Here is an 81,974-nt window from a genome sequence, read left to right as displayed (position 1 = left end):
TCAACGAAACACCCCGACAAATCCTCGGCGGCGCAACCCCACGTGAAATACTTAACGAACTATTCAAGCGTGGCGCATCCACCGCTTGATTCCGCCGGGAACGCATTTGCCTTCCCGCGCTTTCGCCTTCTTATCCTTGGGTATCTAGGCGCAGTTAGAATAACGTGGCCGACCAGCCGAGCATCCTGCCTAGTGGCTCCCAACCCAATACTGCGTCGATGGACAACCCGATAAAGAGCACCGACAGGTAGTTATTGGAGTAAATGAACAGGCGCATCGGCTTAACCTTGGCACCGTTCTTGACTCCCTTGTGCAGGCGTATAGCCATCCATAGGAATACCGCGTCGGAGGCAAGAGCTGCGACCAAGTAAATCCACGATGCAGCGGGGACGATAAGTAGGGTCACGATAACCGTGCCCACGGTGTACCACACGATCTGTCGAGTGACTTCCTTCTCATCAGCCACTACGGGCAGCATCGGCACGCCGGCCTTGCGGTAGTCTTCCTTGTACTTCATGGCCAGCGCCCACGTGTGTGGCGGAGTCCAGAAGAAGATAATGAGGAAGAGCACGATTGCCTGCCACCAGCGGTCAGGTTCTCCAGCAGGAGCGTTATCCCGGATAACCGCCCAGCCGACCATCGCCGGCATGCAGCCGGCCAAGCCGCCCCAGACGATATTTTGAGCATTGCGCATCTTCAAAAACTTGGTGTAGACGAAGACATAGAAAAAGTTCGTCAAAATCACGAAGAAGGCCGCCAGCCAGGAATGAGCTAGAACGCCCAACCACAGCACGGAAAGGATGAGCATTACCCAAGCGAAAATTGCTGCGTTTCGCTTAGAAATCTTGGCCCTTACCAACGGGCGGGCTCTCGTGCGCTGCATTTTTTGATCCAACTCGTAGTCCACGACGTTATTAAACGTGTGGGCGGCAGCAGCGCCCATCCAACCGCCGAAAATAGTCGACACGATAAGCCAGATATTGTCTGAAACGGCCTCCACGCCGCGTTGCGCTTGGAGCATCGCCGGGATTGCAGCCACGAGGAGGAGTTCAATGATCCTCGGTTTCGTTAGCGCAAAATAGGCCTTGATGGTCTCCAAGGGATTCCTCCACTATCTGAACGTTGGTGAACTGTGTCCCGCGCACTTCCTGCGCGCGGTCACCCCTAGCGGTCGCACATGCCCTTGAAAAAGTTCCAGTTCTCTCACTCACAGTTTTCGGCGCCGAGGCGAAAGACAACAGGCCTATGGTCGCTAGATTCAGTGCGCGCTCTAGCGCCTACGCGCACTACACTTAGCCATGCCAGCATACCGTTTATGCCTAGCTTTCTATAATTGCGCACCGCCGGTTAAAAAATTACTAGACTGAATAAAGTTAAGTACTTTTTGCCTAGACATAAGCGAGGCTTTCCAGTGTCGAAAGATAAGTTGTCCCCAGAACTCCAAACTATGGTCGAACGCCGTTACCCGGAGGATTGGTCGGAGTTTGACACCCGCGCCGTCGACACCGTGCGAGTACTAGCCGCAGATGCTGTACAAAAATGCGGTTCCGGCCACCCAGGCACCGCAATGTCCCTCGCCCCCCTCGCTTACACCTTGTATCAGCGCGTCATTAACCATGATCCCGCCGATGTGCACTGGGCCGGCCGCGACCGTTTCGTTCTATCGGTTGGTCACTCTTCCCTCACCCAGTACATCCAGCTCTACCTGGGCGGCTTTGGCTTGGAGATGGACGATCTCCAGCAGCTGCGCACCTGGGGATCGCGCACGCCTGGCCACCCTGAGGTGCACCACACCGATGGCGTGGAAATCACCACTGGCCCCCTTGGTCAAGGCCTTGCTTCCTCCGTTGGCATGGCCATGGCGGCACGGAAAGAGCGCGGCCTTTTCGATCCAGAGGCACCGGCCGACGAGTCTCCCTTCGACCACTACGTCTACACCATTGCGTCCGATGGTGACCTGCAGGAGGGCGTTACCGCTGAGGCTTCTTCCCTGGCGGGTACGCAAAAGCTGGGCAACTTGATTGTCTTCTGGGACGATAACCGCATCTCTATTGAGGACGATACGAATATTGCTTTCAACGAAGACGTGGTCGCCCGCTACGAGGCCTACGGCTGGCACGTCCAAACGGTCGAATCCGGCGAAGACGTCGTAGCCATTGAGGAGGCCGTCAAGGCAGCCCAGGCAGAGACCGAGCGCCCTTCCTTCATCCGCGTGAAGACCGTCATTGGCTACCCGGCCCCGAATAAGATGAATACCGGCGGCGTTCATGGCGCTGCACTGGGTGATGACGAGGTAGCTGCCACTAAGGAGGTCTTAGGCTTCGATCTGGAACGCAGCTTCCACATCGACGACGAGGTCATCGCGCACACCCGCAAGCTGCGCGAGCGCGGCGCCGAGAAGCACGCCGCGTGGCAGAAGAAGTTCGACGAATGGGCTGCAGCTAATCCGGAGAATAAGGCACTCTTTGACCGCATGCAGGCGCGCGAATTGCCGCAAGATTTTGACGCTGAATTGCCGGTGTGGGAACCGGGTGAATCCTTGGCCACCCGCAAGGCTTCTGAGGCCACCATCCAGGCCTTGGCCGCTTCCCTTCCTGAGATGTGGGGTGGCTCTGCTGACCTTGCCGGCTCCAATAACACCGTGATTAAGGGCGCGGACTCCTTCGGCCCCGCAACCATTACCACCGATATGTGGTCGGCTCAGCCGTATGGCCGCAACCTCCACTTTGGCATTCGCGAGCACGCGATGTCTGCGATCATGAACGGTATTGCTCTGCACGGCAATACCCGCGTTTACGGTGGTACCTTCCTTATTTTCTCCGAGTACCAGTACCCGGCTGTCCGCCTGGGCTCTTTAATGTCTACCGATACCTACTATGTCTGGACCCACGACTCCATCGGCCTAGGCGAGGATGGCCCAACCCACCAGCCGGTAGAGACCCTTTCTGCCCTTCGCGCTATCCCGAACCTGTCCGTTATTCGCCCGGCCGATGCCAACGAAACCGCACAGGCTTGGGCCGCAGCTCTCGAGTACAAGGCCGCACCAAAGGGCCTGGCGCTGAGCCGCCAGGGACTACCGGTACTGGAAGGCACCAAGGAAAAGGCTCATGATGGCGTGCGCCGCGGAGCTTATGTTCTGGTGGAAGAGTCCAAGGAAACGCCGGACGTGATCCTCCTCGCTACCGGCTCTGAGGTGCAGCTTGCCGTCGCCGCCGCTAAGGAACTGGAGGCCGCCGGAACAGCCACCCGCGTTGTCTCCGCACCGTGCCTTGAGTGGTTTGATGAGCAGGATGACGCATACCGCGAGTCCGTGCTGCCTAGCGAAGTGCAGGCCCGCGTCTCCATCGAAGCCGGCATCGCTATGCCGTGGCACAAGTACACCGGTTCTTTCGGCCGGACCATTTCCATCGAGCACTACGGCGCCTCTGCTCCTGCGGGCGAACTCTTTGAGAATTTTGGCTTCACCACTACAGCGGTTGTTGAAGCGGCCCAGGAATCGCTGGCTGCCGCGAAGAAGTAAACCTCCAACACTGGATAAGGAGTAATCATGAACCACATTTCCGAACTTGGCCAGCTGGGAACCTCAACCTGGCTCGATGACCTTTCTCGCGAGCGCCTAGTTTCGGGCAATCTCAAGGAGATAATTTCCGCTAAGTCCATCGTGGGAGTTACCACCAACCCGGCAATTTTCGCCGCGGCGATGACCAACGGCACCGCCTACGATGCCGAGCTTTCCACGTTGAAGGAGTCCAAGGCCACCGCCGATGAAGCGGTGTACGCATTGGCCATCGAGGACGTCAAGAATGCCTGCGACCTCTTTGCGGATATCTACTCCTCTACTAACGGGGCAGATGGCCGCGTGTCCATCGAGGTCGACCCACGCATTTCTGATGATGCTACTGCCACCCTTAAACAAGCGCGTGAGTTGTGGTCCAAGGTTGATCGTCCCAACGTGATGATCAAGATTCCGGCCACCACCGGTTCCCTTCCTGCCATCGAAGATGCCTTGGCGGAGGGAATCAGCGTCAACGTCACTCTTATTTTCTCCGTGGATCGCTACCGCGATGTCATTGAGGCTTTCCGTACTGGTCTCAAGCGTGCCGCCGAGGCAGGCAAGGACGTCTCCACCATTCACTCCGTGGCTTCCTTCTTTGTTTCCCGGTTGGACACCGAAGTAGATAAGCGCTTGGAAGCTATTGGCAGCGAAATTGCTCTGGCGCTGCGCGGTAAGGCGGGCGTCGCCAATGCACAGCGCGCCTATGCTCTCTTCCAGGACGCCTTGCTTAACGACGCCGACTTGCCCGAAGGCGCCCACCTCCAGCGTCCACTGTGGGCTTCTACCGGTGTAAAGAATCCGGAGTACCCAGCCACCTTGTACGTATCGGAGCTGGCTGGCCCGCACACGGTCAACACCATGCCGGAAAAGACCATCGATGCGGTTCTCTCCGAGGGCAACCTCCACGGCGACGCCCTGTCTGATAGCCGCGAGGCTGCAGAAGGCGTCTTTGCCCAGCTAGAAGAGGTCGGCATTGATTTCGATGGTGTCTTTGCAGTGCTGGAGCGCGAGGGCGTTGATAAGTTTGTGGCTGCGTGGGAGGAACTGCTTGCTTCCATTAAAGAACGACTCGCGTAAACTAGCCGTGTGACTTGTGCCCCGCCGAGAATTCGGCGGGGCATTCTGCCGCTAGAATATTAGCGAGCTTAAAGCCCATAAACTCAGGAAGGACTCTTCGTGACCGACTCAGCCGCTTGGGTCAACCCCTTGCGCAATGCCAGCGACAAGCGATTGCCGCGAATCGCAGGACCCGCGGGCATGGTCATCTTCGGCGTTACCGGTGACCTAGCATATAAAAAGCTACTGCCCGCAATCTACGACCTAGCGAGCCGTGGCCTCCTACCCGCTGGCTTTACCCTTGTGGGTTATGGTCGCCGTGACTGGGACAAGGTGGCATTCTGTGACTACGTTCGCTCAGCCGTCATCGCTGGCTCACGTACCGAGTTCAATGAAGATGTCTGGCAGCATTTATCCCAGGGAATCGAATTTGTGCAAGGCTCTTTCGACGATGCTGGATTCGATCGTCTCTCGGCGCGTTTGGGCGAGCTAGATCGCGAGCGCGGCACCGGCAGCAACTGGGCATACTACCTTTCGGTTCCCCCGGAATTCTTCTCCAATATCTGCCACCAGCTGGAGCGGGTGGGCATGGCCAACTCCGTCGAGGACTCGTGGCGCCGAGTAATCATTGAGAAGCCCTTCGGTCACGATCAAGAGTCTGCCCGCAAGCTCAATGAGATTGTCAACGCCGTCTTCCCCGAGTCCGCGGTCTTCCGCATTGACCATTATTTGGGCAAAGAAACGGTGCAAAACATCATGGCTTTGCGCTTTGCGAATCAAATTTTTGAGCCCATGTGGAACGCCCACTACATCGATCACGTCCAAATCACCATGGCCGAAGATATTGGCCTAGGCGGCCGCGCTGGCTATTATGACGGCATCGGTGCGGCTCGAGACGTCATCCAAAACCACCTGCTGCAGCTTTTGGCTCTAGTTGCGATGGAAGAACCGTCCTCCTTCGAGCCTGAGGCCCTGCAGGCAGAAAAGGTCAAGGTGCTGCGCGCTACCCACGCCGTGCATCCACTCAATAAAACGACTGCGCGCGGCCAGTACTCCGCCGGCTGGCAAGGCTCCGAGTTTGTCAAGGGCTTGCGCGAAGAAGAAGGCTTCGGCCCGGAGTCCACGACGGAGACCTATGCAGCCTGCACCTTGGAAGTAAACTCCCGCCGCTGGGGAGGCGTGCCCTTCTACCTGCGCACGGGCAAGCGCTTGGGCCGCCGCGTGACCGAGATTGCGCTGGTATTCAAGGCAGCGCCAAATCAACCATTCGTTGATGGCCAGACCGATGCGCTGGGACGAAACGCCGTAGTCATCCGCGTGCAGCCGGATGAAGGTGTCACCATGCGCTTTGGCTCCAAGGTGCCCGGCTCCACCATGGAGGTCCGCGACGTCAATATGGACTTTGCTTATGCTGAGGCCTTTACCGAGGAATCTCCGGAAGCATACGAGCGCCTGATTTTGGATGCCCTCCTCGATGAGTCCTCGCTCTTCCCCACCAACGAAGAGGTGGAACTTTCCTGGTCGATTTTGGATCCCATTATCGATTACTGGTCCGAAGCAGGCCAACCGGAGGAATACCGCGCTGGCACATGGGGCCCAGAATCCGCCGATAGAATGTTGCGCCGCCGGGGGCACTCCTGGCGCCGCCCATAGGAGGGACGCAGACAATGATTATTCCATTGCCCAACACCACTACTCGTGAAATCTCCAAAAAGCTAGTAGAGGCCCAAGAGCATTACACCCTTACTACCGGCCGAGTACTCACCCTCATCGTGGCTGCCCGCGAGGACGATGATCTGGAAAACATCCTGGCATCCGTGCGCGATGCCTCCCACGAGCACCCGTCGCGCGTTCTGGTCGTCGTGACGGGCGACCCGCAGGCAGATACCCACTTAGATGCGCAGCTTCGCGTGGGCGGTGAAGCGGGTGCTTCTGAAATGGTCATCATGAAGTTGCACGGCGCTTTAGCAAACCAAGACGAGGCAGTCGTTACTCCACTGCTGCTTCCCGACACCCCTTTGGTCGCCTGGTGGCCTACCTTGTGTCCGCCTGACCCAGCTTCCAGCTCGGTGGGTAAACTGGCTCAACGCCGCATCACCAACGTTGCCTACGACGGACGCGTCACTGGCGAAGATCTGCGCACCTTATCCGCCGGTTACACGCCGGGCGATTCCGATATGTCCTGGGCCGCCATCACTTTGTGGCGCGGCGTCGTGGCCTCCGCATTGGACCGCCATCCTCACGAGCCCGTGCAATCCGTCGAGGTGGCGGGCCCTGCGGGCCACCCAGCTCCAGACTTCGCGGCTGGATGGATCCTCGATCGTTTGGCAGTCCCCGTCCACCGCGCTGTGACCGACTCTCAGGAGCCGCACTTCCCAGTGACCCACTTGCGGTTTAATCGGGAAACGAGCCACGTCGACGTTGATGTCGTCGACGAGCGCACGGTGCGTGTGTGCGTTCCAGGTTCCCCGGATTCCTTGGTGAGCCTTAGCAAGCGCTCCCAAGCTGAAGTTCTCTCTGAAGAATTGCGCCATCTGGATGCCGATAAGACTTATGCGCAAGCGCTCCGTGCGCTCGCCCAAGTAGACTACAGTAAGCACTAAAACGGCTTAACCCCGATTCTTTGCAAAGGATAGCGATACCTCATGGTAACTCTTCACCGCGTAAGCGATGTGGATGAACTTATCTCCCAGGCCGCGCTGAAATTCGTGGATACCGTAGCCCGTATCCAGGCCGCCGGTGGCGGGCTCCACCACGATGGGGTCGCGCGAGTTGTCCTAACCGGCGGTGGCGCTGGAATTGGCGTTCTCCACGAGCTAGCTCGTTTGGATTTCGCGGCACAGCAGCAAAGCGAGAATTTTCCAGCCCAGCGCATCGATTGGTCGCGCGTTCACGTCTTTTTCGGCGACGAGCGTAATGTGCCCGTCTCTGACGCAGATTCTAATGAGGGTCAAGCACGCAGTGCCCTGCTCAATCACGTAGATATTCCGGACCAGAATATTCACGGTTTTGATCTGGGCGCGGTGTCAATGGAAGCCGCGGCGAGTGCGTATGAGCCAGAGCTGAAGGAATTTGCCCCGAACGGATTCGACCTCCATCTGCTGGGCATGGGAGAAGAGGGCCATATCAATTCCTTGTTCCCCCATTCTGAGGCGGTTCGGGAGCAAGAAGAGCTAGCTGTTCCCGTTCACGACTCTCCCAAGCCGCCGAGCGAGCGCATCACCCTTACTCTTCCCGCAGTCAACAAGTCTGATCGTATCTGGCTTCTTGTTGCAGGCGAGGCCAAGGCGGAAGCTGCCAAGCACGTCGTTGAAGGCGCTGAGCCCGAAGAATGGCCGGCTGCAGGCGTGCACGGGAAGGAAGAAACCATCCTCTTCCTTGCCGATGACGCTGCCTCCGAGCTGTAGTCACGTCAGCCTAGTGCGCAGCCGAGCTGAACTTGTGGCTCGGCGCCGCGCAAAAAGCGCCGGTACCGCTTCCCTACCACCAGTTCCCACAGGGAACCAGGAGGTTGGAAGCCGATACCGGCGCTTTCGCTATTCCAGCTGGTGGCTTAAGCGAATGCCTGGATGAGGTTGAGGCCTACGATGCACGCAAGCCAGATAATTACCATGACCACGGTGTAACGGTCCAGGTTCTTTTCCACGACGGTCGAGCCGGAGAGGTTCGACTGCACGCCACCGCCGAAGAGGCTGGACAGGCCACCACCTTTACCCTTGTGCAGCAGCACGAAGATGGACATCAAAATAGCTGCGATGACCAAGATGATTTCCAGTGCCAAGACCATGAGGATAATCCTTATTTCTAACGTGCGCCCTGTGGGTAACTCTCGCCACCCGCTAGCGCGGAATCGTACTTTTAGGCTTCGCGTACAGCAAAGCAATCACATCGGCTCACTCTACACGATGGCGCGGGCTGGAACCATTCCAACCCGCGCCTTAGCGCGAACCTGTGACAGGTGATAACTCCTGTTAGCTCAGGGCATTAGCTGCGTTGGCAGCCAACTTGGCAAACTCCTCGCCGACCAAGGAGGCGCCACCGATCAGGCCGCCGTCGACGTCAGGCTTGCTGACGATCTCTGCAACGGAATCAACCTTGACGGAACCACCGTAGAGAATGCGGATACCTGCAGCAACCTCCTCACCTGCGAGCTCCTTTACGAGCTCGCGGATGGCGGCGCAGACTTCCTGGGCATCGTCTGCGGAGGCAACCTTGCCGGTGCCAATCGCCCACACTGGCTCGTAGGCGATAACAGTCTTGGCAAGCTGGTCTGCGCTCAGGCCAGCCAAAGAATTGCGGGTCTGGTTAACCACGTAGTCCACGTGGGTACCGGCCTCGCGTACAGCCAACGGCTCGCCTACGCACACGATGGGGCTGATGCCATTGTCCAATGCTGCGGCTGCCTTCTCTGCAACGAGCTTATCGGTCTCGCCGTGGTACTGACGGCGCTCCGAGTGGCCCACGACCACCCAGCTGCAGCCGAGCTTGGACAGCATCTTGCCAGATACTTCACCAGTGAATGCGCCGGACTCGTGCTTAGAAATGTCCTGCGCACCGTAGGTGACCTGCAGCTTGTCGCCCTCTACCAACGTTTGGATGGTGCGAATATCAGTAAACGGGACCATGTAGGCCACGTCGACCTTCTCGTAGTAGTCCTTTGGCAGGGAGAAGGCGAACTTTTGAACGGAGCCGATGGCCTCGACGTGGTCGAGGTTCATCTTCCAGTTACCTGCAATAAGTGGGGTGCGTGCCATGAATTTTTCCTCTCTTTTTGGCAAGTTGATCAGGCAGTTTTAGGCTTCCAGGACAGATACGCCCGGAAGATCCTTGCCCTCGAGGTACTCGAGGGAGGCGCCGCCACCGGTGGAGATGTGGCTGAAGCCGTCCTCGTCCAAGCCAAGCATGCGCACGGAGGCAGCGGAGTCGCCGCCACCGACGACGGAGAAGGAACCGTTGTTTGCGGTGGCGTCGATAATAGCCTGCGCTACACCAGCAGTGCCCTTGGAGAAAGCTTCCATTTCGAATACGCCCATCGGGCCATTCCAGAAGACGGTCTTGGAAGAAGCAAGAACCTCTGCAAACTTTTCCACGGACTTTGGTCCAATATCCAGGGACATCCAGCCCTCAGGGATGCTATCGAGCTCGACCACCTGGGTCTCTGCATCCGCTGCGAACTTGCTTGCAGCAGTGAGATCAACCGGAAGCACCAGCTTGTCGCCAAAGCGCTCGAGCAGGTCCTTGCAGTTTTCGATCTGGTCTTCTTGCAGCAAGGACTCTTGGACGTTATAGCCCTTGGCGGCCAGCAGGGTGTAGCACATGCCGCCACCAATGATGACCTTGTCTGCCTTGCCGGCCAGTGCTTCAATCACGCCGAGCTTATCCGAAACCTTGGCGCCGCCGAGGACAACCACGTACGGGTGCTCCGGCTCCTTAGCTACAGTGGAAAGAACCGAAAGTTCCTTTTCTACGAGCTTGCCTGCGTAAGCCGGTAGGCGCTTAGCGACGTCATACACAGATGCCTGCGCACGGTGGACAACGCCAAAGCCATCAGAAACAAAAGCGCCGTTATCGGCTGCTAGAGCAACGAGCTCGTCAGCGAACTGGCCGCGCTCGGCCTCGTCCTTGGAGGTCTCACGGGGGTCGAAGCGGACGTTTTCAACCAACATCACGTCACCATCGTTGAGGCCGTTGGCGCGCTCATGAGCGTCTTCTCCGGTGACGTCGCCGGCTAAGGCAACGTACTGGTCAAGCGCCTCAGACAGCGCTTCAGCTACTGGAGCCAAAGAGAACTTAGAGTTTACCTCACCCTTTGGACGACCCAGGTGTGCGGAAAGAATGACCTTTGCGCCCCCTTCTACCAGTGCCTTGATGGTCGGAAGAGAAGCGTTAATACGTCCGGGATCGGTAATGTTTCCCTCTTCATCAAGTGGAACATTGAAGTCGGAGCGGACGAGGACGTGGCGGGATTCGACGCCCTCCTTGAGAAGATCGTCAAGTGTCTGGAAAGCCATTAATTACTCCTTAAATAATTCGGACGGGTTAAAAGGCTATAGATATAAGAATACCGGCCGCGACGCAGCGCCGTGAAGGCTTGCATCAGGCCGGTTCCTCATTGCTAGAGCTCTAGTTTAGAGCTTGTCTGCCACCAGGTTGGTCAGGCGAACGAGCTGGGAGGTGTAGCCCCACTCGTTGTCGTACCAGCCCAGAACCTTGACCAGGTTGCCGTTGGAAACCTTGGTCATTCCGGAGTCGAAGATGCAGCCGTGCGGGGAGGTAACAATGTCGGTGGAAACCAGCGGATCCTCGGTGTATGCGAGGGTGTCCTTGAGCTCGCCCTCAGCAGCTTCCTTCAGGGCGGCGTTGATTTCCTCGGCGGTGACATCGCGGGAAGCGGTGAAGGTCAGATCGGTAGCGGAGCCGGTGATAACCGGGACGCGCATTGCGTAACCATCCAGCTTGCCGTCGAGCTCAGGCAGAACCAGGGATACGGCCTTAGCAGCGCCAGTGGAGGTAGGCACCATGTTTACTGCAGCGGCACGGGCGCGGCGCGGATCCTTGTGCGGAGCGTCCTGGATGCGCTGGTCGCCGGTGTAAGCGTGAACGGTGGTCATCAGGCCCTTTTCAATGCCGAACTTGTCATTGAGAACCTTTGCCATCGGCGCCAAGCAGTTAGTGGTGCAAGATGCCGCGGACATGACGTTGTGATTTGCCGGATCATAGGTGTCAGAGTTGACGCCATAGACGAAGGTTGCGTCTACTTCCTTGCCCGGAGCGGAAATAATGACCTTCTTGGCGCCAGCCTCGAGGTGGGCCTTGGCGTCGTTGCCGTTGGTGAAGCGGCCGGTGGACTCGATGACGAGGTCTACATTGTACTCGCCCCACTTGAGCTGCTTCGGGTCCTTCTCTGCGGTTACCACGATGCGGTGGCCGTTAACGGTAATGGACTCATCGTCGTGAGTAATTTCGCCATCGAAGCGGCCCAGTACGGAGTCGTACTTCAGCAGGTTAGCCAGCGAGGCGTTGTCGGTCAGGTCGTTTACTGCAACAACTTCGAGGTTGTTGTCACCCTGAGCGACTGCACGGAAAAAGTTACGGCCGATGCGGCCAAAGCCATTGATACCTACGCGGATAGTCACTGTATTTCTCCTCAAAGAGTCGAGTAAATGTGTGTACGGGTATGTGCGCGGGTCCTTCAATGAAGTCTGTGTTTGAGAAGCGCCCGAGCGTTTTCCCTTACATTGCCGATACTACCGAGCGTTTTTTGTCAGCGCAGGCTCCCAGCGGCCTTGAGAACTAGTGGATGACAGATTTTCCAAAAGCGCGTACACTCTTTCCGATCCTTTTTATTTCCCACATACAAACCCGCTGGATAGGCCCGAACACGTGGGTTTGTGTTGGGTTTACCCCGTTAACGTGAGATATATCACTGTTGAGCTTCAGGGGTTGCGTCCGCCTCTGTCCGATCGGACATTGAGAAATGCTGCCGCTAACCCCTATCAAGACGACCGTATTGTTTCCGTGACGCCCACCGCACGATATGCTTTCCTTACTCACTGGCTCACAAAGCGTTTAAGGCAACCCTGCCTGCTCTAGCGCCACCGTTGGTCACCGTGAGAATGCTTCATGTGCCCGTAATTTCCTACGGGCAAAACCACCGTAGAAATCAAGGACTTCTCTTGTTCGAAATAAATACCTCTGCTGTGGGTGACAGCCTCGGGCTTACCGCCCTGGTGGCGATTCTCCCGCTCATTGCATTCTTTATCATGCTGCTAGGCGTTAAGGCACGCGCGCATACTTCTGGCGCCGTTGCCCTGGCAGTATCCCTCATTATTGCCATCGTCGGCTTCTCCATGCCGGTAGATATGGCCTTGTCCTCCGCCGTACGTGGCGGTCTATTCGGACTCCTGCCCATCGTCTGGGTCATCATTACGGCAATTTGGTTCTATGAAATCACCGTAGCTTCCGGGCGCTTCGAGGATCTGCGCAAGACCTTTGACCTTTTGGGTGATGGCGATATTCGCATTCAGGCTATCCTCATTGCCTTCTGTTTTGGCGGTCTGTTGGAGGCCCTCGCTGGCTTCGGCGCCCCTGTGGCCATTACCGCGACCATGATCATGGCCCTTGGTGTGAAGCCACTGCGCGCGGCAACAGTAGTTCTGATTGCTAATACCGCTCCGGTTACTTTTGGCGCGGTTGGCATCCCGGTAACCACTGCTGGCGAGGTAGCCGGTCGCAGCGCCGAGCAAACCCACGACATCGCAGCGCTTATTTCCTTGCAGGTGCTGCTCATCGCCGCCATCGTGCCATTCCTTATCGCCTTCATCTTGGACGGCTTCCGCGGTGTCAAGGAAACTGCCCCAGCCGCTGCCGTGATTGGCATTTCCTTCGCGTTCGCTCAGTGGTTGACCGCGACTTTCTTTGCGTACCAGCTCACCAACGTCATCGCCTGCATCGTCTCCTTGGGCTGTGCTTTCGCCTTCCTCCGGGTATGGAAGCCGAAGGGCGTCAAGGAGTTGCGCGAGCGTCTCGAGCTGCCTGCCGCCGAGTCCACCACCGACCTCAACGGACGCCGTATCTGGATGGCGCTGCTTCCCTACGCCGTAGTGACCGTTGTCTTTGCCGTGGCAACCGCCGCCCCCGCTGTCTTCGGATTCCTCAAGCTTCACTTTGCCTGGCCTCTGCTTGATGACGCAATTGTCGACGCCGACGGCAACCTCATGGATACTAGCTTCAGCTTCAATGTCTTTGGCAACCCAGGTACGCTCCTGCTGCTCTCGGGCATTATCGTTGCGGTTGTCTACCACTTCTTCAATGAAAATGGCCGCTACAGCCTAAGCTTTGGGCAACCAGTGAGCGCTTTTGGGGACGTCGTCAGCCGCATGAAGTTCTCGGCTCTTACCATCATCCTGGTGCTGGCCTTGGCCTATACGATGAACTACTCCGGCCAGACTATTACTATTGGTGAGTTCGTCTCTTCTGCCGGCAGCATCTTTGCGCTCTTCGCCCCAGTCCTGGGCTGGATTGGTACCGCGGTTACTGGCTCCGATACATCTGCTAATGCCCTCTTTGCCAACCTGCAGGTAGCAGCGGCAGAACGAATTGGCGTAAACCCTGACCTCATGCTCGCGGCCAATACCGCAGGCGGCGTCGTGGGCAAGATGATCTCCCCGCAGTCCCTTGCAATTGCGGCTACCGCCGTCAATATGGAGGGCAAGGAATCTGTCATCCTGAAGAACGTAGTGGGCTACTCCGTGGCCTTCCTGGCTTTTGTCTGTGTCATCGTGTTCTTGATGACCAACGTCCTAGGGTTCCTAGTTCCCTAGTTCTTTAACGCTTCTGGCTAGCCGGTTGCGTACCTGCTAGCCGCCAGGAAGGCACTAAAAATCTCCCCGCAGCTGCGCCTACCGCTTTGGTATCCGCACTGCGGGGAGTTCTTTTAATGTAGGTGATTCCGAGCGTCAGGATTCGTTGAAGAGGTCATCCGTAATCGCTTGGTTGGTATCGGGGATATCGAGCTCCTCGGCTCGTTTATCGGCCATCGACAGCAAGCGGCGAATACGCCCGGCTACTGCGTCCTTGGTCATAGGAGGATCGGCCAAGCGGCCCAACTCTTCGAGCGAAGCCTCGCGGTGCTGAACTCGCAAGCGGCCCGCGTCTGCCAAGTGCTCAGGAACATCGTCACCTAATATCTCCATGGCGCGGTCAACGCGCGCTGCCGCGGTAACCGCGGCGCGGGCAGAACGCCGAAGATTGGCGTCATCAAAATTGTCCAAGCGCCGAGACGTATCGTGCGCCTCCCGCTTAACTCGCTTCTTTTCCCAGCTCAATCGAGTCTCCTGAGCGCCCATACGCGTAAGAAGCGCCCCGATAGCATCACCATCGCGTACAACGACGCGATCTTCACCGCGAGTTTCCTTGGTCTTCGCAGAGATACCAAGGCGGCGGGCACAGCCCACCAGTGCCAACGCAGCCTCTTGGCACGGGCAGGTAACTTCCAGCGCGGAAGAGCGGCCTGGCTCCGTGAGGCTGCCATGGGCAAGGAAGGCTCCGCGCCATGCTGCTTCGCTATCGGCCACGGTGCCGGAGATGACCTGCGGCGGCAGCCCCACTACCGCATGGCCGGAGCGGGTGATAAGGCCCAGCCGACGGGTCAGCTCTTTCGCGCCGATGGAGATGCGAACCGTTACGCGAGTCTTCTTGGTGGTTCCTGCCGGGCCGACGACATGGCTATCGGCAGTGATCCCATAGAGGTCATCAAGAGCGTTCATGAAACGCCGCGCAATGGCGTGGCTTTCTAGCTCTAACTCATAGGACATGCTGTCACCGGAAATATCTAGCTCGCCGGCGAATCGCAACATCGCCGCGAGTTCGGCAGCACGAGCGGACTGGCGTGGCACAACGACAGCCGTCAATTCTTCTTTGACCTGGTCGGTCAATGGTGTGGTCACCTAGTTCGCCCCATTTCTATTCTCACAGTCACAAAATACGCATAGCGGCTAGAGCCATTGCTCCCAGCCCAGTGCGGTGAAAGGATTTCTGACATCATACCGCGCACGCTTGGTCGCCGCGCAGTCGGTCGAGCGCGAGCGGCCGCACGATAGCCTGAAGAGTAGGTGCCAGTTCTAATCGCTAGTGCTGCGATAGTCCGAATAAAGGTCCAGAAGTGCTGTAGACAGCTTTTCAGGGTCGTGCTTATTGATGCTGCGACCATTGGCATCAACTTGGCTCACGTCCGCGAAGGTAGCGCGAGCGCCTAGGGACTGCGCGGCACGCTGAATATAGACGCGCTCACTATCGGTAGGCAAAGCCGTCTCGTCCACCAAAATGCGGTCAATTCGCAGATCAGGGGCGTGTTGAGCGAGCACATGCAAGTGACGCTCTGCGGAGAAGCCATGAGTTTCGCCCGGCTCGGGCGAAAGGTTCAATACGACGACGCGCAGCGCATCGGAAGCAGAAATCGCATCCACTACCTGCGGCACGAGAGTATGCGGCAATACCGAGCTAAACCACGAGCCTGGGCCGATGGTAATGAGGTCCGCGCGCTGGATGGCATCGAGGGCATCCGGATTCGCTTTGGGCCGTTCGGGCACGATGCGCACGCGACGCACCTGGCCCGGCGTGGAAGCGACGGCAACCTGGCCGCGGACCTGGCGCATGACACGGGGGTCGTCGTCAAGCCCGGCTACGTCAGCTTCAATCTCTAAGGCCTGGTTGACTACTGGGAAGACTCGCCCCTGGGAATTAGTAAGTTCTGCGATGGTATCCAGGGCGGCTTGATAATCGCCGAGCACATCCGTCAATCCCGCAATCATCAGATTGCCCACCGCATGCCCTGCCATCGCGCCATTGCCACCGAAACGGTGTTGCAAGGTTCGTGCCCACAAGTCCCCCACTGGGTCGCTATTGGCCAAGGCGGCCAGCGCCATGCGCAAGTCACCCGGTGGAATGATTTCCAGCTCGCGGCGCAAACGGCCTGAGGAGCCGCCATCATCCGCGACCGTAACAATGGCAGAAATATCGGCCGCCTCGCTAAAGCGTGCGGACAGAAGGGTTTGATAAAGTCCATGGCCGCCGCCAAGGCAAACCATGTGTGAAGGATTGGTCATAAAAGCGTTTAAACTCCTGTGCTCTAGCCTCGAGCGATATCCCTATGCAGGGTGCTGACGTCTAATGTGTCATTGTCCCGCAGGCGCGCCGCAATAGCCTCTGCGACGGCAACGGACCGGTGGTGACCGCCCGTGCAACCGACGCCAACCGTGATGAAGTTCTTGCCCTCATGGCGGTAGCCATCCAGCATGGTAGAAAACATCTGCAAGAAATTGTCCACGAATTCCTGCGCCGCTGGCTGCGAGAGCACATAGTGGGCAACCGGTTCATCCGTGCCGCGATATCCTCGCAGTTCTGGAACCCAATAGGGGTTGGGCAGGAACCGCACGTCTACCACTAAGTCGGCATCGCGGGGCGAGCCATTTTTAAATCCAAAGGATTCAACGGTGACATGCTGCTTTTCATTTTGCATCTCACCAAAGGCGGCCTCAATGGCACGGCGGAGATCATGAATGGATAGGTTCGTCGTATCGATAATGATATCCGCATGGGAACGCACATCTGCCACTGCCCGGCGCTCGCGTTGGATTCCGACTTTGAGCGTGTCCCCCTCCTGCAGCGGGTGGGTGCGCCGCACCGAATCGAACCGGCGGATAAGCACATCATCGCGAGCATCCAAAAAGAGCACGGTGGGCTTCATATTTAGTTCCGTAAGCTCATTCATAATCTCCAACAGAGACCCTGGGAACATGCGCGAGCGCACATCCGTTACGGCTGCTACCTTGCCCACTGGAGTTTCCTCTTGGTTGCACAGCTTGAGCAGGTCAACAATGGCGCGAGGCGGAATATTGTGGGCCACGTAGTAGCCCTTGTCCTCAAATACTTTGGCAGCGGAACTCAACCCGCCGCCGGACATACCGGTTATCAAGATGGGTGGAGTTTCGAAATGCGTCATGCTCTTCAGTCTAGCGCTTCAAGATTCGCTGCCTCTAGGAGAACGCCACTTAATTGCCCGCAGAATCATGCAAACTCTCGTACACGGTCTGGGCCAGTTTGGGACCAAATCCGTTTACCTCACAGATCTCTTCCACAGTGGCGGCCTTGAGCTTTTTCACCGAACCGAAATGCTTGACCAGATCGGTGCGCCGTTGCGGCCCCAATCCCGGAACGGAATCGAGTACCGAGGAACGCATCCGCTTTGAACGCTGCTGCCGGTGGTAAGTAATGGCGAAGCGGTGGGCTTCATCGCGAACTTGCTGCAGGAGGAAGAGTGCTTGCGAGTTTCGCGGCAAAATCACCGGCTCATCATCGCCGGGAACCCAGATTTCCTCGAGGCGCTTGGCCAAGCCCACTAGGGTTACATCCACGATGCCTAACTCATCAAATACCTCTTGAGCCGCGGCTACCTGGGGCGCACCGCCATCCACGATAAAAAGCTGCGGTGGATACGCAAAGCGGCGTCCCGCTTCGGCAGATTCTTCCGCCACCTTCTCCTCTGCAAAGGAAGACTCTTCTACTTCCTCATCCGGATGGGCCAGCTTATCTTGCTTATGGCGCTTAAAGCGACGCCGCGTGATCTCTGCGATAGAACCAACGTCATCCGAGCGGCCATCACCTGCCGCCTCCTTGATGCGGTAGCGCCTATAGTCAGACTTCTTGGGCAAACCATCTTCAAAGACCACCAGGGAAGCAACCACATCTGTGCCTTGAATATGCGAGATATCGGTACATTCGATGCGCAATGGGGCTTGCTCCATGCCTAGGGCTTCTTGAATATCCTGCAATGCCGCCGAACGTGCGGTGAGGTCTCCTACCCGCTTGAGCTTATGCTGACGCAACTGCTCCTTAGCGTTTTTCTCCACCGTGGCCATAAGCTGCTTTTTATCGCCGCGCTGGGGAACACGCAGGTCCACCTGGGCACCGCGCAGCTCCTCCAACAACTCGATGACCTGCTCCGGTTCATCCGGCAGGGCCTGAACCAAAATCTGGCGTGGAATAACCTGCACGCGGCGGGATTTCATGTGCGATTCTTGGTCCACCCCGCGCCGCTTCACGTCCGCGGCGAGCGCAGCATCTTCGCGCGCCTCTTGTTTCTCGCGCTCTACTGCATCGGAATAGAACTGGATGAGGAAGTTTTGTACCAACGCGGGCAGCGCGGGATCAGGTTTTCCTTCTTCCAAGGGCTCTGAACTCGCCTGATCGCCGGCGCGTTCGACTACCCAACCGCGCTGACCGCGAATGCGCCCATCGCGAACGTGGAAAATCTGTACCGCTGCCTCAAGTTCATCGGAGTTAAAAGCAATGAGATCAGCATCCGTGCCGTCTGTGAAGACCACGGCCTGCTGTTCCATAATCTTGTCAATAGCGCCCAAATCATCGCGCAGGCGCGCCGCGCGCTCGAACTCTAGGTTCTCGGCGGCCTGCTCCATGTCCTGGGTAAGTTTGCGGCGTACTGAACCGGTGTTGCCATTCATGAAGGACACGAGATCGTTGACCGTCTCGCGGTGGTCTTCCTTGCTTACTCGGCCAATGCAGGGTGCATCGCATTTGCCGATGTATCCCAAAAGGCACGGACGCCCTAGCCGCTCATGCCGGTTATATACTCCCTTGGAGCAGGTACGCATGGGAAAGACACGGGTAAGCAAGTCCAAGCTTTCGCGCACGGCCCAAGCATGAGAATAGGGGCCGAAATAGCGTACGCCCTTGCGCCGCGGTCCACGGTAGAAGAAGGCGCGAGGGACCGTCTCTCCGACCGAAACCGCGAGCATAGGATAGGTCTTATCGTCGCGGTACATGACGTTGAAGTGTGGATCAAAGCGCTTGATCCACGTGTACTCCAACTGCAAGGCTTCCACCTCGCTGGCAACTACCGTCCACTCCACCGAGTTGGCGGTGAGGACCATTTGGCGAGTACGCGGGTGCAGTTGCGTGATGTCCTGGAAATAGTTAGACAGCCGAGCGCGCAGGTTCTTGGCTTTGCCCACGTAGATAACGCGGCGGTTTTCATCGCGGAACTTATAGACGCCTGGGTCGGTGGGAATGGTTCCCGGAGCCGGGCGGTAGGTGGAGGGGTCAGCCAATTGTTAATCCTGGGGCATGTACTTGGCTTCCACGTCGCGGAAGCGGCGGACGTTGTCAATGACGGTGTCCTTATCGCCGGACTGCAAAGCCCAGACGGGAACGAACTCGAACTCGGGCAGCTCAAGGCGTGCCATACGTTGGCCTACGGGGAAGGAAAGTCCGTAGACCACCTGCCACGGATAAAAGCGGGTGCCCACGATATTGCGGACCTCTACCCCATCCTCATTGGCGCGCAAGCGGGGACGGTTAAGAGCGATCCAGGAGAGAACGGAAATGAGAACACCAACGCCAGGGAAGGCGAATTTGTCGATGGTGGTCACGTGCGCACCGGTAAAAGACACATCCAAGGTGACTCCCATGAAAATATGGATGGCCAGAACGAGAATCACCCAGGCGATAGCCACCTTGCGCAGGAAGGGCGAGGTCGCCGTGAACTCCCACGGTTTAGACGTGGTCTGTGCGAAGGGATCGGCGCTGGTATAGGCCAATACTTCGGCGTCGCTAAGCTGGCGGCTGTGCTGCGGATTCTTTGGGGCCTGCGCCTCGTTCATGTGCATACTCCTTCGGGGTGCGCCCCGCCGGCCACATTAGTGGTCAAGCATTGGGCGCTGACGCATTGCTAGAGGTTACTTTTGTGCTGCGTTTAGTGTACGCAACTGCAGCGCGGTGTCTAAAGCCGCGATCATAGCTTCGGCACCCTTGTTTTCTACCGAATCTGCAAAACCGGCGCGGTCGATAGCCTGCTGCTGGTCGTTGACGGTCAAAACGCCATTAGCTACCGGGGTGGATTCATCGAGTGAGATACGGGTCAGTGCCTGGGTGACGGAGTCGCATACGTAGTCAAAGTGGGGGGTGCCGCCACGGATAACGCAGCCTAGTGCCACCACGGCATCGTAGGAGCGGGCTGCTGCTTGGACCATAACGCCAAGTTCCAGGGCACCTACTACTCGGTATTCGGCAACCTCAGCACCATTATCGGTAGCAGTCTGCACCGCCTGGGCATGGAGCTGGTCGCAGATTTCTGCGTTCCACGTAGCAGTAACCACAGCAACGCGCAGTCCACTGCCATCAACCTGGGCAATATCAGGCAGGCCTTCTTTACTCATCGCTATCCTTTCAATCGCACGTTAAAGTTCTACTTATGTTCGGCGTCCCACTGGGCAACCTGCGGGAGGTCGTGGCCCATGCGGTCGCGCTTAGTACGCAAGTAGTCAATATTATCCGCGTGGGCAGGGGTTGCCAGCGGCGTGTGGTGGCTGGCGTCCACCCCAAAGCCACTTAGCCCCTCGCCCTTATGCGGATTATTGGTTAAGAGGTTTGCGGATTCTATGCCGAGATCGCGAAGGATCTGCCCGGCCACGGAATACTCGCGGGCGTCCTCGGGCAGTCCCTGCTCCAGGTTGGCATCGACGGTGTCCATGCCCGAATCCTGCAGGCGGTACGCCTCCAACTTATGCAAAAGGCCGATGCCGCGTCCTTCCTGACCGCGCAGGTAGATGACCACGCCGCGGCCTTCCTGGCTGATAAGGCGCATGGATTCATGCAGTTGGGGCCCGCAATCGCAGCGCCGTGAGCCAAAGGCATCACCGGTTAGGCATTCGGAATGGACACGCACCATGACGTCGCGTGCGCCGCGCAGTTCGGAAGGTTCCCCTGCGACCAACGCAACGTGTTCCTGCCCGTCTACCTCATGGCGGTAACCGATGGCGGTGAAGTGACCATATTCGGTGGGTAGCTCAGTGGCGACCTGGCGGGTGACCTGCGTTTCATTATGGCGGCGCCACTCGATGAGCTGCGCGATAGAGATCATGGAGAGCCCATGCGTATCGGCAAAGCGACGCAACTCTGGTGAGCGCGCCATATCCGTGGGGTCATCCTCGGAGACGATCTCGCACAGCACACCGGCCGGGCGCAGGCCCGCCAATCGGGCGAGATCAATGGATGCCTCCGTATGGCCGTCCCGCTCCAGTACGCCGCCCGGGCGAGCACACAGCGGTACCACGTGGCCTGGACGGGTGAACTCTCCTGGAGTGGTGCTGGGGTCTGCCAGACGCCGGATGGTTTCTGCGCGCGAGGTGGCAGAAATACCGGTACTACCTGTTGCCGCATCCACGGTCACCGTGTAGGCGGTGCCGCGTACATCTTGGTTGACCGCCAGCATCGGCGGTAGGTTCAGCCGGTTGCAATCGTCTGGCAATAAGGGTGCGCAGATATATCCAGAGGAATAGCGCACCATGAAGGCCACGAGTTCCGGGGTGGCTAGCTCCGCGGCGAAAATCAGATCGCCTTCGTTTTCGCGATCCTCATCGTCGATGACAACAACCGGCTTACCAGCGGCGATATCCGCGATGGCCTGGTCGATGGAATCTAGACGGATGGAATTCTCACTCGCGCTCATAAGGTAGCAGTCTAGTCCTTAGCCTCAGGGGGTTGAGCTTCGGGGTGAAGCATCTTTTCTACATACTTGGCCAGCACATCCACCTCGAGGTTTACCTCTCCGCCCACTGGCAAGGCGCCATGAATGGTATCGCGCAAAGTGGTGGGGATAAGGGATACCTCGAACCAGTCGGGGCCCACGGCGCTCACGGTCAGCGACGTGCCGCTCACGGCAATGGAGCCCTTTTCCACGACGTACCGAGCAAGCCCGGACGGCAAGCTAAACCGCAGCACATCCCAGTTCTCGGAGCTAGTTCGGCTCTGGAGCGTCGCGGTGCCGTCCACGTGTCCTTGCATGATGTGCCCACCCAGCCGGGTGGTGGGAAGCAGTGCCGGCTCTACATTGACCGGATCGCCCTCGGCAAGGCGCCCCAGGGCGGTGCGGTCAAGGGACTCCTGCATCACATCCGCACAAAAAGTATCCGCCGAAAGATCCGCCACGGTAAGACATACGCCGTTAATAGCAATGGAATCACCCAGTGCCGCCTCCGCAACGGTACGCGGGGCACGAATGCTCAACCGCAGCGCGTCTGCATGCGGTTCCATTGCCTCCACGGTGCCCAACTCTTGTACTAGACCAGTAAACACGTCCAACCTTTCTCGCTCACTACTATGTCCAGCGCCTAGCGCACGTATTCAATAAGAACGTCATCACCCAGGGCCTTCATTCCCACCCGGTGGAAACGGGTGGCCCCTGCCAGTGTCTGGGTCACGGGGTGCGCGAGCACGCCACGGCCTTCGCCCAGCAAAAGCGGTGCAATATAGGCGGAGATGGCATCCACCAAGTCGGCCTTGAGGAAGCTGCTGGCCAGGCCTGCGCCTCCTTCCACGAGGATATCGCGGGCACCGGTGGCGTAGAGCTCGTAGAGAGCTTCTTCGATGCTGTCGTACTGCTCGTACCCCAACTCGCGCAGGTGGCTTGCTGCATCGCCCGCCGATTCCAAATCACGCTTGCCTATGACCACCCGGCGTGGCTGGTGCGCGCGCAAGCTGCCGTCGCTAAAGCGCGCGGTGAGCGAGGGATTATCAGCCAGCGCCGTGCCGGTACCTACCACGATGGCATCGCGGTGCGCCCTATCGGCATGCACCCAGTCGCGCGCTTCCTCGCCCGTAATCCATTGGCTGGTTCCATCGGCCGCGGCCGTGAAACCGTCCAGCGTTTGCGCGAACTTCAAGGTAACGTGGGGACGTTGGGTGCGCACGGCGAATAGCCATGGCACCATGGCATCCTCGGCGTGCGGGGGCTTTTCTAGCTTGGCGACGTCCACTCCAGCCTCCGCCAACACTTCTGCTCCACCCGCAGCCTGCGGGGTGGGATCGGCGTGGAGGTAGTACACGCGAGCCACGCCGGCATCGATAAGCGCCTGCGCGCAGGGACCCGTGCGGCCGGTATGCGCGCAGGGTTCCAAGGTGACCACGGCCGTGGCCCCGCGTGCCTTACCTCCGGCCTCCTGCAACGCCATGACCTCGGCATGCGCGCCTCCCACGGGCTGGGTGGCGCCGACGCCCACAACCTCCCCAGCTGGCGACACGATGACCGCGCCTACCGGTGGGTTAGGGCTCGTGGTTCCACGAACTTCAGCACCCGCGGCCATTGCGCGCAATAGCGCTGCGGAGATGCTGCTGTCTTGTAACTCCGCGCCCATTAGGCACCAGCCGCCAGATCACGCAGCTGCTTGACGACGCCGGCGGGATCATCCGACTTGAATACGGCTGAGCCTGCCACGAAAGCGTCGCAACCCGCCTCGGCGGCTGCTTTGATGGTCTCTGGTGAAATGCCGCCATCGATCTCGATGACGGTCTCAAGGCCCTGCTCATCAATGCTGCGGCGCAGCTTACGGACCTTCTCCAGCATTTCTGGCATGAATTTTTGCCCGCCGAAGCCAGGCTCGACAGACATCACCAGCACCTCATCGAAATGGTGCAGCTTGTCCAACCACGGCTCGATGGCGGTGCCCGGCTTGATGGAAAAGGCCGCACGCACGCCCAAATCGCGGATGCGCTGGGCCAAGTCCACTGCCGCCTGGTCATCGGCGACGGTCTCCACGTGGAAGATAATCGTATGCGCGCCCGCCTTGGCATAGGTCTCCACCCACTTTTCGGGTTCCTCAATCATGAGGTGGACATCTAGTGGCTTATTGGTGCTGCGATGGACCGTGGCCGTGAGATCTGGGCCGAAAGACAGGTTGGGCACAAAGTGCCCATCCATAATGTCCACATGGACCCAGTCTGCGGTATCAATCGCCGCTAGTTCCTCGCCCAAGCGAGAAAAATCAGCGGCCAGGATGGAAGGGGAAATAATCGGTGCGGACATGCCCACCAGTCTATCGCGATTAGTTGGCTGCGCGGCGAAGGGCCGCAAAGAACATGGCGTCGGTACCGTGCCGATGCGGCCACATCTGCACGGATTTCTCATGGCCTACATCGCCCATATCAGGAATGAGAGCATGTGCGTCGAGTTCTTCCGCGCCGAGTTCGCGCACAGCGCGGTCAACGATGCCCCGGGTTTCGCGCAGATCTGGCGAACAGGTGGAATAGATGACCACGCCACCTGGACGCACCAGGTTTAATGCGGAAGACAAGAGCTCGAATTGCAGCTGGTTGAGCTCGGTAATGTCAGACTCGGACTTGCGCCACCGCGCCTCGGGGCGGCGACGGAGGGCACCGAGGCCGGAACAGGGGGCATCGACAAGCACGCGGTCAAAGCCCTCTCCCACCCCGGGATTGCGGCCATCTGCCACATGGACGTCCACGGGTAAATCGCTGACCGTCTTTTCAATCAGCGCCGCTCGGTGCGGGGATACCTCCACTGCATCGACGTGCGCGGAGTCGATGCGGGCAAGCGCGCCCATCAATGCCGCCTTACCGCCGGGACCGGCGCAGAGATCCAGCCACCGGCCGGTATCCTCGCCCTCGAGGGGCGCCTCGCATACCGCGCGGGCAATCAGCTGCGAACCCTCGTCCTGGACGGCCGCCAATCCTTGGCGCACGGGTTCCAATTGGCCGGGGTCACCGGATTCCATGTACACCGCATAAGGGGAATAGCGCCCCTCCTCATTGCCGGTCATCAGGGCCAATTCCTCGGCCGAGATTTCCCCAGGGCGCGCCACCAGATGCACCGAAGGTCGATCCGAATCTGCCGCCAGGGCAGCCTCCAACTCCCCTAGGCCCAACACGCGGCTAAACGATTCCGCAATCCAGGTGGGGTGGGCATGCTTAAAGGCGATGCCGGCGATTTCCCCCTGTGGAGCGAGCTTGTCCAGCCAGGTCTTAGCTGGCGTGCGCGTAATGGTGCGCATGATGCCATTAGCAAAGCCCTTGGCTTTGACTTCACCGGCGGCTTCTACCAAACGAACGGTGGTATCAACCGCCGCGTGTGGCTCCACGCGGGTATAAAGAACTTGATAGGTGCCTAGGCGCAAGGCATCAACCACGGCTGGGGAAATGGCCTCGAGGCCGCGCGAAGAGCACTCTGCGATGACGGCATCAACTACGCCAAGGGTGCGCAGCGTCCCGTAGGTGATTTCGGTGGCGAAGGCGGCATCGCGCCCCTTGAGCTTTTGCTTGCGTAGTGCCTTGGGCAAAATGAGGTTGGCGAAAGCATCATCCTCGCTTACCCTGCGCACCACGTCGAAGGCGACCGCACGCGGCGCATCCACGCCCGCAGCCAGCGCGGCCTGAATCAGTCCGCTTTCCTGGCGCTTGCCGGGACGCTGGCCCTTAGCAGCAGCCTGCCGGCCACTGTGCTGCCCACCGCGGCTACCATGCTGCTGCCGTTGCGGGCGGCCGCCGCGACCCTTCACACCAGCGGATTTGTGGGAGTCCTGCGGCTTACCCGCCGGCGACTTATCCCCGGACTTGCTGCGGGAACGGAAACCACCACTCATTGAAACTTCACCTCGGCATCCTTGCCTAGTCCGCGGGCCCAATCGGCCGCGTTCATCATCTTCTTTCCCGGAGGCTGGATTTTACCCAGCTGGACTGGCTGCGTACCGGTACCGATGAATACGGCATTCTTGGCAATGTGCAGCTGCCCTGGTTCTAGTTCCTGTGGAACCGCCGCCTCATCTTTGAGGCTAACCGGTCCAATCTTCACGCGGGCCTCGTCCCACATGGTCCATGCACCCGGACCAGGCGTATGTGCGCGAATGTGCCGATCGATGGCAAATGCCGGTTGGGTCCACTCCACGCGGGCCTGCGCGGTAGAGATTTTCGGCGCATAGGTAGCCTCACCCTGCTGCGGTTGTGCCTCCAGCTGCCCCGCCGCTAAGCCATCCATGGTGGCCACGAGCAGATCGCCACCGGAATAGGCAAGGCGCGTCAACAGGTCATCAGCAGTATCGGTGCCTTTAATCTCCTCCGTCACGGTGCCGAGCACCGGGCCGGTATCAAGGCCCTCTTCAATGCGGAAGGTTGATGCGCCGGTAACATCATCGCCTGCAGCAATGGCCGCCTGCACTGGTGCCGCGCCGCGCCATGCCGGAAGCAAGGAAAAATGCAGGTTTACCCAGCCATGCTGTGGTAGTTCCAGCAGGTCCTTAGTTACCAGATTGCCGTAGGCCACCACCGGAATCGCCTCTGGTTGCAATTCCTTTAAGCGGGAGCGCAGCGCCTGACCATCCTCCGAGTCAGGGCGCAGGGTGGTTGGAGTCAATACTTCAATGCCGCGTTCCTGGGCGAGCGCCTTCACTGGGCTCGGGTGAAGAGTGCGGCCGCGGCCCTTCTTCGCGTCTGGGCGAGTGATTACCGCCACCACCTCGTGCGACGAGGCAAGCAGCTTTTCCAAGGCCACAACGGCTGGCTCAGGGGTACCGGCAAAAATAATCCGCATGCGGGGAAACTCTCCTCTTAATGTCGTTCAAAATACTAGGCTACAACGCCGCAACGCTGCCGCCACAGCGAGCGGGCTACGAGGCGTTAAACCACTCGGATTCACGGATGGCGCGCATGGCCTCCTTGCGCACTAGCGCCTCCAAGCGTTGTAGGAAGAGCACCCCATCGAGGTGGTCCGTCTCATGCTGGATGCACCGAGCCATCAGTCCTGAGGCCACCATGGACACAGGGCGCCCCTCAATATCCTGGCCAGTCACAAAGACCTGGTTGAACCTCGTGGTTTCCGCGCTAATTCCCGGAATGGATAGGCATCCTTCCGGGCCTGTTTGCTGCTGCTCTCCCACCGGAGTCCAGACCGGATTGACAAGTGCCCCGCGCAGCCCAGATTGGGTATGCGAGCAGTCATAGACGAAGATTCGCTTCAAAATCCCCACCTGATTAGCCGCTAGCCCTACTCCCCCAGCTTTGTCCATGGTCTCGAGCATATCGCTCGCCAGAGCACGCAGACTAGCATCAAATTTACTAATCTCCTCCGCGCGGCTGCCCAAGACTGGGTCGCCGTAGATACGCAGCTCTCGAAGGGACATGGCAATCACACCTTTCTCATGGCACCGAGACCAAGCCGGCCGGCGGTGGCGGCTTCCTCCGTCGAGATTAGCGCATGAGCGCCTATGGCCCCGATATGGCTAACCCACGTGGATAGGGTCAACCACAATGCGCAAAGGCAGGTCATCCTTGCGGGCGCTGCGCGCGGCGTTGGCGCTGCGCAAAGCCCGCCCCAATTGGGACCGCGGCCCCAGCGGGGTGCGCACGACCAGCCGCTGCGGTGGGCCAAAGCGCTGGCTATCGTAGTCACCAGGCAGGCTCTGCCCCGGCGGAAGGGGAACTGGTCCTAATACCTCCGCGTGGTCTGGAAGATCCACAAGCTCGGCAAAGCCATCTAGGGATGCATCCGCACCGTCGATGGCAGCAAAATGCACCGCGGGTGGAAAGCGCACTTCGCGCCGGGCAGCAAGCTCTGCCGCGGCCGCGCCCACCATATCCCAACGCAGGAAATGCTGGACTACGGTAAGCGAGTCATCGGCCGCCAGGATTACTCGACCACCCTTGAAATGCGGCTGCACCAAGGTAGCCGCCTGCGCCCACTTCGCTAGGGTATCCTCCGTGGCGCGCAGGTCTTGCCGGTTGAGCAATGCCCCGGCATCCAAGAGCAACGCCGCGCCATAGGCTCCATCTTTTACTCTCGGTTCCGCACCAGGGGTGGCAATGACCAGCGCCGGCGCATTGTCCACCGCATCGAGCACCTTGTTTCCGCCCGAGACCACCACCCGCGTATTGGGAAAGGCCCGGCCCATTTCTTCCGCAGTGCGCTCCGAGCCCAATACGATGGCCCGCAGGCGCGGAGACCCGCATTCGGTGCACCGATGACGTGCCTCAATGCGACCACACCAGCGGCAGGTAGGCATTCCCGCTTCGTCGGAGCCTGCGCTTGCCGACGCCCCCTTGGGCGGCAGCCCCAATGGCCCGTTGCAATGCCGGCAGCGAGCCGGCGCTCGGCACTGGCCACAGGCCAAAATGGGCGCATACCCCTTGCGCGGTACCTGCACCAGCACCGGCTCTCCCTTATCCAGCGCCTGGTGGGCGGCTTGGAAGGCCTGCGCCTGCACTTTTGTCGTACCGCCCTGGAGGTCGCGGGCGATAGACAGACCGAACGACCCCACCGCCTCGATAGCCGGGCACCGCGCCGTTATGGTTTGCTCTTTGGCCACCACGTCGTGCGCCCATCCTGATTCCACGAGGAGCTGTGTCTCTGTCGTCCGCGAATGGTTGGCCAGAACCATGCTGCAGCCTTCGAAGGCTGAGCGGGTGGTGAGTACTTCCCTCGCATGGACATAGGGCTTGAGGTTGTCGACCAAATTATCATTGCCATCATCGAGGATCACCGCCAGTTGCAAGTCTTTGACCGGAGCAAAGGCGGCGGACCTGGTGCCAATGACCACGCGCGCTTGGCCCACTAGCGCGGAGAGATAACGGCGATAGCGCGCCTGCGGGCCCATGCTATTAGTCAGCACCGTTATCTGCTTTGCCCCAAGTACCTGACGAAGCGCGGCCTCTACAGCATCGACGCTCTTCTGGTCCGGGGCGACGAGGAGAACTCCGCCTCCGCCAAGCGCCACTTTGGCAGCGAGGGCAGCCAGCGCATGTGCCCAATCATCGCCCGGGGCGATTTGCCAGGCGGCACGGGCGAGCTTGCCGGCAAGAATCGAATCGACGAAAGCCTCGCCATGTTGATAGGCCGACCAACCTGATAGGTCGGGCTCGCTCGTGGTGCCAAGCTCCTCCCACGGGGTCTCTAAATCGGATTCTTCCGCCTTGGCGTGCCGCGGTGGGATAGCGGAGCGGATAATGTCTGAGCGCACGCCGCCGTAGCGGTCTGCCAGGGCGTCGACAAGCCGGGCCAGCTGCGGCGGATAAACCTGGAAGGGGGAGATAACGCGCTCGATAAAGCGCAGGTTGCCGCCAAATTCGGAGTCATGTCGGCGTTCTAAGACAATGGCGTCAACCAAGCGCCCGTTGAAGCGGATGCGCACCTTAATCCCCGGTTGGACTTCTTCCGAGTCTGCCTCTTCTACGAGGTAATCAAATCCTCGGTCTAGGTGCGCAACCCCTAAAAGAGGCAACACCCGCGCAACCGGCTTCCGGGTGGCGGGTGTTTTCTTAGGCATAGGCCTCGATTCTACAGACCAGCGGCAGCACGCAATGCTTCCACTCGGTTCAACTGCTCCCACGGCAGCTCAACGTCGGTGCGGCCAAAGTGACCGTAGGCCGCAGTTTGCGCATAGATGGGGCGCAATAGGTCGAGCTCGCGAATGATAGCGGCCGGGCGCAGGTCAAATACCTGATTCACCGCAGCCTGGATATTCGCATCGCTCAGGCCTTCCTTGGCGGTACCGAAGGTCTCCACGTACAGACCCACCGGCTTGGCGCGGCCGATTGCGTAAGCCACTTGGACTTCAGCGCGATCTGCCAAGCCCGCGGCGACGATATTTTTGGCCACCCAGCGCATGGCATAAGCAGCGGAACGGTCCACCTTGCTCGGGTCCTTGCCAGAGAACGCGCCGCCGCCGTGGCGAGCCATGCCGCCGTAGGTATCGACGATGATCTTGCGTCCGGTAAGACCGGCATCGCCCATCGGACCGCCAAGGATGAAGGAACCGGAAGGGTTGACCAACAAGGTCGTGTCTTCGGTGTAGTACTTCTCCAAGCCGGCGTCCTTGATAACCCATTCAAGGACCTCACTACGTAAGGGACCTTCCAACCAAGCACTATCGACATCGGCATCGTGCTGGGTGGAAATGACCACGGTATCCAGATGGGACGGCTCATTGTCGTCGGTGTAGGCAAAGGTCACCTGGGTCTTGCCATCCGGGCGGAGGTGATCGACGATTCCTTCCTTACGTACCTGCGTCAGGCGGCGGGACAGGCGGTGCGCCAAGGCGATGGGCAGCGGCATGTACTCAGCGGTCTCATTGGAGGCATACCCGAACATCAGACCTTGGTCGCCTGCGCCAGCGGTATCGTTTTCGGCGTCGTAGTCCTCGTCATGGGCGCGGGCTTCAGTGGAGTTGTCTACTCCGGCGCCAATTTCCTGGGACTGCTCGCCGATAGCGATATTCACACCGCAAGTGTTGCCATCAAAGCCGACTTCGGAAGAAGTGAAGCCGATAGACTTAAGGGTGTCACGCACCAGCGCCGGGATTTCTACGTATGCCTCGGTGCGAACCTCGCCCACCACGTGGACCTGGCCGGTGGTTACCAACGTCTCAACGGCCACGCGGGATTCCGGATCCTTTTCCAGCAGGGCATCAAGGATGGCGTCAGAAATGGCGTCACAAATCTTATCGGGATGGCCTTCCGTAACGGACTCGCTGGTAAAAAGACGAGTTGCCACTGCAGCGTTATCGGTCACAAAAACTTCCTTTGTTCTCACTGTTGATTCGATGCTGTGGGTTTTCTACGCCCAAGCCTAATACTTCGCAAGCCTAGACCAAGCGGTCTATAAATGCAATTTTAGTTGTCTACCCCTGAAACATTTCATTCACGGCCGAAAGGATCTGAGCGGCGACAACCTGCTTCGAGCCATGCTCCACGCGTTGCGGCGCGGAATCCGGACGCAAGATCCACCCCTCATTGGACTTTTGGCCAAAAGTCTTTCCGCGCCCGACCTCATTGGCCATGAGCACGTCGCAGCCCTTACGCGCGAACTTTTCCTGGGCATAGTCCAAGGCGGACTTCTGAGCATCACCAGTTTCGGCGGCGAAGCCCACAATTACACACTCGGCAGGGATTTCCGAGCGCTCGCGCGCAGCGACGAGCCCTTGGAGCACATCCGGGTTTTCCACCAGATGGAGCGTCGAGAGTGCATCGTCGGCCTGCCCTTTCTTCATCTTTGTTTCGGCGACGTCCGCCGGACGGAAGTCAGAGACTGCAGCGGCCATGATAACCACGTCCGCATCGCGAGACTCCTCGCGCATGGCATCTTCCAACTCGCGGGTGGAGACAATGTGCCGGAGTTTCGCGCCGCTCGGCACAGGAAGCTGGGCGGTATTACCCGCAACGAGGGTGACCTTGGCCCCCATCTGGGCGGCCCATTCCGCGAGCGCGAATCCCTGCCTGCCGGAAGAGCGATTGCCCAGGTATCGGACCGGATCCAGTTCTTCCTGGGTACCACCGGCTGATATGACGACCTTCTTGCCCTGCCAGGTGTGCTGCACTCGGTAGCCTGCCAGTTCAGTACGGATAATCTCCGCAATCTGTTCCGGCTCCGGCAAACGACCTGGACCAGAATCCTTGCCAGTAAGGCGGCCGTGGGCGGGCTCGATGACGGTGATACCGCGGCGTCGCAAAGTAGCCACGTTGTCCTGCGTAGCGGGATTATGCCACATCTCAGTATGCATGGCCGGGGCCACAATAACCGGGCACGTCGCGACCAACACGGTGGCGGTGAGCAAATCGTCTGCCCGGCCTGCAGCCAAGCGCGCGATAAGGTCTGCGGTGGCGGGCGCAATGACCACTGCATCCGCACGCTGTCCTACGTTGACGTGCTGCACCTCATCCACGGCCTCAAACACGCTCGTGGAGACGGGGTGGCCGGATAGAGCCTCAAACGTAGCCGCGCCCACGAAGTTCAGTGCACTTTCTGTGGGGACAACGCGGACGTCATCGCCCGCTTCCTTGAGATTGCGCACGAGGTGGCACGCCTTGTAGGCCGCGATGCCGCCGGCGACGCCCAGAACAATATTGCGAGAGGAATCTTTATCAGTCACACCGCACGATGGTACCTGCCGACATAGAGAAAGGCTCCACCCGCCGCGACCAAGAGGTACACCCCAATTCGGGAATGCACTTCCGTGGCGGCGCGTGGAGCCTTAAAGCTATTACACGCTTAGTGCTAGCTACTTGCCTTCCTCGTGGTCAAGCAGGCCAGCATCAATCTCGCGCAATGCGATGGACAAAGGCTTTTCGCCTGGCTCTGGGGTAACCAGCGGGCCTACGAACTCGAAGACACCTTCATCCTGCTCTTGGTAGTAGCTATTGATCTGGCGTGCGCGCTTAGCGGCAAAGATGACCAAAGCGTACTTAGAGGAAACCTTGTCCAGAAGCTCATCGATCGGGGGATCAGTAATACCGATCGGATCATCAAATACTGGTTCCGCCTTTGCGGCTTCAGTGCTAGAAGGGGTGGTCACGTTAGTCACATGCACCTTTACTTTGATTGAAGATGGTCAAAAAGGAGGTCTATGCCCGCAGGATATCACTAATGGCAGATACTGCCTCGTCCAGATCCTCGTTCACAACGACGTGATCGAACTCGTCCTTTGCGGCTAGTTCCTCATGCGCAGTTTGCAACCTACGGTCAATGACGTCTTGCGGCTCGGTACCGCGGCCGGTGAGCCGCTCCACAAGTACCTCCCATGACGGGGGTGCCAAAAAGACCAGGTCTGCCTCCGGCAGCGCTTTCTTAACATTCCGAGCACCCGCGAGGTCAACCTCAACGAGCACCGGCCGGCCAGCGGCCAAAGCTTCCTCTACCGGCTGGGCGGGCGTTCCAGAGCGCTGCAATCCGCCGTGGATATCAGCCCATTCGAGCATCTCCCCGGCATCGATTCGCTGCTGGAAGGTTTCTGGGGTGACGAAGAAGTAGTCGACACCGTCCTGCTCCCCGGGGCGGGGCTGGCGCGTGGTCATAGACACGCTGAAGTACAGTCCCTCGACGTCACTGCGCAGACGCGAAACTACGGTGGATTTTCCCACTGCGGAAGGCCCCGCCAGAACGACGAGGCGCCCGCGTGCAGTTGCGTCAGCCATGGTTGTGACTATTCGCCGTAACCGAAACGCTCGAGGAGAGCACGACGCTGACGCTCACCCAGGCCGCGCAGACGACGGGTCTGAGCAATCTCCAGGTCCTCCATGATTTCCTTAGCCTTGACCTTGCCAACCTTCGGCAGAGCCTCGAGGAGTGCAGAAACCTTGGTCTTGCCGATGATCTCATCAGTCTCGGCCTTTTCGAGCACGTCCTTCAGGTCGGTCTCGCCGCGCTTGAGTGCAGCCTTGAGCTCGGCGCGAGCTTTGCGGGCCTCAGCGGCCTTTGCGAGAGCTTCCTTGCGCTGCTCATCAGTCAACTTTGGAAGGGCCACGGGTTTCCTCCGATTCATTAGATTGATTCTATTACGTCTAGTACTTGGTACCAGATTACGGTTGCCTAACGCAGCTAATACACCGCGGAAAGATATTAATAACCTTCGAGCAAACCGACTTCTGGCAATCCTAGCACTACTCATTGAACGGCGACGATTAGCGGGTCCAAAAGCACGCCTATTTTAGCACGTCACCGCACATACCTTAAACAAAGTACCAGGTAAACGGCGCGGCCGATAATCAGCCACGCCGCCCCTATTAGTCCCGAAACTCTGCCGCCACCTGAGCAACCACTTTGCGCAGGTCAGCGACGCCAGGACCCTGCTCCAGCACTGCTCGGGACACATTGGCGAATCCCAGCGATGGATGAGCAGAAACAATGCCGTGCACCTGCTCTGGGCCAGCGCCCTGGGCGCCAACGCCGGGCAGAAGAACCGGACCATTGAGCGCATCGAGGCGCGGCGGATTGTCCAACGTAGCGCCGACGACTACGCCGACATCGCCAGGCTTGCCAGCCTTTTGCGCCCCGACATTGAACGCGGCGCATTCATCGACGACGCCTTGAGCGATGGTGCTCTCCTCGCCCACCGGGACCGACTGGATGGCACGTGCCTCCGGGTTGGAAGTAGCCGCCAGGACGAATACACCGCGCCCGGTTTCTTCGGCCTTGGTGAAAACCGGCCCCAGTGCGCCAACGCCTAGATAGGGCGACACGGTCACGGAATCTGCGCGCAGCGGCGAACTATCGCCGAGCCACGCATCTGCATAGCCGGCCATGGTGGAGCCAATATCGCCGCGCTTGGCATCGGCAACAGTAAGGCACCCCGCTTCCCGCAGGGAAGCCAGGACTTCTTCGAGGACCGCAAAGCCCTGCGAGCCAAAGCGCTCAAAGAAGGCAACCTGTGGCTTTACCAAGGCGGCGGTATCGCTAAAGGCTTCAACGCAGCGCATGCTAAAGGTCCGCAGACCATCAGCGGTGGGCCCCAACCCCCACTTTTCTAAGAGATATGGGTGTGGGTCGATGCCAACGCACAGGCGCCCGCGTTCCTGACCGGCTTCTTCTAGCCGCTCGCCAAATCCTTTAGTGCTGTGGGCCATGCTCAAGCTCCTGGAGTGCACGCACCTGCAGGTTTCCAATGCGCATCGCTTCGATGCCCTGGACAGCTGCGGTTACGCCTTGCACGGTGGTCACCAGTGGGATTTCCGTGTGCACGGCGGCGGCGCGGATATCGTAGCCATCGTGGCGTGCACCGGCAGAGCCAGCAGGCGTGTTGAGAATCCAGTCGATCTCGCCATTGAAGATCTTATCCACGATGGACTCTTCGCCGTCCTTGGCCTCAGAGACCTTGGCAGCAACCTCGCACTCGATACCGTTGCGGCGCAGCATCTGCGCCGTACCGGCGGTAGCGACGATGTTGTAGCCCATGTTGGCCAAGCGCTGAATCGGGAAGATCAGGGTGCGCTTGTCGCGGTTGGCCACGGATACGAAGATAGTGCCCTCCGTGGGCGGAACGGCAAAGGCCGCGATTTCGCCCTTGGCATAGGCCGCACCGAAGTTGGTAGCCAAGCCCATAACCTCACCGGTGGACTTCATCTCTGGCGAGAGCAGCGTATCGAGCAGGCTGCCATCGGGGCGGCGGAAGCGGTTGAATGGCAAGACTGCTTCCTTGACGGCAATCGGGTGCTCGAGTGGCAGAGAACCACCGTCATATTCGGAAGGAATCATGCCTTCGGCGCGCAGATCCGCGATGCTCGAGCCCATCATGACGCGAGAGGCTGCCTTAGCCAGTGGTACGCCGGTGGCCTTGGAGACAAACGGCACGGTACGGGAAGCACGTGGGTTGGCCTCAATGACGTAGAGGATGTCATCCTTCAAGGCGAACTGGACATTCATCAGACCCTTAACGCCAATGCCTTCCGCCAGCAGACGGGTGGAGGTGCGGACCTTTTCAATGTCCTCTGGTCCAAGGGTCATCGGCGGCAGCGCGCAGGAGGAATCACCGGAGTGAATACCAGCCTCCTCGATGTGCTCCATGACGCCGCCCAGGTAGACTTCGTTGCCGTCGCACAGGGCATCAACGTCAATCTCGATGGCGGAGTCTAGGAAGCGGTCCACCAGAACCGGGTGGTCCGGAGACAGCTCGGTGGCACGCTCGATGTAGTCTTCCAGCGCCTTTTCGTCGTAAACGATTTCCATACCGCGGCCGCCCAGCACGTAGGACGGACGAACCAGTACTGGGTAGCCGATGGAGGAAGCAACCTCGCGGGCCTCAGCGAAGGAGGTGGCGGTGCCGTATTCCGGTGCTGCCAATTCTGCCTCGTCGAGGACCTTGCCGAATTCGCCGCGGTCCTCGGCGGAGTCGATAGCTGCCGGGCCGGTGCCCACGACCGGAACGCCTGCCTCCTCCAAGCGGGCAGCAAGGCCCAGCGGAGTCTGGCCACCCAGCTGGACAATCACGCCAGCAACGTCACCAGAAGCAGCCTCCGCGTGGTAAACCTCCATGACGTCCTCGAAGGTCAGCGGCTCGAAGTAGAGACGGTCTGCGGTGTCATAGTCGGTGGAGACGGTCTCCGGGTTGCAGTTGACCATGACGGTCTCGTAGCCCTGCTCCGAGAGCTCAAGGGCCGCGTGAACGCAGGAGTAGTCAAACTCGATACCTTGACCAATGCGGTTAGGGCCGGAGCCCAAAATGATGACCTTACCCTTGGAGCCTTCCGGTGCCGGGCGAACCTCGGTCTCGGCATCCGGGTCAAGCTCATAGGAGCTGTAGTGGTACGGGGTCTGTGCTTCGAATTCGCCGGCACAGGTATCTACGGTCTTGTACACGGGGCGGATACCCATGCGCCAGCGCAGGCTACGTACGCCATCCTCGCCGTTGAATTCGGGGCGTAGGGCGGCAATCTGGGCGTCGGAAAGCCCAAAGACCTTGGCCTCGCGCAAAAGTTCCTCGGTGAGCACTGGGGCGTCGATAAGCTCCTGGCGGAAGGCCACCAACGTAGCCAGCTCAGCGATGAACCAGGGATCAACGCCGGAGGCCTTATGTACCTCATCTACAGAAGCGCCGAGGCGAAGGGCCAGCTCGATGTCGTACATGCGACCCTCGGTTGGGCGCTCCAGGTCCTTGAGCACCGCCTGCAGGTCGGTGGCACGCTCGCCGGCGAAGTACTCATCCGGCTTGGTCCAAAAGCCGTTCGGCTTGTTTTCCAAAGAACGCATGACCTTGTTCAGGCCCGCGATGTAGTTACGGCCGATGCCCATGGCCTCGCCCACGGATTTCATGGTGGTAGTCAAGGTGTCATCGGCACCCGGGAACTTCTCAAAAGCAAAGCGCGGGGCCTTGACAATGACGTAGTCCAGGGTCGGCTCGAAGGCAGCCTTGGTCTCGCCGGTGATGTCGTTTTGCACCTCGTCCAAGGTGTAGCCAATGGCGAGCTTGGCCGCCAGCTTAGCAATCGGGAAACCGGTGGCCTTGGATGCCAGCGCGGAGGAACGGGACACGCGCGGGTTCATCTCGATGACGATGATGCGGCCGTCATCCGGGTTGACCGCGAACTGGATATTGCAGCCGCCAGTATCGACGCCGACCTCGCGGATGATGGCAATGCCCAAGTCACGCATCTTCTGGAACTCACGGTCAGTGAGGGTCAGCGCCGGGGCGACGGTGACGGAATCGCCGGTGTGCACGCCGAGGGCGTCGACGTTTTCGATGGAGGCAACAACTACGACGTTGTCGTCGCCATCGCGCATGAGCTCGAGCTCGTATTCCTTCCAGCCCAGGATGGATTCCTCAATGAGCACGTTGGCCTCGGGGGATGCGGCCAAGCCGCCGCCGGCAATGCGGTCCAAGTCCTCATTATTGAAGGCCAGACCGGAGCCCAAACCACCCATGGTGAAGGACGGGCGGACTACGACAGGCAGGCCAAGCTTGTCGACGGTCTCGTGGACCTCTTCCATGTTGTGACACACGGCGGAGCGGGCGGACTCACCGCCGATGGAGGCGACGATGTCCTTGAACTTCTGGCGGTCCTCGCCGCGCTCGATGGCGTCAATATCGGCGCCGATGAGCTCAATGCCGTACTTGTCCAAAATTCCTTGGCGGTCAAGTTGAACTGCGGCGTTCAGCGCAGTCTGGCCGCCCAAGGTAGCCAACACAGCGTCAATGGGGTGCCCCTCTTCGCGCTCCTTGACCAGGATCTTTTCAATGTAGTCCGGCTCGATGGGTTCGACATAGGTGTGATCCGCAAACTCAGGGTCGGTCATGATGGTGGCCGGATTGGAGTTGACCAGCGTCACGCGCAGGCCCTCTTCCTTGAGCACGCGGCAGGCCTGGGTGCCGGAGTAGTCGAACTCGCAAGCCTGGCCGATGACGATTGGGCCGGAGCCGATGACCAGGACGTGGTTGATGTCGTTGCGCTTTGGCATAGTTATTCTTCCTTTTCCTGGTTGTCTACTTATTTGGGGTGTGGTTAGCCATCAGTTCTTCAAACTGATCGAATAGCGGGTTGGCATCGTGCGGGCCCGCAGCGGATTCTGGGTGATACTGCACGGAGTAGGCCATGCCGTTGCGCAATGCCACGCCCTCCACGGTGTCGTCGTTGAGGCAGATATGAGTGACCTGCGCGGGGCCGAAGTCGGTGGCGAACTCGGCGTCGTTGCTGTTTAGGTCATAGCCTTCCGGCGCCTTCAGCGCGAAGCCGTGGTTCTGGGAGGTGATGTCGATCTTGCCGGTCACGTTATTGCGCACCGGCACGTTGATGCCACGGTGGCCGAACTTCATCTTGTAGGTGTCCAGGCCAAGCGCGCGGCCCAGGAGCTGGTTGCCAAAGCAGATGCCAAAGAACGGGATCTTGGCTTCGAGCACCTGCTTGATGATGCCCACCATTTCTTCGGCCGTAGCCGGGTCGCCCGGGCCGTTGGAGACAAAGACGCCATCCGGGTTATAGGACTTCACCTTGTCAAAGGAGGTATTTGCGGGCACGACGATGGTTTCGATGCCGCGCTGGGAGAAGTGGCGCGGGGTTGCGGTCTTAACACCCATGTCGAAGGCAACGACGGTGTACTTCTTCTCCCCTACGGCTTCAACCGTGTACGGCTTGTCGGTAGATACCTCCGCGGCGAGATCGGCGCCTTCCATAGAGTCCTGGGACTTAACTTCCTTAAGCAGCTCCTCTACCGGGCGCTGAGCGTCTTCGCCGGAGAACAGGCCGGCAGCGATGGAGCCGTAGTTGCGCAGGTGGCGTACCAAGGTACGGGTATCGATGCCGCGAATTCCAATGACCCCCTGCTTTTCCATTTCCTCGCTCAAGCTGCGCTCTGCGCGCCAGTTGGATACGCGCTGTGCAAGGTCGCGGATAACGAGGCCAGCAACCCAGATGCGGTTTCCGTGGGACTCGTTGTCCTCATCATTCCAACCGGTATTGCCAATGTGCGGCGCGGCGGATACCACGATCTGGCGGTGGTAGGACGGGTCCGTCATGGTTTCCTGGTAACCGGTCATCGCCGTGGTGAATACGGCCTCGCCCAAGGTGGTGCCGGTGGCGCCAAAGCCATAACCGCGGAAGGTGCGCCCGTCCGCGAGAACGAGGATTGCTGGGGTTCTATCAGTCACGTCGTGGCCTTTCTCTGCCATATAGGTGGTTTCAGTGTGCAAGGTTAGTCTTCTTCGGAGGCTGCCAAGTCAAAAGTGACGGCGCCTCGCAAAATGGTGTGGGTAACGCGGGCACCAAATTCTTCGCCAGCGTACGGGTTGTTTTCGGACTTGGAGGCCAGCGTGGAGGAATCAGAAACCCAGTGGTGGTCTGGGTCCACAATGGTCAAGTTAGCTGGCTCGCCTTCTGCGATGGGACGGCCGTGGCCCGGCAGGCGGGTGATTTCTGCAGGGCGCTCGGACATGACGCGGGCAACAAAGCGCCAATCGGCCAAGCCAGTCTCGACGAAGATCTTGGCGATAACGGCCAAAGAAGATTCCAGGCCCAACATGCCAGGGCGGGCATTTTCAAACTCCACGCACTTGTCTTCGGAGCCGTGCGGGGCGTGGTCGGTGGCGACGCAGTCGATGGTGCCATTGAGCAGCGCCTCGCGCAGGGCCTCAGTATCGCGCTGTTCGCGCAGCGGCGGGTTGACGCGGAAGAGGCCATCGTAGGTGCGCAGCTTGTCATCGGTCATCAACAGGTGATGCGGGGTTACCTCGGCGGTGAGCGGAATATCCTGCTCTTTTGCCCACTTCAGTAGCTCCACGGTGCCCTGGGTCGAGGCGTGGCAGATGTGCACGCGGTTGCCGTAGTCGCGCGCCAATAGGGCGTCGCGGGCCACGATGGATTCCTCCGCCACGCGCGGCCAACCGCGCAGGCCGAGCTTGGCCGCGGTCTCGCCTTCATGGGCGGAAGCACCACCGGTCATGCGGTCATCCTCGGCGTGCTGAGCCAGCAGCACGTCCATGCCCTTGGCGTATTCCAAAGCACGACGCATTAGCTGCGGATCCTGGACACACTTGCCGTCATCGGAGAACATGCGCACCTTGGCGTCCGAACGAGCCATCATGCCGAACTCTGTAAGGGTCTTGCCTTCCAGGCCCTTGGTAATGGAGCCCACCGGGTGGACGTCGCACAGCGCCAGTGCTTGGGACTTGGCCCATACGGACTCAGCGATGATCGGCTGGTCGGTCACTGGGTTGGTATTAGCCATGGTAAACACTGCGGTGAAACCGCCTTTGGCGGCAGCCTTGGAGCCGGTCTCGATAGTCTCGGTATCCTCGCGACCGGGCTCGCGCAGGTGCACGTGCATATCCACCAGACCTGGCAAGAGCACGTTGCCCTGGCCGTCGATGACCTGTGCATCCTCGGCTTCTGCCGTAGCGCCGATGGTAGCGATGATGCCGTCCTTGACCACGACATCGGTGGGCTCGCCTTCGCCGTACAGGCGCACATTCTTAATCACCAGTGGGGATTCCGCCGGCGCGGAAAGGCGACCGGTTTCCGGGTAAGTAGTCATTGTCTCTCCCTAAAGTTGAGTGTGGGTCGCGGTTTTAGATGCCGGCGTTTTCGCCATTGGTCAGCAGGGTAAACAGCACCGCCATGCGGGCGTGCACACCGTTGTGTACCTGCTGTAGAACCGCAGTTTTGTCCAAATCTGCGACGCCGTAGTTAATCTCCATGCCGCGCAGCATCGGGCCGGGGTGCATGACGATGGCGTCCTTGTGCATGGCCGCCGCGCGCTCCTTGGACAGGCCAAAGAGGTTGGCGTATTCGCGGTGGGAGGGGAAGAAGCCGCCGTTCATGCGCTCTTGCTGCACGCGTAGCATCATGATGACGTCGGCGTCTGCGACTTCCGCATCAAAGTCATACGACACGCGCACCGGCCAATTCTCTACTCCAAAGGGCATGAGGGTGGCTGGGCCTACGAGGGTTACGTCAGCGCCGAGAGTGGTGAGCAAATCTACGTTGGAGCGCACGACGCGCGAGTGCAGGCAATCGCCCACAATCTTTACCTTCAGGCCGGCAAAGCCTTCCTCACTGTGCAGTCCTAGGCGTTGGCGCATCGTGACGGCGTCGAGCAGCGCCTGGGTTGGGTGCTGGTGCGCGCCGTCGCCCGCGTTGATCACCGAAGGTCCCTTGCCGTTAGGCGCTACCCACTGGGCCAGCTGCTGCGGCGCACCAGAGGAAGGGTGGCGCATGATGATCGCATCGGCGCCGATGGCGGCCAAGGTAAGACCCGTATCCTTCAGAGACTCGCCCTTCTTTACCGAAGAGCTGGAGGCTGACAGATTAATGACGTCCGCGGACATCCACTTGCCGGCGGTTTCAAAGGAAGAGCGGGTGCGGGTGGAGTTTTCATAAAAGAGCGTATAGATGGTCCGGCCCCGCAGGGTCGGCAGCTTCTTTACCTCGCGGCCTTCCAGGGCCTCACGGAAGCGATCCGCTTCATCCATCAGACCGATAATTTCACTTCGGTCCAGCTCTGCCATGTCGATGAGGTGCTTCATGGTTATGCCTCCCCCGCTTCGGAGCCAGCTCCACTAGTAGTAGCGGCGGCTCGGGTCAATACGACCGCGTCGCGGCCGTCAATCTCGCTGTTGTATACGGTGACATCTTCTTCTCGCGCTGTGGGCAGATTCTTACCCACATAATCGGCGCGGATAGGAACCTCGCGGTGGCCGCGATCTACGAGGACGGCCAGCTGAATGATGTCCGGACGGCCCACGTCACTCAACGCGTCCAAGGCGGCGCGGATAGTGCGGCCGGAATACAGCACATCGTCCACCAAAATGACGGTGGAGTTATCGATGCCGCCGGTGGGAATCGTCGTCGGTTGGAGTGCGCGATGCGGCTTATTCAAAAGGTCATCGCGGTAAAGAGTGATATCGAGGGAGCCCCATGGGACTGCAACCCCAGAAAATTCTTCAATTTTGTGCGCTAGGCGCTGTGCAAGTGGCACGCCACCAGAGGGAATGCCAAGCAGAATGACCCGCGGTGCGTCCGCGGAATCGAGCGCCGTTTTTTCAATAATCTGGTGCGCGATGCGTGCAACGGTACGCGAAACATCATCGGAGCTTAAAAGCTCTAGCTTGTTCGCGGTAGCGTCAGTTCCACTCATCGTGACCTCCTTCCCCGCCTCACGGTGCGGTCTTTAAAGGATGCCGGTTGATGGTCTCAAAAATGTCTATGCTGTTAGACACAAAATACTCTAGCACCTTCCCCACCACTTGGGTGAGGGCGAAAGGAAGGAGGCACATCAAGCAGTGAGTTTTTCCGCCGAACACCTAGTGCCCGCCCCGCGCGAGCAGGTCTGACAATGGCATACCCGCCAAGGCGCTTTAACTCGTCTGAACGCGCCCTTTGCCTTCATGAAACCCATCCAGCAGGCCCAGAGCCTCGGCGATGGCACCTCCACCCTGGGCCTACCGGGCGGTCTGCGCTGGACCGCTCAGCATAAGCTCGCCCAGTTCCGCGAGGGCTATGAGTTCACCGATGTCTGCGTAAACTCCCCCATTCGCAGATTCGCTAAATCGCAGCACCATCACACCTTTGCGGATCACCCGGACGGCACTCTCATTCGCGATGAAGTCTCTACCCGCATCCCTTCGGCGGCGCTGGAATCGGTCTTTGCTTATCGGCAGCACCAGCTTATTGAGGATTTTTCCCTTCTCCAGCGGCTTGCCGCAGCCTCCTTAAACACCCAACCACTAACCATCGCCATGACCGGCTCCCGCGGCAGCGTGGGTGCAGCGCTTACCGCACAATTGCACACCGCCGGGCACACGGTGATCCAACTTGTGCGCGGCACGGCAAGCAAAGGTCAGCGCACCTGGCGACCGGAGCACCCCGATCCCGATCTCCTGCACGGCGTCGACGTCCTCGTCCACCTGGCAGGCGAGCCCATCTTCGGCCGATTCAACGACGAGCACAAGGCCGCCATCCGCGACTCCCGCGTTGGCCCGACCGAGCACCTAGCGCGACTAGCGGGCACTACGGATTCCGTCCACACCATGGTCTGCGCCTCTGCAGTGGGCTACTACGGTGCGGACCGCGGCAATGAGGTCCTCTACGAGGAATCCGCACCTGGCGAGGGCTTCCTAGCAGACGTGGTAGTCGACTGGGAGCGCGCCTGCGAGCCCGCCCGCGCCGCGGGCACCCGCGTGGTCAATATTCGTACCGGCATCGCTATGTCGGGCGGCTCCGGCCTCCTGCCACTGCTGCGCGCCCTCTTTTCCACCGGCCTGGGCGGACCTTTCGGCGACGGTGAGTTCTGGTTCAGCTGGGTCGCCCTCGATGACCTGACGCATGCCTACTTCCGCGCCATCGTGGACGACTCGTTGGAAGGCCCGGTCAATGCAGCCTCGCCTAACCCGGTGCTCAACAAGGACTTCGTCAAAGCCCTTGGTGCAGAGCTACACCGTCCGGCATTGCTCCCCGTTCCGCCCTTCGGCCCTGCAATCTTGCTGGGCGAGGAGGGCGCCCAAGAGTTGGCCTTGGCGCAACAACGCGTCAGCCCCACGGTTCTACAAAACATCGGGCATGCGTTCCGCTACCCCACCATCGACGCCGCCTTGGCGCATGAATTGGGTGGTGAAAGCTTGCTGTAGGTACGGGCAATTCGAGTACTCCAGCTGACCCGCCGCGCAGCCCACATCCCAAGGGGGATAGAGGAGATGCGCTACGCAGGCAACAATTCCGATGCCTCCCCCACCACGCTGACCAGCAGCATATCGCGCGCACGCGAGGCCGCAACGTAGAGCAGTGCGCGCTCGCGCTGGAGCGCCTCATCAGCCTCGGCGGGGGCCAGCCCTTTAAACAGGTAGCGCTGCGGGAGAGCCTCGGCATTAACATCGAGGAGGATGACGTGGGTAAACTCCAAGCCCTTGGCGTTGTGCATCGTCATGACCGCCACCGGGCGCTCCGTGGAGGTACGGCGGCCAGCGCTGACAGCGACATCGTGCTCGTCCAACTGGCGGGCAATTTCTTCACCACGCTGATTAGTGCGGGTGAGCACACCGATTGAGACGTTTTCCTCGCCTTGGGTCCACTCCTTGATATGCGCGGCAAGTACTGCAGCTTCCTCCGCCTTGGAGGTCGAATGCAGCACAATGGGTGCCGGTCCCTGGCGCACTGAATGGTATCCGGTGAGCTCATCCACGTCTTCTTCGGAGTCCACCCTTTCAGTGCCTTCCAGATTCGCAGTAGCATAGTCCAGAGGGGAGAGTGTCCGATTCTTTGTGTGCGGGGGCTTGGTCTACAAGTAGTCCGCGAAGCGGTTCACCAGCCTGTCTCTTCCACAAAATATTTCGCAGCCCCACGCAACTTGACATTTACTTTCTCCAGCATGGGCACACGCTCAGCATCCGAAAGCGCCTGTGCGGGTCCTTAGCCTCTACACTGCGGCTGCGTTTGCCAGTGCCGAATTGCTCCTTCCGTTGAGGACGGCAAAGCATGATCAAGTGAGTAATAGTAGATGTCATCTCACGTTTTCTGTTCCTAGAGCGTCTTCACGGTGAATGAGGAAAGGTAATAACCATGACGCACCTACGCCACACACAGATTGAGACGACGCTGGGTGACCTGACATTGGTCGCGGATGGCGAACAGTTGACTGGGTTGTATTTTCCGAAGCATTGGCATCTTCCAGAGGCTTCATTGTCCGGAGAGCGTGTCGACGCGGACACGGATGACGTGTTTGTGCTTGCGAAGGCAGAACTGGACGAATATCTCGCCGGTGAACGCAAGACATTCGATCTTTCGGTGCGCACGCAGGGGGACGAGTTTTCGGAGCGAGTGTGGGCCATGCTGTGCGCGATCCCCTACGGCGAGACCACGACCTACGGTGTACTCGCGGAGCGTCTGGGCAACCGCAGGCTCGCTCAATGCGTCGGCCAGGCAGTTGGGCGTAACCCGGTGAGCATCGTGGCCCCTTGCCACCGCGTGGTCGGTGCGGGCGGATCGTTGACCGGATATGGGGGTGGACTCGACTGTAAGCGATTCCTATTAGAGCTTGAGGAGCCGGCCGGGATTACGAGGTTGGCGACTGTTCTAGAAAGTTGGACCTCAGGTTTTACCTGACTGAACTGGTCTGCAACTTGAGCTTCTGGATAACGCATGACCTTCCGCGACAGGACGAACTATCCGATTCAGCGGCACCGCTGTCCTCCGTATCGTCGATGGAAAGGTCGTCGAAGCCACACAGTTATTCCGGCTGCGCCAACAATTCACACTAACGTCCGGTCGTCCCCAACCTTTAAGGACGCCCCTACGACCTTTAAGGAAGCCCCTACGCAGAAGGCTGGGAATCCTCCTTGCTTCCCTATCGCTCTGGAGTTGCGCCATCACTTCTCGTTGCTTAGCGGCGCGGCCCCTCTTTCAAATTTCAAAGCTCTTCATAAACTTCACAAACTTCAAAGAATTCAAAAACTTCATAAACTTCACAAGACTTCAAAAACCTTGTGGCTTATAGTGAGAGCATGAAGCCAAAGCACACCAATCCCTTTACAGCCACCCTTGGCGCGACTCCCCCGTTGCTGGTTGGTCGCAGCGATGCCATTGATGATTTCGGTTTTGCACTCGATGAGGGACCCGGCGCCCATGAGAGAATCTCTCTCATCATTGGCCCCCGCGGCATCGGGAAAACCGTCCTGCTCAACGCTTTCGAAGATGAAGCACTCGCGCGCGGCTGGCTCACGCTCAGCGATACTGCAACAACCGGTTTTGTTGAGCGCTTCCGCAGCAGCATTATCCAACGCCTGTCCCAGGACAGGAAGCAACTCAAGGGGCTCAACGTCTCCATCCTCGGCATTGGCGGCGGACTTAATTGGGATACCCGCGCTATCGCGGAATCAACATACTCGCTACGCAATGCGCTTAAGGATCTGCTGGCTTATAAACGCGAACTGGACCGGAAAGCCCGCCAGGAGCCCGGCGGAGTGCTCGTAACTCTGGATGAGATGCACCACCAACGCAGCCAAGAGCTCATAGAGTTCGGGGCCACAATACAGCACCTCATCCGTGAGGGTGAAGACATTTCCGTAGTCATGGCGGGCATCCCATCTTCAATCAGGCCGCTGCTTTCCGGGAAGCTAAACAGCCACGGCGATGCCAATCCAGTCACTTTCCTTCGCCGCGCAAACCGCATTGAGCTAGGTAGAGTCTCCGATTCGGATGTTCGTGAAGCATTGGAAGAGCCTCTCCACAGCGCCGCAACCTCATGGTCACAGGACGCTCTTAAAACCGCAGTCGAGGCATGTCATGGTTACCCATTCATGATTCAACTCGTTGGCCAATGCTCATTTAGGGAAAAAGAACGCATTTCGGATGACGGCTCCGAAATTTCCATTGACTCTGCTCAGCGAGCAGTCGCAACTGCGCAGCGCAAGCTCGGCCAGCTTGTCCACGAGCCGGCACTATCGGACCTCTCGAACGTCGACCGAAGCTTCTTGGTTTACATGGCCCAAAATGATGGCCCCACCAAAATATCGGATATCAAGGCTCGCTTCAATAAAACAGATTCTTATGTGGGCAACTACCGCCGCCGGCTTCTCGACGCCGAAATGATCACCACCACCGGCCACGGCGAAGTCGACTTCGCTTTGCCATACATGCGCGACTACCTCCGCGAGCATGCTGCAAGCCTCATCGTTGAGGACTTCGATTCTCAGTAGCAGAAACGCCTTACTCCCCCCGTGCGCTGCACGCCGTACCTACACCCTCACGCCCCGAACCCTAAAATTCGCGCAGAGGCACCATCCCGCCCCAAGTTATACCCCCGGCTCGCTAGCGGGCCGCGATGCCCGCCACCGTTAGAGTCGTCGCAGTGGTGGAGGGACGGGGCGTTGGCAAGCTCCGCCGGGCGATGGGGCGTGTACCGAGCGCGCGCATGAGCGGCTTACACCGAGCAACCGTAGAGAGCTGCTTTTCGACGATATCCTGTGAGGAGATGAAGCTAAGAGGCACCATGAGGAGCTTGTCGCCAAACTGCACCACTAAGCATCACTAAGAAATTGAGAGCCGCAGTCATAGAAATATTAGCGATTGGCTCGGACGAGCTCGGTCGCGGCCGGGACTGCAGCCACTGTATGACCCGCTCGATTTCCGCAACGAGGTGGAGTTTTAGAAAGTAGAATCGATGACTAGTTCCAAGCCCCACGCAAATGGCACCGGCGATAGTGCTGCCGGGTCGGCGTCGATAAGCAGTGCAGCCACCAAGTCCGAAGGCCCCGCCTGGAGTTGGGTGCTCGCGCTGTTTGGGACAGCCATGGGCGCCGGCATCCTCCTCCTGCCTCTACAGGCGCTCATCTGAAAGCGCCAACTTCACCGCAGACAGCTGATAATCCAGCGGGTCCGCCAGCATCTGCGTGGCCACCTCCAGCTGCTTTTGGTACAGCGGCACCGGCGTGCGGCGCAGCGTCGACTCCAACCACAAGCGAATATGCCGAAAAAGCGAAGACTCACCCGGGGTCACCGCGACATTGGCCGGGTCGAAAACCGCAATATCATCAAGTGCGGTGAAGAAAGTGGCCGTTGTATCACGCACGTAATCACTCACACCACGCGCACGAATTCGGAAACCATCAGCGGTAAGCGCGACGTTGCTGACCAGCCAGTGCTCGTCACGGCAGGAAATGATCACGCCGGGGGACGAGCTGAGAGAAATCGGAGAGACTCATGGACTCCGAGGTAGCAGCGAGGGTGGGCTCCACTGTGGTTTGTCTCGCTCAGATGCTCGAGCCTAGTGATTGCCATGCGTTTGACCGCTGTCCGTCCTCAGCTGGGCAGTCCACTAACACGTATGTGCACCACTGGACTTGCGGAATGGGAAACTGCGGCCCGGCTCAATCGGCCGTCGGCCACGTCGAGTTGTGAGCCGAGTGACGGACAAGACCCGCGGCATTCCTGGACGGGCGGAAAGCATCAGTTCAGTTAGGTAAACTAGTAAAGGTTGACCTTTATCCCCGATTAGTACATGGATTGAGACTACTTAAGTGTCTGAAGAACCAACCCTGTATCCCGATACGCCGGTAGAGCCCGTAACTCTCGAGCGCATCGGCGAGATCTTTGAATCCGAGAACCTGGAATACCGCCTCGAAGAGCAGCCAGTGAGCGAGGAAGAGACCGTGCAGATTCTGCGCACGGGATTCTCCAACGTCGCCATCGCCATGCAGGTGCGCGATGATGTGCTCGTGGCGGATTCCGTTTGGCGCGGCAATGTGCCTTCTTCTGAGGGACCAACCCTGTTGACGATGCTCAACCAGTGGAACCAGCAGCACTTCGCGCCGACCCTGCGCTTCTTTGAAGCTGCCGAGAATAACCTCGCCGTTTCCGGCGTGCGCGAGATCAACATTGCCCACGGTTTGTCCCGCAATCAGATCGGCGCCTTCGTGATGTCCACGCTGGATTCTATGCTGCAGTCGTTCGCCTTCGTGGAAGAACACTACCCACAGCTCGTGACTTGGGAGGAGCACAACCATGACTAATGCCTCTACCGAAAACAACCTGCCGGAGATTACCCTTGACCGCGTTGTCGAGGCCATGCGCAGCTTCGATATCGAATTGACCAAGATGGACAGCGATATTGAGGCAGCTACCGCCAACCTCAATGGCCTGCCCACTATGTTCGCGGTCCTTGATTCTGTGGTTATTGTCCGTTGCGATGTGCCTACCGACGCCGCCTATTCCAAGGCCGACGCCGGCCTCTTTCTCGCGGCTAACCAGATCAACTCCGTCGCCTTCGGTGCGCGTGCAGTTATCTCGGAGCACGATGACATGCTCGTGGTGCGCACCGAGCGCGATATCCCTGCCGCTGCCGGCATGACCGATGAGCAGCTGCAGGCAGCCTTGAAATCTGCAGTAGACGGCGTAATCCGTGGACAGGACGCCATGGTCTCTGCTGCGGAAGAAATGGCCAAGCTTGGCTCCGAAACTGCTGGCAAAGCCGGCACGGAAGGCAATAACTCCGGTGCTGGAGATGCCACGAGTTAACTAACGCCGCCTAAGAAACAAGCTCCCTTAGCCTTCCATTCCTCATGCGGGATTGGGCGGCAGAAAGGGAGCTTTTCTTGTGGACATTCACTCGGCGTCGAGAATGCGTTGGCGTTCTTGCTCAGGATCAAAATCCGGTGCAGGCCAAGAAAGCTCTAGGTGGCGCAACGCGTCCACGATGAGGAATTTCAACGCCATGCGGGCGTATTTCTTATTGTCCGTGGGGAGGACATACCACGGTGCCCAGATTTCATCTGTTCGGCGAATGGCATCTTCATAAGCAGCCATGTACTCGTCCCAAAATCCGCGCTCCTCAATATCGGATGGATCGTATTTCCAATATTTGTCCTCGCGTTCGGTGCGCTCCAGGAGGTTTTCTTTTTGGAACTGCGGAGAGATATGCAGAAATATCTTTAAAATCTTAACGTTGCGGCCGGCAAGTTCCTGCTCATAGTCCCGTATGGCTGTAAAACGGCGGTCCACTTCGTCTTCGTCTACCCATTTATGTACCCGCTGGATGAGCACATCTTCATAATGGGAGCGGTCGAACGCCACAATCTGGCCCGGCAAGGGGTCATGTTTGCGAATGCGCCACAAAAAGTCGTGCGCCAATTCCTCGTCCGTCGGTTTGCCAAAGCCCACAGTTTTGGTGCCTTGCGGGTCAAAGACCGAAAAGACATTACGGATGGCGCCGCCCTTGCCGGAGGTATCCATCCCTTGCAAAACCACCAGTAAAGACGGCGCGCTACCTTCATGCGCGCGGCCATTAGCAAAAAGACGCTCTTGGAGCTCATAAAGCTCTTCGTCGTAACGTGCAAAGCGAGCAGCAAGATCGGCCTTAGAGCCACTAAAACCTGGCGTAGCGGCAGGGTCTACATCAGCGAGGCGGAAGTTCTTCCCTGCTCTCAGACCCAGCGCATCATGAATCTTGAATTTGCCCATGCCTGCCATGGTACAAAATACCGCCCGCCGCCAGCCTGGTGTTTCTACCAAGCCGACCGCAGGCGGAAAATTGGCTCACGATAAAAGGGCGCGAGTACTACTCGACGGTGCTACTCGGCCGAGTCTTCCGCAGATTCAGAATCCTCATCAGTCGCGGTTGCGTTGCTCGCAGTCTCTGCCGATTCGGCTGGTGGAACGGCATCCGTCGTGTCCTTAGCCGCAGCAGCATCGTGTTCCTCTTCCTCTAGGCCCTGGTGTTCTGCAGACATCGGGCTTTCGGCGGAGCGGGACTGCGCCACATCGTCCAATACCGCGTGGATATACGGTGCTGCCTGCTCATTGGAGTACTGAGAGGCGATTTCCACACCTTCCACGACCGCAGTAGCGGTAGGAATATCGGGATTGAAGAGTAGCTCCCAAACCGAAACGCGCAGGATAGCACGGTCTACTGCGGGAATACGGTGCAGCTCCCAGTCCTCCGCAAGGAAGCGAGAGATGGTGTCATCGATGGCATCCAGCTCTTCAGCGACGCCCTTGACAATCACCTGCGTGTATTCGGCCACAGGCGCTACCGCATTGCGATCCTCACGTGCCAAGGCGATGCGATCCTCCACGATGGCTACGGGATCGATGTCTCGATTCTCAGCCTCGTACAGGATGTCCGCGGCGCGGCGACGTGCGCGGTACCGCGCGGTGTGCCGCTTGTAGTTGATATCGCGCTTAGGGGTGTTATCAGACACAGTCAAATGCCCTAGTTGTTAACACGGGAGAGGTACTCGCCGGTACGGGTATCAATCTTGAGAACATTGCCGATCTCGATGAACAGCGGAACCTGGATTTCAGCACCGGTTTCCAGGGTGGCGGGCTTGGTACCGCCGGAAGAACGGTCACCCTGCAGGCCAGGTTCGGTGTGCTCTACCTTGAGGTCTACGGAGATAGGCAGTTCTGCAAAGAGTGCCTCATCCTCGTAGAAGGAAACCTGAACGCGCATGTTCTCCAGCAGGAAGCGAGCGGCATCGCCGAACTTCTCCGGCGGGAGCTCGAACTGCTCGAAGGTCTTTTCATCCATAACAACGTAGCTGGTGCCATCGTTGTACAGGTAGGTCATATCGCGGCGGTCCACGGTAGCGGTCTCTACCTTTACGCCAGCATTCCACGTCTTGTCCACGGTCTTACCGGAGACAACATCCTTGAGCTTGGTACGCACGAAGGCTGGGCCCTTGCCCGGCTTCACGTGCTGGAACTCAACGATCTGCATCAGTTTGTTGTCGATCTTCAGAACGAGGCCGTTCTTGAAATCAGTAGTATCAGCCATTGCGGTTAAACTCCCGAAAATTGTGGACTAAAGGTTGAAAACAATGTTTAAGCCTACCGGACAACTGCCCCTTGGGGTATTACCGGTCCCCCGTTTCTGCCCCACAGTATTCTGCGGAGTGGTTTTCGGGGCCTTTCGCCTGCCCAAAGCGGATACACGCGGGAGCAATCAAAGGTTTTTATCCAGCAATAACTCGCTGTACGATAAGACTTTGCTTTATTAATTTTTCACATATCTACCAAGGATTTTTGCGATGCCTCTCAAGAAGCTTTACGCCGCGGCTACCGCTACTGGCGCAGCCGTAGCAGCACTCTCCGCCCCGCAGGCCATGGCGGCAGACGCCCAGACTGTGATGTTCGGCGATTCTGTCTTTGCCAACCCAACCTATGGCCAAATTGGTACTACCTCGAGCCTGTCCCCTTCGGCAAGCACTACGCTCTCTTCTGCCACCCACGGCATCGAAGACGCTCCTGGCGCGCCGTCCCCACAGGGTTGCCCGCAGGGTCAGAGTAATGTTGGCCGCGAATTGGGGCGCGTTTCAGGTCAGCACGTAGCCAACTATGCATGCTCTGCGGCGAAGGCCGCCGGCCACTCGCACCGCAAGGACTTCCAGGAACAGATCAACGGAGCCATTGCCAATAATGATCTCAACGGTGCCACCAAAAATGTTTTAATTCAGTTCGGCGCCAATGATTTCCAGGAAATCGTGCGCCCATCTCTTTCTTCTTCCAACCCCTACTACGACGGAATGAAGCATTCGATCCAGCGGATTCGCCACGCCGCCCCGAATGCCCGCATCACCGTTGTAGGTTATCCCGCTATCTCCGCCCGCAATGGCGCGGTATGCCCGCTGCGTACCTCCGCACCGGGTTCCTCTGAAGCCGGGTTCAACATGGACTACGCGGGCCTGGTTCGCACCGGTGAGGACCACGTCAATAGCGCCATGTACAAGGCAGCACGCGCAAACGGCGTGCAGTACTACAACCTACGTGCCGACTCCATTGATCACGGCATGTGCGCGCCGGACAGCACTCGCTGGATTTCCGGCAAGTGGGAGTACTCCGTACCGCACAACCTCTTTAATCACCTCACGCACCTGGGCAACCGCAACGTCGCCCAGCTGCTTAACTCCAAGGTGCTGGCTCACTAGGCGGGCAGTTCAGTAAATTCCTTCGTCGCGGCGGTAATGATCTTCGGTGCGCCATCGGTAATGATGAGCGTATCTTCGATGCGCACGCCGCCCTTGCCTGGCACATAGATACCTGGCTCGATGGTCAGGGTCATGCCGGCGGCGAGTTCGCCCTTACCGGTCTGTGCCGCGAACGGAGCCTCGTGGACGTCGAGGCCCACGCCGTGGCCTGTCGAGTGCACAAAGTAGTCGCCGTAGCCCGCGGCGGAGATGACATCGCGGCAGGCGGCGTCGACGTCGGCAAGCTTAGCGCCCGGTACCGAGGCTGCCACGCCCGCCTTTTGGGCGCGGAGCACCACATCATAGATTTCCTTGGCAAAATCATTCGCCGTGCCAACGACGTAGGTGCGGGTGCAATCGGAGTTGAACCCGCGCAGGTGCGCACCGAAATCGATGGTCACAAGGTCGCCGTCCTCGATGACCCGGTCATCGGCACCATGGTGCGGCATCGCCGAATTCGGGCCAGAAGCGACAATGGTATCGAAGCTCACCCGCTCCGAGCCGAGCATGCGCATCCGGTACTCCAAATCGGCGGCCACTTGGCGCTCGGTGCGGCCGGCACGCAACTCACCAGCGGCGAGTAGATCCTCCAGCGCCTGATTAGCCAGCGCGGCAATCTCTTCCAGCTTTTCTAGCTCGAGCGAATCCTTCACCAAGCGAATTTTTTCAATGACACCGGCGATGGGAACCAAGGTAACTGACTCTGGGGCGGACTCTTCCAGGTCCTTCAGCTCAGAGACCGAGAGGTAGTCGGCTTCAAAACCGACTCGAACCGGCCCCTCGACATCTGCAAACTGCTGCAGGAGTACCTTTCCTACCGCGCGGCCTTGGACAGCCTCTAGATCAGGAACTTCGCGGGCAATCTGCGTGGTATACCGGCCGTCGGTAGCAACCTGCGCGGTAAGGTCTTTGCGCAAAAGTAGCCCGCCATTCGAGCCGGAGAATCCCGAAAGGTAGCGCACGTGCGTGAGGTGGGTCACCAGAACGGCATCGATGCGCTGGCCGGCTAGTTCCGCGGCAAGCTTGCGGCGCCGGTCACTAAAACGGGTATCTGCCAAAGCCATGATTTCATCCTTCTGGGTCGACTGCGGTGTAGAAAGTATCCACCCAGTATATCGACCCTGCCACCGCAGATGGGCGGATTTCTTTCTAGCCGGCTGCCGCCCAGCCCGTTCGTGGGGGCTTATTGGCAGAGGTAGTCCACTGCCGCCACGTAGCCGAAGACACCCAACCCCGCGATGACGCCGCTGGCAATAGGGCTGAGATAGGAGTGATGGCGGAAGGGCTCGCGCGCATACACATTAGAAATATGCACTTCTACGAATCCGGCGCCATCGGCTACCTCTGCCAGGGCATCCCGCAAGGCCACTGAGGTATGGGTAAATCCGCCGGGATTAATTATTACGGGGTGTCCCGCATCCGCGGCGGCATGCACCTTCTCAATGAGCTCACCCTCATGGTTGGACTGGAAGCACTCTACTTCTGCCCCGCGCTCGGCGGCGCGAGAGGAGACTATCTTCTCTACATCCGCCAGGGTGGTGGAGCCGTAGACATCCGGTTGCCGTTTTCCCAAGCGGTTCAAGTTCGGGCCGTTGAGGACAATAATCTTCATTTCTACTCCGAAATCGCGGCGTAGGCCGCTTCTAGCTCTTCCGTACTGGGGCCTTCGAGACGGGTGGTCTCGCCCACCCCGGTCAAGGCTACAAACCGGATCTGTCCGTCGCGGTTCTTCTTATCGTGGGTCATTGCCTCATACAGGTCCGCGAACTGCCCTGGCCTATACGTAGTCGGCAGCCCAATGCTGTGCAGGATCCGGCGGTGCTTTTCCACCAGTTCCGCGTCAATGAGGCCGCGCGCATGCGCTAGGTGGGCGATAAACATCATGCCCACCGCCACCGCGTGGCCATGGCGCCATTCATAATGTTCATGGCGCTCCACAGCATGGCCAAAGGTATGGCCGTAGTTCAGCGTTTCACGCAGGCCCGATTCTTTGAGATCCTCGCCCACCACCGCAGCCTTCACCGCAATGGAGCGCTCAATCAATTCTGGAAGATGGCCCTGCGGGTCCACGCATGCGCCGGGGTCACTGTCATAGCGCTCAAGGATCACCGGGTCATGGATGAATCCGGTTTTAATGATTTCTGCCGAACCAGCGACAATTTCCGCCGCGGGCAGGGTTTCGAGGCGCTCGAGATCCACAAACACAGAATCTGGCTCATGAAAGGCGCCAACGAGGTTCTTGCCGGCTGCGGTATTGATGCCGGTTTTGCCGCCGACGGCCGCGTCAACCATGGCCAATAGCGTGGTGGGCACCTGAATGACCTTGATGCCGCGCATCCACCCGGCCGCGGCGAACCCAGCCAAATCGGTGGTAGCGCCACCGCCGAGGCCGATGATGACGTCACGGCGATTAAAGCCCTTCTCCCCCAGCTGATCCCACACGCCGCCGATGACGTTGAGCTGCTTGGCGGCCTCGGCATCGGGGACGTCGATAAGCGTAGGCTCCACCCCCTCGGCGGCAACGAGTTCTGCTAGGCGCTCGGCCGCGGCACGCAGCGGCGGCTGGCAGATAATGCCCGCCTGGACTGCACCAATCTGTGCACAGCGCTGCGCGATGTCCCAGTTGAGATCGGTGCCAATGCGAACTTCATAGGGCTGTGGTCCATTAACGGCAATGCTGGGCATGGTGGTCCTTTCCGTTCACCGCCGAGCCAATGGGGCGAGGAACTAGTGTTAGTGCGGCGGGGAATCTACAGGGTATCGAGGAAGCCGAGGATATCGCCCACCACCTGCTGTGGAGTCCGAGCATCGGTGCGTACCCGGTAATCTGCCACCTCCTGGTAATACGGGCGCCGCACCTCCACGAGGTTGCGGTAGTGCTCGAGTGGATTGTCGGATGCAAGCACCGGCCGATTGCTATCCCCGGATGTACGCCGTGCGCCTTCTTCGGGGGAGATATCCAAAAAGATGACGGTATGGCGCTCCAGCAGCTCACGGGTGGAGTCCGTCAACACTGCCCCGCCGCCGAGGCTGACTACTCCACCAGTGCGCAGTGCCGCAGCAACGTGTTCGGCTTCGAGCGCGCGAAAGTCAGGTTCACCTAGCTCGCTAAAAACTTCCCCGCACGGCTTATTCTTAGTCTGTTCAATAAGGTGATCCGAATCCACCAGTTCGCAGCTCAAGGCGTGGGAAAGGCGACGGCCAATGGTGGATTTACCCGCACCTGGCGGGCCAACCAAAACAACGCGTGGACGGGGCAGTCCCGTAACGGCGGTTGGGGTGGTCATAACTTACTCCTGGTCAAAAGCAAGGCGGTCCGAAACGTATTTATCATACGCGGCGATGGCCGCAGAGGTTTCTTCGAGGCTATCGCCACCGAATTTTTCTAGCACGGCCCGGGCAAGAACGAGGGCAACCATTGCTTCTGCAACGACGCCCGCCGCCGGAACCGCGCACACATCTGAGCGCTGGTGGATGGCAGTAGCTTCAGCGCCGGACTCCATATCAATAGTGCGCAAGGCACGCGGAACCGTAGAAATCGGCTTCATTGCCGCCCGCACGCGCAGCTGCTGCCCGTTCGTCATGCCGCCTTCGAGTCCCCCTGCACGGTTGCTAAGGCGGGATACGCCTTCTTCGGTTCGCACCATCTCATCGTGGGCAGCGGAACCGCGACGACGGGCCTCGGCAAAACCATCGCCAATTTCCACTCCCTTGATGGCCTGAATGCCCATCAAGGCGTTGGCCAATTGTGCGTCCAAGCGGTCATCGCCGGAAATGTGCGAGCCTAGCCCGATAGGCAGGCCATCGACCACAACTTCAACGATGCCGCCCAAGGTATCACCCTGCTTCTTTGCGGCTTCAATTTCCGCAATCATGGAGGCTTCAGCTGCCTTATCGCAGGCGCGGACCGGCGAATCATCGATAGCCTCGATGTCCGCGAACGCTGGTGCAGGCCCCTGATAAGGCTCGGAAGCACCAATAGATATCACGTGGGAGAGAACCTCGACGCCCAAGGTTTCGCGCAGGAAATTGCGCGCCACGGTAGCTGCGGCCACACGGGCCGCCGTCTCACGCGCCGAGGAGCGCTCCAGGATGGGGCGCGCTTCCCTGTGGCGATACTTCACCATTCCGGCAAAGTCAGCGTGCCCGGGGCGCGGCCTAGTCAAGGCGGCACCGCGGCCGGAGTTCATCGCTTTAATAGTGTCCTCATCGTCCATATCCAGAGGATCGGCCGACATGATGGTGGTCCACTTGGGCCACTCCGTATTGCCAATCATGATGGCGATGGGACTACCCAAGGTGAGTCCATGGCGGACTCCACCCAGCACGGTGACCTCATCAGCCTCAAACTTCATACGAGCACCGCGGCCATAACCTAGGCGGCGCCGGGAAAGCTGATGGGAAATATCGGCGCGGGTAATAGGGACCCCAGCGGGCATGTGCTCTAACATCGAAATAAGAGCTTGGCCGTGGGATTCACCTGCAGTAGTCCAACGAAGCATGCGGGTATTATCGCACGGCCTGGCCAATCCAGTACCAACTTGGCCCCGCAATAAATTCTTCTACCCCCTCAAAGAGGGTGCGCACATGCGATAACGACCGTTGCCGCTAGCAACATTGCAGGACCATGCGGGCTCTCCTTCTGCCCACTGCACGCCGACCACATAAGCGTCAGAAGGGACGCGCTGCCGCTTGCTGCTACCACACCCATAAACCCAGCCACATGCCCCACCAGCATTCCCAGGGGCCAGGCGAGTTTGATGTCGCCTCCACCCACGCCTGCATGGGCCAGCCCCAGCACGAGGTAGATCCCCGGCCACCACAGCCCACTCCAATTGGCCACGACAAGCGACAGCACCGCAGCTGGAAGCGTCAGCCAGTCTGGCAATCGGCGCTGCCGAACATCCCACCAGCACAGGGCTGCTGCCCACAAACAATAGATAATTCCCCCGACTATTAGCACGGGGATCACACTAAAGCACGCGGTGAGCAAACGCTGGGCGCCTTTGTCTACATGGCGAATTCTGCAGCTTCTACTGCCCGGGATTTGCAGGCCGCGCTTGCCGACGCCCCTCTACTTAGTCGTCTGCGACCGCTTCTGCAGCTCCTGGTTCAATGCCTTCAGCATCTCTTCCCGCGGGGCCGCCACCCCGGTAAATTGCTCGAACTGGCTAAATGCTTGGTGCGCGAGCATGACATGCCCGCCGACGGTCTTGTACCCATTGGCCGCCGCGCACATGGTCAGTGGAGTGGGCCAAGGATCATAAATGACGTCCAGCACCGGTGCGTGGGCAATGGCAAAGACATAGTCTTCCACCGCCGCGGCTGGAACGGTGGACACAATGACATCAACAGTGCGAGCCAGCGCGGATAAGTCCCCGTCGAAACTGACAAAGGAAAGTTCCAGCCCTAGGTTCTGGGCGAGCGGCAAAAGTTCGGAGCTGCGGTCGGAACGGTTGAGGACCGTAACCTTTTTCACCCCGCGCTCAGCTAGCGCCCACAACGCGGGACGAGCGGTGCCCCCAGCGCCAATAAGCAGCGCATCAGCTGCTGGATTATCCCCCAGAAGTTCGCCGAGTGCACCGCGTACGCCCTCGGTATCGGTATTATCTGCACACCAACCATCGGCCCTGCGCACCAAGGTGTTTGCCGAGCCAATCAGCTGGGCACGGTCACTTACGGTATCCGCGAAGCGGAGGGCGGCAAACTTGGCAGGCATGGTCACGGAGAAACCAACAAACTCTGAGTCGCTTGCCGCCACCAGTTCCGGAAGCCCCTCCGCCGATGTTTCACAGCGGGTGTAGTCCCAACCGGCCAGCCCGGCGGCCTCGTAGCCAGCATTGTGAAGCACCGGAGACAAGGAGTGCTCGATGGGGCTACCAAGGACAGCTGCACGTGGCATGGTGTTCTACCTCTTTGTGGTCGTCGTGGCTCTACTGGGCGGGCTGCTCGGCAGCGGCGTCACCGTTGCCGGAACCAGCGCCCTCGCCTTCGCGCTTGGAGTCAAGCACGCCGGAGCGGATGGCGTCATCGACGCGGCCCAAATGCTCATCGTAAGTATCGGAGAAGACGGTGGTGCCCTCCTGGTCCACGGTGACGAAGAACTTCCAGTTGCCCTCAGCCGGCTCTTCCATAGCCTTGATTGCATCGTCCGAAGGAGAAGCAATCGGGGTATCCGGCAGGCCTTCCTTCGCATAGGTATTCCACGGGGTCTTCTCCCCACGGGCCTCATCGGTGGTGGCCAGCTCAACGTCTTCCAAGCCGTAGTTCACGGTGGAGTCAAACTCCAGGCGCATTGGCTCATCCAAGCGGTTGAGGATAACGCGGGCAACCTTGTCGAACTCGCCCGCAGGCGCCTCGCGCTCCACCAAGGAAGCGGAGGTGAGCAGCTCATAAGGGCTCAAGCCGATAGCCTGGGCGCGTTCTTCAATATTGGTTTCGTTGTAACGCTTGGTGGAGCGGGTGATGAGATCCTTGAGGATATCCTTGGCCTCCATATTGGGGTCCAAGACGTACTGGCCTGGCGCGATAAGGCCCTCAATGCGCTTGGGGTCATTGCCGCGCTTATTAATAGCGTCCAAGGCCCACTGCGGTGCGCCCAGCTCGGCTGGGTCGGTTTCGGCGGCAACCTTTTCCAGGTCCTCCTTCTTCAGGCAGTTGTCATCGTTGCAGCTGACCTCAGAAATCAGGGAGTAAATGCCGTAGCGGACGTCTCCGCCCACAACCTTGACGTCCTCCAAGGTGGCACCACCTTGCACCTCGAGCATGTCCACGCGGTTATTCTCATCCAGCAATGCCTCGACCGCTGCGTCTGCGCTCATTTCTTCCTGCAGACGGTAGAAACCCGGCTGGATTTGGCTCGCACTGTGGTTCATCGACGCAGCAGAATCGAAAGCGTCTTTCGTCTTCACCACATTCTTTTCTACCAATGCAGGTCCGAGCTCGGACATGGACGAGCCTTCCGGCACCTCCACCAGCTGGGTGGTACCGTTGCCGGTTCCTTCATAATCGGCGGAGGTATTGCCGAGGCGGAATCCGATGTAGATAAGGGCGCCAAGGATAACGATGATGGACGCAATGACAACGGCAATGCCGCGCTGGCGGCGCTTGACGTATTTCGGCTCCATCGATCGGCCAAGGCGTTCTTGGTTACGGCTCACGTGTTTTAGTCTCCTGAGTCTGAAGGCTGGTCTATTGCAGCATAGGAGCGTAGCGCGCTCGCGCGCCCATCTAACCAAGTCTGCAATATCTCCACCGCTGCTGCTTGGTCGATGACTTTACGGCCCTTCTTCTCGGACACGCCGGACGCGCGCAGCGCGGTGGTTGCTGCCACGGTAGTCAGACGCTCATCAGCCAAACGTATTGGTGGTGGAACTTTATCTATATTTGCATCTCGATTCAACCGACGGCGGATGCGAAACGCAATTTCTTTAGCATGTTTTACGCTTTTGGACCCATTTCCCTGCAAGTCCCGCGGCAACCCTACGATGACCTCAACTGCATCGTAGGAATCAATGAGTTCCAAGATGCGGTCAATATCGCCCTTATCGCGATCCTTGAACCCGGTTTCCCGGTGCACGGTCTCCACTGGAGTGGCAAGCGTGGCTTCCCTATTGGACACTGCCACGCCAATACGTACCGTACCGACATCGAGTGCGATCCGGCGGCCCTGCCCCGGGTCATCAACTCCCGGGGTATCTGGTTCCACTTTTGCCACGGTCGAATTCCTATAGGGACTCGAGCATGTCCTTGACGGCTGCAAAGCCGCGCTCAGCACCGGCTGCAGTAGAACCAGAGCCCTGAGCCATATCCGGCTTACCGCCGCCACGACCGTCGACGTACTGGCCAAACTGCTTCACAATGTCCCCGGACTTCACGCCGCGTCCAACGGCCTTGTCCGTAGCCGCCGCGATGAACGGGAACTTGCCCTTATCCTCGGCGCCCAAGACGATAACGGCTTCTTCCTCGCGCAGGCGGTTGCGCAGGTCCGTAGCAACGGTGCGCAGGTCCCCGCCGGTGGTGCCTTCCGGCAAGGTCAGAGCAATGACCTTGAATCCATTGATGTCCTTGGCTGCGCTGACGAACTCGGTGGCACGCGCAGCCAGCTGTTGCTTGCGCAGGGTTTCAATTTCCTTCTCCGCTGCCTTGAGCTTTTCAGACAGCTGCGCGATGCGATCCGGCAAATCCTCGGTCTGCACCTTGAGCTCGCGGGACACGCCTTCTACCAAGGCAGTTTCCTTGGAGTAGTAACGGAAGGCATCCAAACCGGAGTAGGCCTCGATGCGGCGAGCACCAGAGCCAACGGAGGACTCACCCAGCACGGATACCGGTCCGATTTCAGCGGAGGAACCAACGTGGGTACCGCCGCAGAGCTCGATGGAGAACGGTCCGCCGATTTCTACTACGCGGACTTCCTTGCCGTAGTTCTCACCGAATAGTGCCATAGCTCCCATGGCCTTGGCCTCCTCCAGGGAGGTCTCAATGGTGTTGACCGCAAAATTGGAATCGATTGCCTGGTTGGTAATCAAAGCGATCTCCTCCAGCTGTGCCTGACTGAGCTGCTCGGTGTAGTTGAAGTCAAAGCGCAGGTAGCCTGGGCGGTTCATGGAGCCGGCCTGGACGGCGGTGGGGCCAAGCACCTGGCGCAGTGCGGCGTGAATGAGGTGCGTAGCAGAGTGTGCCTGGGTAGCACCGTGGCGCCACTGCTCGTCGACGGCCGCTTCAACGGACATACCCAAGTCAAGGCCGCCAGCGGTAACCGTGGCCTTGTGTACCCACAGCTTCTTGCCAATCTTTTGAACGTCGTTGACCTCCAGCAAAGACTCACCGGCCATAATGCGGCCGCGGTCTGCCATCTGGCCGCCCGCTTCGGCGTACAGCGGGGTGTGGTCCAAGATGACCTCAACCTGCTCGCCCTCGTGCACCTGGTCGACCTTTTCGCCGCCGCGGACGAGGCCGATCACGCGGGCGTCGGAAGTAAGCTCCTCAAAGCCGGTGAAGACGGTGGGGTTATTGTCTACCCAGTCGCGGTAGAGAGAAAGGTCGGTGTGGCCGTGCTTCTTGGCCTGGTTATCGGCCTTGGCGCGGCGGCGCTGCTCGCCCATGGCGTCGTTAAAGCCATCCATGTCGACCTCAAGGCCGGCTTCCTGGGCCATCTCCAAGGTCAAGTCGATGGGGAAACCGTAGGTATCGTGCAGCTCAAAGGCCTTCTCACCCGGTAGCACCTTTGCGGTCTTCGCGCGGGAAGTGGACTTGAGTTCCTGGACGGCATCATCGAAGAGGCGGGTGCCGGACTCGAGAGTCTTCAGGAAGGCCTTTTCCTCATTCACGGCAACGCGCAGGATGCGCTCGCGGTTGTCCGCAATCTCCGGGTAAGACGGGGTCATGGTGTCCATGACCGTATTCATGAAGCGCTCCATAGTCGCGCCCTTAGCGCCCAGCAGCTTGGCGGAACGGATAATGCGACGCAGCAGGCGGCGCAGGATATACCCGCGGCCCTCATTGCCAGGGGTCACGCCATCCAGGATGAGCATCATGCCGGTACGGGAATGGTCAGCTACCACGCGGAAGCGGATGTTGTCTTCGTGGGAGGCGTTATCGCCATAAGTGGCACCGGTAAGCTCCTCGGCTACGTCAATAACTGGGCGCAGCAGGTCCGTTTCATAGACATTGTCTACGTCCTGCAAAATGCAGGCCACGCGCTCGATGCCCAGGCCGGTATCGATGTTCTTTTTGGGCAGCTCGCCGACGATCTCAAAGTTGCCCTTGCCAATGCCCTCGCCGCGCTCATTTTGCATGAAGACCAGATTCCAGATCTCCATGTAACGGTTGTCATCGGCAATCGGGCCGCCGTCCTTGCCGTACTCCGGACCGCGGTCATAATAAATCTCGGAGCACGGGCCACAGGGCCCAGGGATACCCATGGACCAGTAGTTGTCCTCCATGCCGAGGCGCTGAATGCGCTCTTCTGGAACACCGATCTTGTCGCGCCAAATTTCGGCGGCCTCATCATCATCCAGGTAAACCGTGACCCACAAGCGCTCTGGGTCTAGGCCAAAGCCGCCCTCATCAACGGAGCCGGTAAGCAAGGTCCACGCATTGGTGATGGCGCCTTCCTTGAAGTACTGGCCAAAGGAGAAGTTGCCGGCCATCTGGAAGAAGGTGTTGTGGCGGGTGGTAATACCCACCTCATCAATGTCTAAGGTACGTACGCACTTTTGGATGGAAGTGGCAAGGCCCTTGGCAAAGGGCGGGTTCTGCTGGCCCAAGAAATAGGGCTTAAACGGAACCATGCCGGCATTAACGAAAAGCAGGTTAGGGTCATCCAGGATCAGCGAGGCGCTTGGTACTGCCTCGTGACCAGAATTGACGAAGTGCTGGGTAAACCGTTCCCGGATCTCATGAGTCTTCACGAGCAACAATCCTAACTGTCTGAGCTTTCATCTTCTATCAAGAAGTTTCTAACCCGCCCAACTCTACCCTTCGCTGCACAGCGATTTCCCATCGGTGGGGATCAGCGAGGCCGGCGAGCGTTTTTGCCTGGGCCGCGCTTGCCACGAATAATGCTGCGCAAGCGGCCAATATAGTCATAAACTCGCTTCTCAGACCCGTGATCGGTGGGTTCATAGTACACAGAGCCCTCCAGCTCATCGGGCAGGTACTGCTGCTCCACTACGCCGCGGGGATCATCGTGGGGGTAGACATAGCCCACGGCATTTCCCATCCGCTTGGCGCCCTCATAGTGCCCATCGCGCAGATGCGGTGGCACGTGGCCCACCTTGCCAGCGGCTACATCGGTTTGCGCTTGCGTGATGGCAGAAATGACCGAGGGCGATTTTGGCGCGGTGGCCAGGTGGATGGTGGCTTGCGCGAGCGGGATTCGGGCTTCTGGCATGCCGATAAGCTGAGCGGCTTCAGCCGCCGCCACGGCCACCTGGAGCGCGGTCGGATCAGCCATGCCGATGTCCTCAGAGGCGTGCACAATGAGCCGCCGGGCAATAAAGCGCGGATCCTCCCCGGCCTCTACCATACGGGCGAGATAATGCAGCGCGGCATCCACGTCGGAGCCGCGGATGGACTTAATAAAGGCAGAAACCACGTCATAGTGTTGGTCGCCGTCGCGGTCGTAGCGCACCACTGCCTTATTGACGTTGTCCGTGACCGTTTGTGGGGTAATTTTCCCGCCAGCGTCAACCGCTTCGGCCGCGGCCTCAAGATAGGTCAGCGTACGCCGCGCATCGCCGCCGGCGAGGAGTACCAACTGGTCCAAGGCTTCATCGGTGATTCGAATGTTGCGCTCACCTAGGCCACGGTCGCTTTCGAGCGCACGCTTCGCGACGCCTCTCAGGTCATCATCGCTTAGCGAATGCAACTGCAACAGCAGCGAACGCGACAAAAGCGGCGCGACGACGGAGAAGGAAGGGTTTTCCGTAGTTGCCGCTACGAGCAATACCGTGCGATTTTCCACGGCTGCGAGGAGTGCGTCCTGCTGGGTTTTGGAAAAGCGGTGCACCTCATCAATAAAGAGCACGGTCCGCCGGCCTTGAATGAGCTCTTGCCGGGCGTGGGTGATGACCTCGCGGACCTGCTTGACGCCCGAATCGAGGGCGGAGAGGCCCACGAAGTTCTGCCCCATTTGGCTGGCGATGAGCGAGGCAATGGTGGTCTTGCCGGTGCCCGGCGGCCCGTACAAGATGACGGAGGCCTCGCCTGAGCCTTCCACGAGGCGACGCAATGGCTTTCCGGGGGCCAAGAGATGGTCTTGCCCAACCACTTCATCTAGGTTTTGGGGACGCATGCGCGCCGCCAGTGGGGACCCGGCGTGGGTGGCGAAAAGGTTCTTCCCGGGCAGCGGCGACGCGCTGCGCTCCGAAGTGGGCCCGCCAAATAATGAGTCTTGAGACACTGGAAAGCTACCTCCTATAAGGGTGCGGGCACACCGTGATTGTCTATTCGTCGTCCAAGCGGCGCGCAATGGCGCTGCCAAATTCTGCGATGGGCGCGCAGGCGGGTCCATCGCAGCGCGCGGCATATCGGGATAGCGCCTCAAAGGTTTCATAGAGGTCGCGGCGCACAAGCAATTCATCTTCCGTAAACGGGCTGTGGTCGGCCGGACGCAAAATGGAGCGCTGCGGATCATGGACGACCTCGGCTTCTCCCCTGGCTAGGGCAACCAGCCCTTCGATGCCGCCGGCGTGCATCGTGGTCACGCTCGATAGCGCCCAGCCAATGAGCGACGCCACGATAAGGCCGTGGATTTCTTCCGCATTAGAAAATAGCGGCCACACCTCAGATACGGCACGAGACCAAGCAGAGATGAAGATATCTGCCTCTTCATCCGTGATCGGCTTGGAGAAAAGAAACTGCGGGAATCCGGCGATAACGCAGGCTACGTCGAAGCCAACATTGCGGAATCCTGCCCATTCATAGTCCAAGAAGTGCAGGCGATGAGACACAATGATGTTATCCGGCGAAAGGTCGAAGGGAGTAAATGCCCGGTCCTTGCCGGATGCCAGAGATCGAGCGGCTTGACCCGCTAGCTCCCGGAAGCTGGCCGGTGCCTCAAGCCCGGCTTTATCCAGCAAGTCGAGGCCGATGCCAATGGAGCGCTCCAGCGCCTCATCGCGCACAGACTGGTGCGGGGCCAAGTCCGGATTCTTGCGCAGCATCCTATTGAGCAGGGTTTCATAATCTTGCTCGTGGCCCGCGGTTCCAGCGTGCATGTGCCCCAACGCACTGCCTAGCGAGCGCAATACCTGCACGCGGTCATCATCGGTGGACTGTACAAGGACGTCGGCAAGCGTTTCGCCCTCACCCAAGTCCGTCAACACAATAATGCGCTGCTCCAGATCGTGGGCAAGAAGCACGGGGCCGGGCCGCACGTCCTCAGATAACGCGGTGGTGAATTGATAAGCCACAACCTCGCGCAGCATCGCAGCATCATCGACAGCATAGCCGGTAACCGGGTTGTACTTAATAACTACCGAGCGGTGCGGCAGGAAGGCTCCAGGGGCAATCCTGGCGCGCAGAACCATTGCATTGCCGGAACCGTCCAAGCGCTCCACGTTCGACATCTCCGGGGTGCCACCAAAACGGCGCGACAACATCTCCGAGGCGGCTTTGATGACATCCTCGGGTGATAGCACAGCTTCGTTATCAACCATAGTTCTATCCAGTATGCCCCCTCACACCAAAGCGGGGTCACAAGTTCGCCCGCAGCGAAATTGCCGCGACCAACGATGTGCCCCGCACGGTGTGTCTTAAAGGCTGAGGATTAAGCTACCCGCTTACTTCTCCTCAGCGGTCTCTACCGCAGTGGAACCGGCCTTGTCCTGTTCCTTCTTCTTTTCTGGTTTGTAGTCTACGCCGGTCTCCTTACGCTGTGCGGCTGGGATTGCCGCTGGGGCGTCGGTAAGCGGATCCACGCCACCTCCGGACTTCGGGAACGCAATAACGTCGCGGATGGAGTCGAAACCGCCCAACAGGGAGACGATGCGGTCCCAGCCGAAGGCGATGCCGCCGTGTGGTGGGGCGCCGTACTGGAAAGCATCGAGCAGGAAGCCGAACTTCTCCTGAGCCTCCTCGTCACCGATTCCCATGACATCGAAGACGCGCTTCTGCACGTCCTCCTGGTGGATACGGATGGAGCCGCCGCCAATCTCGTTGCCGTTGCAGACAATGTCATAGGCGTACGCCAGCGCCTCGCCCGGGTTCTGGTCAAAATTGTCCAGGTACTCCGGCTTCGGGGAGGTAAAGGCGTGGTGAACCGCGGTCCACTTGGAGTGGCCCAGTGCGACGTCGCCAGAAGCGGTCGCATCAGCGGAAGGTTCAAAAAGCGGAGCGTCTACAACCCAGGTAAAGGCCCAGTCGCCTTCCTTGATAAGGTCTAGCTTCTTTGCAATCTCGCCCCGTGCAGCGCCCAAGAGGGCGCGGGAAGACTTGGTGTCACCGGCGGCAAAGAAGATGGCGTCGCCCGGCTTAGCGCCGACGTGCTCTGCAATGCCCTCGCGCTCGGCGTCGGTAATGTTCTTAGCCACCGGACCGCCCAAGGTGCCGTCCTCGCCCACGGTGATGTAGGCCAGACCCTTGGCGCCACGCTGCTTTGCCCAATCCTGCCAAGCATCGAACTGGCGGCGCGGCTGGGAGGCGCCGCCTTCCATAACCACGGCGCCGACGTATTCGTTCTGGAAGACGCGGAAGGTGGTGTCCTTGAAGAACTCGGTGCACTCCACAATCTTGATGTCAAAGCGCAGGTCCGGTTTATCGGAACCGTAGTACTTCATCGCATCGGCGTAGGTCATGCGCGGGATCGGAGTCTTGATCTCGTAGCCGATGAGCTTCCACAGCTCGGTGACGATCTCTTCCGCCAAGGCGATGACATCGTCCTGGTCTACGAAGGACATCTCCACGTCCAGCTGGGTAAACTCCGGCTGGCGGTCAGCGCGGAAGTCCTCATCGCGGTAGCAACGCGCGATCTGGTAATAGCGCTCCATGCCGGAGACCATGAGCAGCTGCTTGAAAAGCTGCGGGGACTGCGGCAGTGCATACCAGGTGCCTGGCTTCAAACGCGCTGGAACCAGGAAGTCGCGTGCGCCCTCCGGGGTGGAACGAGTCAGGGTTGGAGTCTCGATCTCTGCAAAATCATGCGAATCCAGTACCTTGCGGGCCGCGCGGTTGGCAGCAGAACGAAGCCGCAGCGCCTGTGCCTGGCGCTCGCGGCGCAGGTCCAGGTAGCGGTACTTCAGACGAGTCTCCTCGCCTACCTCACCTGAGGTGGAAGGATCATCAATCTGGAATGGCAGCGCTGCGGACTTATTCAGAACCTCAAGATCCGCGACGTTGACCTCAATCTCACCGGACGGCAGGTTGGGGTTTTCCGAGCCTTCTGGGCGAGGCTCCACGGTACCGGTGACCTTAACGCAGTATTCGGAACGCAGGTCGTGGGCGCGCTCCGCCACGTCAGATTCACGGAAGACAACCTGAGCGATGCCGGAGCGATCGCGCAGGTCAATGAAGATCACACCACCGTGATCGCGGCGGCGGGAAACCCAACCGGTTAGGGTGACGGTCTCTCCTGCGAGTTCTTTGCGGAGCTCACCTGCTAAGTGGGTACGCAGCACTGATGTTCAATCCCTTCTAAAAATTGTGTCACTTGCGGGTCCCGCCACGCGTAAACAGCGCGCGCCAAACCAAGCACAAGACTAGGAACGCGCACAATTCTACATCCCTACCGGTACGCGGAGCGCAGTAAGGTAGGCGCTAGCTAACCTCTAAGACCGCACAAGAGCCACCGTTTCCCTGCTTCAGTCTCTTTCCAGCAAGCTTCATCCTGTGTATGAGGGGGCCATGTGGCACTATTTAGGCATGACTTTTAGATCAGGTGCCGATTTCGGCGGCAAAGAAGCGCGTTCGGGTGGCGGTGGCGGTGGCATCGCCATTGGCGGTGGCGTCGGCTCAATTGTTCTAGTAGGCCTTTTCCTCCTTATGGGCGGCAATCCCTCAGACTTGCGAGCGATTCTGGGCAGCGAGCAGACCCAATCTGACGATGCTGCACAGGGCGAAAGCCCCGAATGCGAAACTGCAGAAGATGGCAACACCAAGGACGAATGCCTCGTAGAGTTCACCGGTCGCAGCGTGGATAACGTCTGGTCCAAGGTCTTGCCGGAACAGGCAGATATCCAATACACCGAACCGGAGCGCGTGGTCTTCCACGGCAGCGTTAATACCGGCTGTGGCGCCGCGACTTCATCTACTGGCCCCTTCTACTGCCCGCGCGACGAGTCCGCCTATTTCGACACCGCGTTCTTTGATTCCCTGCGCAACTTCGGCGCGGATAATGCTCCTTTGGCCCGCATGTACATCGTGGCGCACGAGTTCGGCCACCACATTCAAAACCTTGAGGGCACCCTCGGCCTGTCGGACTATAACGACCCAGGCGCCGATTCCAACGCGGTAAAGATCGAGCTGCAGGCTGACTGCTACGCAGGCCTGTGGGCTTCCTATGCCGATAAGGGTGATAACCCCTTGCTTGAGCCAATCACCAAAGAACAGGTCTCGGACGCCGTCGCGGCCGCCCAGGCGGTGGGCGATGACAATATCCAGCGCCGCTCCGGCGGCCAGGTCGAGCCCGATTCCTGGACGCATGGTTCTTCCGAACAGCGTGAGAAGGCATTCCTTGCTGGATATAACTCTGGCAAGATGTCCCAGTGCGACACCCTTGAGCGCGGCGCCTACCGCGGCTAATACTCACAACGTGGCTGTCACCAAGAGCGGCGGCCACTATGTTCGCGAATAGCCACATTGCTTTCACGAACTCCACATCTTGAGTTCACTTTCCCGAAACCTAGGACCTTTAGTCTGAGCGTGCATTCTCTACATAAGAATTTCCTTTGAGAATCCCCTTAACCACGCTGACAAGCGCGGCCATACCCCTCGTGCACGCTTTCCTGAAAGGTTCTTCCTGTGTCTACCCCTACCACCCAGATGACGGACATTGAGGCCGTCAATGGCAAGGGCAACGACTGGATTTGGCACGCCATCTTTGGCAGCCTTACCGCCGTTACCCTCATCGGCTTTATGGTCTGGGGCCACGACTACGTCGACGGCTCTAAGCCCATTCTCCTTGGCACCGCCATTCTCTTCGCCCTTTTCATGGCCTTCAATATTGGCGGCAATGACGTCGCCAATTCCTTCGGTACCTCCGTAGGCGCCGGAACGCTGTCTATGAAGCAGGCCCTCGTTGTCGCCGCCATCTTCGAGGTTTCTGGCGCCATCCTCGCCGGCGGCGAAGTTACCGATACCGTACGCTCTGGCATCGTCGACCTTGACGCCATCGATGGGCTAGACCCCATGGAGTTCGTCTACATCATGATGGCGTCCCTCTTGGGTGCGGCCATCTGGCTCCTTGTTGCCACCCGTATGGGTTGGCCAGTATCTACCACCCACTCCATCGTCGGCGGCATCGTCGGCGCTGCGCTCGCGGTCGGCTTTGTCACCGGCAAGGGCGGCTGGAACATGGTGCAGTGGGGCGAGATTGGCACCATTGCCATGTCGTGGGTACTCTCCCCTGTCCTCGGCGGTCTCGCCGCGTTTATCCTGTTCAAATGGATTAAGACCTCAATCTTGGTCTACAACGAGGAAGCGGACCAAAAACTGCGCGAAATCAAGACCCGTCGCGCGGAGCTGCGCCAAGAGCACAAGTCTCGCTTTTCTCGCCTCAATGAGATCCAGCAGATTAGCTACACCAACGCCATGGCCCGGGACGCCGCCTTGGTGGCGGAAGAAGACTTCGATCCGGATCAGCTGGAATCTGAGTACTACCGCGATCTGTATAACCTCAACAAGGACATGGATGATGTCAAGGCTCACCGCGCCCTGGAGAGCTGGGTACCGGTACTAGCCGCCATTGGTGCCATCATCATTTCCGCCATGGTGATGTTCAAGGGTCTCAAGCACACCGGACTCGATTTCAGCGTTCTTCAGAACCTCTTGGTCATGGGCATGGTTGGCGCCGTGGTGTGGATGGCCGTCTTCATTTTCGCCCGCTCCCTGAAAAAGAAGTCGCTGGCTAAGTCCACCTTCCTTCTCTTTTCTTGGATGCAGGTATTTACCGCTTCGGCCTTCGCCTTCTCCCACGGTTCCAACGACATTGCCAATGCCATTGGCCCTTTCGCTGCGGTTATTGACGTCCTCAAGACCGGCCAAGTAAACGATGAGGCTGCCGTGCCGGTTGCCGTCATGATTGCCATGGGCGTTGCCCTGATTTCTGGCTTGTGGTTCATCGGCCGCTTCGTGATTCAGACCGTGGGCTCAGGCCTTACCCAAATGCACCCTTCCTCCGGCTTTGCTGCTGAGCTTGCCGCCGCCGCTGTGGTGATGGGTTCATCGATCTTGGGCCTTCCGGTTTCTTCCACCCACATCCTCATCGGCGCCGTGTTGGGCGTGGGCATTGTCAACAAGGCAGCTAATTGGAACCTGATGAAGCCTATCGCCTTGGCGTGGGTTATTACGCTCCCAGCCGCCGCAGTCATCGCCGCCATTACCGTGTCTGTACTGCGCGTAGTCTTCTAACGGCAGTCCCTCTCGGTTCAGCCTCGGCAAGCTCGCCACATCCGCTAGTCTCACCGACCATTGCGCCGGGGCTAGCGGGTTTTCCATTGGGTAGCTTGGACAAACACCCTGCTTGGCGACGCCCTCTTCTCTACACTGGCCCATATGACCGCGCACCGAGCTACCGCATTCCTGGCTGCATTCAACGACATAGAACAACACTTGCGCTCAGCTCTCAACGCTGAGAACTCAGATTCTTTCTGGTGGATCGTAGACAAGGCACGAGACAAGCACGTACTTTCCAGTAAGCAAGCCGAAGCGCTCAAAGATTTTTCTAACCTACGCAATGCCATTGCCCACGGTCGCTACTACAAATCAGAGCCCATTGCAGAACCGAACGAGGCCGTGGTTAAGCAGATTTCCGCTCTCCGAGACATAGTGGTTTCCCCGCCCGACACCCTCCACGTCTTGCAGCCACAAAAGGTATTCACCTTGACGTCTGCCACATCAATCATGGAGGCATTTAACGTCATAAAGGATAAGGACTTTTCCCAAATCCCTATCTACGATGAAGGCCGCTTCACCGCTTTGTTAACCACCAACACTATTGCGCGATGGGTAGCAAGAGACCTCAGCGATAATCACGTGCTCGATGCCGCGGACATCGCAGACATTGTGGAATACAAAGAACCCAGTGATCGCGCTATCTTTCTTGCCCGCGCAGTAAGCGTGCAAGAGACGGTGGATGCTCTTTCAGAAACCGATAGCCAAGGGCACCGCCCTTGCGCAGCGGTCATCACAGAACACGGCAAAGTCAATGAGAGACCCCTGCGCCTCGTTGCACCGGCCGATCTACCAGCTCTTTTTGATGCCCTAGAATGGGAATAATTCTCCCGCAGCCGGCTTCTCTTGCAGCCGGCACTGCGTCTATCTTCACTCCTGTGCACCGCATAGAAAGGCAACCATGCAATTCGGCATCTTCACTATCGGGGATCTCACTACTGACCCCATCTCAGGAAAGACACCCACTGAGGCTGAACGCATCCGCAATCTAACGGAAATTGCCCTCAAAGCCGAAGAGGTTGGCCTTGACGTCTTTGCCACCGGTGAGCACCACAACCCACCCTTCGTACCGTCCTCTCCTACAACGCACCTGGCTTATATCGCCGCGCAGACGGAGCGCTTGCATCTATCTACTGCCACCACGCTGATTACTACCAATGACCCGGTAAAGATCGCGGAGGACTACGCCTTTCTGCAGCACCTTGCTAACGGCCGCGTAGACCTCATGCTCGGCCGCGGAAATACCGGCCCAGTCTATCCCTGGTTTGGCAAAGACATCCAGCAGGGCATTCCTTTGGCTATTGAGAACTATCACCTGCTGCGCAGGCTCTGGCGCGAGCCCGTTGTTAACTGGCAAGGAAAGTTCCGCGCGGGACTAGAGGGGTTTACCGCTACTCCGGCACCGCTGGATGGAATTCCGCCGTTTGTCTGGCACGGCTCCATTCGTTCACCGCAAATCGCTGAACAAGCGGCATACTACGGCGATGGCTTCTTCCACAACAATATCTTCTGGAATAAGGAGCACACCGCTCAGTTGGTGGATCTCTACCGCCGTCGCTTTGCAAGCTATGGCCATGGTCAAGCGGACCAAGCAATCGTCGGACTTGGTGGCCAAGTCTTCATTGGCGAAACCGAACAAGAAGCTAAAGACTTCTTCCGCCCCTACTTCGACAACGCCCCAGTCTATGGCCACGGGCCAAGCCTCGAGGACTACACGGCGCAGACTCCACTGACCGTTGGCACCGTGGAGCAGGTAATTGAAAAGAGCCTCAGCTTTGCGGACTGGGCCGGTGACTACCAGCGTCAGCTATTCCTCATCGATCACGCGGGACTTCCACAAGAAGTAGTTCTCAAACAAATAGAAATCCTCGGCACGCAGGTTGTCCCCGAGCTGCGACGCCGCTTTGAGCAGCGCCGTCCGAGCCACGTACCTTCTGATCCGCCGACGCACGCAAGCTTGCTCTCTGAGCCTAAACCTTCACACCTTCAAGTCAGCCCAGGAAAGGAGAACTAGTTATGCGCTCCCTCCTCGTTATCTCAGCTGGCCTATCGCAGCCGTCTTCTTCTCGCAGGCTGGCAGACATGCTCGCAGAAGCCACGCGCGCCAAAATCTCTGCGCGCGGTGAAGGAGCCCAAATCGATGTCATTGAGGTTCGCGATCTCGCTTTCGAATTAGCTACCGCCATAACCGATCAAACTGCGCAAACGCCCCTTTTGGCTAGAGCCAAGCAGCAAGTTGCCGATGCCGATGGCCTGATCGCCGTCACCCCTGTATTCCAAGGCAGCTATTCGGGCCTTTTCAAGATGTTCTTTGACACCTTGGAGCCCCATGGCCTCGACAACCTACCCACCATCATCGCAGCTACGGCTGGTTCTTCACGCCATGCCCTCATTTTGGACTACGCACTGCGCCCGCTATTTAACCAGCTCCACGCAAACGTCGTGCCGACGGGCGTGTTTCAGGCCACAGAAGATCTATGCATTCCGGAAGGTGAGCGCATTGCTGCCCGCATTGAGCGCTCTGCCATCCAGCTGGCTGACCAGATAGTTGTCCCGCAGGACAGGGTGCCCGGAATTGCCGGCGATCTCACCGGGCTGGGAGGCCGCTCCACCGTCCGGCTAGCAAAGGAGAACTTCATCCCCCTTGACAAGCTCCTGAATGGGTACGGCAAATAAGCCACAACGCTAGCAGTGCTACGCATAGACGGCGATTGATAGAAGGTGTGACTTTCGCTACCTTGGTCATATAAAATCTGCCTCTACCCTTTGGGTCCAGCTTCGACCGCAATAGCGGCACAGCAAGCACCCGATAGCTATCCCTTCAGAAAGGTTCGGCACAGCTTAATTATGACAATTAGCGTCACGGACATCTTCTCCATCGGCATTGGCCCTTCCTCTTCGCACACCGTCGGCCCCATGCGCGCGGCTAGGCAATTCCTCGATTCCTTAGAGACGCACCCAGCTAAGGTCTATACGGAGTTGCGCGGCTCGCTTTCCGCCACTGGCCGTGGCCACGCTTCCGATCGCGCCGTCATCCTTGGGCTCGCCGGCTGGGATCCGCTGAGCGTGCCTATCGACGCCGAACCTCACGCGGGCGGCTTTATCCCTAGCGAGGGAACCATTTCTGGTCCCCGGGGCACGGTGGACTATGAAATCGTCTTTGATAATGAACCGCTGCCCCAGCACCCGAATGGCATGATTTTTAGCGCCTGGGATGACAGCGGCAACCTCCTAGCAGAGAAGGAAGAGTACTTCTCTGTCGGCGGCGGCTTTATTCTCTCCCGCGCCGAGCTCGATGCGGAAGTCGCCGAAAGCAATGAGGTTCCTGCCGGCGTAGCCGCCGCCCATGTAGATGACTCCGTTCCTTATAAGTTCACCACGGGCGAAGAATTGCTCAACCTCTGCGAGGCTCATGACAAAGCAATTTGGGAGCTCGTCCTTGCCAACGAGGAGGCCTTGCACCGCGATGAAGGCGGAGCGGAATACGTTCTGCGCCACCTTGATTTGGTCTGGGACATCATGCGCGAATGTGTGACCGAGGGTATTTCCACCAAGGGCCTTCTTCCAGGTGGCCTGCGTGTGGCACGCCGTGCCCCGAAGATGTATGCCCAGTTGCTAGAAAACCAAGACGATACCAGCTGCGGTTTCTCCGCCATGGAGTGGGTTAACCTGTACGCCTTGGCGGTTAATGAGCAAAACGCTGCCGGTGGCCGCGTCATTACCGCACCTACCAACGGCGCGTGCGGCATCATTCCAGCGGTACTGCATTATGCGCGCGATTTCCGCGCAGACTTCACCCGTTCCACTGCCCGTCGGTACCTATTGACCGCCGGTGCCATTGGCATGATTATCAAGGAAAACGCGTCCATCTCCGGAGCCGAGGTTGGCTGCCAAGGCGAGGTGGGTTCCGCCTCCGCTATGGCCGCCGCAGGCATGGCTGAGCTGCTGGGAGCAGCCCCGGCCCAGGTGGAAAACGCCGCGGAGATTGCTTTGGAGCATAATTTGGGCCTTACCTGCGACCCAGTGGGCGGATTGGTACAAATTCCGTGTATTGAGCGCAATGCCATCGGCGCGGTAAAGTCCATCAACGCCGCGCGCATGGCCAAAATGGGAGAAGGCACTCACCACGTGACCTTGGATAATGCAGTACAAACCATGGCTGAAACCGGCCGCGATATGCTCTCTAAGTACAAGGAGACCTCCCTCGGCGGATTGGCCAAGACCATGGGCTTTAGCGTTTCGCAGGTAGAGTGCTAAAAAGGACTCCATGCGCGCAGATGCTCTTCACCGCCGCACCACCATTATCGCTGCGGCCTGCCAGCTCTTTCGTACCCACGGCGATAATGTCGCTTTGGAAAAAGTAGCTACACAGGCTGGCGTAAGTGTGGCTACGGTCTACCGCAATTTCCCCAACCGCGCGAGCCTTATCCGCGCGTGCGCGGAATATATGGGTCATGCCTTTGCCAAGTTTCAACAGCGCCTCATCGCGGACTTTGAAAACTCCACGCATTCTGGAGAAGACTACGTCCGGACCTACGCCACCCATATCCTGACCATGGGACTAGACACACTCATTCCTGCGTTCGTCCCTCAGGATTTGGACTCTCTTAGCCCTGAATTAACCGCCCAGCGCGACCTCCTAGAGCGCAACGGCCGACGGTTTATTGAGCTAGGCCAAGAACAAGGCGAGATTGGCCCCGGGGTCACCCACCTCCAATTCATTGTGGGACTGCTAAGCCTGGCGCGACCCCGCGAGGTTGATATTGAGGCCAACCAGCCGGATATTCAGGAAAAGATAATTGACCTCTTTCTGGCGGGCATAAAAAGTGGGCACCGCGCCTAAGCGCGATGCCCACCGGCCAAAGAAATCTATGCCTCGACGTGCATTTCCCGAGCAAGTACGGATACTAGGTCAGAAACCTTTACGTCGTGCTGCTCATGGGCGGCAAGGTCCTTGAGCGCAACCGTGCCATTTTCTAGCTCCTGCTCACCCAAGACCAGCGCGAAGCGTGCACCGGCGCGGTCGGCGCCCTTCATCGCGCCCTTCAGGCCGCGGTCTCCAAAGGACATATCCGCAGAGATTCCGGCCTTGCGGAGGTCATTGATCAGAGTGCTCATGGTGCGCTTGGCGGCAGCACCCAGTGCAACGCCAAAGACGTCCACGCGGGACTCTACGCGATCCAGGGTAATGCCCTCAGCCTCCAGCGCCAGCAGGGCGCGGTCGACACCCAGACCGTAGCCGATGCCAGACAGGTCTTGGCCTCCTAGCTGGGCCATCAGCCCGTCGTAGCGGCCACCGCCGCCGATGCCGGACTGAGCACCAAGTCCGTCATGGACGAACTCGAAGCAGGTCTTGGTGTAGTAGTCCAAGCCACGGACCATGCGTGGATTAATCTCGTAGGCTACGCCCATATCGTCCAGCATGCCGGTAACGGTTTCAAAGTGCTCACGGCATTCGTCATTGAGGTGGTCGAGCATCAAGGGGGCGTCGGCAAGCTGCTCCTGGACTTCCGGGCGCTTGTCATCCAGTACGCGCAAAGGATTGATCTCTGCGCGGTGGCGGGTTTCTTCATCCAAGTTGAGCTTAAAGAGGAATTCCTGCAGCTTCTCACGGTAAGCCGGGCGGCAATTGCGATCGCCCAAGCTGGTGAGCTCAAGGCGGAAGCCGCTAAGCCCCAGCGCGCGGAAGGAGCGATCCGCCAAAGCGATGACCTCGGCGTCTAGCGCAGGATCGTCCACGCCAATAGCTTCTACACCGACTTGCTGTAGCTGGCGGTAGCGGCCAGCCTGGGGACGCTCATAGCGGAAGAAAGGGCCAAAATAGTTGAGCTTCACGGGCAGCTGGCCGCGGTCCAGATTGTGCTCGATGACCGAGCGCATTACGCCGGCGGTACCTTCCGGACGCAAAGTTACGGAGCGGTCGCCGCGATCAGCAAAGGTGTACATCTCTTTTGACACCACATCGGTGGACTCGCCCACGCCACGGGCAAAGAGCGCGGTGTCTTCGAAAATCGGCAGCTCGATGTGCTGGAAGCCGGAGAGATGTGCCTGCTCCACCATGGTCTGACGCACCTTATAGAATGCGGACGACTGCGGCGGGAAATAGTCTGGGACACCTTTGGGGGCGGACAGGGCTTGGAACTGCTTCTTATTACTCACGGGTATTACAGTACCTCCCTCAATGTTGCGAAGAAGGGATTGGTCGCCCTCTCCTTGCGCATGGTGGTGGTGGGACCGTGGCCGGGCAGAATGTCTAGGTTGTCTGCCAAACTCCACACCGGGCCGGCAAGAGATTTTTGCATGGCATTAGGGTCCGAGTGAGGTAAGTCGGTGCGTCCAATGGCGCCGGCAAAGAGCACGTCACCGGTGAGGGCAAAGTCCTCGGAGACAATCATCACGCATCCCGGCGAGTGCCCAGGCGCGTGTTTGAGCTCAAAGGTATGACCGATAAGCTCCACGGTTTCGCCGTCAGGGAGCTCGCGGAGGTCGGAGATGGGGGTCATATGGGCGGCGTCGAAAAGCTCTTGCGCCTGGGGGGAGACTCCTTCGCCGCTGTCGAGCATAAACTTGTCAGCGGGATGAATATAGACAGGGATGTCGAGCTCTGCCGCCAGGGTGCCGGCATCCCGGGTGTGGTCAATGTGGCCGTGGGTGAGCACGATGGCCTCATAGTCCAAGTCATGCTCAAGGACTTTTCCCGCTGCATCCATGCCGGGATCGACTATGAAGGCGCGGCGGCCTTCCGCAATTACATAGGTATTCGTCTGAAACGGACCGCCAGTAAAACCGTAAATTTCCATACCCACTACCCTAGCTGCCCACATGAAAAAGAGCCGGTCTCCCCCATCTTCTGGATGAGTAGAGGCCGGCAACCGCCTGAAGGCTTAGCGCATAATATCCCAAACCTTGTCGTAATCAAGCTGGGTTACAACGCCTGGAACCATTTGGGTGTGGATCACCTTGTGGTTTTCATCAGCCACCACCACGGAGCGGGCAAGCAGGCCTTCCAGGACGGAATCGCGCACAGTCACGCCGAACTTCTCACCAAAGTCAGAGCGAAATGCGGAGGCAGCGATGACATCATCAATACCGTCAGCCGCGCAAAAGCGCTTGAGGGTAAAGGGCAAATCGAGAGAAACGGAAAGAAGCTTAGTGTTATCTAGCTGCGAAACCTGCTCATGAAAACGGCGCAGCTGATCTTGACAGACAGGGGTTTCGATAGAGGGCAAGATGGAAATAACAAGGCGCGTGCCCGCAAAAGTCTCATTGGTAATCTGACGCAGGTCGGTACCGATAAGTTCAAATTCGGGCAGCGGGTCTCCCACTGCGGGAAGTTCACCAACGGTGGGCGTTGGCAGATCGGAGAAATCTGGTTCAGCCATAGAAACCAGAGTACTTATGATTGGGCTTAAAAGCTATTAACTTGCCCTATTTTCATGCCGACGCCCTCACGAGAGTATCCAACCGCTAGAATCGGTCAGGTTGAATCATGCCACCGATAATCGCTAGAAAGGTTGACTCCCGGTGCCAAATAATCAAAAGCGCGGCGAAGAGGCGCTGAGCAAGCTCGAGCGCGAGCTGAAATCCCGCGAACGCAAGCAAAAGGCACGCCCGCTCGGCGTTGTTGCCGCCTCCCTCGTAGTAATTCTCGCCCTCGTCGGCGGAATCTACTTCTTGTCCACCCGCGAAGGCGACGATGAAAACGTACAGGCTGAGGAGTCTTCCGCAGCTGAGACCTCGCAGGAAACCCCACAGGCGCAGCCCATCGCTGACAAGCGCGCTAAGGCCCTGCCGGATACTGTGACCTGTAAGTATGAGGACAACGGGCAAGAATCCAACGGCGCAAAGAAGCCGAACGGCAAGGATATTTCCACCAAGGGCACCGTCACCGTTTCCTTTGAAACCAACCAGGGCACCATTGAGATGGAAATGGACCGCGCCAAGGCGCCATGTACCACCAACGCTATTTCTGAGCTGGCCAAGTCGGGCTACTACGACGACACCGTCTGCCACCGTATGACCTCAGGCGGACTCAACGTACTGCAGTGTGGCGACCCAACCGGTTCCGGTTCCGGCGGTCCTGGTTTCAGCTTCCCCGATGAGTACCCCATCGACGAGGTGGACGAGAAGGACGCACAGAACCCTGTTGTCTACCCGCGCGGCTCCGTCGCCATGGCCAACAGCGGCCCGGACACCAATGGTTCCCAGTTCTTCCTCAACTACGACGATTCTGAGCTGGCCCCGAGCTACACCTACTTCGCCACCATCACCGACAAGGGCATGAAGACGATGGATAAGATTGCCAAGAACGGCGTCGAAGGCGGCCAGCCAGATGGCAAGCCAGCAAAGGAAGTCAAGATTAAGAAGGCAACCGTCAAGGCTTAAGCGGCGGAAAAGCCCTGCTTGGCGACGCCCCCCCTTTGCCCCACCGCACCACACCCTCTAACGGGGGCGGGCACAAAGCCCCGGCCATTCACCACACATTCCGTAGATGAATGCGCCGGGGCTTATCCTTTCCTTAAATTATGCTGAGCCCGATTATGAGGGTTAAGCTGCAGAAACAGGAGAACACTAAAATTCCTCTAGATCACAAGAATCACAGTAGTAAACACGCAGCACACAGCGGGCTTTCAGCTAGTTCAGCCAATGAGCAAAAACCTGCCGATACTGTTGCGGAAGCCTGTCAGCCTGTCTAGTATTTGAAACGTCTTTGAACACACCAAGCTTGTTAGGAATCAAAAAATGAAGCTTTTCTCCCGCAAGGCACTTGTTGCTGGCGCAACCGCTCTGTCCATGACCTTTGCTGGCACCACTGTAGCTACCGCTGCTGAGCCAACCACTGCTACCGAGTCCGTAGAGGCTAAGCCGGCAAGCACCCCGACCAAGACCAAGCCGTCTGAGGAGCCAAAGGAAGGCTCTTCCATCAAGGACTTGGATCCAAATGAAATCAAGGCTTGGATTGGCGTATTCACCGCCGTCATCGGCGCTCTGGGCACCCTGTTCGCATTCGCAAACAAGTACCTCGACCTGCCTTTCGGCACCAAGTAAGGTCATCGCTTCATAGCGATTCTTAAGCCGCTGCATTCCAATAGGGAGTGCAGCGGCTTTTTCATAGGCTTTTGAGCAATCGGAAGTATTGCCCGACGCTTGTTTTCCAGGTCTAGAGACTCATCTAGGACTCTTTGGCGTCCTCAATGTACTCGGCCCCTACGAGATCCTTGAAAAGCTCTGGGTCGATTATTTGACCGACCCTGATGACAGAGATATGACCCGTGGGCTCAAGGATCATAATCTGGACGTCCTGCATGCGGCTAATGCCTGCCTTGCGGGCAGCAGAATAAATATCTGACTTAGTAATATGTGCCAGGGTTAAGTTCTCCTCAACCATCTTCCCGCGAAAGACTAGGAGAACTGGGCGCCGGTCAAGAAAGCGAGTCCACTTCACCACTTTGCGGATAGTACCAAACGCGGCCTCTAGAGCCATCAGGGTAGTCAAGCCGATGACGCCGGCGGCCAGGGTCGGTGGATTACCCACAATGACACGGCCTGCAACCGCGCCAAACATAATGATGATGATGGCATCTGAGGCCGTCATAGAGGTAAGGACGCGAGAGCCAAATACCTTCACCAAAATCATGAAGGATAGGTAGATACCCAAAGTCGCCAGCACGACAACGGGAATACGGTGCCATTCAATACCCAGCTGATAAGTAATCTCGCGCAGGAAGAGTTCTAGAGTATCCACGACTGCTTAGGTTACCCGGCAGCCGCGAGGTATACAGAAAAGGCGGAGCGTCACTCCCCCGTTCAGGAAGAGCCGCTCCGCCTAGTGCTGTGCTGTCCTAGATGTGGAACTGCTTGCGCAGGTCCTCAATCATCTTGCGAGCTGGGGCAGGAAGAATCTGCGGGTTCATGCCCACAACCGCAACGCCAGCTACCAGCGCTACAACGATGGCAAATACTGCGCCGCCCACGGAAGAGCCGTTGGAGGACAAGGAAGAGCCCTTTGGCGCAGGCTTAGCTCCCGGCTCTTCGGAGCCCTCGCCGCTTACCTCGAGTGGCAAAGTTGCCTTAGTTCCGGCGTCGGTGGTGATTTCTAGGTTCTGGGTACCGCTCAGGTTCTCTGGAACGGTGAGCTTTACCGTTGCGCGACCGCGCTCACCAAATTGCGCATCGCCTTCTTGCGCAGCGTTGTCGATGTCGACGGTCTGCTCAGCCTCGCCCAACTTGACGGTTGCCTTCTTGGCCATCGGTTCGCCCTCGGTGGAGTAATTAAGGCTAGATAGATTGACGGTGATTTCTTCACCCGGCTTCACGTCACCCTCAATGTGTGCACCGATCTGGCCCTGGCCCGTGCGGATCTCCGATTCACCCGACTTGATGTAGTCAATCATGGCCTGAGTGTCCATGTATCCCACATCGTTTTTGTCCTTGATGGAACCAGCGTTGAAGTAGCCGTCACCGCCGGCTTCTTCGTCACTGGAAGCAAGGAACGAAGACAGCGCGATGGAATAATCCTTCTTCGGGTCAATCTGTTCACCGTTGATGGTCACGGACTTTACCCGCTCGCCCTTGCCAGCCTTCTGGTCGTAGACAACCTGAACATTATTAGAAAGGCCCATGGCCAGGCGTGGACGGCTGCCTTCCTGCCACTGGTTGTCCAAAGCATTGATGAACTCCTCGCCGGAAATTTTTGCGGTAATCACGGAGTTGCCAAACGGCTGCACCTCAAAGATGTCCTTGTAGGTAACGTCACCACCCTTCAAGTCGGCCCGCACACCACCGGCGTTCATCACACCGATCTCGATATCCTTGCCTACCTGCTTGCTCATGGCATAGCGTTGGCCTTCTGCGATGAAGTTATTGAGGGTGGATTCTACGCCACGGTTGGAGCCTGCCTCTGCGCCTTCGTCAGAGCCACGGAACAGGTCCTGCTTGACGGTTCCTGCAGTCTTAGAGCCTTCTACCTCGGCTTCCTTTTGTGCCTTCTCAACGACGTCCGCAATCTCGGCGTCCGGCCCAACATCGGCAGCATCCGTAGCATCGTACTGGCTGAGCTTGATTTCGGTTACCTTCTTGGCGGACTTGTCAAAGGTAATGTCGACGTCGTTGAGCAACTTGCCATACTCATGACCCTGCGCCCACTGCAATGGAAGGGCACCTTCGCGCGGGATTTCGCCCTTGGTGCGCTGGTGAGTATCGCCACCGAAGAGCACGTCTACGTCTTTATTGAAGCCCTCGGCATATTCTTGGGCATCCTCGTGGAAGAGCGCGACGACGACGTCCGCCTTGCCAGATTCCTTCAGGCGGGTGGCCTCTTCATTCGTTGCCTTTACTGGGTCCGTGAAGGTAACGCCCGGGATCTTCGCCGCGGATACCTTGTACTTGGTATTTTCCGTCACGGTTCCGACATAGCCCACCTTGACGCCGTCCACCTCTTCAACGTGAGAAGGCTTGAGCAAGGGTTGGCCATCCTTAAGCACGTTTGCACCCAGGATGGGGTACGTGGAGCTCAGCTGAATGCGCTCGGTGAGATCCTCGGTGCCCTTATCGAACTCGTGGTTGCCCACCGCTGACACCTTCATGCCCATCTTATTGAGAGCCTCAAGGGTGTACTTGTCATCAGAAATTGCAGATACGAAGGCGGAGCTGTCGATTTGGGGTAGTTGGTACCGCGAGTCTGCGTAGTTGGTACCGGTGTTCCACGTACCCGGTACTGCAAGGGGTTTTCTTTCATAGTTGATGTT

At 58.8% G+C, this 81,974-nt stretch carries 74 protein-coding genes and 1 pseudogene; 21 read left to right on the top strand and 54 right to left on the bottom strand.

The annotated features are described in order from the left end of the window. Window positions 1-154 precede the first annotated feature (154 nt). Window positions 155-1,099: a heme o synthase gene (locus tag BKN05_RS04955; RefSeq protein ID WP_286688091.1), complete on the bottom strand. Its 945-nt coding sequence runs from the start codon at window positions 1,097-1,099 to the stop codon at window positions 155-157. Between the two features lie 348 nt (window positions 1,100-1,447). On the opposite strand from BKN05_RS04955, the gene tkt reads away from it, so the two are divergent. The 5 genes from tkt (at window position 1,448) to pgl (ending at window position 8,019) form a co-directional block, all read left to right on the top strand. Next, complete coding sequence (tkt, locus tag BKN05_RS04950; RefSeq protein WP_286688090.1) at window positions 1,448-3,520, top strand: transketolase; 2,073 nt, start codon at window positions 1,448-1,450, stop codon at window positions 3,518-3,520. A gap of 27 nt (window positions 3,521-3,547) precedes the next feature. Beyond that, window positions 3,548-4,633 (top strand): transaldolase, encoded by a 1,086-nt coding sequence (gene tal / locus BKN05_RS04945; RefSeq protein ID WP_286688089.1) that lies wholly within the window; start codon window positions 3,548-3,550, stop codon window positions 4,631-4,633. Window positions 4,634-4,732: 99 nt separating this feature from the next. Further along, on the top strand, window positions 4,733-6,265 hold the full coding sequence (gene zwf, locus BKN05_RS04940) for a glucose-6-phosphate dehydrogenase (protein WP_286688088.1): 1,533 nt from the start codon (window positions 4,733-4,735) through the stop codon (window positions 6,263-6,265). A 14-nt stretch (window positions 6,266-6,279) separates the two neighbouring features. Continuing rightward, the gene (locus BKN05_RS04935) at window positions 6,280-7,215 is read left to right on the top strand and encodes a glucose-6-phosphate dehydrogenase assembly protein OpcA (protein ID WP_198493096.1); all 936 of its coding nucleotides are present in this window, start codon (window positions 6,280-6,282) and stop codon (window positions 7,213-7,215) included. Window positions 7,216-7,257: 42 nt separating this feature from the next. Continuing rightward, entirely contained in the window at window positions 7,258-8,019 is a 762-nt protein-coding gene (gene pgl, locus BKN05_RS04930; protein WP_286688087.1) for a 6-phosphogluconolactonase, read from the top strand. A gap of 146 nt (window positions 8,020-8,165) precedes the next feature. On the opposite strand, the gene secG is transcribed toward pgl, so the two are convergent. From secG to gap, 4 genes are all read right to left on the bottom strand, one after another. Next, window positions 8,166-8,399 (bottom strand): preprotein translocase subunit SecG, encoded by a 234-nt coding sequence (secG, locus tag BKN05_RS04925; RefSeq protein ID WP_005324856.1) that lies wholly within the window; start codon window positions 8,397-8,399, stop codon window positions 8,166-8,168. A 184-nt stretch (window positions 8,400-8,583) separates the two neighbouring features. After that, window positions 8,584-9,366: a triose-phosphate isomerase gene (tpiA, locus tag BKN05_RS04920; RefSeq protein WP_005324858.1), complete on the bottom strand. Its 783-nt coding sequence runs from the start codon at window positions 9,364-9,366 to the stop codon at window positions 8,584-8,586. 39 nt (window positions 9,367-9,405) lie between these two features. Then, entirely contained in the window at window positions 9,406-10,623 is a 1,218-nt protein-coding gene (locus BKN05_RS04915) for a phosphoglycerate kinase (protein ID WP_198493098.1), read from the bottom strand. Between the two features lie 117 nt (window positions 10,624-10,740). Then, window positions 10,741-11,748 (bottom strand): type I glyceraldehyde-3-phosphate dehydrogenase, encoded by a 1,008-nt coding sequence (gene gap, locus BKN05_RS04910; protein ID WP_286688086.1) that lies wholly within the window; start codon window positions 11,746-11,748, stop codon window positions 10,741-10,743. Between the two features lie 540 nt (window positions 11,749-12,288). Between gap and BKN05_RS04905 the strand changes: the two genes are divergently transcribed. Continuing rightward, the gene (locus BKN05_RS04905) at window positions 12,289-13,935 is read left to right on the top strand and encodes an L-lactate permease (protein ID WP_396334660.1); all 1,647 of its coding nucleotides are present in this window, start codon (window positions 12,289-12,291) and stop codon (window positions 13,933-13,935) included. Between the two features lie 135 nt (window positions 13,936-14,070). Here BKN05_RS04905 and whiA read toward each other — a convergent pair whose 3' ends face one another. The 25 genes from whiA to pyrR form a co-directional block, all read right to left on the bottom strand. Then, complete coding sequence (gene whiA, locus BKN05_RS04900; RefSeq protein WP_225746911.1) at window positions 14,071-15,060, bottom strand: DNA-binding protein WhiA; 990 nt, start codon at window positions 15,058-15,060, stop codon at window positions 14,071-14,073. 174 nt (window positions 15,061-15,234) lie between these two features. Next, window positions 15,235-16,218 (bottom strand): gluconeogenesis factor YvcK family protein, encoded by a 984-nt coding sequence (locus BKN05_RS04895; RefSeq protein WP_225746910.1) that lies wholly within the window; start codon window positions 16,216-16,218, stop codon window positions 15,235-15,237. A 23-nt stretch (window positions 16,219-16,241) separates the two neighbouring features. Then, the gene (gene rapZ, locus BKN05_RS04890) at window positions 16,242-17,123 is read right to left on the bottom strand and encodes an RNase adapter RapZ (protein ID WP_193393084.1); all 882 of its coding nucleotides are present in this window, start codon (window positions 17,121-17,123) and stop codon (window positions 16,242-16,244) included. Between the two features lie 40 nt (window positions 17,124-17,163). Beyond that, window positions 17,164-19,239 (bottom strand): excinuclease ABC subunit UvrC, encoded by a 2,076-nt coding sequence (uvrC, locus tag BKN05_RS04885; protein WP_286688085.1) that lies wholly within the window; start codon window positions 19,237-19,239, stop codon window positions 17,164-17,166. 3 nt (window positions 19,240-19,242) lie between these two features. Beyond that, complete coding sequence (locus tag BKN05_RS04880; protein WP_049378201.1) at window positions 19,243-19,791, bottom strand: PH domain-containing protein; 549 nt, start codon at window positions 19,789-19,791, stop codon at window positions 19,243-19,245. Between the two features lie 75 nt (window positions 19,792-19,866). Beyond that, window positions 19,867-20,346: a 6,7-dimethyl-8-ribityllumazine synthase gene (ribH, locus tag BKN05_RS04875; RefSeq protein ID WP_225746908.1), complete on the bottom strand. Its 480-nt coding sequence runs from the start codon at window positions 20,344-20,346 to the stop codon at window positions 19,867-19,869. Window positions 20,347-20,375: 29 nt separating this feature from the next. Continuing rightward, complete coding sequence (locus tag BKN05_RS04870; protein ID WP_286688084.1) at window positions 20,376-21,638, bottom strand: bifunctional 3,4-dihydroxy-2-butanone-4-phosphate synthase/GTP cyclohydrolase II; 1,263 nt, start codon at window positions 21,636-21,638, stop codon at window positions 20,376-20,378. Window positions 21,639-21,649: 11 nt separating this feature from the next. Continuing rightward, entirely contained in the window at window positions 21,650-22,264 is a 615-nt protein-coding gene (locus BKN05_RS04865) for a riboflavin synthase (RefSeq protein ID WP_286688083.1), read from the bottom strand. Between the two features lie 35 nt (window positions 22,265-22,299). After that, window positions 22,300-23,322 (bottom strand): bifunctional diaminohydroxyphosphoribosylaminopyrimidine deaminase/5-amino-6-(5-phosphoribosylamino)uracil reductase RibD, encoded by a 1,023-nt coding sequence (gene ribD / locus BKN05_RS04860; protein ID WP_286688082.1) that lies wholly within the window; start codon window positions 23,320-23,322, stop codon window positions 22,300-22,302. Next, a complete protein-coding gene (gene rpe / locus BKN05_RS04855; RefSeq protein WP_286688081.1) occupies window positions 23,322-23,990 on the bottom strand; it encodes a ribulose-phosphate 3-epimerase in 669 nt (222 codons plus the stop codon). The genes ribD and rpe overlap by 1 nt, the downstream gene beginning before the upstream one ends. 19 nt (window positions 23,991-24,009) lie before the next feature. Next, the gene (locus BKN05_RS04850; protein ID WP_286688080.1) at window positions 24,010-25,563 is read right to left on the bottom strand and encodes an RsmB/NOP family class I SAM-dependent RNA methyltransferase; all 1,554 of its coding nucleotides are present in this window, start codon (window positions 25,561-25,563) and stop codon (window positions 24,010-24,012) included. Then, window positions 25,560-26,507: a methionyl-tRNA formyltransferase gene (fmt, locus tag BKN05_RS04845; protein WP_284843922.1), complete on the bottom strand. Its 948-nt coding sequence runs from the start codon at window positions 26,505-26,507 to the stop codon at window positions 25,560-25,562. The genes BKN05_RS04850 and fmt overlap by 4 nt, the downstream gene beginning before the upstream one ends. Before the next feature lie 76 nt (window positions 26,508-26,583). Then, window positions 26,584-27,096 carry a peptide deformylase gene (gene def, locus BKN05_RS04840; RefSeq protein ID WP_284843921.1) on the bottom strand — a complete coding sequence of 171 codons (513 nt, stop codon included), beginning with the start codon at window positions 27,094-27,096 and terminating at the stop codon, window positions 26,584-26,586. 99 nt (window positions 27,097-27,195) lie between these two features. Further along, a complete protein-coding gene (locus BKN05_RS04835) occupies window positions 27,196-29,235 on the bottom strand; it encodes a primosomal protein N' (protein WP_286688079.1) in 2,040 nt (679 codons plus the stop codon). Between the two features lie 11 nt (window positions 29,236-29,246). Further along, the gene (gene metK / locus BKN05_RS04830; protein ID WP_286688078.1) at window positions 29,247-30,479 is read right to left on the bottom strand and encodes a methionine adenosyltransferase; all 1,233 of its coding nucleotides are present in this window, start codon (window positions 30,477-30,479) and stop codon (window positions 29,247-29,249) included. A gap of 109 nt (window positions 30,480-30,588) precedes the next feature. Then, complete coding sequence (coaBC, locus tag BKN05_RS04825) at window positions 30,589-31,836, bottom strand: bifunctional phosphopantothenoylcysteine decarboxylase/phosphopantothenate--cysteine ligase CoaBC (protein WP_286688077.1); 1,248 nt, start codon at window positions 31,834-31,836, stop codon at window positions 30,589-30,591. Window positions 31,837-31,965: 129 nt separating this feature from the next. Then, the gene (gene rpoZ, locus BKN05_RS04820) at window positions 31,966-32,268 is read right to left on the bottom strand and encodes a DNA-directed RNA polymerase subunit omega (RefSeq protein ID WP_198493113.1); all 303 of its coding nucleotides are present in this window, start codon (window positions 32,266-32,268) and stop codon (window positions 31,966-31,968) included. 40 nt (window positions 32,269-32,308) lie between these two features. Continuing rightward, on the bottom strand, window positions 32,309-32,878 hold the full coding sequence (gene gmk, locus BKN05_RS04815) for a guanylate kinase (RefSeq protein WP_198493114.1): 570 nt from the start codon (window positions 32,876-32,878) through the stop codon (window positions 32,309-32,311). 8 nt (window positions 32,879-32,886) lie between these two features. Further along, the gene (gene mihF / locus BKN05_RS04810; RefSeq protein WP_005328460.1) at window positions 32,887-33,207 is read right to left on the bottom strand and encodes an integration host factor, actinobacterial type; all 321 of its coding nucleotides are present in this window, start codon (window positions 33,205-33,207) and stop codon (window positions 32,887-32,889) included. Window positions 33,208-33,466: 259 nt separating this feature from the next. Further along, window positions 33,467-34,306, bottom strand: coding sequence for an orotidine-5'-phosphate decarboxylase (gene pyrF / locus BKN05_RS04805; protein ID WP_286688076.1), 840 nt, complete (start codon window positions 34,304-34,306; stop codon window positions 33,467-33,469). Next, window positions 34,290-37,631 (bottom strand): carbamoyl-phosphate synthase large subunit, encoded by a 3,342-nt coding sequence (gene carB, locus BKN05_RS04800; RefSeq protein WP_286688075.1) that lies wholly within the window; start codon window positions 37,629-37,631, stop codon window positions 34,290-34,292. The genes pyrF and carB overlap by 17 nt, the downstream gene beginning before the upstream one ends. Before the next feature lie 25 nt (window positions 37,632-37,656). Continuing rightward, entirely contained in the window at window positions 37,657-38,838 is a 1,182-nt protein-coding gene (carA, locus tag BKN05_RS04795; protein ID WP_286688095.1) for a glutamine-hydrolyzing carbamoyl-phosphate synthase small subunit, read from the bottom strand. A 23-nt stretch (window positions 38,839-38,861) separates the two neighbouring features. After that, complete coding sequence (locus BKN05_RS04790) at window positions 38,862-40,199, bottom strand: dihydroorotase (protein ID WP_198493117.1); 1,338 nt, start codon at window positions 40,197-40,199, stop codon at window positions 38,862-38,864. Window positions 40,200-40,233: 34 nt separating this feature from the next. After that, the gene (locus BKN05_RS04785; RefSeq protein WP_198493118.1) at window positions 40,234-41,190 is read right to left on the bottom strand and encodes an aspartate carbamoyltransferase catalytic subunit; all 957 of its coding nucleotides are present in this window, start codon (window positions 41,188-41,190) and stop codon (window positions 40,234-40,236) included. A gap of 2 nt (window positions 41,191-41,192) precedes the next feature. After that, the gene (pyrR, locus tag BKN05_RS04780) at window positions 41,193-41,801 is read right to left on the bottom strand and encodes a bifunctional pyr operon transcriptional regulator/uracil phosphoribosyltransferase PyrR (protein WP_049378229.1); all 609 of its coding nucleotides are present in this window, start codon (window positions 41,799-41,801) and stop codon (window positions 41,193-41,195) included. 145 nt (window positions 41,802-41,946) lie between these two features. Between pyrR and BKN05_RS04775 the strand changes: the two are divergent. Further along, window positions 41,947-43,290, top strand: a pseudogene (locus tag BKN05_RS04775) (TIGR01777 family oxidoreductase). 71 nt (window positions 43,291-43,361) lie between these two features. Here BKN05_RS04775 and BKN05_RS04770 read toward each other — a convergent pair. Then, window positions 43,362-43,859, bottom strand: coding sequence for a 3'-5' exonuclease (locus BKN05_RS04770; protein WP_286688074.1), 498 nt, complete (start codon window positions 43,857-43,859; stop codon window positions 43,362-43,364). Between the two features lie 359 nt (window positions 43,860-44,218). Here BKN05_RS04770 and BKN05_RS04765 point away from each other — a divergent pair, with 359 nt between their 5' ends. After that, window positions 44,219-44,761 (top strand): methylated-DNA--[protein]-cysteine S-methyltransferase, encoded by a 543-nt coding sequence (locus BKN05_RS04765; RefSeq protein ID WP_225746896.1) that lies wholly within the window; start codon window positions 44,219-44,221, stop codon window positions 44,759-44,761. 398 nt (window positions 44,762-45,159) lie between these two features. Continuing rightward, the gene (locus BKN05_RS04760; RefSeq protein ID WP_284791003.1) at window positions 45,160-46,353 is read left to right on the top strand and encodes an ATP-binding protein; all 1,194 of its coding nucleotides are present in this window, start codon (window positions 45,160-45,162) and stop codon (window positions 46,351-46,353) included. A 448-nt stretch (window positions 46,354-46,801) separates the two neighbouring features. Here BKN05_RS04760 and BKN05_RS04755 read toward each other — a convergent pair whose 3' ends face one another. Both BKN05_RS04755 and BKN05_RS04750 read right to left on the bottom strand, forming a co-directional pair. Next, window positions 46,802-46,948: a hypothetical protein gene (locus tag BKN05_RS04755; RefSeq protein WP_198493120.1), complete on the bottom strand. Its 147-nt coding sequence runs from the start codon at window positions 46,946-46,948 to the stop codon at window positions 46,802-46,804. A 25-nt stretch (window positions 46,949-46,973) separates the two neighbouring features. Then, entirely contained in the window at window positions 46,974-47,225 is a 252-nt protein-coding gene (locus BKN05_RS04750) for a hypothetical protein (RefSeq protein ID WP_198493121.1), read from the bottom strand. A 448-nt stretch (window positions 47,226-47,673) separates the two neighbouring features. On the opposite strand from BKN05_RS04750, the gene BKN05_RS04745 reads away from it, so the two are divergent. Then, a complete protein-coding gene (locus BKN05_RS04745) occupies window positions 47,674-48,165 on the top strand; it encodes a YbjN domain-containing protein (RefSeq protein ID WP_198493122.1) in 492 nt (163 codons plus the stop codon). After that, window positions 48,158-48,670 (top strand): YbjN domain-containing protein, encoded by a 513-nt coding sequence (locus tag BKN05_RS04740; RefSeq protein ID WP_198493123.1) that lies wholly within the window; start codon window positions 48,158-48,160, stop codon window positions 48,668-48,670. Before BKN05_RS04745 ends, BKN05_RS04740 begins: the two co-directional genes overlap by 8 nt. An 87-nt stretch (window positions 48,671-48,757) precedes the next feature. Here the strand turns inward: BKN05_RS04740 and BKN05_RS04735 are convergent, their stop codons facing one another. From BKN05_RS04735 to efp, 3 genes are all read right to left on the bottom strand, one after another. Beyond that, the gene (locus tag BKN05_RS04735; RefSeq protein ID WP_198493124.1) at window positions 48,758-49,612 is read right to left on the bottom strand and encodes a PPK2 family polyphosphate kinase; all 855 of its coding nucleotides are present in this window, start codon (window positions 49,610-49,612) and stop codon (window positions 48,758-48,760) included. 110 nt (window positions 49,613-49,722) lie between these two features. Next, entirely contained in the window at window positions 49,723-50,352 is a 630-nt protein-coding gene (gene nusB, locus BKN05_RS04730; protein ID WP_198493125.1) for a transcription antitermination factor NusB, read from the bottom strand. 11 nt (window positions 50,353-50,363) lie between these two features. Further along, window positions 50,364-50,927, bottom strand: coding sequence for an elongation factor P (gene efp / locus BKN05_RS04725; RefSeq protein ID WP_023021466.1), 564 nt, complete (start codon window positions 50,925-50,927; stop codon window positions 50,364-50,366). A gap of 253 nt (window positions 50,928-51,180) precedes the next feature. Here efp and BKN05_RS04720 point away from each other — a divergent pair, with 253 nt between their 5' ends. After that, window positions 51,181-52,077, top strand: coding sequence for a GDSL-type esterase/lipase family protein (locus tag BKN05_RS04720; RefSeq protein WP_225746894.1), 897 nt, complete (start codon window positions 51,181-51,183; stop codon window positions 52,075-52,077). Here the strand turns inward: BKN05_RS04720 and BKN05_RS04715 are convergent. The 13 genes from BKN05_RS04715 to aspS form a co-directional block, all read right to left on the bottom strand. Then, on the bottom strand, window positions 52,074-53,180 hold the full coding sequence (locus BKN05_RS04715) for an aminopeptidase P family protein (RefSeq protein WP_284596797.1): 1,107 nt from the start codon (window positions 53,178-53,180) through the stop codon (window positions 52,074-52,076). The genes BKN05_RS04720 and BKN05_RS04715 overlap by 4 nt on opposite strands. 119 nt (window positions 53,181-53,299) lie before the next feature. After that, the gene (gene aroQ / locus BKN05_RS04710; RefSeq protein ID WP_286688073.1) at window positions 53,300-53,728 is read right to left on the bottom strand and encodes a type II 3-dehydroquinate dehydratase; all 429 of its coding nucleotides are present in this window, start codon (window positions 53,726-53,728) and stop codon (window positions 53,300-53,302) included. Window positions 53,729-53,730: 2 nt separating this feature from the next. Beyond that, on the bottom strand, window positions 53,731-54,801 hold the full coding sequence (aroB, locus tag BKN05_RS04705) for a 3-dehydroquinate synthase (protein ID WP_198493129.1): 1,071 nt from the start codon (window positions 54,799-54,801) through the stop codon (window positions 53,731-53,733). A 65-nt stretch (window positions 54,802-54,866) separates the two neighbouring features. Beyond that, a complete protein-coding gene (locus BKN05_RS04700; protein WP_286688072.1) occupies window positions 54,867-55,403 on the bottom strand; it encodes a shikimate kinase in 537 nt (178 codons plus the stop codon). A 3-nt stretch (window positions 55,404-55,406) separates the two neighbouring features. After that, the gene (aroC, locus tag BKN05_RS04695; RefSeq protein WP_198493131.1) at window positions 55,407-56,618 is read right to left on the bottom strand and encodes a chorismate synthase; all 1,212 of its coding nucleotides are present in this window, start codon (window positions 56,616-56,618) and stop codon (window positions 55,407-55,409) included. A gap of 68 nt (window positions 56,619-56,686) precedes the next feature. Continuing rightward, on the bottom strand, window positions 56,687-57,079 hold the full coding sequence (locus tag BKN05_RS04690; protein WP_286688094.1) for an A24 family peptidase: 393 nt from the start codon (window positions 57,077-57,079) through the stop codon (window positions 56,687-56,689). Between the two features lie 111 nt (window positions 57,080-57,190). Then, window positions 57,191-58,018, bottom strand: a complete 828-nt coding sequence (locus BKN05_RS04685; RefSeq protein ID WP_286688071.1) for a shikimate dehydrogenase — start codon at window positions 58,016-58,018, stop codon at window positions 57,191-57,193. 31 nt (window positions 58,019-58,049) lie between these two features. Continuing rightward, the gene (gene mltG / locus BKN05_RS04680; protein WP_286688093.1) at window positions 58,050-59,243 is read right to left on the bottom strand and encodes an endolytic transglycosylase MltG; all 1,194 of its coding nucleotides are present in this window, start codon (window positions 59,241-59,243) and stop codon (window positions 58,050-58,052) included. A 38-nt stretch (window positions 59,244-59,281) separates the two neighbouring features. Then, window positions 59,282-59,833 (bottom strand): Holliday junction resolvase RuvX, encoded by a 552-nt coding sequence (gene ruvX, locus BKN05_RS04675; protein WP_225746891.1) that lies wholly within the window; start codon window positions 59,831-59,833, stop codon window positions 59,282-59,284. Between the two features lie 10 nt (window positions 59,834-59,843). Continuing rightward, window positions 59,844-62,528: an alanine--tRNA ligase gene (alaS, locus tag BKN05_RS04670; protein ID WP_198493135.1), complete on the bottom strand. Its 2,685-nt coding sequence runs from the start codon at window positions 62,526-62,528 to the stop codon at window positions 59,844-59,846. Between the two features lie 101 nt (window positions 62,529-62,629). After that, on the bottom strand, window positions 62,630-64,021 hold the full coding sequence (locus BKN05_RS04665; protein WP_286688070.1) for a replication-associated recombination protein A: 1,392 nt from the start codon (window positions 64,019-64,021) through the stop codon (window positions 62,630-62,632). Between the two features lie 43 nt (window positions 64,022-64,064). Then, on the bottom strand, window positions 64,065-65,279 hold the full coding sequence (locus BKN05_RS04660; protein ID WP_286688069.1) for a protein kinase family protein: 1,215 nt from the start codon (window positions 65,277-65,279) through the stop codon (window positions 64,065-64,067). A gap of 123 nt (window positions 65,280-65,402) precedes the next feature. Further along, the gene (aspS, locus tag BKN05_RS04655) at window positions 65,403-67,235 is read right to left on the bottom strand and encodes an aspartate--tRNA ligase (RefSeq protein ID WP_286688068.1); all 1,833 of its coding nucleotides are present in this window, start codon (window positions 67,233-67,235) and stop codon (window positions 65,403-65,405) included. A gap of 244 nt (window positions 67,236-67,479) precedes the next feature. Between aspS and ypfJ the strand changes: the two genes are divergently transcribed. The 7 genes from ypfJ to BKN05_RS04620 all read left to right on the top strand — a co-directional run bounded on the left by ypfJ (window position 67,480) and on the right by BKN05_RS04620 (window position 75,070). Continuing rightward, window positions 67,480-68,358 (top strand): KPN_02809 family neutral zinc metallopeptidase, encoded by an 879-nt coding sequence (gene ypfJ / locus BKN05_RS04650; RefSeq protein WP_049378285.1) that lies wholly within the window; start codon window positions 67,480-67,482, stop codon window positions 68,356-68,358. A gap of 240 nt (window positions 68,359-68,598) precedes the next feature. Beyond that, on the top strand, window positions 68,599-70,185 hold the full coding sequence (locus tag BKN05_RS04645; protein ID WP_286688092.1) for an inorganic phosphate transporter: 1,587 nt from the start codon (window positions 68,599-68,601) through the stop codon (window positions 70,183-70,185). Between the two features lie 144 nt (window positions 70,186-70,329). Then, entirely contained in the window at window positions 70,330-71,052 is a 723-nt protein-coding gene (locus BKN05_RS04640) for a CBS domain-containing protein (protein WP_286688067.1), read from the top strand. 76 nt (window positions 71,053-71,128) lie between these two features. Next, on the top strand, window positions 71,129-72,241 hold the full coding sequence (locus BKN05_RS04635; RefSeq protein WP_198493141.1) for an LLM class flavin-dependent oxidoreductase: 1,113 nt from the start codon (window positions 71,129-71,131) through the stop codon (window positions 72,239-72,241). A 2-nt stretch (window positions 72,242-72,243) separates the two neighbouring features. Next, complete coding sequence (locus tag BKN05_RS04630; RefSeq protein WP_286688066.1) at window positions 72,244-72,903, top strand: FMN reductase; 660 nt, start codon at window positions 72,244-72,246, stop codon at window positions 72,901-72,903. Window positions 72,904-73,074: 171 nt separating this feature from the next. Beyond that, on the top strand, window positions 73,075-74,484 hold the full coding sequence (locus tag BKN05_RS04625) for an L-serine ammonia-lyase (RefSeq protein ID WP_286688065.1): 1,410 nt from the start codon (window positions 73,075-73,077) through the stop codon (window positions 74,482-74,484). 10 nt (window positions 74,485-74,494) lie between these two features. Continuing rightward, window positions 74,495-75,070: a TetR/AcrR family transcriptional regulator gene (locus tag BKN05_RS04620; RefSeq protein ID WP_198493144.1), complete on the top strand. Its 576-nt coding sequence runs from the start codon at window positions 74,495-74,497 to the stop codon at window positions 75,068-75,070. A gap of 26 nt (window positions 75,071-75,096) precedes the next feature. Here the strand turns inward: BKN05_RS04620 and hisS are convergent, their stop codons facing one another. The 3 genes from hisS to tpx all read right to left on the bottom strand — a co-directional run bounded on the left by hisS (window position 75,097) and on the right by tpx (window position 77,609). After that, complete coding sequence (gene hisS / locus BKN05_RS04615; RefSeq protein WP_198493145.1) at window positions 75,097-76,386, bottom strand: histidine--tRNA ligase; 1,290 nt, start codon at window positions 76,384-76,386, stop codon at window positions 75,097-75,099. 5 nt (window positions 76,387-76,391) lie between these two features. After that, the gene (locus tag BKN05_RS04610; protein WP_286688064.1) at window positions 76,392-77,027 is read right to left on the bottom strand and encodes an MBL fold metallo-hydrolase; all 636 of its coding nucleotides are present in this window, start codon (window positions 77,025-77,027) and stop codon (window positions 76,392-76,394) included. 84 nt (window positions 77,028-77,111) lie between these two features. Further along, window positions 77,112-77,609 (bottom strand): thiol peroxidase, encoded by a 498-nt coding sequence (gene tpx / locus BKN05_RS04605; protein ID WP_198493146.1) that lies wholly within the window; start codon window positions 77,607-77,609, stop codon window positions 77,112-77,114. Between the two features lie 142 nt (window positions 77,610-77,751). Here tpx and BKN05_RS04600 point away from each other — a divergent pair, with 142 nt between their 5' ends. Together BKN05_RS04600 and BKN05_RS04595 are read left to right on the top strand one after the other, a co-directional pair. Continuing rightward, window positions 77,752-78,612 (top strand): peptidylprolyl isomerase, encoded by an 861-nt coding sequence (locus BKN05_RS04600; protein WP_198493147.1) that lies wholly within the window; start codon window positions 77,752-77,754, stop codon window positions 78,610-78,612. Between the two features lie 357 nt (window positions 78,613-78,969). Beyond that, complete coding sequence (locus tag BKN05_RS04595) at window positions 78,970-79,275, top strand: hypothetical protein (RefSeq protein WP_049378256.1); 306 nt, start codon at window positions 78,970-78,972, stop codon at window positions 79,273-79,275. Between the two features lie 124 nt (window positions 79,276-79,399). On the opposite strand, the gene BKN05_RS04590 is transcribed toward BKN05_RS04595, so the two are convergent. Beyond that, window positions 79,400-79,972 (bottom strand): DUF421 domain-containing protein, encoded by a 573-nt coding sequence (locus tag BKN05_RS04590; RefSeq protein ID WP_198493148.1) that lies wholly within the window; start codon window positions 79,970-79,972, stop codon window positions 79,400-79,402. A 97-nt stretch (window positions 79,973-80,069) separates the two neighbouring features. Beyond that, window positions 80,070-81,974 (bottom strand): bifunctional metallophosphatase/5'-nucleotidase (locus tag BKN05_RS04585; protein WP_286688063.1); only part of this gene is annotated, 1,905 nt, incomplete at its 5' end.

The sequence above is a fragment of the Corynebacterium sp. S5S1 genome, from assembly GCF_001913985.1.
Lineage (GTDB): Bacteria > Actinomycetota > Actinomycetes > Mycobacteriales > Mycobacteriaceae > Corynebacterium > Corynebacterium marquesiae.
This window is presented reverse-complemented; position numbering and strand designations above follow the sequence as displayed.

Bases quoted from the DNA above. Each gene is read 5' to 3' on its own strand.
- aroQ (WP_286688073.1), bottom strand. From the start codon at position 53,728: ATGAAGATTATTGTCCTCAACGGCCCGAACTTGAACCGCTTGGGAAAA.
- efp (WP_023021466.1), bottom strand. From the start codon at position 50,927: ATGGCTGATACTACTGATTTCAAGAACGGCCTCGTTCTGAAGATCGAC.
- BKN05_RS04685 (WP_286688071.1), bottom strand. From the start codon at position 58,018: ATGCCACGTGCAGCTGTCCTTGGTAGCCCCATCGAGCACTCCTTGTCT.
- tal (WP_286688089.1), top strand. From the start codon at position 3,548: ATGAACCACATTTCCGAACTTGGCCAGCTGGGAACCTCAACCTGGCTC.
- BKN05_RS04880 (WP_049378201.1), bottom strand. From the start codon at position 19,791: ATGAACGAGGCGCAGGCCCCAAAGAATCCGCAGCACAGCCGCCAGCTT.
- BKN05_RS04625 (WP_286688065.1), top strand. From the start codon at position 73,075: ATGACAATTAGCGTCACGGACATCTTCTCCATCGGCATTGGCCCTTCC.
- tkt (WP_286688090.1), top strand. From the start codon at position 1,448: ATGGTCGAACGCCGTTACCCGGAGGATTGGTCGGAGTTTGACACCCGC.
- BKN05_RS04935 (WP_198493096.1), top strand. From the start codon at position 6,280: ATGATTATTCCATTGCCCAACACCACTACTCGTGAAATCTCCAAAAAG.
- BKN05_RS04915 (WP_198493098.1), bottom strand. From the start codon at position 10,623: ATGGCTTTCCAGACACTTGACGATCTTCTCAAGGAGGGCGTCGAATCC.
- ypfJ (WP_049378285.1), top strand. From the start codon at position 67,480: ATGACTTTTAGATCAGGTGCCGATTTCGGCGGCAAAGAAGCGCGTTCG.
- BKN05_RS04755 (WP_198493120.1), bottom strand. From the start codon at position 46,948: ATGGCTGTCCCAAACAGCGCGAGCACCCAACTCCAGGCGGGGCCTTCG.
- BKN05_RS04870 (WP_286688084.1), bottom strand. From the start codon at position 21,638: ATGAGCGCGAGTGAGAATTCCATCCGTCTAGATTCCATCGACCAGGCC.
- gmk (WP_198493114.1), bottom strand. From the start codon at position 32,878: ATGGCTGACGCAACTGCACGCGGGCGCCTCGTCGTTCTGGCGGGGCCT.
- fmt (WP_284843922.1), bottom strand. From the start codon at position 26,507: ATGCGGATTATTTTTGCCGGTACCCCTGAGCCAGCCGTTGTGGCCTTG.
- pgl (WP_286688087.1), top strand. From the start codon at position 7,258: ATGGTAACTCTTCACCGCGTAAGCGATGTGGATGAACTTATCTCCCAG.
- pyrR (WP_049378229.1), bottom strand. From the start codon at position 41,801: ATGAGTGGAACTGACGCTACCGCGAACAAGCTAGAGCTTTTAAGCTCC.
- pyrF (WP_286688076.1), bottom strand. From the start codon at position 34,306: ATGGCCCACAGCACTAAAGGATTTGGCGAGCGGCTAGAAGAAGCCGGT.
- carA (WP_286688095.1), bottom strand. From the start codon at position 38,838: ATGGCAGAGAAAGGCCACGACGTGACTGATAGAACCCCAGCAATCCTC.
- ribH (WP_225746908.1), bottom strand. From the start codon at position 20,346: ATGAGTAAAGAAGGCCTGCCTGATATTGCCCAGGTTGATGGCAGTGGA.
- def (WP_284843921.1), bottom strand. From the start codon at position 27,096: ATGTCCCTTCGAGAGCTGCGTATCTACGGCGACCCAGTCTTGGGCAGC.
- aroC (WP_198493131.1), bottom strand. From the start codon at position 56,618: ATGCTTCGTTGGACTACTGCAGGTGAATCCCACGGCCAAGCTCTTATT.
- BKN05_RS04660 (WP_286688069.1), bottom strand. From the start codon at position 65,279: ATGGTTGATAACGAAGCTGTGCTATCACCCGAGGATGTCATCAAAGCC.
- BKN05_RS04630 (WP_286688066.1), top strand. From the start codon at position 72,244: ATGCGCTCCCTCCTCGTTATCTCAGCTGGCCTATCGCAGCCGTCTTCT.
- BKN05_RS04740 (WP_198493123.1), top strand. From the start codon at position 48,158: ATGACTAATGCCTCTACCGAAAACAACCTGCCGGAGATTACCCTTGAC.
- carB (WP_286688075.1), bottom strand. From the start codon at position 37,631: ATGCCAAAGCGCAACGACATCAACCACGTCCTGGTCATCGGCTCCGGC.
- tpiA (WP_005324858.1), bottom strand. From the start codon at position 9,366: ATGGCACGCACCCCACTTATTGCAGGTAACTGGAAGATGAACCTCGAC.
- BKN05_RS04645 (WP_286688092.1), top strand. From the start codon at position 68,599: ATGACGGACATTGAGGCCGTCAATGGCAAGGGCAACGACTGGATTTGG.
- BKN05_RS04835 (WP_286688079.1), bottom strand. From the start codon at position 29,235: ATGCCTAAGAAAACACCCGCCACCCGGAAGCCGGTTGCGCGGGTGTTG.
- BKN05_RS04720 (WP_225746894.1), top strand. From the start codon at position 51,181: ATGCCTCTCAAGAAGCTTTACGCCGCGGCTACCGCTACTGGCGCAGCC.
- BKN05_RS04850 (WP_286688080.1), bottom strand. From the start codon at position 25,563: ATGAGTGGTGGTTTCCGTTCCCGCAGCAAGTCCGGGGATAAGTCGCCG.
- ribD (WP_286688082.1), bottom strand. From the start codon at position 23,322: ATGGGCGCGGAGTTACAAGACAGCAGCATCTCCGCAGCGCTATTGCGC.
- BKN05_RS04790 (WP_198493117.1), bottom strand. From the start codon at position 40,199: ATGACTACTTACCCGGAAACCGGTCGCCTTTCCGCGCCGGCGGAATCC.
- BKN05_RS04595 (WP_049378256.1), top strand. From the start codon at position 78,970: ATGAAGCTTTTCTCCCGCAAGGCACTTGTTGCTGGCGCAACCGCTCTG.
- BKN05_RS04785 (WP_198493118.1), bottom strand. From the start codon at position 41,190: ATGAAGCACCTCATCGACATGGCAGAGCTGGACCGAAGTGAAATTATC.
- BKN05_RS04735 (WP_198493124.1), bottom strand. From the start codon at position 49,612: ATGGGCAAATTCAAGATTCATGATGCGCTGGGTCTGAGAGCAGGGAAG.
- BKN05_RS04765 (WP_225746896.1), top strand. From the start codon at position 44,219: ATGACGCACCTACGCCACACACAGATTGAGACGACGCTGGGTGACCTG.
- aroB (WP_198493129.1), bottom strand. From the start codon at position 54,801: ATGCCCAGCATTGCCGTTAATGGACCACAGCCCTATGAAGTTCGCATT.
- BKN05_RS04640 (WP_286688067.1), top strand. From the start codon at position 70,330: ATGACCGCGCACCGAGCTACCGCATTCCTGGCTGCATTCAACGACATA.
- BKN05_RS04620 (WP_198493144.1), top strand. From the start codon at position 74,495: ATGCGCGCAGATGCTCTTCACCGCCGCACCACCATTATCGCTGCGGCC.
- BKN05_RS04895 (WP_225746910.1), bottom strand. From the start codon at position 16,218: ATGACCAATCCTTCACACATGGTTTGCCTTGGCGGCGGCCATGGACTT.
- secG (WP_005324856.1), bottom strand. From the start codon at position 8,399: ATGGTCTTGGCACTGGAAATCATCTTGGTCATCGCAGCTATTTTGATG.
- BKN05_RS04610 (WP_286688064.1), bottom strand. From the start codon at position 77,027: ATGGAAATTTACGGTTTTACTGGCGGTCCGTTTCAGACGAATACCTAT.
- BKN05_RS04700 (WP_286688072.1), bottom strand. From the start codon at position 55,403: ATGACCACCCCAACCGCCGTTACGGGACTGCCCCGTCCACGCGTTGTT.
- BKN05_RS04760 (WP_284791003.1), top strand. From the start codon at position 45,160: ATGAAGCCAAAGCACACCAATCCCTTTACAGCCACCCTTGGCGCGACT.
- tpx (WP_198493146.1), bottom strand. From the start codon at position 77,609: ATGGCTGAACCAGATTTCTCCGATCTGCCAACGCCCACCGTTGGTGAA.
- BKN05_RS04635 (WP_198493141.1), top strand. From the start codon at position 71,129: ATGCAATTCGGCATCTTCACTATCGGGGATCTCACTACTGACCCCATC.
- mltG (WP_286688093.1), bottom strand. From the start codon at position 59,243: ATGGAGCCGAAATACGTCAAGCGCCGCCAGCGCGGCATTGCCGTTGTC.
- rpe (WP_286688081.1), bottom strand. From the start codon at position 23,990: ATGTCCGCACCGATTATTTCCCCTTCCATCCTGGCCGCTGATTTTTCT.
- BKN05_RS04715 (WP_284596797.1), bottom strand. From the start codon at position 53,180: ATGGCTTTGGCAGATACCCGTTTTAGTGACCGGCGCCGCAAGCTTGCC.